Annotated in this window: 86 protein-coding genes, 2 tRNA genes and 1 pseudogene (1 of these 89 only partly in view); 76 read left to right on the top strand and 13 right to left on the bottom strand. The window is 57.1% G+C overall.

The annotated features are described in order from the left end of the window. Positions 1-74, bottom strand: a tRNA-Met gene (locus tag MKI83_RS01690). 58 nt (positions 75-132) lie between these two features. Next, a tRNA-Met gene (locus MKI83_RS01685) sits at positions 133-209 on the bottom strand. A gap of 135 nt (positions 210-344) precedes the next feature. Here MKI83_RS01685 and dinB point away from each other — a divergent pair. Beyond that, positions 345-1,421, top strand: a complete 1,077-nt coding sequence (gene dinB / locus MKI83_RS01680; protein ID WP_241582961.1) for a DNA polymerase IV — start codon at positions 345-347, stop codon at positions 1,419-1,421. 64 nt (positions 1,422-1,485) lie between these two features. On the opposite strand, the gene MKI83_RS01675 is transcribed toward dinB, so the two are convergent. The 4 genes from MKI83_RS01675 to MKI83_RS01660 are packed head-to-tail and all read right to left on the bottom strand — an operon-like array spanning position 1,486 to position 6,163. After that, complete coding sequence (locus MKI83_RS01675; protein WP_241582960.1) at positions 1,486-1,893, bottom strand: META domain-containing protein; 408 nt, start codon at positions 1,891-1,893, stop codon at positions 1,486-1,488. Beyond that, positions 1,890-2,324, bottom strand: a complete 435-nt coding sequence (locus tag MKI83_RS01670; RefSeq protein ID WP_241582958.1) for a hypothetical protein — start codon at positions 2,322-2,324, stop codon at positions 1,890-1,892. The genes MKI83_RS01675 and MKI83_RS01670 overlap by 4 nt, the downstream gene beginning before the upstream one ends. Before the next feature lie 49 nt (positions 2,325-2,373). Next, the gene (locus MKI83_RS01665) at positions 2,374-3,366 is read right to left on the bottom strand and encodes a 2-hydroxyacid dehydrogenase (protein WP_241582956.1); all 993 of its coding nucleotides are present in this window, start codon (positions 3,364-3,366) and stop codon (positions 2,374-2,376) included. Continuing rightward, complete coding sequence (locus tag MKI83_RS01660) at positions 3,347-6,163, bottom strand: response regulator (protein ID WP_241582955.1); 2,817 nt, start codon at positions 6,161-6,163, stop codon at positions 3,347-3,349. Before MKI83_RS01660 ends, MKI83_RS01665 begins: the two co-directional genes overlap by 20 nt. A gap of 152 nt (positions 6,164-6,315) precedes the next feature. On the opposite strand from MKI83_RS01660, the gene cysM reads away from it, so the two are divergent. The 7 genes from cysM (at position 6,316) to MKI83_RS01625 (ending at position 15,603) form a co-directional block, all read left to right on the top strand. Further along, positions 6,316-7,221, top strand: coding sequence for a cysteine synthase CysM (gene cysM, locus MKI83_RS01655; RefSeq protein ID WP_241582954.1), 906 nt, complete (start codon positions 6,316-6,318; stop codon positions 7,219-7,221). Further along, positions 7,211-8,554: a 23S rRNA (uracil(1939)-C(5))-methyltransferase RlmD gene (gene rlmD, locus MKI83_RS01650; RefSeq protein WP_241582953.1), complete on the top strand. Its 1,344-nt coding sequence runs from the start codon at positions 7,211-7,213 to the stop codon at positions 8,552-8,554. The genes cysM and rlmD overlap by 11 nt, the downstream gene beginning before the upstream one ends. An 81-nt stretch (positions 8,555-8,635) precedes the next feature. Next, positions 8,636-10,879 (top strand): GTP diphosphokinase, encoded by a 2,244-nt coding sequence (gene relA / locus MKI83_RS01645; RefSeq protein WP_241582952.1) that lies wholly within the window; start codon positions 8,636-8,638, stop codon positions 10,877-10,879. Further along, positions 10,879-11,718: a nucleoside triphosphate pyrophosphohydrolase gene (gene mazG / locus MKI83_RS01640; RefSeq protein WP_241582951.1), complete on the top strand. Its 840-nt coding sequence runs from the start codon at positions 10,879-10,881 to the stop codon at positions 11,716-11,718. The genes relA and mazG overlap by 1 nt, the downstream gene beginning before the upstream one ends. Positions 11,719-11,762: 44 nt before the next feature. Next, positions 11,763-12,284 carry a DUF2058 domain-containing protein gene (locus tag MKI83_RS01635; RefSeq protein WP_241582950.1) on the top strand — a complete coding sequence of 174 codons (522 nt, stop codon included), beginning with the start codon at positions 11,763-11,765 and terminating at the stop codon, positions 12,282-12,284. A 398-nt stretch (positions 12,285-12,682) separates the two neighbouring features. After that, positions 12,683-14,422, top strand: a complete 1,740-nt coding sequence (locus MKI83_RS01630; RefSeq protein WP_241582949.1) for a DEAD/DEAH box helicase — start codon at positions 12,683-12,685, stop codon at positions 14,420-14,422. Between the two features lie 149 nt (positions 14,423-14,571). Beyond that, a complete protein-coding gene (locus tag MKI83_RS01625; protein WP_370867321.1) occupies positions 14,572-15,603 on the top strand; it encodes an alpha/beta fold hydrolase in 1,032 nt (343 codons plus the stop codon). A 1-nt stretch (position 15,604) separates the two neighbouring features. Here the strand turns inward: MKI83_RS01625 and MKI83_RS01620 are convergent, their stop codons facing one another. Continuing rightward, positions 15,605-16,843 (bottom strand): cyclic di-GMP phosphodiesterase, encoded by a 1,239-nt coding sequence (locus MKI83_RS01620; RefSeq protein ID WP_241582948.1) that lies wholly within the window; start codon positions 16,841-16,843, stop codon positions 15,605-15,607. Positions 16,844-16,854: 11 nt separating this feature from the next. Further along, positions 16,855-17,079 (bottom strand): hypothetical protein, encoded by a 225-nt coding sequence (locus tag MKI83_RS01615; protein WP_241582947.1) that lies wholly within the window; start codon positions 17,077-17,079, stop codon positions 16,855-16,857. Between MKI83_RS01615 and flgB the strand changes: the two genes are divergently transcribed. From flgB to MKI83_RS01350, 53 genes and pseudogenes are all read left to right on the top strand, one after another. Next, positions 17,078-17,485, top strand: a complete 408-nt coding sequence (flgB, locus tag MKI83_RS01610) for a flagellar basal body rod protein FlgB (protein WP_241582946.1) — start codon at positions 17,078-17,080, stop codon at positions 17,483-17,485. The two genes, MKI83_RS01615 and flgB, sit on opposite strands and share 2 nt — an antisense overlap. A 13-nt stretch (positions 17,486-17,498) precedes the next feature. Next, the gene (flgC, locus tag MKI83_RS01605; RefSeq protein WP_241582945.1) at positions 17,499-17,942 is read left to right on the top strand and encodes a flagellar basal body rod protein FlgC; all 444 of its coding nucleotides are present in this window, start codon (positions 17,499-17,501) and stop codon (positions 17,940-17,942) included. Between the two features lie 10 nt (positions 17,943-17,952). Next, a complete protein-coding gene (gene flgD, locus MKI83_RS01600) occupies positions 17,953-18,624 on the top strand; it encodes a flagellar hook assembly protein FlgD (protein ID WP_241582944.1) in 672 nt (223 codons plus the stop codon). Positions 18,625-18,646: 22 nt separating this feature from the next. Continuing rightward, positions 18,647-19,999 carry a flagellar hook protein FlgE gene (flgE, locus tag MKI83_RS01595; protein WP_241582943.1) on the top strand — a complete coding sequence of 451 codons (1,353 nt, stop codon included), beginning with the start codon at positions 18,647-18,649 and terminating at the stop codon, positions 19,997-19,999. A gap of 268 nt (positions 20,000-20,267) precedes the next feature. After that, positions 20,268-21,008: a flagellar basal body rod protein FlgF gene (locus MKI83_RS01590; RefSeq protein ID WP_241582942.1), complete on the top strand. Its 741-nt coding sequence runs from the start codon at positions 20,268-20,270 to the stop codon at positions 21,006-21,008. 46 nt (positions 21,009-21,054) lie between these two features. Beyond that, positions 21,055-21,840, top strand: coding sequence for a flagellar basal-body rod protein FlgG (gene flgG / locus MKI83_RS01585; protein ID WP_241582940.1), 786 nt, complete (start codon positions 21,055-21,057; stop codon positions 21,838-21,840). 23 nt (positions 21,841-21,863) lie between these two features. Beyond that, complete coding sequence (flgH, locus tag MKI83_RS01580) at positions 21,864-22,577, top strand: flagellar basal body L-ring protein FlgH (RefSeq protein ID WP_241582939.1); 714 nt, start codon at positions 21,864-21,866, stop codon at positions 22,575-22,577. An 11-nt stretch (positions 22,578-22,588) separates the two neighbouring features. Next, on the top strand, positions 22,589-23,689 hold the full coding sequence (locus tag MKI83_RS01575; RefSeq protein ID WP_241582938.1) for a flagellar basal body P-ring protein FlgI: 1,101 nt from the start codon (positions 22,589-22,591) through the stop codon (positions 23,687-23,689). A 9-nt stretch (positions 23,690-23,698) separates the two neighbouring features. After that, on the top strand, positions 23,699-24,844 hold the full coding sequence (gene flgJ, locus MKI83_RS01570) for a flagellar assembly peptidoglycan hydrolase FlgJ (RefSeq protein ID WP_241582937.1): 1,146 nt from the start codon (positions 23,699-23,701) through the stop codon (positions 24,842-24,844). A 10-nt stretch (positions 24,845-24,854) separates the two neighbouring features. Further along, positions 24,855-26,873, top strand: coding sequence for a flagellar hook-associated protein FlgK (flgK, locus tag MKI83_RS01565; RefSeq protein WP_241582936.1), 2,019 nt, complete (start codon positions 24,855-24,857; stop codon positions 26,871-26,873). A gap of 11 nt (positions 26,874-26,884) precedes the next feature. After that, a complete protein-coding gene (flgL, locus tag MKI83_RS01560) occupies positions 26,885-28,168 on the top strand; it encodes a flagellar hook-associated protein FlgL (RefSeq protein ID WP_241582935.1) in 1,284 nt (427 codons plus the stop codon). Between the two features lie 279 nt (positions 28,169-28,447). After that, positions 28,448-29,962 (top strand): flagellin, encoded by a 1,515-nt coding sequence (locus tag MKI83_RS01555; protein WP_241582934.1) that lies wholly within the window; start codon positions 28,448-28,450, stop codon positions 29,960-29,962. Between the two features lie 82 nt (positions 29,963-30,044). Continuing rightward, positions 30,045-30,416 (top strand): flagellar protein FlaG, encoded by a 372-nt coding sequence (locus tag MKI83_RS01550; protein WP_241582933.1) that lies wholly within the window; start codon positions 30,045-30,047, stop codon positions 30,414-30,416. An 89-nt stretch (positions 30,417-30,505) separates the two neighbouring features. Next, positions 30,506-31,909: a flagellar filament capping protein FliD gene (fliD, locus tag MKI83_RS01545; protein WP_241582931.1), complete on the top strand. Its 1,404-nt coding sequence runs from the start codon at positions 30,506-30,508 to the stop codon at positions 31,907-31,909. A gap of 14 nt (positions 31,910-31,923) precedes the next feature. Beyond that, positions 31,924-32,337 carry a flagellar export chaperone FliS gene (fliS, locus tag MKI83_RS01540; protein WP_241582928.1) on the top strand — a complete coding sequence of 138 codons (414 nt, stop codon included), beginning with the start codon at positions 31,924-31,926 and terminating at the stop codon, positions 32,335-32,337. A gap of 67 nt (positions 32,338-32,404) precedes the next feature. Further along, the gene (gene fliS, locus MKI83_RS01535; RefSeq protein ID WP_241582927.1) at positions 32,405-32,785 is read left to right on the top strand and encodes a flagellar export chaperone FliS; all 381 of its coding nucleotides are present in this window, start codon (positions 32,405-32,407) and stop codon (positions 32,783-32,785) included. A gap of 7 nt (positions 32,786-32,792) precedes the next feature. Next, on the top strand, positions 32,793-33,089 hold the full coding sequence (gene fliT / locus MKI83_RS01530) for a flagellar protein FliT (protein WP_241582925.1): 297 nt from the start codon (positions 32,793-32,795) through the stop codon (positions 33,087-33,089). 132 nt (positions 33,090-33,221) lie between these two features. After that, on the top strand, positions 33,222-34,694 hold the full coding sequence (locus tag MKI83_RS01525; protein ID WP_241582923.1) for a sigma-54 dependent transcriptional regulator: 1,473 nt from the start codon (positions 33,222-33,224) through the stop codon (positions 34,692-34,694). Positions 34,695-34,816: 122 nt separating this feature from the next. Continuing rightward, entirely contained in the window at positions 34,817-36,037 is a 1,221-nt protein-coding gene (locus tag MKI83_RS01520) for a sensor histidine kinase (protein ID WP_241582922.1), read from the top strand. Further along, positions 36,034-37,458, top strand: coding sequence for a sigma-54-dependent transcriptional regulator (locus tag MKI83_RS01515; protein WP_241582920.1), 1,425 nt, complete (start codon positions 36,034-36,036; stop codon positions 37,456-37,458). The genes MKI83_RS01520 and MKI83_RS01515 overlap by 4 nt, the downstream gene beginning before the upstream one ends. A 129-nt stretch (positions 37,459-37,587) precedes the next feature. After that, positions 37,588-37,923, top strand: a complete 336-nt coding sequence (gene fliE / locus MKI83_RS01510) for a flagellar hook-basal body complex protein FliE (protein WP_241582919.1) — start codon at positions 37,588-37,590, stop codon at positions 37,921-37,923. A 17-nt stretch (positions 37,924-37,940) separates the two neighbouring features. After that, positions 37,941-39,686, top strand: coding sequence for a flagellar basal-body MS-ring/collar protein FliF (gene fliF, locus MKI83_RS01505; RefSeq protein WP_241582918.1), 1,746 nt, complete (start codon positions 37,941-37,943; stop codon positions 39,684-39,686). Beyond that, entirely contained in the window at positions 39,679-40,701 is a 1,023-nt protein-coding gene (fliG, locus tag MKI83_RS01500) for a flagellar motor switch protein FliG (RefSeq protein WP_241582917.1), read from the top strand. Before fliF ends, fliG begins: the two co-directional genes overlap by 8 nt. A gap of 3 nt (positions 40,702-40,704) precedes the next feature. Continuing rightward, positions 40,705-41,526 (top strand): annotated as a pseudogene (gene fliH, locus MKI83_RS01495) (flagellar assembly protein FliH); the annotation flags it as partial. A 488-nt stretch (positions 41,527-42,014) separates the two neighbouring features. After that, complete coding sequence (fliI, locus tag MKI83_RS01490; RefSeq protein WP_241582916.1) at positions 42,015-43,382, top strand: flagellar protein export ATPase FliI; 1,368 nt, start codon at positions 42,015-42,017, stop codon at positions 43,380-43,382. 5 nt (positions 43,383-43,387) lie between these two features. Next, positions 43,388-43,837: a flagellar export protein FliJ gene (gene fliJ, locus MKI83_RS01485; RefSeq protein WP_241582915.1), complete on the top strand. Its 450-nt coding sequence runs from the start codon at positions 43,388-43,390 to the stop codon at positions 43,835-43,837. Positions 43,838-43,967: 130 nt separating this feature from the next. Further along, positions 43,968-44,273: an STAS domain-containing protein gene (locus tag MKI83_RS01480; protein WP_241582914.1), complete on the top strand. Its 306-nt coding sequence runs from the start codon at positions 43,968-43,970 to the stop codon at positions 44,271-44,273. Positions 44,274-44,281: 8 nt separating this feature from the next. Continuing rightward, positions 44,282-45,964 (top strand): fused response regulator/phosphatase, encoded by a 1,683-nt coding sequence (locus MKI83_RS01475; protein ID WP_241582913.1) that lies wholly within the window; start codon positions 44,282-44,284, stop codon positions 45,962-45,964. A 31-nt stretch (positions 45,965-45,995) separates the two neighbouring features. Then, a complete protein-coding gene (locus tag MKI83_RS01470; protein ID WP_241582912.1) occupies positions 45,996-46,331 on the top strand; it encodes an Hpt domain-containing protein in 336 nt (111 codons plus the stop codon). A 162-nt stretch (positions 46,332-46,493) separates the two neighbouring features. After that, positions 46,494-47,798, top strand: a complete 1,305-nt coding sequence (locus MKI83_RS01465; protein WP_241582911.1) for a flagellar hook-length control protein FliK — start codon at positions 46,494-46,496, stop codon at positions 47,796-47,798. A 187-nt stretch (positions 47,799-47,985) separates the two neighbouring features. Beyond that, positions 47,986-48,501, top strand: coding sequence for a flagellar basal body-associated FliL family protein (locus MKI83_RS01460; protein WP_241582910.1), 516 nt, complete (start codon positions 47,986-47,988; stop codon positions 48,499-48,501). A 21-nt stretch (positions 48,502-48,522) separates the two neighbouring features. Further along, a complete protein-coding gene (gene fliM / locus MKI83_RS01455) occupies positions 48,523-49,494 on the top strand; it encodes a flagellar motor switch protein FliM (protein WP_241582909.1) in 972 nt (323 codons plus the stop codon). 51 nt (positions 49,495-49,545) lie between these two features. After that, the gene (gene fliN / locus MKI83_RS01450; RefSeq protein WP_241582908.1) at positions 49,546-50,025 is read left to right on the top strand and encodes a flagellar motor switch protein FliN; all 480 of its coding nucleotides are present in this window, start codon (positions 49,546-49,548) and stop codon (positions 50,023-50,025) included. Then, the gene (gene fliO, locus MKI83_RS01445; RefSeq protein ID WP_241582907.1) at positions 50,025-50,474 is read left to right on the top strand and encodes a flagellar biosynthetic protein FliO; all 450 of its coding nucleotides are present in this window, start codon (positions 50,025-50,027) and stop codon (positions 50,472-50,474) included. The genes fliN and fliO overlap by 1 nt, the downstream gene beginning before the upstream one ends. Continuing rightward, a complete protein-coding gene (fliP, locus tag MKI83_RS01440; protein ID WP_370867320.1) occupies positions 50,471-51,265 on the top strand; it encodes a flagellar type III secretion system pore protein FliP in 795 nt (264 codons plus the stop codon). The genes fliO and fliP overlap by 4 nt, the downstream gene beginning before the upstream one ends. A gap of 21 nt (positions 51,266-51,286) precedes the next feature. Beyond that, positions 51,287-51,556, top strand: coding sequence for a flagellar biosynthesis protein FliQ (gene fliQ, locus MKI83_RS01435; RefSeq protein WP_241582906.1), 270 nt, complete (start codon positions 51,287-51,289; stop codon positions 51,554-51,556). Positions 51,557-51,563: 7 nt separating this feature from the next. Next, positions 51,564-52,337 (top strand): flagellar biosynthetic protein FliR, encoded by a 774-nt coding sequence (fliR, locus tag MKI83_RS01430; protein ID WP_241582904.1) that lies wholly within the window; start codon positions 51,564-51,566, stop codon positions 52,335-52,337. Positions 52,338-52,344: 7 nt separating this feature from the next. After that, positions 52,345-53,478, top strand: coding sequence for a flagellar biosynthesis protein FlhB (gene flhB / locus MKI83_RS01425; RefSeq protein ID WP_241582902.1), 1,134 nt, complete (start codon positions 52,345-52,347; stop codon positions 53,476-53,478). Positions 53,479-53,625: 147 nt separating this feature from the next. Next, complete coding sequence (gene flhA, locus MKI83_RS01420; RefSeq protein ID WP_241582900.1) at positions 53,626-55,749, top strand: flagellar biosynthesis protein FlhA; 2,124 nt, start codon at positions 53,626-53,628, stop codon at positions 55,747-55,749. A 41-nt stretch (positions 55,750-55,790) separates the two neighbouring features. Next, a complete protein-coding gene (gene flhF / locus MKI83_RS01415) occupies positions 55,791-57,122 on the top strand; it encodes a flagellar biosynthesis GTPase FlhF (RefSeq protein WP_241582898.1) in 1,332 nt (443 codons plus the stop codon). A 91-nt stretch (positions 57,123-57,213) separates the two neighbouring features. Further along, on the top strand, positions 57,214-58,044 hold the full coding sequence (gene fleN, locus MKI83_RS01410; protein ID WP_241582896.1) for a flagellar synthesis regulator FleN: 831 nt from the start codon (positions 57,214-57,216) through the stop codon (positions 58,042-58,044). Further along, on the top strand, positions 58,041-58,784 hold the full coding sequence (locus MKI83_RS01405; protein WP_241582894.1) for an RNA polymerase sigma factor FliA: 744 nt from the start codon (positions 58,041-58,043) through the stop codon (positions 58,782-58,784). The genes fleN and MKI83_RS01405 overlap by 4 nt, the downstream gene beginning before the upstream one ends. A gap of 99 nt (positions 58,785-58,883) precedes the next feature. After that, positions 58,884-59,258 carry a chemotaxis response regulator CheY gene (locus MKI83_RS01400; RefSeq protein WP_241582892.1) on the top strand — a complete coding sequence of 125 codons (375 nt, stop codon included), beginning with the start codon at positions 58,884-58,886 and terminating at the stop codon, positions 59,256-59,258. Positions 59,259-59,280: 22 nt separating this feature from the next. Continuing rightward, positions 59,281-60,063, top strand: coding sequence for a protein phosphatase CheZ (locus MKI83_RS01395; RefSeq protein WP_241582890.1), 783 nt, complete (start codon positions 59,281-59,283; stop codon positions 60,061-60,063). 11 nt (positions 60,064-60,074) lie between these two features. After that, positions 60,075-62,291 carry a chemotaxis protein CheA gene (locus tag MKI83_RS01390; protein WP_241582889.1) on the top strand — a complete coding sequence of 739 codons (2,217 nt, stop codon included), beginning with the start codon at positions 60,075-60,077 and terminating at the stop codon, positions 62,289-62,291. A gap of 30 nt (positions 62,292-62,321) precedes the next feature. Further along, positions 62,322-63,431 carry a protein-glutamate methylesterase/protein-glutamine glutaminase gene (locus tag MKI83_RS01385; RefSeq protein ID WP_241582888.1) on the top strand — a complete coding sequence of 370 codons (1,110 nt, stop codon included), beginning with the start codon at positions 62,322-62,324 and terminating at the stop codon, positions 63,429-63,431. Then, complete coding sequence (locus tag MKI83_RS01380) at positions 63,431-64,171, top strand: flagellar motor protein (RefSeq protein WP_241582887.1); 741 nt, start codon at positions 63,431-63,433, stop codon at positions 64,169-64,171. The genes MKI83_RS01385 and MKI83_RS01380 overlap by 1 nt, the downstream gene beginning before the upstream one ends. A gap of 4 nt (positions 64,172-64,175) precedes the next feature. Beyond that, positions 64,176-65,015 carry a flagellar motor protein MotD gene (motD, locus tag MKI83_RS01375; protein WP_241582886.1) on the top strand — a complete coding sequence of 280 codons (840 nt, stop codon included), beginning with the start codon at positions 64,176-64,178 and terminating at the stop codon, positions 65,013-65,015. A gap of 78 nt (positions 65,016-65,093) precedes the next feature. Next, the gene (locus tag MKI83_RS01370; protein WP_241582885.1) at positions 65,094-65,882 is read left to right on the top strand and encodes a ParA family protein; all 789 of its coding nucleotides are present in this window, start codon (positions 65,094-65,096) and stop codon (positions 65,880-65,882) included. A 60-nt stretch (positions 65,883-65,942) separates the two neighbouring features. Then, positions 65,943-66,923: a CheW domain-containing protein gene (locus MKI83_RS01365; protein WP_241582884.1), complete on the top strand. Its 981-nt coding sequence runs from the start codon at positions 65,943-65,945 to the stop codon at positions 66,921-66,923. Positions 66,924-67,001: 78 nt separating this feature from the next. Continuing rightward, the gene (locus MKI83_RS01360; RefSeq protein WP_241582883.1) at positions 67,002-67,481 is read left to right on the top strand and encodes a chemotaxis protein CheW; all 480 of its coding nucleotides are present in this window, start codon (positions 67,002-67,004) and stop codon (positions 67,479-67,481) included. Beyond that, entirely contained in the window at positions 67,482-67,883 is a 402-nt protein-coding gene (locus tag MKI83_RS01355) for a DUF2802 domain-containing protein (protein WP_241582882.1), read from the top strand. Between the two features lie 255 nt (positions 67,884-68,138). After that, entirely contained in the window at positions 68,139-68,645 is a 507-nt protein-coding gene (locus MKI83_RS01350) for a rhodanese-like domain-containing protein (protein ID WP_241582881.1), read from the top strand. Here MKI83_RS01350 and MKI83_RS01345 read toward each other — a convergent pair. Both MKI83_RS01345 and fliK read right to left on the bottom strand, forming a co-directional pair. After that, positions 68,563-68,883: an EscU/YscU/HrcU family type III secretion system export apparatus switch protein gene (locus MKI83_RS01345; RefSeq protein WP_241582880.1), complete on the bottom strand. Its 321-nt coding sequence runs from the start codon at positions 68,881-68,883 to the stop codon at positions 68,563-68,565. The two genes, MKI83_RS01350 and MKI83_RS01345, sit on opposite strands and share 83 nt — an antisense overlap. Further along, entirely contained in the window at positions 68,880-70,427 is a 1,548-nt protein-coding gene (fliK, locus tag MKI83_RS01340) for a flagellar hook-length control protein FliK (protein WP_241582879.1), read from the bottom strand. Before fliK ends, MKI83_RS01345 begins: the two co-directional genes overlap by 4 nt. Positions 70,428-70,570: 143 nt before the next feature. Between fliK and ccmA the strand changes: the two genes are divergently transcribed. Genes ccmA through ccmI form a run of 9 tightly spaced genes read left to right on the top strand, consistent with a single transcriptional unit; the run spans position 70,571 to position 77,507 of the window. After that, a complete protein-coding gene (ccmA, locus tag MKI83_RS01335) occupies positions 70,571-71,209 on the top strand; it encodes a cytochrome c biogenesis heme-transporting ATPase CcmA (RefSeq protein WP_241583147.1) in 639 nt (212 codons plus the stop codon). Then, on the top strand, positions 71,203-71,874 hold the full coding sequence (ccmB, locus tag MKI83_RS01330; protein ID WP_241582878.1) for a heme exporter protein CcmB: 672 nt from the start codon (positions 71,203-71,205) through the stop codon (positions 71,872-71,874). The genes ccmA and ccmB overlap by 7 nt, the downstream gene beginning before the upstream one ends. Positions 71,875-71,905: 31 nt before the next feature. Beyond that, positions 71,906-72,649 (top strand): heme ABC transporter permease, encoded by a 744-nt coding sequence (locus MKI83_RS01325; protein WP_241582876.1) that lies wholly within the window; start codon positions 71,906-71,908, stop codon positions 72,647-72,649. Then, complete coding sequence (ccmD, locus tag MKI83_RS01320) at positions 72,646-72,825, top strand: heme exporter protein CcmD (protein WP_241582875.1); 180 nt, start codon at positions 72,646-72,648, stop codon at positions 72,823-72,825. The genes MKI83_RS01325 and ccmD overlap by 4 nt, the downstream gene beginning before the upstream one ends. Further along, positions 72,822-73,286 (top strand): cytochrome c maturation protein CcmE, encoded by a 465-nt coding sequence (gene ccmE / locus MKI83_RS01315; protein WP_241582874.1) that lies wholly within the window; start codon positions 72,822-72,824, stop codon positions 73,284-73,286. Before ccmD ends, ccmE begins: the two co-directional genes overlap by 4 nt. A 1-nt stretch (position 73,287) precedes the next feature. Then, entirely contained in the window at positions 73,288-75,261 is a 1,974-nt protein-coding gene (locus tag MKI83_RS01310) for a heme lyase CcmF/NrfE family subunit (protein WP_241582873.1), read from the top strand. A gap of 2 nt (positions 75,262-75,263) precedes the next feature. Next, a complete protein-coding gene (locus tag MKI83_RS01305; protein WP_241582872.1) occupies positions 75,264-75,794 on the top strand; it encodes a DsbE family thiol:disulfide interchange protein in 531 nt (176 codons plus the stop codon). Further along, entirely contained in the window at positions 75,794-76,273 is a 480-nt protein-coding gene (locus MKI83_RS01300; protein WP_241582871.1) for a cytochrome c-type biogenesis protein, read from the top strand. The genes MKI83_RS01305 and MKI83_RS01300 overlap by 1 nt, the downstream gene beginning before the upstream one ends. Further along, on the top strand, positions 76,266-77,507 hold the full coding sequence (ccmI, locus tag MKI83_RS01295; RefSeq protein ID WP_241582870.1) for a c-type cytochrome biogenesis protein CcmI: 1,242 nt from the start codon (positions 76,266-76,268) through the stop codon (positions 77,505-77,507). Before MKI83_RS01300 ends, ccmI begins: the two co-directional genes overlap by 8 nt. A gap of 77 nt (positions 77,508-77,584) precedes the next feature. Here ccmI and MKI83_RS01290 read toward each other — a convergent pair whose 3' ends face one another. Together MKI83_RS01290 and chrA are read right to left on the bottom strand one after the other, a co-directional pair. Beyond that, entirely contained in the window at positions 77,585-78,478 is an 894-nt protein-coding gene (locus MKI83_RS01290; protein WP_241582868.1) for an ion transporter, read from the bottom strand. Next, complete coding sequence (chrA, locus tag MKI83_RS01285; protein WP_241582866.1) at positions 78,475-79,809, bottom strand: chromate efflux transporter; 1,335 nt, start codon at positions 79,807-79,809, stop codon at positions 78,475-78,477. Before chrA ends, MKI83_RS01290 begins: the two co-directional genes overlap by 4 nt. 149 nt (positions 79,810-79,958) lie before the next feature. Here chrA and MKI83_RS01280 point away from each other — a divergent pair, with 149 nt between their 5' ends. Both MKI83_RS01280 and MKI83_RS01275 read left to right on the top strand, forming a co-directional pair. Beyond that, complete coding sequence (locus MKI83_RS01280; protein WP_241582864.1) at positions 79,959-81,026, top strand: helix-turn-helix domain-containing protein; 1,068 nt, start codon at positions 79,959-79,961, stop codon at positions 81,024-81,026. Between the two features lie 107 nt (positions 81,027-81,133). Beyond that, positions 81,134-81,940 carry a sterol desaturase family protein gene (locus tag MKI83_RS01275; RefSeq protein ID WP_241582862.1) on the top strand — a complete coding sequence of 269 codons (807 nt, stop codon included), beginning with the start codon at positions 81,134-81,136 and terminating at the stop codon, positions 81,938-81,940. 27 nt (positions 81,941-81,967) lie between these two features. On the opposite strand, the gene MKI83_RS01270 is transcribed toward MKI83_RS01275, so the two are convergent. Then, on the bottom strand, positions 81,968-83,104 hold the full coding sequence (locus tag MKI83_RS01270) for an alkane 1-monooxygenase (protein ID WP_241582861.1): 1,137 nt from the start codon (positions 83,102-83,104) through the stop codon (positions 81,968-81,970). A gap of 228 nt (positions 83,105-83,332) precedes the next feature. Between MKI83_RS01270 and MKI83_RS01265 the strand changes: the two genes are divergently transcribed. The 4 genes from MKI83_RS01265 to ligA form a co-directional block, all read left to right on the top strand. Beyond that, positions 83,333-83,989, top strand: coding sequence for a GntR family transcriptional regulator (locus MKI83_RS01265; protein WP_241582860.1), 657 nt, complete (start codon positions 83,333-83,335; stop codon positions 83,987-83,989). 18 nt (positions 83,990-84,007) lie between these two features. Next, positions 84,008-87,496, top strand: a complete 3,489-nt coding sequence (gene smc / locus MKI83_RS01260; RefSeq protein WP_241582859.1) for a chromosome segregation protein SMC — start codon at positions 84,008-84,010, stop codon at positions 87,494-87,496. Positions 87,497-87,654: 158 nt separating this feature from the next. Further along, on the top strand, positions 87,655-88,458 hold the full coding sequence (gene zipA, locus MKI83_RS01255) for a cell division protein ZipA (RefSeq protein WP_241582858.1): 804 nt from the start codon (positions 87,655-87,657) through the stop codon (positions 88,456-88,458). 77 nt (positions 88,459-88,535) lie between these two features. Beyond that, positions 88,536-88,911: the start of an NAD-dependent DNA ligase LigA gene (gene ligA, locus MKI83_RS01250; RefSeq protein ID WP_245399607.1), read on the top strand. Its footprint extends 1,991 nt past the window's final position; the window shows 376 of its 2,367 coding nt (coding positions 1-376); the start codon lies at positions 88,536-88,538; its stop codon lies beyond the right edge, outside the window.

Genomic DNA, 88,911 nt, shown 5'->3' with positions numbered 1-88,911 from the left:
TTGCGGGAGCTGGATTTGAACCAACGACCTTCGGGTTATGAGCCCGACGAGCTACCAGACTGCTCCATCCCGCGTCATAACTGACGCTGTATTCGAGCCGTTTTCACGGCTCAGGCAACGAATTGCCTAATGTGGTTGCGGGAGCTGGATTTGAACCAACGACCTTCGGGTTATGAGCCCGACGAGCTACCAGACTGCTCCATCCCGCGTCAGAGAGGGCGCATTCTATGAGGCAAGTTATTGTCTGTCAAAGAATATTTTGCTTGAGGCCTAAATTAAGCACTGGATAGCAGAAAAGCCTCGGAGTAAGCTGACTGTATGTAATTACAGTAATTGAGGCGGCGGTGACGCAGCGCAAAATTATTCATGTCGATTGCGACTGCTTTTATGCCGCCATCGAAATGCGCGATGAGCCCAAGCTCGCTACACGGCCCATTGCAGTGGGTGGCAGTGCCGATCGGCGTGGGGTGATTGCTACCTGTAATTATGAAGCACGCGCTTACGGTGTGCGCTCGGCGATGTCGACGCGTCATGCACTGAGTCTGTGCCCGCAGTTGACGGTGGTGAAGCCGCGCATGGAGGTTTATCGCCAGGCCTCGCAGCAAATCCAGCAGATTTTTCGCCGCTATACCGAGCTGGTTGAGCCATTGTCGCTGGATGAAGCGTATTTAGATGTCACCGATAGTCAGCATTGTGGCGGCAGTGCCACGCGTATCGCCCAAGAGATCCGCGCGGCGGTGTGGGAGAAACTGCGTATTACGGTATCGGCCGGCGTAGCGCCGAATAAGTTTTTGGCCAAAATCGCCAGTGACTGGCGTAAGCCCAATGGTTTGTTTGTGATTACACCGAATCAGGTGGATGGCTTTGTCAGCGATTTGCCGGTCACCCGCCTCCATGGGGTCGGGCAGGTCACGGCGAAAAAGCTTGAGCGCTTGGGGATTGCTAACTGCCGTGATGTGCGCGCTCGCGACAAGCTGTATTTGGCGCGCGAGTTGGGCAGTTTCGGTGAGCGTTTGTGGCAGTTGGCTCATGGCCTCGATGAGCGGCCTGTGGTGGTGGATAGCCGTCGCCAGTCATTGAGTGTGGAGCACACGTTTGATCAAGATCTGCCGGATTTATCCGCCTGTTTGCAGCAATTGCCCGCGTTGTATCAGCAATTTACCGAGCGCTTGGCGCGTTTAGCTAGTCGCTATCGGCCGGATAAGCCCTTCGTCAAACTCAAATTCCATGATTTTAGTCAGACCACACTGGAACAGGCTGGGGTGGGGATGGCGGTCGCGGATTATCAAGCCCTGCTTGAGCAAGCCTATGCCCGCGGTGATAAGCCAGTGCGCTTAATGGGGCTTGGCGTGCGCCTAAGCCCCTTGGGGGTGCCAGGGGAGCAGTTTAGGTTGTTCGGCGATGAACAAGGTTGGCGCTAGGCGGGTAAAACAAAGCCCAGGTAAGCAGACCGCTTAACTGGGCTTGGCGTGGTGCAGGTGGGCGTTAGGGCTGGCTGCGCAAGACGATGCTGTTATCGCCGGTGAGCACGAGCTCACCGCTGCTGCGTAATTGCCATTGTTTGACGCTATGCAGGGCCTTGAGGAAGCGTTGCTCTTGCTCCATCAAGGCTTCGCTGCAGGCCATCATGGTGCTGCCTACGGGGCCAAAGCTGATTTTGTCGCCCTCTAAGGTGTAGGGGGCAAACCAGCGGTTGCAGCCGGCGCTACCGACGGCGCGGCCTTCTTCGTGCAGGGTAAAACTGACGTGGCTGCGATCAATCATGGCGTTGCCATCGATGCTTTCGGCTTTCCATTCGGTGCCTACGCCAAGTTGTGGGGCGGTAGGTTGCTGGGCGCAGCCGGCAATTAGGCCGAGTGACAAGGTGAGGGCGAGCCAAGGGCGAAAATTCATGCGGACTCCTTTAAGCAACGAGGGCAAAGATGTTGAGGGGTGGCTTGCCAGCCCAGCTCTTGCAGACGAGCGGCGGCCGCGGCAGGAAGGTCGAGCTTGTTGGCTTTGGCATCCACCGCGAACTCAAGTTCCTCTTGGCGTTGGCATTTTTCGCAAATGACCTGCCATTGGTGGATGGCTAGCTCTTGGAAGGCGGGGCCGTTGGCCACGGCAAGCCATTGGCCGGCCGGGCGGATCATGTGGCGTACTTTATCCACGGTTAGGCGCAGCGGTAAGTCACGGCTGCCTTTGAGGGTGACAATCAAGGTGTCGCCGCTTTGAATGGCACCGCCGATGCCGGTGACTTGGTAGCGACCGGGGCTGAGCGCGCGGCACTCGGTTAAGGTGTGCTGCGGGTTTAACAGGGCGTAGCGAAAATCGTGTTCGGCCATGGCATTGGGTTCTGAGCAGGCAAGATGCGTGCATGCTAACGGTTGTGGCTTAACCCTGCACCTGATTGCAGGGCAAACCTTGTTGCCAATCATGTAGGTTGTTGAGTGTGGTGTCGGCGATGGCGCTGATGGCCTCTTGAGTAAAAAAGGCTTGGTGGGCGGTGATGATGACGTTGGGGAAGGTCAGTAAGCGCGCCAGCACATCATCCTGTAGCGGCAGATCCGAGTGGTCAGCAAAAAACAGCGAGGCTTCTTCTTCATACACATCGAGCCCCACATGCCCAAGCTGCCCGCACTTCAGCGCGGCGATCAGGGCTTGGGTATCCACCAGTGCACCGCGTCCGGTGTTGATCAACATGGCGCCGGGTTTCATGAGCGCCAAACGGGTTGGGTTGATCAGGTGGTGGGTATCTTCGGTGAGCGGGCAGTGCAGGCTGACAATGTCTGAGCAGGCTAAGAGCTCAGGTAGCGGTGTGTAGCTGACATTGAGGGCTTGAAGTTCGGCGCTGGGCGCTGGGTCGCAGGCCACTACGTGACAGCCAAAGCCCTGCATGATGCGGGCGAAAACGAGGCCGATCGCGCCAGTGCCGATCACGCCGCAGGTTTTGCCGTGCAAGTCAAAGCCCAGCAGGCCGTGCAATGAGAAATCGCCTTCGCGGGTGCGATTAAACGCGCGGTGTAAGCGGCGGTTTAGCGCCAGTATCAGACCCACGGCGTGCTCGGCCACGGCGTAAGGCGAATAGGCGGGGACGCGCACGATGCTGATGCCTAGGGCTTGCGCCGCTTGGAGGTCCACTTGGTTAAAGCCGGCGCAGCGCAAGGCAATCACCTGCGTGCCGCCTGCGTGCAGTATTTGCAGTGTGGCGGCATCCAGCGGGTCGTTAACAAAGGTGCAGATGGCAGCAAAGCCCTTGGCTAGGGCGGCATTGCTGGCGGTAAGTGGCGCTTGGCTAAAGTGCAGTTCCAGCGCGGGGAAGGCCGTGCCGGCTTGTACAAAACTGGCGCGGTCATAGGGTTGGCAGCTAAAGAGAAGAACTTTCATGGGCTTGCTCCTGCAACCGTTGTGCTCGTTGCGAGAGTGCCTGCTGTAAGCGTTCGATGGCCTGATCTAGGTCATGCAGGGCCGCGTCAGGCAGTGGCAGGCCGGCGGCCAAACGCGACTCCTTAAGCAGGGTTTCGCATTGTTGGCAGGCGGTGCGCAGCTCGGGCACGCCGCAATAGCGGGTAGCGCCGTGTAGGCGATGCACGTGGTTGAGCAGCTCTTCCGCGTCTTTGCTGCGCAGGCTTAAGCGAATATTGGCGCGCGCTTCGCCCAAACTGGCACCGAGCATATCGAGCATGTCACGGGCCAGATCGGTTTTGCCGGCGGCAAGACGCAAGCCTTCTTGCTCATCCAGAACGGGCAGATCACTGGCGCGGCGTAGTGGGTTTTCGTCGTGGTGTTGGCTGTGCAATTGTTTGCCAGTCCATTTCTCTACCACTTGCACCAGCTGCCGCTCGCTGATGGGCTTGGTCAGGTAATCGTCCATGCCGCCTTGCAATAACGCTCGTTTTTCATTGGCCAAGGCATGCGCGGTGAGGGCGATGATCGGCATGGAGGTTTGTCCGTTTTGGTGTTCTTGGCGGCGAATCTCTTGGGTGGTTTGCAGACCGTCGAGCCCGGGCATTTGCACGTCCATCAGCGCCATGTCGAAGCGTTCTTGATGGCACAGGCGTAAAGCGGCAAAGCCGTCTTCGGCGGCGAAGGTGGTGGCGCCTAGGTCGCTGAGCAAGGTGGTGACGAGCTTGAGGTTGGCGGGATTGTCGTCCACGCAAAGAATCCGCGGCGGCTCGCTTTCAGCGCTCGGCAGTGCCTTGGTGACTGAAGGCTCTGGGGCGTGACGGGCGTATAGCTGCTCCACGGCTTGTTTTAATTTGCGTGGGCATACCGGCTTGCTGAGGATCAGGGCGACTTCTTCGCTGATCAAGCTGGCGTACAGGCTTTGCTCGGTGCTGGGGCACAGCACGATCACTTTGCAGCCGTCGTCGTGCCAGTTGCTAAGTAGGCCTTCTAAGCGGCCCGGTGGTAGCTGTTGATTGTCGGCGCTGATGATCAGCAGTAGGTCTTCGGTGGCTTTGGCGATGCGTTGTTTCACATAGGCGCTGCGCAGCAGATCAATTTGACCGAAGGCTTGATGCTCAAGGCCGAGGTCTTCTAGTTCGTTAGACAGCACCGTGCGCGCCATGCGGTGTGGCTCAAGCACTAAGGCGGACTGCTCCAGCGGGTATTGCAGGCGGCAGGGGTCGTCTTGCTCTTTGCTCAAGGGCAAGGTCAGGCTGATCCAGAACTCGGAGCCTTCGCCTGGGGTGCTTTGTACGCCGATTTCGCCGCCCATTTGCTCAATCAAGCGTTTGGAAATCACTAGCCCTAAGCCCGTGCCGCCTTGCTGGCGGTATTTGCCGTGGCTGGCTTGGTTGAAGGCAAAGAACAGGCGCTCCAGTTGCGCAGGGGAGAGACCGATGCCGGTGTCTTGCACGCTGATGCGCAGGGTCGCGCGTTGCGGAATATCGTCCTCGAGCATCACCCGCACACACACGCTGCCATGCTCGGTGAACTTGATCGCGTTGCTGATCAGGTTGGTGAGGATTTGCCGCAGGCGCAGCGGGTCGCCGATCAAGTTGGTCGGCGTGTCGCGGTAGATCATGCACAGCAATTCAAGGTGCTTGGTGTGCGCGGATGGCGCCAGCAAGGTCATGATTTCCTGCAGCAGCTCACGCAGGCTGAAGGGCAGATTATCCAGAACCAGCTTGCCGGCTTCGATTTTGGAGAAGTCGAGAATCTCGTTAATGATCGCCAGCAGGTTTTCGGCAGAGCTTTCGATGGTGTTGATGAAGTCGCGCTGGCGATTGTTCAGCGTGCTTTTTTGCAGCATGCGGGTGAAGCCGAGAATGCCGTTAAGCGGCGTGCGAATCTCGTGGCTCATGTTGGCAAGAAATTCTGATTTGATTCGACTGGCTTCGAGCGCTTCTTTGCGGGCGAGGTCCAGCTCAATGTTCTGCACTTCGATGGTTTCCATGTTTTCGCGCAGATCTTCAACGGCCATGTCGATGTTGTGTTGCATCTCCTCTTGCGCGCCCTGCAGCGTCTCGGCCATGCGGTTGATGGCACCGGCTAGGCGGTCAAGCTCTGCGTTATTCATGGTCGGGATGCGCGTGTCGAGGTGGCCGTCTTTTAATCGTGTGACGGCGGCACCAATTTTGCGCAGCGGCGCGCTCACCGTGCGCTGCAAATGCAGTGACAGCAGGGTGATGATCAACATGCCGACAGCGAGCAAGCCCAGGCTAATCAAGAGCGTGCGATAAATGCGCAGCTGGGTGCTTTGCTGGCTGAGTTCGACTTCGACCCAGCCCAAGATAGGGTCTTCGGCCGGCTGTACACGGTTGCTGCGCGGCTCGAGTTGGCTGCGGCGTACCGGCAAGCTAAAGCGGCTGGCGTGTTCTTGCGGCTGCACGTGCAGTTGGTGCACGGCAGACCAGTCGGGAATGCCGGTCATGCGGGGGCCGGCGTGGGCGAGCAGCTCGCCATCGCGATTGAAAATGCGGGCGGCGCGCACGTCTTTATCGTTTAAGGCTTCGTCGCACAAGGCGTCTAATTGGTCGCCGCTGCTGCTGCTTTTAAGCTCGTTCGCGGCTAAGCGAGCCAGTTGCCGTACGTTGAGTTCGCCGCGTTCGAGCAGCCGTATTTGGTGGTCGTCTAATTGCCAATAAACAAAGATGGCCGTCAGCAGTAAGCTCAATAAGCTGGCTGGCAGCAAGGTCAGTAGCAGGATCCTTCCTCTTAGCCCTAGGCCGTTGGTCATGGCGTGCTCTCCATAAGGGGGTTCGAGGTAGGCCTCGACGCAAGTGCGCTCAGTGTAACCAGTGCGCGGGGCAGTTCCCAACAAGACCCGCGGCCTGCTTTGCCGTTATCATAGAGCGTTTGATCAAGATCGCATTTTAAGGACCTTTGCCCATGCGTGATGCGCCGCTTCATTACCCCAGTATTGCCGAGTGCATTGGCAATACGCCGCTAGTGCGCTTGCAGCGCCTGCCGGGTGAGACCAGCAATGTCGTGCTGGTCAAGCTGGAGGGCAATAATCCGGCGGGCTCAGTGAAGGATCGTCCCGCGTTGTCGATGATCAGTCGCGCCGAAGCGCGCGGGCAAATCAAGCCGGGCGACACCCTGATTGAAGCCACCAGTGGCAACACCGGTATCGCCTTGGCAATGGCGGCGGCGATTAAGGGTTACCGCATGGTGTTGATCATGCCGGATAACTCCACGGCCGAACGTAAAGCCGCGATGACGGCCTATGGCGCCGAGCTGATCTTGGTCAGTAAAGAGGAAGGCATGGAAGGCGCGCGCGATTTAGCGCTAGCCATGCAGGCAGAAGGCAAAGGTTTGGTGCTGAATCAATTCGGCAATCTGGATAACCCAGAGGCACATTACCTCGGTACGGGGCCAGAAATCTGGCAGCAAACGGCGGGCACTATCACCCATTTTGTTAGTGCGATGGGCACCACCGGCACCATTATGGGGACTTCGCGTTACCTCAAAGAGCAAAATCCGGCGGTGCAAATTGTCGGCCTGCAACCGATGGAAGGGGCATCCATCCCCGGTATTCGGCGCTGGCCGCCAGCTTATCTGCCAACCATTTTTGAGGCCTCTCGGGTTGATCAAGTGATCGACATGGGGCAGCAAGAGGCTGAAGACACCATGCGCCGGCTGGCGCGCGAAGAAGGTATTTTCTGTGGAGTGTCGTCTGGCGGCTCAGTGGCAGGGGCGTTGCGTTTAAGCGCGCAGGTCGAGAATGCAGTGATCGTGGCGATCATCTGTGACCGTGGTGATCGTTACTTGTCGACCGGTATTTATGAAGCGTAAAGCAGGTTCTGGGCTGCGCTTGCAGGCCGCAGGCGGGCAGGCCAACAAGGTGCCGGTAGGGCGCAAAGTCAGCCTTAACATTGAGCGCATGGCGCACGATGGGCGTGGCATTGCACATGCCGAAGGGCGCACTTGGTTTGTCAGTGGCGCTTTGCCCGGCGAAACAGTGCAGGCGCAAGTGCTGGGAGGGCGACAGAAATTAGTCGATGCCCGCACGCTGCAGGTTGAGCACGCCAGCGCCGAGCGGCGTACGCCGCCTTGTGCGCAAACGACGCGTTGTGGCGGCTGTAATTTGCAGCATTGGCCAGATGAAGCGCAGTTGGCGTTTAAGCAGCAAACCTTGGCTGATCAATTGCAGCGTCAGGCTGGCTTGGTGCCGCACGAGTGGGCGCCGTCATTGGTTGGCGCTACGCTGGGTTATCGTCGCCGTGCACGGATTGCGGTGCGTTGGCAGGTTAAAAGCAAAACCCTTGAAGTGGGCTATCGCGCCGAGGCCAGCCAAGACATCGTGCCGCTGCAAGAATGTGCCGTCTTAGTGCCGGCCTTGCAGCCCATCGCACAGGCTTTGCCGGCGCTGTTAAGCACGTTGCAGGGCGCGGCCAGTATCGGGCATGTGGAGTTATTTGCCGGGGATGCCAACGCCTTGTTGGTGCGGCATACCCAGCGCTTGAGCGACGCCGATGTCAGCTGTTTGAGCGCGTTTGCCGCTGAACATACTGCGCAGTTATGGCTGCACGGAAAGGGGGCGCCGGTTGCCGTTGCTGAGCAAATATTGAGCTACAGCTTGGCGCCGTGGCAATTGCAGATAGCCTGTCAACCGGGCGATTTTGTGCAGGTGAATGCGGCGCTGAATGAGCGCATGGTCGCACAAGCATTGGCGTGGCTGGGCGATGTGCAGGGCCTCAAAGTGCTCGACTTGTTCAGCGGGCTTGGCAATTTCAGCTTGCCCTTGGCCCGCGTTGGCGCTGAGGTGACGGCCGTTGAAGGTGTCGAGGGCATGGTGCAGCGTGCCGCGGCGAATGCGCAGGCCAATGGTTTAAGTGTTCAGTGCGTGCAGGCGGATTTGTTTGCGCCGTTGACGGCGGCGTGGGTGAAAGCGGCATGGGATGTGCTTTTACTCGATCCGCCGCGCGAAGGTGCGCAACAAGTGGCCACCCAGTTGAAGGAACTTGCTCCGGCGCGCGTGCTCTATGTGTCGTGTAATCCGGCAACCTTAGCGCGAGACGCCGCGCTGATCGCCGCGCAAGGCTACACGCTGAGCCGAGCGGGCTTGTTAGATATGTTTCCACAAACCGCGCACGCCGAAGCGATGGCGCTGTTTATTAAGCTGTAGCTGCCGCGACTAGCGGTAGCGACAGGCGGTAACAATGGCCCCGCAGTGATGCTGTGAGAAGGCCGGTAGAGGGAATTAGGCATGGTTCAGGTGCGAGCCCAAAATGCGGTTAACCAAGACGGTAGCGTTAACCAAGAGGTATGGCTGGCTGACATCCAGCAGCAGGTGGCAGGGCTGGATGCCCAAGTGCTCAGCGATGCCTGTAGTTTTGCCCGCGAGGCCGAAGAGCGCGCCCTTGCCGGAGAAAATATCTGGATTGAAGGGGTGTCCAGCTTCCGTACGGGGCTGGAGATGGCGGAAATTCTCGCCGATTTAAAACTCGACCAAGACAGTCTGGTCGCGGCGGTGGTGTATCGCGCCGTGCGCGAAGGTAAAACCAGCCTCGAGGCCGTCAGTAGCCACTTTGGCCCTGTGGTGGCCAAGCTGGTTGAAGGCGTGCTGCGCATGGCGGCGATCACCACCAGTCTCACCCCGCGGCAAAGCATGGTCATGGGCACGCAAGCGCAGGTAGAGAACCTGCGCAAAATGCTGGTGGCTATGGTCGATGATGTGCGCGTGGCGTTGATCAAACTGGCCGAGCGTACCTGTGCCATTCGCGCAGTAAAAACCGCCCCTGAAGATAAACGCTACCGCGTGGCGCGTGAGGTGTTCGATATCTACGCCCCGCTGGCGCATCGCTTGGGCATCGGTCATATCAAATGGGAGCTGGAGGACTTGTCCTTCCGCTACCTAGAGCCTGAGCAATACAAGCGTATTGCCAAGCTGCTGGATGAGCGCCGCTTAGATCGCCAGGAATACATCCAGCAGGTGCTGCTGCGTTTGCGCGCGGCGCTGGGTGAGAATGGTGTGGAAGCCGACCTCAGCGGGCGGGTCAAACACATCTACTCGATCTGGCGCAAAATGCAGCGCAAGGGCTTGGACTTCAGCCAGATTTACGATGTGCGCGCCGTGCGTGTGCTGGTGCCGCGCATTGCCGACTGCTACACCGCGTTGGGGGTTATCCACTCGCTGTGGCGGCATATCCCGCGTGAGTTTGACGACTACATCGCCAACCCGAAAGAAAACGGTTACCGCTCTCTGCATACGGCGGTGATGGGGCCTGAGGGTAAAGTGCTGGAAGTGCAAATCCGCACCAAGGATATGCATGAAGAGGCCGAGCTAGGCGTTTGCGCGCACTGGCGTTACAAAGGCACCGATCTTAAAAGTAACTCCAATGCTTACGAAGACAAGATCGCGTGGCTGCGACAGGTGTTGGAGTGGCACGAAGAGCTGGGCGATATCGGCGGCTTGGCCGAGCAACTGCGCGTCGACTTTGAGCCGGATCGTGTCTACGTACTGACGCCTGAAGGGCACGCGATTGATTTGCCCAGCGGCTCCACACCGCTGGATTTTGCTTATCGCGTGCACACCGAAGTCGGCCACAGTTGTCGTGGTGCCAAGGTCAATGGCCGCATCGTGCCGCTGACGTATCAGCTACAAACCGGCGATCAAGTGGTGGTGATCACCGCGAAAAACAGCGGCCCCAGTCGCGATTGGCTGAACCCCAACTTGGGCTACGTCAACACCTCGCGTGCTCGGGCCAAAATCGTGCATTGGTTCAAGCTGCAAGCGCGTGATCAAAACGTCGCCGCCGGCAAGGCGTTACTCGAACGTGAGCTGTCGCGCCTTGCGCTGACCGCGCTGGACTACACCGTACTGGCCGAACGCTGCCATCAGCGCAGTGTGGATGACTTGTACGCGGCCTTAGGTTCGGGCGACGTGCGCTTGTCGCAGGTGATGCAGCAAGCGGTGGCGTTGATTGAGCCCGAGCGTGCCAGCGAGCAGCTGGAGCTGATCCCGCGTAAAGGCACCGCTGGGCGTATTGGTAAGCGCGACGTGCATATTCTGGGCGTCGGCAACTTGCTGACTAGCATTGCCAATTGCTGTCAGCCGTTACCCGGTGATGGCATTACTGGCTATATCACCCAAGGGCGCGGCGTCAGTATTCACCGTGAGGATTGCCCCAGCTTATTGCAGCTGGCCGAGCGCGAGCCCGAGCGGATTGTGCAAGTCAGCTGGGGTGAGGCGCAGTCGCAAACTTATCCGGTGGATATTTTGGTGCGCGCTTATGACCGCTCCGGCTTGCTGCGCGATATCTCGCAACTGTTGATGAATGAGCGCTTGAACGTTACCTCGGTCAACACTTCAACCGACAAGCACGACAACACCGCGACCATGAAATTGACCATTGAAATCCCTGACCTCAATGCCTTGGGCCGCCTGCTGTCGCGCATATCGCAGTTGCCCAACATCATTGAAGCGTGTCGGCAAAAGGCAGGTAGCTGATGTATACGCTGGATGACTTAAAGCACCTGATGGCGCGTTTGCGCGACCCAGAGCATGGCTGTCCGTGGGATGTGAAACAAACCTACGCCAGCATCGTGCCTTACACCTTAGAAGAAGCTTACGAAGTCGCCGACGCCATCGAGCAAGGCGACTTTCAGCAGCTTGAAGGGGAGTTGGGCGATCTGCTTTTTCAGGTGATTTATTACTGCCAACTGGCCAGCGAAGAGCAGCGTTTTGCTTGGGAGCAAGTGGTCGACGGCATCACCCGTAAGCTGGTGCGCCGGCATCCGCACGTGTTCCCCGAGGGGGATTTATACGGGCCGTTGGATACGCCTAAGCTGTCGGAGTCAGCGATTAAACAACGTTGGGAAGACATCAAAGCCCAAGAGCGCGCCGACAAAGCGCAAGCGCCGGAGCAGCTCTCCTTGTTGGATGATGTGCCGCAAGCGTTGCCCGCCCTCAAGCGTGCTAGCAAGCTGCAAAAGCGTGCCGCGCAAGTGGGCTTCGACTGGCCGGAAGCGCTGCCTGTGGTCGATAAGCTGCGCGAAGAGTTGGATGAAGTGCTTGAAGCCATGGCCGATAACGACCCCGAGGCGATTTTCGAGGAGGTCGGTGATTTGCTGTTTGTGGTGGTCAACCTCGCGCGTCATCTAAAGGTGGATGCCGAGAGTGCGCTGCGGGCGGGTAATCAAAAGTTTGAGCGGCGTTTTCGTTACATCGAACAAACGCTCAAGCAAGAAACGCGCAGCTTTGCCGATTGCTCGCTCGAGCAGCTTGAAGCACTCTGGTTGTTGGCCAAGAAAGAAGAAAAGAACACCGGCACTCGCTGCGGCGCTTAAGTTTGCGTGCATGGCCGGTGTCGCAAAATAGATAAGGTATTGCGATGAGTAACTCCCTCCGTGATCAGCTGTTGAAAGCTGGCCTGGTCAATGAAAAACAGGCCAAACAGGTCGCGCGTAAGCAAAAGAAAGAGCAAAAGCTGGAACGCCAAGGCTTGCTCGAAAAAGAAGTCGTTGCCCCGGCCGGCCCCAGCAAGGCCGATCGTGACCGCGAGCTGATGCAGCAACGCCAAGCCGAACAGCGCAAGAAAGAAGGCGTCGCCCAAGCACGGCAAATGATCGAGCAACACCAGCTCAGTCGCGAAGGCGGCGAGCAGCTGTATCGCTTTACCCATGGCACCAAGATCAAGCAGTTGTACGTCACCGCCGAGCAGCAAGACTGGCTCAGTCGCGGTCGTTTGGCGGTGGTGCAAAGCAATGGCCAATATCAGTTGGTGCCCGCCCCGTTGCTGGAGCGTCTGCGCCCTCGGGATGAGAGCTGCGTGGTTTCGCACCATGCGCCCAAGGCCAGCGATGAGGATGATCCGTACAAAGATTTCGTCGTGCCAGACGATCTGATGTGGTGATTTTGCTGCACGACTGATGCGCTTAGGTCGGCGCACAGTCAGTCGTGCACGCGGGTTAAGCCTTGGCGGGGTGTTTGCCGCCGGTCGTGTAAACGGCGTTCTGCGTGTTTTTGCTTAAAATAAAAACACTTTGGCGCGATGTTTGCTGTATAGTGCGCGCCGGCCAATGATTGGCCTCGTCAGGTTTTTCGCGTTCCGGCCTCCGCCGGCTTGCTTCGCCAGAATTACAGGCTTTTCTTAGACAGGTACAGCGAGTACCGACTGCCTGCACTGGCTGCCTTACGCCACTCTTCCATGTTGAATTCGGTTGCACAGCATCCCACCCGTCGCTGCCAGGGGCTATTTTTTTGGTTTAGCAGCTCGGTCTCGGTGCATGGCAACCCTATAGAGGTAGACCCATGTCCGAATCTACAAGCGGCTTTGCCGCCCTTAACCTTCATGCCGACGTTTTAGCAGCGCTTAACGCTGTTGGCTACGAAGAACCGTCCCCCATTCAAGCCCAAGCCATTCCTGTGATCTTGGAAGGTCACGATGTGATTGGTCAGGCGCAAACCGGTACCGGTAAAACCGCCGCGTTCGCCTTGCCGCTGTTGAGCCGCCTAAACGCGTCGGCCAACACCCCGCAAGCGCTGGTGCTGGTACCAACCCGCGAGCTGGCCATTCAGGTGGCCACCGCCTTTGAAAAATACGCCAGCAAAATGCGCGGCGTCAAAGTGCTGGCCATGTACGGCGGCGCGCCGATGGGCCCGCAGCTCAAGGCCCTGCGCATGGGCGCGCAAGTGATTGTGGCTACCCCAGGCCGTCTGTGTGACCACCTGCGTCGCGATAGCTCGCTGCTCAACGGTGTGCAGCAGTTGGTGCTCGATGAAGCCGACGAGATGCTCAAGCTGGGCTTTATGGATGACCTTGAAGTGATCTTCCAGGCCATGCCCGCTGCGCGTCAAAGCGTGTTGTTCTCGGCGACATTGCCCGCCTCGATCAAGGCGATTGCCGAGAAGCACCTCAAGCAGCCTAAGCACATCAAGATTGCCGCCAAGACACAAACCGTCTCGCGCATTGAGCAAGCCCACGTGATGGTGCATGCCGACCAAAAGCCAGCCGTTGTGCTGCGTCTTCTGGAAGTGGAGGCGTTTGACGCCTTGATTGGCTTTGTGCGCACCAAGCAAGCCACCGTTGATATGGCCGATATGCTGATCAAAAACGGTTACCGTGCAGCGGCGCTTAACGGTGATATCGCTCAGGCCATGCGTGAGCAAGTCGTCGACAAGCTGCGTAAGGGCAGTTTGGACATCGTGATTGCCACCGACGTGGCCGCGCGCGGTCTCGACGTGCCGCGTATCACTCACGTACTGAATATCGACATGCCGTATGACCCAGAGTCCTACGTGCACCGTATCGGCCGTACCGGCCGTGCTGGTCGTGATGGTCGCGCTCTGCTGCTGGCTACCCCGCGTGAGCGCCGTATGCTGCAAGTGATTGAGCGTGTGACCAATCAGCCGGTACCGGCGATGGCATTGCCCGGCGCGGATGCCGTGCGTGAGGCTCGTTTGCTGCGCTTGTTGGAGCAGCTGCAACCCTTAAGCGAGAAAGCCGAAGATCATCGCGGTGCCGTGCGTGACGAGTTGTGTAAGCGTCTGCAGTGCGATACCGCCACCTTGGCCGCCATGCTGTTGTCCCGCATGACCGCCAACCAAGCGTTCACCGATGCCGAGCTAAAAGCCGAGCAGCCAGGCCAGCCGCAGGCCGGTGGCGCGCGTCCAGAGCGTAAGCGTAACGACCGCAATGACCGCCCTGAGCGGGGTGAGCGTGCGCCGCGTGGCGAACGCAGCAATGATCGTGGCGAGCGTGGTGAGCGTCCGCGTCGCCAGCGTGAAGAAGAAGCCTATGTGCCAACGCCTGGTAGCGTGCGTGTGCGCATTGGCGTGGGTCGTCGTGACGGTGTGCAGCCGAAAAACCTGCTGGGCGCCATCTTGAATGAAGGCGGCTTGGGTAAAGATCAGGTAGGGCGTATCACCCTGCGTGACACCTTCAGCTTGGTTGAGCTGCCAGAGCAAGGCTTGGCGCAGATTCTTGACCGTCTGAAAGAAACCCGCGTTGCTGGCAAGCCGCTGAAGATGCGTCGTTACCGCGAAGATTAATTTTTACACTGTGGTTTTAGCCCGCCCGGATGCTTGCATCCCGGCGGGTTTCTTTTTGTCTGTCATTAAATCTTCATGGTTTTATGGCAGCGCTGGGCGGCGCGCTTGGCCACACTGTCGTTTTATAACGGGGTGTTGGGGTGGTCGCTATGCGTCGCGTGCTGTGGTTGTGCTTACTGTGGCCTTGTTGGTTGTGGGCTAACTGTGCCAGCCAAGTGGCCACTGAAATGGTTGATCTTGGCGAGGTGCGCCTGGCTTATCAGGTCATTGGTGCCGAGCATCAACCGCCGCTGTTGTTGGTGATGGGCTTGGGCGGGCAGCTTATTGACTGGCCCGATAGCGTGGTCACCGCCTTGTGTCAGCAAGGCTTTCGGGTGATTCGCTTCGATAACCGTGGCGTGGGTTTGTCGGTTTGGCAGCGCAGCGCTGCAAGTCCCAGTTTAGCCTGGCAAGCCGTCCGTTATCGTTTGGGTTTGCCGGTTGAGGCCCCTTATGTGTTGGCTGACTTAGCCGATGATGCGCTGGCCTTGCTGGATGCGTTGCAGATTGAACGCGCGCATGTGCTGGGCGCTTCGTTAGGTGGCATGGTGGCGCAACACATGGCTGCCAAAGCGCCGCAGCGCTTGTTGTCGCTGACCTTGTTGATGAGCACGAGTGGTGATCCGGGCCTGCCGCCGCCGAATGAACATGTGTTGACCCTGCTGACCCAGCGCAGTGGGGATAGCTTAGAGGCGCGCATCGACCAGCAAGTTGCCTTGCTGGCAGCTTTGGGGAACCCCGCTTGGCCCAGTGATATGCAAGCGTTAAAAGACGAAGCCGCCGCCAGTTTTGCCCGCAGTTGGCGGCCAGAAGGGGTAGAACTGCAGTTATTGGCTTTGCTCGCCGAGCCTGCGCGCAATGACTTGCTACAAGGCTTGCAGGTGCCGACCTTGGTGGTGCACGGCACCGCCGACCCCTTGTTACCGGTGATGCACGGCGTGCATTTGGCCGCGCAAGTGCCGGGGGCGAAGTTGCAGCTAATTGCCGGCTTAGCGCACCGTTTTCAGCCTGCGTTTGCCCAGCCGTTATTGGCAGCGGTGGTGCCGCACTTGCAGGCAAATCCGGTGCCGGCCGTCTCGACGGCCACAGTGCTGGCGGCGTTGCCGCAAGGCCTGCGGCGCCGTGGTTGGCCGGCGTTATAAGTTACGCAAACACCGAGACGCGGCCCTTGCGTGCGCCGCTCCATAACTCATCAAAGTGCGGGAAGCCCCAGTCCTGTGGGTTTTCTCGGCGAATAATTTTTTCATTTTCACCGGGGCGGCTTAAATCCAGCAGCTCTTGCGGCACGGGGGTGCCGTTGGTGCTGGAGAAGAACACCTTAACCTTGGGCGTGAGCAGTGATTCACTGTGTTGCTCCATGACCACCGCCAAACGCCCACTGCTGAGTTTGACCAGCGAGCCGGTGGGGTACACCCCCATGGCTTTGACCAAGGCCTTAAACATCTTCTCGTCAAAGTGGCCGTGCCACTGCGCCATGTCGCTCAGCGCGCTGGCGGGGGAGCAACCGGTGTTATAGGGACGATCACAGGTGAGCGCATCGTACACATCGCACAAGTGACACAGGCGCGCTAACAGACTGAGTTTTTCGCCGGGTAGGTTTTCTGGATAGCCCAGACCATCCATTTGCTCATGGTGGTGCAGGCAGACATCGCGCAGCACCGGATCATCAATGCCTACATTGGCCAGCAGCTCAGCACCGCGCTGGGTGTGGCTTTGCAGCAATAAGCCATCAATGCGGCTGATTTCGCCAGGTGTATTGAGCAGTTTTTCCGGCATCAGCGTTTCGCCGATATCGTGCAGCAAGCCGGCCAGCGCGGTGCGCTCCCACAAGGCTTGCGGTAGGCCTAGGCGTTGAGCCACCAAGACCATCAAGGCACTGACGCCGAGGGCATGCAAGGTGGCGTATTCGTCCGCCCGGCGTAGCCGAGTCAGACTGATCAAGGTGTGCGGATGGCGCGCCAGTGAGGCGCAAATGCCGCAGGCCAGCTCATCCAGCAAAGGCTTATCCAGCGGCAGGCCTTGTTTGGCCAGAGCAAAGTTGTCCGCCAGAACGCTCTTGGCAAAACTGCACAAACGCATGGCGCGGTCTTGCTCATCGGCAAAGGTGATCGGCTTGGGTTTTTCTTCGCGGGTGCTGGTGCCGACGGCGGTGGGTGGCGGGTCAGGCACCAGTTGCGCGGGCACATGGTCTTCGACATCTAAGCCTTTACGGGTGTCGATCACGACGGTCTTTAGCAGGCTGCCGTGCAGGCGCTTTAAGTCGCGGGTGTTGTCCAGCAGAAAGCGTGGCTTCCAGAAGGGGTGATCCATCCAGCTACCGCCGAGCTCGTGGATGAACATGCCTTGAATAACCGCGTCTTTGGCAATGCGCTTGAGCGCCATGGTTGCCCCGTTTATCTGTCCGTTGCTGGCAATTTAGTGGCCTTGGCCGCAAGCGGCAACTGTTGCCGCCTGTCTTGAGCGGCAAAGCACCTTGCCGTTGCCGGAAGCAGCTTGCCGCTTGGGCGCAGAATGCTGACTGAAAATAAATTAACTATCTGAAATATAACAACATTTTTAATTGGCACACAGGTTGCTATATCTCTGTCAACAGTCACCAGTGGCAAAGGTTGCAGCATGAGCATCTCGTTCGATAAGGCCCTCGGCATTCACCAGCAAGCACTGAGCTTTCGCTCGCAGCGTGCTGGCGTGTTGGCGAATAACTTAGCTAACGCCGATACCCCGCACTTTCGTGCCCGTGAACTGGATTTTTCTGCAGTGCTGGCTGAGCAAGCCGGGCAGCAAGGGCAAAAAGGCTTTGCCATCGACACCACCAACAGCCGCCATATCGACGTGCCGACGTTACAGCTGGGCGAGGGCGCGTTGCGCTATCGCAATCCGCTGGGTGCCTCGGTGGATGACAGTGCGGTGGATGTGCATGTCGAACAAGCGGCTTACGCGCAAAACGCGGTGGACTTTCAAGCCAGCTTCACCTTTTTGAACAGCAAATTTAAAGGGCTGATCAGCGCCCTGCGTGGCGACTAATTAGGAGTTCAGCATGAGCCTTTCTAGCATCTTCAACATCGCCGGTTCTGCCATGAGTGCGCAGACCATCCGCCTGAACACCACCGCCAGCAACATGGCGAACGCGGAGTCGGTGTCGTCCAACCGTGACGAAACCTACCGCGCCCGTCACCCCGTGTTTGCGGTGCAGTTTAATGAGGCGCTTAACGGCGCTGGCGGCTCGTTGTTTGCGCAGGACGAACACGCGGGAAACGGTGTGCAAGTGCTCGGCGTGGTGGAGTCCGATGCCTCGCTGATGCCGCGCTACGAGCCCAATCATCCGGCGGCAGATGAGCAAGGTTACGTGTACTACCCCAACGTCAACGTGGTGGAAGAAATGGCCAACATGATTTCCGCCAGTCGCAGTTTTCAATCCAGTGCCGAAATGATGAATACCGCCAAAAGCATGATGCAGCGTGTGCTGACGCTGGGTCAGTAAGGAGCAGGCCATGAGCAGTGTGAACGCAACCAGCTCTGTGCTGGATCAATACCAAATTCAACCGCGCGAGAGTAAGGGCGATGAATTAGGTAAAAACGAGTTTCTGGAGTTGCTGGTCACCCAGCTCAACAACCAAGACCCGTTGTCGCCACAAGAAAACGGCGAGTTTATCGCCCAGTTGGCGCAGTTCAGTACGGTTGAGGGGATTGAAACACTCAACAGCAGCATGAACAGCTTGGTCGGCGGCTTCCAATCGTCACAGGCGCTGCAAGCCTCAAGCTTGGTTGGGCGCTCGGTGATTGTGCCGACCACAGTGGCGCAAGTGGATACCCAGAGCACCTTTAAAGGCTCAATGAACCTGCCGTACTACAGCACCAATGCCTATGTGAACGTGTATGACAGCGCAGGCTCCGTAGTCAATCGCGTCAACTTAGGCGCGCAGCAAGCTGGCTCGGTGAGTTTCATGTGGGATGGCACCGATTCCAGCGGCAACAAATTGGCCCCCGGCACGTATCGCTTTGAGGCCGAGGCCTATATCGAAGGCGAGCCACGGGCGTTAAACACCTTCCTGCCGGCCAATGTCGATAGCGTCACGCTGGGGCAAAACGGCGGTGAAATGCAGCTCAATCTCGCGGGTATCGGCTTGGTGCCGTTATCTAAAGTCCAAGTGATCGGTCAGTAATTGGCACGCAGAGGATAAGACAATGGCATTTAATACAGGTTTAAGTGGTATCCGCGCCGCTGCCAGCGACCTTAACGTCACCGGTAACAACATCGCTAACGCTGGTACTGTCGGCTTCAAACAGTCGCGGGCAGAGTTCGCCGATGTGTACGCGGCCTCGACCACCGGTAGTGGCAGTATTCCCAAGGGCAGCGGTGTATTGCTGTCGGATGTGTCGCAGCTGTTTAACCAAGGCAACATCAACTTCACCCAAAACAGCCTCGATCTTGCGATTAACGGCAATGGCTTCTTTGTCACCAGCAACAATGGTGAAATTGGCTATACCCGTGCCGGCTACTTTGGTACCGACCGCGAAGGCTATCTGGTGAATAACTTTGGTTATCGCCTGCAGGGCTATGGCGCCGATGCCAATGGCAACATCATTAACGGTGTGCGCACTGACTTACAAATTGACACTGCCAGCCAAGCACCAAGAGCAACGACCGGTATTACCCAAGGCATGAACTTAAACGCCGCCAGCACGGTGCCGACGCTGTACAACGATGCCTACACCACTGCCGGTGGTGGCGCGGCAGGTTTGGCGGCAGCGCGGGCGGTGTTCGACCCGACCAATCCGCAAACCTATAACTCGGCGACGTCGGTCAATGTGTTCGACAGCTTGGGTAACTCCCATGTGTTGTCGCAGTTTTACGTGCTGCAGCCGGGTACCACCAATACCTGGGATGTGTTTATGACCATGGATGGCACGGCGCTGCACAACACTGCGCCGCAGCTGCCCATGTTTACGGCGCAGTTTTCATCCTCGGGTGCGTTGACGGCGACCACGCTGCCGCCGCAGCCGCCGCCGCCGTCGCCGCCGCTTAACGCCTCGGCGGGGGTGGCGACCGGTATTGTGGGTATCAGTGCACCGCTGACCAACGGTGCGGCCTCGCCGCTGACCTTTGATTTCGATATCCGCAGCAGTAACCAGTATGCCGCCGCCTTTGCGGTTAACCGTGTGGTGCAGGATGGTTACACCACCGGCGAGCTGGCCGGCCTTGAAATCGACGACACTGGCGTGGCTTTTGCCCGTTACACCAACGGCCAGTCGCGGGTGCAGGGGCAGGTGATCTTGGCCAGCTTTGCCAACGTACAAGGCCTAACTCCAGTGGGTAAAACGGCTTGGGCCGAGTCCTTTACCTCGGGCACCGCAGTCGAAGGTACGCCGCGCACCGGCACTTTGGGGGCTTTGCAGTCGGGCGCGCTGGAGCAGTCCAACGTTGAGCTGTCGGATGAGTTGGTGAACCTGATCGTCGCGCAACGTAATTATCAGGCCAACGCCAAAACCATTCAGACCGAAGACACCGTGACCCAAACCCTGATCAATATCCGCTAAATCCAGCACTAAACACCGCGCACTGACTGGCTGACGTCGGTCGCTGCGCGGTGTCCCTTCCGTCTTTTTTGGCGATTTGCCGGTTTGCCGGTTTGCCGTAAGCGGCAGCGAGCTGCCGGTGGCCAAACGAGTGGTCAAATCCCTGCGTTTCTTCAAGACATAAATTCTATTTAAATCAATCAGATAGATTAATTTATTGAATCTGGCACAGCCCTTGCTGTTCTCCTGTTAAGTACACCAGCCCCAGCGCTGATGAGGAGAACACACTGTGGACAAGATGCTTTATGTGGCCATGACCGGCGCCCAGCAAAATACGCTGGCGCAACGTGCTCACGCCAACAACCTCGCCAATGTGAATACCTCAGGTTTTCGTCGCGACTACGAACAGGCGCGGGCCATGCAGGTGTTTGGCCCTGGCTTTCCTAGCCGTGTGATGAGCATGAGCGAGCGCCCGGCCACCGATTTACAGCCTGGCAGCCTGCAAGAAACCGGGCGCGATCTGGATGTGGCCGTCAGCGGCAAAGGCTGGATCGCCGTGCAAGCCCCCGATGGCAAAGAAGCGTATGTGCGCACCGGCAGCCTGATCATCGATTCTGTAGGCATGTTGCGTACCGGCGATGGTTTGCCGGTGATGGGCAACGCCGGGCCGATTGCGTTGCCGCCTGAGCAGCAAGTTGAGGTTGGCTTAGACGGCACCATCAGTATTCGCGGTGCCGGCGAAGCGCCCAGCGTGGTCTCCGAAGTCGAGCGCATCAAGCTGGTCCAGCCAGAAGACGACCAATTAGAGAAAGGCACCGACGGCCTGATGCGGCTCAAAGACGGTGGTGAAGCACCGGTGGATGGCGCGGTGCGGATGGTTTCCGGCTTTCTAGAAAGCAGCAACGTCAATGCGGTGGAGGAGATGACATCGATCATGTCGCTGTCTCGCCAGTTTGAGCTCAACGTCAAGATGATGAGCACCGCCGAAGACAACGCCCGCTCGATGGAACGGGTCTTGCAGATTAGCTAATTAACCAACGCGGCCGACGGTTTTACGTCGCCGCAAGGAGAACACCATGATTCCGGCACTGTGGGTAAGTAAGACAGGTCTGCAAGCGCAAGACATCAATCTGAACACCATCGCCAACAACTTGGCTAACGTCTCGACCACCGGCTTTAAGCGCGATCGCGCCGAGTTTGAAGATTTGATCTATCAAATTCGTCGTCAGCCTGGCGGTCAGTCCAGTCAAGACAGTCAACTGCCCTCTGGTTTGCAGCTGGGTACCGGTGTGCGCGTGACCGGCACGCAAAAGGTGTTCACCACCGGCAGCTTGCAAACCACCGAGCAGCCGTTGGATATGGCGATTAACGGCCGGGGCTTTTTTCAGATTTTGCTGCCCGACGGCACCTTGGGTTACAGCCGCGACGGTAGCTTTCACCTGAACTCAGATGGCCAGTTGGTGACCTCGCAAGGCTTCTCGCTGGAGCCTGCCATTGTGGTGCCGCCAGAGGTGCAAACCTTCACCGTGGGTGAAGACGGCACCGTGTCGGTGACCACCTTCGGTAACCCCACGCCGCAGGTGATCGGCAATATCCAAACCGCCGACTTCATTAACCCCGCCGGTTTGCAGGCTTACGGCAATAACCTGTTTTTAGAAACCGCCGCCAGCGGCGCGCCGCAGCCCAACACCCCCGGCTTGAATGGCTTGGGACAAATTTTGCAGAACACCTTGGAGAACTCCAACGTCAGCGTGGTGGAAGAGCTGGTCAACATGATCACCACCCAGCGCGCCTACGAGATGAACTCGAAAGTGGTTTCCACCGCCGATCAGATGCTGGGCTACATCAGCCAGAACCTGTAAGGCGAATTGAGTAGGTAATTGATATGAGCCGTTTTCTTGTTGTGCTTGCCCTTGCCGTCAGCTTGGCCGGTTGCGTGACACCGCCGCCTAAGCCGGACGATGCCGCCTTTGCGCCGGTGCTGCCGCGTACGCCTGTGGCACCGCAAAGCAATAGCGGTGCGATTTATCAAGCCGGCTTTGAGATGAACCTGTACGACGATCGCAAGGCGTACCGGGTGGGCGACATCATCACCATTACCCTGGATGAGAAAATGGCCGCCAGCAAAAAGGCCGACTCGGGCATCGACAAGAAAAGCACCACCAACATTGGTGTGCCGACCATTTTGGGTATGACGGTGAGCCCGAAAAATCCGCTGTCCGGCTTGGGCTTTTTGGGCGCGGAAAATGACCGCTTAGGCCTCAACAGCAGCTATAGCGGCGATCGCTCGTTTGAAGGTGAAAGCGAGGCGGGGCAAAGCAACAGCCTAACCGGTTCGATCACCGTGACGGTTTCCGATGTGATGCCCAACGGCGTGCTGGCCATTCGTGGCGAAAAGTGGATGACGCTGAACACCGGCGATGAGCTGATCCGTATCCAAGGCTTGATTCGCTCTGACGATATCGCCCAAGACAACACCGTGCCATCGACCCGCGTGGCCGATGCCCGCATCACCTATTCCGGCACTGGTGCGTTTGCCGATGCCAGTCAACCCGGCTGGTTGGACCGTTTCTTCTTAAGCCCACTGTGGCCGTTTTGAGGGTGAACCCTATGTGCCGTCTGTTGCTTAGCCTTGCCCTCACGCTGCTGTTATTGCCTGTGGCTCAGGCTGAGCGCTTAAAAGACTTGTCCACCATTCAAGGTGTACGCAGTAACCAACTGATCGGTTACGGCTTGGTGGTGGGGCTTAATGGCACGGGCGACCAAACCACACAAACCCCGTTCACCCTGCAAACCTTTAACAACATGTTGGCGCAGTTCGGCATCAAGGTGCCGGCTGGCGGCAATGTGCAGCTGAAAAACGTCGCGGCGGTGTCGATCCATGCCGAGTTACCGCCCTTTACTAAGCCTGGGCAGGCGATTGATGTGACCATTTCTTCCATCGGTAACGCCAAAAGCCTGCGTGGCGGTAGCCTGCTGATGACCCCGCTGAAAGGGATCGACGGCAACGTTTACGCCATTGCGCAAGGCAACTTGGTGGTGGGCGGCTTTGATGCCAGCGGTGCCGATGGTTCGCGGATTACCGCCAATATTCCCTCGGCCGGGCGGATTCCCGGTGGCGCTATGGTGGAGCGGGCAGTGCCGAGTCCCTTTGCGCAAGGCGACAGCCTGACTCTTAACCTTAATCGTGCCGATTTCACCACTGCCAAGCGCATTGTTGATCGCATCAATGATTTGCTTGGCCCAGGCGTAGCGCAGGCCTTGGATGCGACTTCGATTCGCGTCAGCGCGCCGCGCGACCCTAGCCAGCGTGTCGATTACCTGTCGATTCTGGAGAACCTAGAGGTCGAGCCTGGCCAAGCTATGGCCAAAGTCATCATTAATTCGCGCACCGGCACCATCGTGATCGGGCAAAACGTGCGCGTGTCACCGGCGGCTGTGACCCATGGCAGCCTCACCGTGACCATCACCGAAGATCCTTTGGTCAGCCAGCCCGAGGCGCTGTCCGGTGGCCAAACCGCCGTGGTGCCGCGCTCGCGCGTGGGGGTGGATGAAGAAGCCAAGCCCATGTTCAAGTTCGGCCCCGGTACCACGCTCGACCAAATCGTGCGCGCGGTGAACTTAGTCGGCGCCGCGCCCAGTGACTTGATGGCCATTCTTGAAGCGTTAAAACAGGCCGGCGCTTTGCAAGCCGACCTGATCGTGATTTGAGGTATCCCCATGAGCATTGATTACGACATGAACGCCAGTTACACCGACCTTAATCGGCTGAACAAGCTCAAGGTCGGTGAACAAAAGAACTCGCTGGAAAACATCACCAAGGTGGCCCGCGAATTTGAGTCCTTGTTCGTCAATGAAATGCTCAAGGCGATGCGCAAAGCCACCGAAGTGTTCAGCGAAGACAACTACCTCAACAGTAAAGAAACCAAGTTTTATCAAGACATGTACGACCAGCAGCTGTCGGTGTCGCTGGCGCAAAAGCCCGGTATTGGCCTGGCTGATGTGCTGGTGCGGCAGATGAGCCAGCTGCAAGAGGGCGTTCAGCGCGCCAACCCATTCCCGCAGATGGCCACGCCCGACAGCGACAGTGCCCCAGTGGTGAGCGGCAAGAGTTTGTCGCGCAAAAACGTAGTCGCCGCCCCCGACAGCGCCCGTGATGACTCCGGCCTGATCAATCAGCGCCGCTTGAGTTTGCCTGGCAAGCTGACCGATCGCGTGTTGGCCGGCATCGTGCCGCCTAGCGCGGTGGCGAATAACGACGCGGCACAAAGTTTTGCGGCGCCCGAAGCGCCGGCAGTGCAGGGCGCTGATCTGTTCCAAGGGCGCCGCTTGGCGCAGCCGCCGTTGGCGCCGAGTAAGTCGGCTTTCGCCAACGCGCAGGACTTTATTGAACACATGCTGCCGATGGCGGAACAAGCGGCTGGTGAGCTGGGTGTCGAACCGCGTTTCTTGGTCGCGCAAGCCGCACTCGAAACCGGCTGGGGCAAGCACATGATTCGCACCGGCGAAGGCAAGAGCAGCCACAACCTGTTTGGCATCAAAACCCACAACAGTTGGGAAGGGGACTCGGCGCGGGTAGTGACCACCGAGTTTGTCGGCAACAAGCGCGAGCGCCAAGTGGCCAACTTCCGCGCTTACGACAGCTACGCCGACAGCTTTAACGACTATGTAGCGTTTCTGAAGAGTAATCCGCGCTATCAAGAAGCGTTGGCCTCGGCCGATAACGGTGATGTCTACGCGCGCGAGCTGCAAAAAGCAGGCTACGCCACTGATCCGCAGTACGCGCGCAAGATCTCTCAAATCGCCCGGCAGATGCAAACCTACACCCACATTGCTGCTGCCACTGGCAGTACGCCGGCCGGTTGAGGACTAAAGCATGGCTGATCTACTCAACATAGGCCTTTCGGGGCTGGCGGCGAGCAAGAACTCGCTGACGGTGACTGGGCATAACATTGCCAACGTCAGCACGCCCGGTTTTTCGCGCCAAGAAACGCTCAATGCCACGCGTCTGCCGCAGTTCTCCGGTGCCGGTTACGTCGGCTCTGGGGTGAGTACGGCCGATATTCGCCGGATTGCCTCGGATTTGCTGGTCAGCCAGTTGCGCAGCGCCACCAGCCTGGACAGTCAGCTAAGCAATTACCGCGACCAAATCGAGCAGATCGACTCGCTGTTGGCCAACAGCCAAACCGGCATCACTCCGGGGCTGCAAAAGTTTTTCTCCGCCGTGCAAGTGGCCGCCGAAGACCCAGGCTCGGTCGCCGGTCGCCAGCTGCTGCTGTCGGAGGCCGAAGGTTTGGCCAAGCGTTTCAATACCGTCTACGAGCAGCTCGATAAGCAAAACAGCTTTGTGAATCAGCAGTTGGTGGCGGTGACCGATAAGGTCAATCGCTTATCGGCCAGCGTGGCGCAATACAACGATGCCATTGCCCTGGCCAAAGCCAATGGCAAAGAACCCAACGACTTGCTGGATGCCCGTGAAGAGGTGATGCGCCAGTTGTCTGAGTTGGTCGGCATTAGCACGGTGGCGCAAGACGACGGCTCGGTGAACCTGTTCGTCGGCAGCGGCCAGCCGCTGGTGGTAGGTAAAACCTCCGCCACCTTAAGCGCGACCCCAAGCATTGAAGATCCTAGCAAGTTCAACGTGAACTTTATCTCCGGCTCCAGTCAGCAGGACATCACCTCGCTGTTAAGCGGCAGCGGCGGTGAAATCGGTGGTTTGTTGCAGTTCCGTAATGAGGTGCTCGACAGCACCTACAACAGCCTAGGGCGGCTCTCGATAGCCATCGCCGATCGGGTTAATCAGCAGTTAGGGCAGGGTATCGACCTGCGCGGTCAGCCCGGTGCTGAGTTATTCCGCAGTGTGAATGATCCGCTGGCAGCAAGGTTGCGTGTATTGGCGCAGCCAGCGAATACCGGCACCAATACTCTAGACCTGACCATCACCGATTCCAGCCAATTAACTCTGAGCGATTACGAGTTTGAAGTGACCGCCGCGGGCTTCACTGTGCGGCGCTTGAGTGACCAGTCGGCAGTGGCAAGCGGGGCCTTGCCGGCAATTCCCGGCAGCATCGCGTTTGATGGTTTAAGCCTTAACTTACAAAGCGGCACCTTCAACGTCGGTGACACCTTCACCCTGCAGCCGACCCGCCGTGGCGCCACCGATATTGCTCGTCAGCTCGATCAGGCCGATCAACTGGCCTTTGCCGGCCCCGGTAAAGGCGAGGCGACCATCACCAACAGCGGTAACGGCACCTTGGGGCCGCTAAAACTTACCGGTGGGCCAAGCCCTATTGTGCTGACAGGGCTCACCGGCGCTACCGGCTTTTTTGGCGCGGGTGGCTTGAATTTGACTTTTAATGCCGGCACCAATCAGCTGACCTTAGCGGGTTCTGGCTCCGGTGCAGGCTTTGTGCCTGGCGGGGCCACGACCACCATTACGCCTGGGCAAACCAATAAACTCACCGTCAGTGATGGGACTTACACCTTCGAGTTTGATTTAAGCGGCGTGCCGCAAACGGGCGACACCTTTAGCCTTAACTTCAACGCCAATGGGGTGTCTAACAACTTAAACGGGCTTGAGCTGGTAGGCTTGCAGTCCAAGGCCACCATCGGGGTTGATCCCTCGGCACCGACCACTACCGGTGCGAGCTTTACCGATGGTTATAGTGACTTGGTCGAGCGCGTGGGCACGCTCACCAGTCAAGCGCGGATCGATAACGAAGCCAGCGAGATTATCCTTAAGCAAGCCAACGACAACCGCGACTCGTTGTCAGCGGTGAACTTAGATGAAGAGGCGGCCAACTTGGTGCAGTTTCAGCAGTATTACCAAGCGGCGGCGCAGCTGATTCAAGTCGCGCGCTCTACGTTCGATACCCTTATTAGCACCTTCAGGTAACGAGGCCCGCTATGCGTATCTCTACAGTACAGGCCTTTAATAACGCCATTTCAGGCTTGCAGCGTAACTACGCTGACTTGACCCGCTCGCAAGAGCAAATCAGCACCGGCAAACGCATCCTCACCCCAGCGGATGACCCGGTCGCGGCCGCGCGCCTGCTGCAGTTAGAGCAAGAAAAGTCGCTCTACGATCAATACCAGTCCAACCTCACCGCCGCGCAAAACAGCCTGACGCAGGAGGAGAGCATTCTGACCTCTGTTGGCAATGTGATGCAGCGCGTGCGTGAGATTGCTATCCAAGCCGGTGACGGCGCGCAAGACGCTACCGACAAGGCGGCTTTGGCCAAAGAGCTGCAAGAGCGCGAAGAAGAGCTGCTCAACCTACTCAACAGCCGCAATGCTCGCGGTGAGTACTTGTTTGCCGGTAACGTCGGCAAAACCCAGCCCTTTATCTTTGACGGCACTAACGCTGCCGGCCCGTACCTGTACCAAGGTGACGAAGGCCAGCGCGAAATCCAGATTGCCAGTAGCACCTTTGTGCCGATTAACGACAACGGTAAGGCCCTGTTTGAAAATAGCTTTAACGCCAATCGCGTCACTACCGCTGCTACCGGCACCAATACCGGCACAGGGCGGATTTCGCTGGGCTTAGTTGAAGACAAGCTGGCGTATGACACGGTGTTTCCACGAAGCGCCACGGGGCCTGCGGCAGGTGATGGCGTCGGCATCCGTTTCACCAGCGCGGTCGATTATGAAATCTACGACTTAGCGGATCCTTTGCTGCCGGGTTCGTATACGCCACTCGCAAACGGGCAGCTCGACGATAATCCGGACGGCTCAGACACCATCCGCTATGGCGGTGTGCGTGTTGAGTTTGATGACATTCCAGCGGCCGGTGACGACTTCACCATCAACCGCAACCCTGCCTTAGAAAAGCGCAGCATCCTCAACAGCGTCTACGACCTACGTATCGCGTTAGAAAATGCTGCCGATAATCCCGAGGGCAATAAAAAAATACGGGACTCAGTAGCCGTAGCGATCACCAACGTGGATGAAACGCTCGGCAAAGTGCTCGAAGGCCAAGGCGCCATCGGCGCGCGGCTTAATGTGGTGGAGTCGACAGAGTTTTTTAACCAAGACGTCACCCTGATCAACCAAGGCGTGCAGTCTGATTTGCGTGATCTGGACTACGCCGACGCGCTGTCGCGCTTGTCCTATCAAGAAATCATCTTGCAGGCCTCGCAGCAAAGCTTTGTGCGTATTAGTAGCCTAAGTTTGTTTGATGTGTTGCGTTAGCGGTGCGGCCTGAAAAGGCTGCACGGCGTTGTCTTGCGCTCACCCCTCTCGGTAATCTCTTGATAATCCCGCTTTTGCTTGTGCACTGCTAGAGAAGCTGGCGCTAACTCATTGATTGACAATGCCTTAGCAGAAATTCAAGGCCAAGTGCAAAAAAAATACTAAAGATCCTCCCGCTGCCGACGATAACTACTACGAATGCGAACTGCATGGCTGCCTGAGATAGCACCGCAGATCGCTGACTCAGGCATATCGCCAAGTACACTGGAGGATTCCAAAATGGGCTTGACAGTCAACACCAACGTTGCGTCCCTTAACACTCAACGTAACCTGAATACTTCATCCAAAGGCCTGGATACTTCCCTCCAGCGTCTGTCCACCGGCTTTCGCATCAACAGCGCAAAAGATGATGCCGCCGGCCTGCAAATTTCTAACCGCTTAACCAGTCAGGTCAACGGCTTGAACGTGGCGGTGCGCAACGCTAACGACGGTATCTCGCTGGCCCAAACCGCAGAAGGTGCTCTGCAGCAGTCCACCAATATTTTGCAGCGTATGCGTGACCTGTCGCTGCAATCGGCTAACGGCAGTAACTCCACTTCTGAGCGTCAAGCGCTAAACCAAGAAGTTACCCAGCTTAAAGAAGAGCTTAACCGTATTGCTGATACCACGACTTTCGGTGGTCAGAAGCTGTTAAGCGGTGAGTTCGGTACCAAGCAGTTCCAGGTCGGCGCCAATGCCAATGAGACCATTGGTGTAACTTTGAATGCTGCCGGCGCAGATAAAGTCGGTGCAAACCGTAAAGACTTGGCGGGTACAGGTGTCGGTAAAGTTCTAGAGTCGACCACTGCTGGCACCGCTCTTGCTGCGGCAATTGGTGGTACGGCAGCTACGTTAAGCATTACAGGCTCCAACGGGACTACTAAGACCACTGCAAATATCGGTGCCGGGTCGGCTGCCGCGGCAGCGAGTGCTGTGAACTTGTTGTCAGGTGATACTGGCGTAACCGCGGATGCGCGGACCTCGGCCGAGTTGTCAAACGTTGGATCGGCGGGTACGGTTTCCTTTACCTTGGCCGGTAAGTCAGGATCTAGCGCGGCTATCAGTGCGGTAATTACTGATACAGCCAACCTCACTGATCTGGCTAATGCCATTAACGCGAAGTCATCTGAGACAGGTGTCTCAGCGGTACTGACTGGTGGCAATGCCAAGCTTGAGCTAACCAGCGAAGCCGGTGATGACATTGTTATAACCAGCTTTAACAACAGTGGTGCAACTAAAACGGTTGACCTTAAGTCTATTAGCTATGATGGCACGACTTACGGCGCGGCAGTTACCTTCACTGGTGGTGCGGCCGATGACACGGCGCGCATCCAAGGCAACGTCCGTCTAGAAAGTTCGGGTGCTTTCCAAGTAGTAGGTACAGGCACTGAGTCAGCAACGTTGATTACTACGGCAGGTACTGCTGAGGTGTCGACGCTTGCTAAGGTGTCTACCGTTGATATCAGTACGGCGCTGGGTGCTCAAAATGCTATTTCGGTGATTGACGGTGCTATCGCCGGTATCGATAAAAACCGCGCGGCATTGGGTGCTGTTCAGAACCGCTTTGAAAACACCATTAGCAACCTGCAGAACATCTCAGAGAACGCTTCGGCTGCCCGTAGCCGGATTAAGGACACTGACTTTGCTGCTGAAACTTCGGAACTGACCAAGAACCAGATCCTGCAGCAGGCCGGTACCGCGATCTTGGCGCAGGCCAACCAGTTGCCGCAGGCTGTTTTGAGTCTGCTGCGCTAAAGTGAAGTGATAAGCTCATGAAGAGCTGCGGGGGGAAGGGATTCAACCTTCCTCCCGCCTTTTCCTATGTGAGGTGAAGCAAATGGACATCGGTAATCTGCAAGGCACCGCTAATGTGGCCCAAGCTAAAGCGCAGGTGGTCAAGCTAAAACCGGCCGATAACCTACAGCCTCAAGCCGGCGTGGCTGCTCAGCGCGCCGAACAGCAAGAGAGCAGCAATCAGCAGGCTTCGCGTGAGCAAGTGGACAAGGCCGTTGAAAGCATCAGCGATTTTGTCCAGTCGGTGCGCCGTAATATCAACTTTAGCGTCGATGACACCTCCGGCCGTATCGTGGTCAAGGTAATTGATACTGAGTCTGGTGATTTAGTACGGCAGATCCCCTCGGAAGAGGCGCTGGCGCTGGCAGAAAATCTTAACAGTGCCGGCAGTGTGCTGTTTGAGGCCAAGGCTTAACCCGACCGCTCGGCGTTAAGCAGTTGGCACGACACTTGATTGGCTGTAATGCTCATTGGGAGTGTGGCTGTTTTTTGACGAGGTGACGTATGGCAGGTATTTCAGGAATCGGCTCCGGCATTGACACGGCAGCATTGGTTCAGGCCCTCGTCGGTGCAGAAAGAGCTCCCAAAGAGGCCCAGCTCGCAAGACTGGAAAAAGCCTCTACAACTAAATTCACTGGCCTTGGCCAGCTTAAAAGCGCGATCAGCGATTTTACCTCGGCATTAGCTACGCTGAAGTCTGCCGATACCTTTAATAAGCGCACCGTCACGAGTTCTAATAAGGAAGCGGTCACCGCCACGGCAACAACATCGGCGCAGACGGGCAGTTATTCGTTAGAGGTTTCGCGCTTAGCCAGTAGCAGCAAGGTGGCGAGTAAGGTGATTGCCGGTGGTGCCAGTGCGGACTTTCAAGCCGGTACCCTGACGTTGACCCGTGGTAGCGACAGTTTTAATGTCGCCGTCAGTGATGGCGATACCCTGCAAAATATTCGCGACAAAATTAATACTGATCTTGCCGCCGAAGGTATCAGCGCTAACTTGGTGAGTGACCCTTCTAGTGGCGATACCCGCTTGGTCATCAGTTCTAATAAAACCGGCACCGGTAATGACGTCGCTGTCACAGCGCTCAATACAGGTGGTACGGCAACCAATAGCTTGAACGAGCTGACCATCGACTCGAGCGTGGCTCAATCTGGCGCAGCTGCTGGATATATTACTCAGGCGCTAAACGCGCAGTTCAAGATTGATGGCCTGTCATTGGAGTCGGCAACCAACAGTGTCGAGGGCGCCGTTGATGGCGTGACGTTTAATCTGTCGGCCGTCACAACAGCGGCTGCAACGCTAAAGGTTGATCAAGGCACGTCAGCAGTTAGTACTGAAATTACTAAGTTCACTGATGCCTATAACAAATTGATAGGCACTATTAATCAGTTGTCGAGCGTGGTGCCTGTTGGTGGCTCTAATCCAGTGGTAGGGCCGCTTGCAGGGGATGCTACAGCCCGTACCTTGCTCACAGGTGTGCGCAATGAGCTGGTCGCGCCAAGTGATCAAGACGGGATCAAGATTCTTGCTGAGTTGGGCATAACCACACAAAAAGATGGCACCTTAAAAATAGATACCAGTAAATTAGGTACGGCTATTACGGATAATTTTGATCAGCTGTCTAATTACTTTGCCGGTGATAACGGTTTGATGGCTCGTTTAGAGAATCGCCTCAAACCCTACACCGAAACCACCGGCATTATTCAGCAGCGCTTAGACAGCTTGCAGGGCACGATCAAGAGTGTCGATTCGCAACGTGAGGCGCTTAACCTGCGAATGGCCAAGGTTGAAGAGCGTTTAGTCGCACGCTTTACCGCGATGGATACCTTAGTCGCCCAGTTACAGGCCACCAGTAATCGCCTTACCCAATCACTGGCCAGCTTGCCGGGTGTTTCAAGCGGCAGCTAAGCATAGGAAGCGCCATGAGTAACCCCATTGATACCTATCGCCAAGTTAATACCCAGCAAGACGTCACCCCGTATCGCGCGGTGCAGTTATTGCTGCAAGGCGCGCTAGAGCGTGTGCAGCGTGCTCGCTTAGCGCAAGAGCAGGGTGACCCCGCTGAGCGTGGGCTGGCGGTGGGCACCACGATTACCATTTTGGGTGTGCTGCAGGCGAGTCTTGATAAAGACTTAGGCGGCGATATCGCGCTGAACCTTGATAGCCTGTATGACTACATGACGCGTAAGCTTTCCAGTGTGGCGCTCGACAGCACACCGCGCTCGTTGGATGAAGTCTACGGCCTGTTGCAAACCCTTAAGCAAGCCTGGGATGAGATCGAAGTGCACGTCGAGGCGCGCGCAGAATCCGGCGCAGAAGTAGGGCAAAAACTTTAAAGCTTCTGCCGCATAAGCCGATACAGGGTTAACGGAAAATGATCTTGTTAACCTGTTCGGAGTTGCCATGAATGCGATGACGGCCCTTCGCCAATACCAGAAAGTAAACACCGGTGCGCAGGTGCATGACGCCAGTCCGCACCGTTTGATTCAAATGCTGCTAGAAGGCGCGCTGGATCGCTTAGCCAAAGCACGTGGTGCTATTGATCGTGAGCAAATGGCTCTTAAAGGTGAGATGCTGGGCAAGAGCATGGCGATTGTCATGGGCCTGCAGCAAGCGCTGGATCATGAGCAGGGCGGCGAAGTGGCCGGCAATTTATCGGCGTTGTACGACTACATTATCGAACGCCTGATGGATGTCTCTCGCAACAATCAGTTGGCCCCACTGGATGAAGCTGTACAGCTGTTGCGTACCATCAAAAGCGGTTGGGACGGCATTGAACACTGAGGTGGCTATGAGCCAAGAACATCAAGCACTCGAACAAACCCAGCAAGCGCTGAGTTTGGCGCTCAATCAGCAAGATTGGGTAGCAGTAGCGCAGCTGGATAGCTTGTGCCGCGAGCAGGTTGACTTGGCTATGGATGGCTCAGGGCGTGATGACGAAGCCCTGCGCTCAACCCTGGAGCAAATGCTCGGTGTTTACCGTGATTTGATCGGTGCGTGTCAGCGCCATCAGCAAGAAGTCGCCAACGAGCTGAACCAGCTTAAGCGTGCGCAGCAAGGCGCCAAGGTCTATCAGCTGTTCGGCTGAGACTTTCTTTACAAAAATCAACGCCATAAAATTGACTCGCGCCGGTGTATTGGCTTAACTACAGCCGTACACTGATGATTTTGGGGGCAAAGCGTTCTGCTTGACGCTCCCTCGCAGGAATAAGACCGATATATGTGGCGTGAGACCAAGATTCTACTGATTGACGATGACGCTACACGCCGTAATGGTCTGGCCGTCATTCTTAATTTCCTCGATGAAGACCACTTAAGTTGCACCAGCGCTGACTGGCAAAGCCAAGTCGATACGCTCGGTAGCAGCCGAGATGCACTGTGCGTGGTGCTTGGTCAAGTTAAGGCTGCCGGTGGCGCCACGGAGTTTGCCAAAACCCTCGGCGAGTGGGATGCCTTCTTGCCGCTGTTGCTGCTGGAAGATCATGGCCAGGCGGATTGGCACGATGATATTCGTCAGCGTGTGCTGGGCACTATTACCAGCCCCGTGCATTACAACCCGCTGCTCGATGCCCTGCACCGAGCGCAGGTGTACCGCGAGATGTACGACCAAGCGCGTGAGCGTGGTCGGCAGCGTGAGCTGAACTTATTCCGCAGCTTGGTCGGCACCAGCCGACAAGTACAAAACGTGCGACAGATGATGCAACAAGTCGCCGATACCGAAGCCAGTGTGTTGATCCTAGGTGAGTCGGGCACCGGCAAAGAGGTAGTCGCACGTAATCTGCATTACCACTCAAGCCGTCGTGATGGCCCGTTTGTGCCGGTGAACTGCGGCGCGATTCCAGCTGAATTGCTTGAAAGCGAGCTGTTTGGCCACGAGAAAGGTGCCTTCACGGGCGCGATCAGTAGCCGCACAGGGCGTTTTGAACTGGCCAATGGCGGCACGCTGTTTCTCGATGAAATCGGCGATATGCCGCTGCCGATGCAGGTCAAACTGCTGCGGGTGCTGCAAGAGCGCACCTTTGAAAAAGTTGGCAGCAATAAAACCGTGCAAGTGGATGTGCGGATCATCGCCGCGACTCACAAGCATCTAGAAAAGATGATCGAAGAAGGCAGCTTCCGTGAAGATCTTTTCTACCGCTTGAACGTGTTCCCCATCGAAATGCCGCCACTGCGTGAGCGCAGTGAAGATATTCCGGTGTTGCTGCATGAGCTGGTCACGCGCCTTGAGCAAGAGAAACGCGGCTCGATTCGTTTTAATTCGGCGGCGATCATGTCGCTGTGTCGCCACGAGTGGCCGGGTAACGTGCGTGAGTTGGCCAACTTGGTTGAGCGCTTGGCGATCATGCACCCCTACGGCGTGATCGGGGTGGCCGAGTTGCCGCCCAAATTCCGCCATGTGGACGATGAAAGCGAGCGCTTAGTCGAAACCCTGCGGGAAGATTTAGAAGCCCGCAGCATGCTGGCCGCACCAGGGCAGCCAAGCATGAGCTCGCCGGCGGTGCTGCCAGAAGAAGGCTTAGACCTTAAAGAGTACTTGGCCGGTCTGGAGCAAACGTTAATCCAGCAAGCGTTGGAAGATGCCGAAGGCGTAGTGGCGCGTGCCGCTGAGCGCTTGCGTGTACGGCGAACCACCTTGGTGGAAAAGATGCGCAAGTACGGTATGAGTCGGCGTGAAGATCAGCCAGAAGATTGACGGTGGTTGTGGCTGTTTTATTTTAAGTGCCTGATTTATATGGATTTATAAATCAGGCACGGTCTTTGCTGAATACCTCTCAAACCCTGAGCCGGATGACGGCTCTGTGACGAGAGGTCGCCATGAGCGCAGTGTCTTCTAATCCTCCTAGTGAGCTATTCACGCCTAACGGTGAGCCTGACCGCGCCAAGCTGGAACAGGCGTTCGCCATGTTCAATCAGATGTCCGCGCAGCTTAGCGACTCCTACCGGGTATTGGAGGAGCGTGTCAGCCAGCTCAAAGGCCAATTAGCCTTAGTCAGCGCGCAGCGGATGCAGGAGTTGGCGGAAAAAGAACGCCTCGCCACGCGTCTACAGAATTTGTTGGACTTGCTGCCTGGTGCAGTAATCGTGCTGGATGCGCGCGGGGTTGTGCGCGAAGCCAATCCGGCCGCGCGCCAGTTACTGGCTAAGCCCTTAGAAGGCATGCTCTGGCGTGAGGTGATTCGCCGAGACTTTGCCCCGCGCGCCGACGATGGCCACGAGGTGTCTTTGCGTGATGGGCGTCGCGTGTCGCTGGCGATTCGGGCGCTGCAGGGTGAGCCGGGGCAGCTGATTCTGCTCAATGACTTGACCGAAACCCGTCGCCTGCAAGAAGAGCTGTCACGCCATGAGCGTTTATCGGCACTCGGACGCATGGTGGCCTCGTTGGCGCATCAGGTGCGTACGCCGTTATCCAGCGCGTTGCTGTATGCCAGTCACCTCAGCGAGCAAGAACTCACGGTTGAGCAGCAGCAGCGTTTTGCCGGCAAGCTCAAGCAGCGCTTGCACGAGCTGGAGCATCAAGTGCGCGACATGTTGGTGTTTGCGCGTGGTGATCTGCCGCTGCCTGATCGGTTGAGCGTCAATGATTGGTTTGTCAGCCTCAAACAATCCGCCGAGACCTTATTGCAGGAAGTGCCGGTGCGTTGGCGCTGCCGCGCACCTAAAGCGCAGCTGTTATGCAATCGCGACACCTTAAACGGGGCCGTGCTGAATTTGCTGGAAAACAGCCTGCAAGCGGCCGGCAATCAAGCGCAGCTGAAAATCAGCATGATTCAGCGTGATGACGAGTTGCGCTTGCGGGTAACCGATAACGGCCCCGGCATGAGCGCCGCAGTGCGTCAGCGTTTGGGCGAGCCGTTCTTTACCAGCAAGGCCACCGGCACGGGCTTGGGTGTGGCGGTGGTCAAGGCGGTTGTACGGGCGCATCACGGGCAACTAAAGGTGTGGTCGCGTGAGGGTTGGGGCACGTGCATGGAAGTTCGTTTGCCGTTGTTGCCGTGCGGCTCGAGCAGTCAAACAGCGTTGGAGGTCGTGGCATGAGTAAGGTGTTGTTGGTTGAGGATGATCGCGCGCTGCGCGAAGCGCTCAGCGATACGCTGGAGATCGGTGGCTATGACTTTGACGCCGTGGCCTCGGCAGAAGAGGCGGTGCTGGCGCTGAAAAAACACGCCTATAGCCTGCTGGTCAGCGATGTGAACATGCCCGGTATGGATGGACATGCCTTGCTGGCGTTGGTACGCGGCCAGTACCCGCAGATGCCGATGGTGCTGATGACCGCTTACGGCGCGGTTGAGCGCGCCGTTGAAGCCATGCGCCAAGGTGCGGCGGATTACCTGGTTAAACCGTTTGAGCCTAAAGCCTTGCTGGATGTCGTGGCCGAGCACGCCAGTGGACGTTTGCAAGCGGCGCCGAGTAGCGGCCCGGTAGCGTACGACGCCAGCAGTCAGCAGCTATTGCAGTTGGCGCAGCGGGTAGCGCAGAGCGACTCCACGGTGCTGATCTCGGGCGAGTCCGGCACGGGTAAAGAAGTCTTGGCGCGCTACATTCATCAGCAATCGCCAAGAGCCGATGCGCCGTTTGTGGCGATCAACTGTGCGGCGATCCCCGACAACATGCTGGAAGCGACCTTGTTCGGGCATGAGAAAGGTGCCTTTACCGGCGCAATTTCAGCCTCGCCGGGCAAGTTTGAGCAAGCCGATGGCGGCACTATCTTGCTCGATGAAATCTCTGAAATGCCGTTGGGCCTGCAGGCCAAACTGTTGCGCGTGCTGCAAGAGCGCGAAGTCGAGCGCGTTGGCGGACGTAAGCCCTTGAGTTTGGATATCCGCGTGTTGGCCACCACCAACCGTGATCTGGCAGACGAGGTGCGGGCAGGGCGTTTCCGCGAGGACTTGTATTACCGCTTGTCGGTCTTCCCCATTGGCTGGAAGCCACTGCGCGAGCGTGTGGCAGACATCGTGCCGTTGGCGGAGCGCTTGCTGGCCAAGCACGCGAAAAAGATGAATCAGGTGGCGGTGCAGTTTTCCCCAGCGGCACGCCAAGCGCTGCAGGCGCATCACTGGCCGGGCAATGTGCGGGAATTGGATAACGCCATTCAGCGGGCGTTGATCTTGCAGCAGGGCGGGCTAATTCATCCGGCCGATTTGTGTTTAGCCAGTATTTTGGGCCTGAGCCCAGTGGCGGCGCCGCAGGTTGAAGTATCTGCGCCGGCAAACTCTGCCGCCTCTACAAACTCTGCAAGTGCTGAGGCGGAGTCGGTTGTGGCGGCCGAATCGGCTAGCCTCGAAGGCGATCTGCGCCAGCGCGAATACCAGATGATTATCGATACCCTGCGAGCCGAACGTGGCAAGCGCAAAGAAACGGCCGATCGCTTAGGGATTAGCCCGCGCACCTTGCGCTACAAGCTGGCGCAGATGCGCGATGCCGGCTTTGATGTGGAGGGTTATTTGTTCGCCTCGTAACCCCAGCGGTGCCGTTCGTTAACCACCAGCGCTTCGGCGCTGGTTTTGCGTTATGGGTTGGCACTGCACTTGCAAAGTCCTTATGACTAAACCACTTCGCGTCAAAAAAACGTGGTCGGAGGATCAAGCATGAGCCAGGGTGTACAGTTCAACAGACTGATGCTGGAAATGCGCGCCATGCAAATGGATGCCATGGCCAAGCCATCAGCGCCAGCCGATGCCGCTAAACTGCAAGAAGGCGGCCCGAGCTTTTCTGACATGCTCAGCCAAGCCGTCAATAAGGTGAATGACACCCAGCAAGCGGCCAGCCAAATGGCCACGGTGTTTGAGATGGGCGACAAGAGCATTGATTTGACCGAAGTGATGGTGGCGTCGCAAAAGGCCAGTGTGTCGTTTCAGGCCATGACGCAGGTGCGCAACAAGCTGGTTGCCGCCTATGAAGACATCATGAAAATGCCCATCTGATGCGGAGTAATCACTAAATGGCCACCGCGACAGATAATCCTGCAGCCGTTGTTCCCGCTGAGCTAGAAAGCAAACCGCTGTTTGGTTTGACCTTCTTAGAAAATCTCTCCGAGATGAGCTTGCTGCGCCAGTTGGGCCTGATGGTCGGCTTGGCGGCCAGCGTAGCGGTCGGCTTTGCCGTGGTGCTGTGGTCGCAGCAGCCTGATTATCGCCCCTTGTCCGGCAGCTTGGCCGGGGTGGACAGCGCCGAATTAATTGAGGTGCTAACCGCTGCCGACATCGGCTTTCGGATGAATCCGGATACCGGTGTAGTAATGGTCAAATCCAGTGAATATTCGCGCGCGCAAATGAAACTGGCGCAAGCCGGCGTTAAGCCGCAAGACGGCTTGGTCGGCTATGAAGCCATGGATCGTGATCAACCGCTGGGCACCAGCCAGTTTATGGAAGGCCAGCGCATGCGCCGCAGCCTTGAAGGCGAGTTGGCGCGCACCATCAGTGGTTTGATGGGGGTGAAGTCATCGCGGGTGCACTTGGCAATCCCGAAAAGCTCGGTCTTCGTGCGCGATAACCGCAAGCCCAGCGCCTCGGTGTTGGTGGATATGTATCCGGGACGCACATTAGAGCCGGGGCAAGTCAGCGCCATCATTAACTTGGTTGCTAATAGCGTGCCGGAGTTGGACAAGGGCCAAGTGTCAGTGGTCGATCAGAAGGGCAACTTGCTCTCCGATCAAGAAGACTTATCGGGCTTGACCGTGGCGTCGCGCCAGTATGACTACAGCCGTCGAATCGAAAGCATGCTCACGCAACGTGTGCAAGGCATCTTGAATCCGGTGTTGGGTGATGACCGCTACAAGGCTGAAGTGTCTGCCGATGTGGACTTCAATGCGGTTGAGTCCACCTCTGAACTGTACAACCCCGATCAGCCGGCGTTGCGTAGCGAACAAACTTTGCAAGAAAAACGTAAGAGTAGCGACCCAGTGCAGGGCATCCCCGGCGCTTTGTCGAATCAGCCGCCGGGTGCATCGCAAGTGCCGGAAACCGCCGAAGGGGCCGCCGCCGCACCTGCGCCGATTGATCCTGTAACCGGCGAGCCGGTGCAGTTGCCGCCGCCATCAGATACCCGTGCCCAAGCAACGCGCAACTACGAACTTGACCGCTCCATCAGCTACACCAAGCAGCAGCAAGGTCGCGTTACCCGCTTGTCGGTCGCGGTGGTGGTGGATGATCAGGTCAAGGTCAATGCCGAGACCGGTGAAGTCACCCGCGTGCCGTGGAAGACTGCCGACTTAGCACGCTTTACCCGTCTGGTGCAGGATGCCGTGGGCTTTAACGCCAGTCGTGGCGACAGTGTCAGCGTGATCAACACGCCCTTTGTGGTGCCTGAAGAAGTCGACGAAGGGGTGTTCCCGTTCTGGCAGCAGCCATGGTTCTGGGACATCATCAAGCAACTGCTGGGCATTATCTTGATTCTGGTGCTGGTGTACGCCGTGTTGCGCCCGGTGTTCCACAACATCATTCATGGTGGTAAAGGCGGTGCAGGTGGTCATGGTGGCCATGGTGATGACGTGAACTTGGGGGATATGGCCGGTTTGTCGGGGGATTTGGCCGATGACCGCGTCAGCATTGGTGGTCGTGATGCCATCATGCTGCCCAGCCCCACTGAGGGGTATGACGCGCAGTTAAATGCCATCAAGGGCCTGGTCGCAGAAGATCCGGGCCGGGTGGCACAAGTCGTAAAAGAGTGGATTAACGCCGATGAGTGAACAAGCCGGCAAGACCGTAGCCAAAATGAGTCGCGTTGAGAAAGCGGCCGTATTGCTGCTCTCCTTGGGTGAAACCGACGCCGCGCAAGTGTTGCGTCATATGGGCCCCAAAGAAGTACAAAAAGTGGGCGTGGCGATGTCGCACATGACCAACATCCACAAAGAACAAGTGGAAGAGGTGATGGCCGAGTTCGTCGATGTGGTCGGCGGACAAACCAGCCTCGGCATCGGTGCGGACGGCTACATTCGCAACATGCTGACCCAAGCCTTGGGTGAAGACAAAGCCAACAACCTGATCGACCGTATCTTGCTCGGTGGCTCAACCACGGGGCTTGATAGCCTCAAGTGGATGGAGCCGCGCGCGGTGGCGGATGTGATTCGCTTTGAGCATCCGCAAATTCAAGCCATCGTGGTGGCCTATTTGGACCCGGACCAAGCGGCCGAAATTCTCAGCCAATTTGACCCCAAAGTGCGCCTCGACATCGTGCTGCGGGTATCGGCCTTGACCACTGTGCAGCCGGCAGCGTTGAAAGAATTGAACCTGATTCTGGAGAAACAGTTCTCCGGCAATTCCAGCTCCACGCGCACCAACATGGGCGGCGTTAAGCGCGCGGCCGACATCATGAACTACCTCGACAGCGCGGTGGAAGGCCCGTTGATGGACTCGATCCGCGAAGTGGACGAAGACCTCTCGGGGCAGATCGAAGATTTGATGTTCGTCTTCGACAACTTGGCCGATGTCGACGACCGTGGCATTCAAGCGCTGATGCGCGAAGTGTCGTCGGATATTTTGGTGTTGGCGCTCAAAGGCGCGGACGAGTCGATCAAAGAAAAAATCTTCAAGAATATGTCCAAGCGCGCTGCCGAATTGCTGCGTGATGATCTAGAAGCCAAAGGGCCGGTCAAACTCAGTGAAGTGGAAGGGGCGCAGAAAGAGATTCTCACCATTGCGCGGCGCATGGCCGAATCCGGTGAGATTGTCCTTGGCGGTAAGGGTGGCGAGGAGATGATCTAAGCCATGGCCAAGCAAAGCTCCGAGTTGTTGCGCGGTGAAGACGTTAGCGCATTCGGGCGTTGGGACTTACCCAGTTTCGACGAAGGCTCAGCGCATGTGGTGGTTAAGCCCAAGGCTGACGCCGAATCAGCGGATGAGGCAGCGGAGGGCGCGGAGCAAGTTGACGCCAAAGCTAAGCCCGCTGAGCCGGTGGGCGAGACGCTGGATGAAGACAGCGTACAACCGCTGACACTGGAACAGCTCGAAGCTATCTCGCAGGAAGCCTACGACGAGGGCTACAACGCCGGTGAGACCGAAGGCTACGCCGCCGGTTTGGCGCGTGCCGAACAAGAGACGCGTCAGCAGCAGGCGGAGTATGCCCAGCGTCTGGATTTGATCTTGCAGCAATTGCTTGAGCCGCTGGCTGAACAAGATCAAGCCATCGAAGCGGCCATGCTGCACTTGGTACAGCAAGTCAGCGAAGGCGTGATCCGCCGTGAGTTAAGCCTCGACTCTAGTCAGATCGAACACGTTTTGCGTGATGCGTTAAAGCTGTTGCCCTTGGGTGCAGAACGCATCCGTATTTATCTGCATCCGCAAGATTTAGAGCGCGTCAAAGCGCTGCGCCTGCGTCATGAAGGCGACTGGAAAATCCACGAAGATGACAGCTTGCTCGCCGGCGGTTGTCGCATTGAAGCCGGACATAGCTTGATCGACGCCAGCCTTGATACGCGCTTGCAGCAAGTGCTCAAGCAGCTTGAAGAGCAGGCGCAAGTGCAAAGCGCGCACCCCGCCGAAGCGGATCAAACCATCGATTTAGAGGATTTGCCGCCGGTAGAACTGCCGGATGAGCCTGAGGCCAACACAACGCAAGCGCCTGAGGCAGAGTTAGAGGCAGAGACAGAGACAGAGACAGAGGCTGAGCAAGCCGCTGAGGAAGCCACTGAAGTAGCGGCTAGTGATCATCCCGAGCCGCCAAGCCCTGATTCGGCGGTGACTGACTCTGACCCACCTGCGGCTGACGTGGCGGCAGAAGAACCCGTTGCAGAGGGTCATGGAGCCAGTGACTCTGCCGAAGCGCCGTTTGCGCCTGAACAGCCCGATATCGACCCGCCAGTTGACAGTCCAGCGAGTGAGTTGGCAGAACCTGATCCGACGGTGACAGCGGAGGGTGATGCTGCTCAGTTAGCGGCTGAGCCTTCGGCGGCTCCAGAAGATGAGTGGAACGAACAAGCTGAGGGCTTAGCCCAAGCCATGCGCGAGCAGCGCCCTGCTTCTGGCGATGAGCCTGAGTCGGCGGCCGATAACATGGCTGACGATGCCGACAAGCCCGCATGAAAATCACCCGCACCAGTTTTGCCAAGCGCCTGAGCGGCTACGACGGCGCCACCACGCTGAGTGAGCGGCCCGCTGTTGAGGGGCGCTTGATTCGTATGGTGGGCTTAACCTTGGAGGCCGAAGGGCTGCGTGCCTCGGTAGGCAGCCGCTGTCAGGTGATCAGCGATGACAGTACCGCCAGCGCGCAGGTCGAGGCCGAGGTCATGGGCTTTTCTGGCGATAAGCTGTATTTGATGCCCGTGGGCTCGCTAGCCGGAATTGCGCCGGGCGCTCGGGTGGTGCCCTTACCCGATGCCGGACGTTTGCCCATGGGCAGCGCCATGCTGGGTCGCGTGCTGGACGGCGCGGGTCGGCCATTAGATGGTTTGCCCGCTTTTGCCGCCGAAGACTGGCTGAGCCTTGAGGCGCCCCTCATTAACCCGCTGGCGCGACAACCCATTCACGAGCCGTTGGATGTTGGTATTCGCGCCATCAACGGTTTATTGACGGTCGGGCGTGGCCAGCGCATTGGCCTGTTTGCAGGCTCAGGCGTTGGTAAGAGCGTGTTGCTGGGCATGATGACGCGCTTTACCGAAGCCGAAGTGATCGTCGTCGGTCTGATCGGTGAGCGTGGCCGCGAAGTTAAAGAGTTTATTGAGCACACCCTAGGCGCCGAAGGCTTGGCGCGGGCGGTGGTGGTGGCGTCGCCGGCCGATGATGCCCCGTTGATGCGCTTGCGCGCAGCGACCTACTGCACGCGCGTGGCTGAGTACTTTCGTGATCAGGGTAAAAACGTGTTGCTGCTGATGGATTCGCTCACGCGTTTTGCTCAAGCGCAGCGGGAAATTGCCTTGGCGATTGGTGAGCCACCGGCGACCAAGGGTTATCCACCGTCGGTGTTTGCCAAGATTCCACAATTGGTTGAGCGCGCCGGTAATGGCGCGGCCGGCGGCGGCTCGATTTCCGCCTTCTACACCGTGCTGTCGGAGGGTGACGATCAACAAGACCCGATTGCCGATGCCACGCGCGCGATTTTGGATGGCCACTTTGTCTTGTCTCGGCGCTTAGCCGAGGAGGGGCACTATCCGGCGATTGATATCGAAGCCTCGATTAGCCGTGCGATGTCGCAAATTGTTGATCCGCAGCACCTCAAGCAAGCGCAACGCTTCAAACAAATGTGGTCGCGCTATCAGCAAAGCCGCGACTTGATCAGCGTGGGCGCCTATGTGCCCGGCGGTGATCCGGAAACCGACTTGGCCATTACCCGCCAAGGCGCGATGAAGCTGTATCTGCATCAAGCTTTGGACGAGCGCCAAACCTTCGCCGACAGTGTGGCCCCGTTGCCGCTGATCTTTGCCGCGACCAATAACCCTAATCACGGTTAACGAATATGGCCGATGCCCGTATTCAGCGCTTGCAACCTGCCATCGCCTTGGCCGAGAAAGCCGAGCGTGAGGCCGCGCGGGTGCTGGGGCAATGCCAGCAGCAGCTGCAAGGCGCGGTGAGCAAACTCGAAGAGTTAGAGCGTTACCGTGGTGAGTATCAACAGCAGTGGCTGAGCATGGGGCGGCAAGGGGTGACCGCAGACTGGATTCAGCGTTATCAACGCTTTTTAGCGCAGTTGGATACGGCCATTGGTCAGCAGCAGCAAGCGGTGCAAATGCGCCGCCATCAGCAAGAGCGAGCGGCCTTGCAGTGGCGTGCTCGGCAAGGCCGCTTAGAGGCGCTGCGCAAAGTGATCGAGCGCTACCGCGCTGAGGCAATTCATCGCGGTGCGCGGGCTGAGCAAAAACAGTTGGATGAGTTAGTGGCTCGCAGCCACTGGCGTCGTCAGCCTTAAAAAGCGGGTAAAAGTTGTTTGTTCGCCTGCGGCCTGCTAAATCTGTTATTTAAGAGGTACGCAGTGATTCAGGACGACTCCTCTGTCGCACTTCATTATCGGTAATAATAAAAAACGTTGAGGAAACACTATGCCCATCTCGTCAGTCGCCTCTTCCGATGGCCACGAATTGACCATCAGCATTCAGGGGCGCTTTGATTTTGGCGCGCATCAAGAGTTTCGCGATGCTTATGAGAAAGTCGCGGTTACGCCGAAAACCTATGTGGTGGACATGAAAGGCGCAACCTATCTCGATAGCTCAGCGTTGGGCATGTTGCTGCTGCTGCGCGATCACGCCGGTGGTGACAATGCGCGAATTCGCTTAGTGCATTGCAACAGTGACGTGCGCAAAATTTTGTCGATCTCGAATTTTGAGCAGCTGTTTCAGATCAGCTAAGCCCTGTTATGTCTGAGCCTTGCACGGTTCTTATCGCCGAAGACAACGCCGCCGACCGCCTGCTGCTGTCGACCATTGTGTCCAAACAAGGGCATCGCGCCATCGTTGCGGCAAACGGGGCCGAAGCTGTTGAGCTGTTTGCCCAAGAGCGCCCGCAGCTGGTGTTGATGGACGCGTTGATGCCAGTCATGGATGGCTTTGATGCCACGCGGCAAATCAAAGCCTTGGCCGGTGATGAGCTGGTGCCGGTGATCTTTCTCACTTCACTGACCGAGACAGAAGCACTGGTACGTGCGCTGGATGCCGGCGGCGATGATTTTCTCTCTAAGCCCTATAACAAGGTCATCCTGCAGGCCAAGTTGGGCGCCATGCTGCGCATGCGCAGCTTGCACAGCACCGTGCTGGAGCAGCGCAACCTAATCGCCAAACACAATGAACACTTGCTGTCTGAGCAGCGGGTGGCCAAAGCCGTGTTTGACCGTATCGCCCATGCGGGCTGCTTGAGCGCGGCCAATATTCGCTATTTGCAATCGCCGTTTGCTTTGTTTAACGGCGATTTGTTGTTGGCTGCGTTTACCCCATCGGGTGGCATGAATATCTTGCTCGGTGACTTTACCGGTCACGGCTTGCCGGCTGCGGTAGGGGCGATGCCGCTCTCTGAAGTCTTCTACGGCATGACCGCTAAAGGCTTTTCGATTGCCGATGTGCTGCGCGAGATGAATCAAAAACTCAAGCGCATCTTGCCGGTCGGCGTTTTCTGTTGCGCGACCTTGATCCACCTTAATTTGCACCAGCGCGTGTTAGAGGTGTGGAACGGTGGCCTGCCGGCTGGCGTGCTGTGCCGCAAAGATGGCTCGCAACAGCCCTTGTTATCGCGCAACTTGCCGCTGGGTATTCTGGAGCCAGAAAGCTTTAACGATCATTGCGAGGTGTTTGATATTGCCGAGGGCGATCGCATCTTGCTGTGGTCCGACGGCGTGCCCGAAAGCGGGAATGCCGCTGGCGAGATGTTTGGCGAAGAGCGCTTGCTCAATGTGCTGAAAAACGCCCCGCATGAGCATCTGTTTGACCAGCTGCGCGCCGCGCTGAGTAACTTCACCGGTGAGCAACAAGACGATTTGAGCCTGGTCGAAGTGGCGGTCGTGCCAGAAGAGTCTCTGCCGTGGCAAAGTTTGCCGGCTTCGGCCAGCACGCGACAAAGCCCGTTGGACTGGTCGGCTGGTTTTGATTTTCGTGCCAGCACGCTACAAGCCTTCAATCCACTGCCGTTTTTGATGCAGTGGTTACTAGAGGTGCAAGAGCTACGTCCGCTGGCGGGCACCTTGTACACCATGCTGACGGAGGTCTACTCCAATGCTTTGGAGCACGGGGTGCTGGGGTTGGACTCGGCATTAAAGGCCGATGCCAATGGTTTTGCCGCCTATTACCGTGAGCGCATGGAGCGTCTTGAGGCGCTAGAGCAAGGCTGGGTGCGTTTGCATTTTGACCACCGCATGGAGGCCGAGGGAGGCTGTTTGACCATTCAGGTCAGCGACAGTGGTGGTGGCTTGCCGGCTGCGGCTATGGCCGTGGCAAATGCCGGAACCCCGTTTGCCGGACGAGGTCTGCGTCTGCTCAATGAGCTGGCCGACGAATGCTGGCGCGATGAGGCCGACGGCAGTTTATTCTTGCGCGTGCGTTGGCAGCGTTAACACAACAAATAAGCAAGGGAAGCAGTCAATCATGAGTGAACCGCGGCTGGATCAGAGCGTGTTGTCGTCACTTAAAGAAGTAATGGAAGACGATTTTCCGTTGCTAGTAGAAACCTTTTTATCCGACTCCCAAGATCGGATTCGCCTGCTGCGCGAAGCCATTGCCACGGAACAAGCGCCAGACGTACGCAATGCCGCGCATAGCTTTAAAGGCAGTTGCAGCAATATGGGGGCTTTGGCACTGGCCGGTTTATGCAAGCAACTCGAGGAGTGCGGCCGCACCGCTAAGCTGGAACCGGCTCCCTTGTTACTGCAAGCGATTGAGCAAGAGTTTGCCGCCGTTAGCCAAGTGTTTGCCCAAGGTTAGCGTTCACCTTGCCGGGGTTTGCCGGTAGCGGCAAAAGACAACCGCGAATAGCCAGGTTTGGTGCTTTAAGGTTGTGTAATTGATTGTTTTATAAGGGTTTTAAGAGTTGGCCTGACGCTTGCTTTGTAAGGATGACATTCCCTGCAGCGGAGACTCAAACCCATGTCTGTCGCCCCCGATATTCTGTTGAACATGAAGCCGGCTGAGATAAGTCCGGCGCCTCGCGCCAGTCAGCAGAAGGCTTCCTCTGGCAATGAGGACGGTGCGTTTTCTAAGGTCTATGCCAAAGAAAAGCGCGGCCAAGATCAGCCGATTAAAAAGAACGACAGTGCTGGCAAACCCGCCACGCCAGCCAACAGCAAGCCTGAGGCTAATGACACGGCCAGTTCGGCGAGCAGCGATACGCCTCCCGCGGCAGAGGCTGCAACCACGGTGGCATCCCCTACGGCGAGCACAACGGTTGCGGCCGGTGTGGCCGTTGATCCTTTGTTGCTGGCGCAGCTACCGCAAGCTTTAGAACTCAATGATGAACTGAGTGCTGAGCTGGAAGCACTGATCAGTGCCGACGAGGTTGATCCCGCTGCGCTCGCTGCTTTTTTGCACAAGCTAACGCCAGAACAACAGAGTGTGGTGGCGCAACTTAGCAGTCAGCTGGCCGATGAGCAGGCTAATTTGCTGCAGCTACCGGGCCTGCGTTTAGAACAAGGTCTGGGTAAGGGTGAGCAAAGCCTGCAGCAAGCGGTGCAAGCGCAAGTGCAGGGCACCACGCCGCAGGCGGCGGTGCAGCACAGCGCGCAGCCGACCACGGCGCTGGCAAGCGTGATGAACTTAACCCCTGACGCAGATTCTCCGCTGGATAAGGTGGCGTTTGCCGATGTGCTGGGCGAGACCAGCGAGCTGGTGAGTGAAGTCACACCGGAGGTTAAACAAGACGCCAGTTCGTCGCGCTTTGCCGCGCTGACCGGTTTGTTAGGCGCGCAAAGCACGCTGAATGCGCGGGGAGCGTTGCCACAAGTGCCGGGTGGTGCGGTGGCTATTCAGCAGCCGGGCTCGACCGAAGCGTTGGTCAATAAGGTGATGTGGCTGTCGAGCCAAAACCTAAAAGCTGCGGAGCTTCACTTAGAGCCTGCTGAGTTAGGGCGCCTGGAGGTGCGAATTAACTTGGATGGTAAAGACCAAGCGCAAGTGACGTTTACCAGTCCTAACGCTTCGGTGCGCGAGGCGTTGGAAAGCCAAGTGCATCGCCTGCGAGAAATGCTGTCCAGCCAAGGTATGAACCTCGTGGATGTGAACGTGTCTGGCCAGTCGCAGCGTGAAACGGCCGCGCAAGAGCACGGGCAGGGGCGCGGCGATGGTCAACGCCAAGGTGGCAATGGAGTGGGCGATGACGCCAGTGTGGCGGTAGCCAGCGCAGCGGCGCAAACGGTGATGAGCCGAGGGCAAGGCTTGGTGGATTACTACGCTTAGCGATAAAACCAGCCATCACTAAAACAAAACCGCAGGCATGACCTGCGGTTTTGCTGTGCGCGCGTCTACAATGCCTTTAAGCCCAGCGACGGGCGATTGGTTGAGTCTTGACGCGCTGCGATGGCATAGCTCTTGCTCAACATCCCTTACACCCGCGAACAGCGGCTCGGAATGACGGATTATTGGCATGGCAAAACAAGAGCAAAAACCAGCAGCAGAGGCCGCCGAGGCAAAACCCGCAGGCAATAAGAAACTCATCATCATGATGCTGGTGGGCTTTATTGTGGTCGGCGCAGCGTCAGCCGGCGGGGTGTATTTCTTTTTAGGCGGCCAGTCAGAACCAGCCGCTGAAGAAGCCGCAGAGCCTGCAGAGCCGGTCAAACTACCAGCCTTGTATGAGCCGCTAACACCCGCCTTTGTGGTCAATTACAACCATGAAGGGCGCAATCACTATATGCAGGTGCACATCAGCTTAATGGCGCGTGACCAAGCCAAGCTGGATGAGCTGAAAGTGCATATGCCCGTACTGAAGAATGAGCTGGTCATGCTCTTTTCCAGTCAAAATTTTGCCGAACTGCAAAAACCCGAAGGCAAGACGCAGCTGCGTGACTTAGCCACCGCCAAGGTTAAGGAAATCGCTCAGCGTGAAGTGGGCGATGAAGTGGTAGAGCAAGTGCTGTTTACCAATTTTGTTTTGCAATAAAGCCATAAGGTAGCGCCCAGCATGGCCGTACAAGATCTGTTATCCCAAGACGAAATTGACGCCTTATTGCATGGCGTCGATGACGGGGATGTTGAAACCGAAACGGATGTTGTTCCTGGCAGCATCAAGCAATACGACCTGACCAGTCAGGACCGTATTGTGCGTGGGCGCATGCCCACCCTTGAGATGATCAATGAGCGCTTTGCGCGTTACACCCGGGTGAGCTTGTTCAACATGCTGCGCCGCTCCGCTGACGTCGCGGTCGGCGGTGTGCAGGTGATGAAGTTTGGCGAGTACGTACACTCGCTGTACGTGCCCACCAGCTTGAACCTGGTCAAGATGAAGCCGCTTCGCGGCACGGCGCTGTTCATCATGGACGCTAAGTTGGTGTTCAAGTTGGTGGACAACTTCTTTGGCGGCGATGGCCGTCACGCCAAGATTGAAGGCCGTGAATTCACCCCCACCGAGTTGCGCGTGGTGCGCATGGTGCTGGACCAAGCCTTTATCGATATGAAAGAGGCGTGGAACTCGGTGTTTAAGTTGTCGTTTGACTACATCGGCTCAGAGGTGAACCCCGCGCTGGCCAACATCGTAAGCCCCAGCGAAGTGGTGGTGGTTTCGACCTTCCATGTGGAGCTTGATGGCGGTGGCGGGGATATGCACCTGACCATGCCGTACTCCATGGTCGAGCCGATTCGCGAGATGCTCGATGCTGGCGTGCAATCTGATATTGATGATCAGGACGAGCGTTGGGTGAAGTCACTGCGCGAAGATATTCTCGACGCCCCCGTGCCGCTGAGTTCGACCGTGGTGCGGCGCAAGCTAAAGTTGCGCGACATTCTAAATATGAAAAATGGCGATGTGATTCCGGTGGAGCTGCCCGAGCACATGGTCATGCGCGCCAACGGCGTGCCTACCTTCAAAGTAAAAATCGGCTCGCACAAAGGCAACCTATCGCTGCAAGTCATTGAGCCGATTAAATCCACTCGTTAAGCGAAGGAGGCTTTGCTGCCCCCTTCAAGCCGTTAGATAAAGAGGTTGTTCATGGCTGATGAAGAGAACCAAGCCCCAGAAGAAGGCGCACAAGACGACGAAGCGCTAGCCGATGAGTGGGCTGCGGCGCTGGCGGAGTCAGGTGATGATGCCGGGCAGGACGATATTGATGCCTTGATGAATCAGGCCGATAGCGCCCCTGCGGCTGGTGCTGCGCCAATGGAGCAATTTGGCACGCCACCCAAAGCGAGCGGTGATGTGAGCCTGGAAGGGCCCAATCTGGATGTCATTCTGGATATCCCCGTGGTTATTTCCATGGAGGTGGGCAATACCAATATCACCATCCGTAACTTGCTGCAGTTAAACCAAGGCTCGGTGGTTGAGTTGGATCGCCTGGCTGGCGAGCCGCTGGATGTGCTGGTCAATGGCACCTTGATTGCGCACGGCGAGGTGGTGGTGGTGAACGAAAAGTTTGGCATCCGCCTGACCGACGTGATCAGCCCCAGCGAGCGGATTAAGAAGTTGCGTTGATGACTAAGCGCTTACTCATGGCCTGTTGTGCCGCGCTGATCGGTGAACAGGCTCTAGCCGCTGCTGCCGTCAGTGCAGCCCCTGTCGCTGAAGCCGCCGCGACCGCTGAGCCTTTGGCTTGGGGCAGCAAGCTGATTGAGCTGAGCGTGGCGCTGCTGGCAGTGATCGCGCTGGTGTTTGTGATGGCGTGGCTGATGCGTCGTATGCAGCAGTTTGGCCCTGCCGGTAAAGGTGCAATCAAATTGCTCGCGGCGGTGCCGCTGAGCCCGCGTGAGCGCTTAGTGCTGGTGCAGGTGGGTAATCAGCAATTGTTGTTGGGCGTAAGCCCGGGCCGCATTAGCACCTTGCACGAGTTACGTGAGCCGATCCCCGTGACCACGACCAGCAATGAGCAGCCCGAGTTTGCCCAGCGTTTGCTAGAAATGCTGAACAAGGATAAGCGCGCATGATGTCCAAGGTGTTGCCGGCGCTGCGGGCGCTGTTTCTGCGTGGCACGCCTTGGTTATTGCTCGGCTTTACCTTGCTAGGCTTAGCGCCGTGGGCACAGGCCGCTGACCCGCTGTCGATACCGGCGATTACCCTCAGTAACGACGACCAAGGCCAGCAGCAATACAGCGTTAGTCTGCAAATCTTACTGATCATGACGGCGCTGGGCTTTATCCCCGCCATCGTTATGTTGATGACCAGCTTTACCCGCATCGTTGTGGTGTTTGCCATTTTGCGCCAAGCCTTGGGCTTGCAGCAGACCCCCTCGAACCAAGTGCTGGTTGGTATCGCCTTGTTTTTGACTATGTTCATCATGGCGCCGACCTTTGATGAAATTAACCGCGACGCCTTGCAGCCCTACTTAAACGAGCAATTGGCCGCTGTGCCTGCGCTGGAAAAAGCGCAAGTGCCGATCAAACGCTTTATGTTGGCGCAAACCCGTGAAAGCGATCTGGAGCTGTTTGTGCGCTTGTCCAAACGCACGGATATCGCCACGCCCGAAGACGCCCCGCTGACTATTTTGGTGCCGGCGTTTATTACCTCCGAGTTAAAAACCGCGTTTCAGATCGGTTTTATGATCTTCATTCCCTTTTTGGTGATCGACTTGGTGGTGTCCAGCGTGTTGATGGCCATGGGTATGATGATGCTCTCGCCCTTGATTGTGTCGCTGCCCTTTAAGTTGATGCTGTTCGTCTTGGTCGATGGCTGGGCGCTGATCATTGGCACATTAGCGGCCAGCTTTGGTGGCGTGTAGCCCGCGCGCGAGGAGGCAGTAATGACCCCAGAAGTGGCGATTGACCTGTTCCGCGAAGCCTTGTGGCTGACGGCGATGATCGTGATGGTGATCGTGGTGCCCAGCTTGCTGGTGGGCTTGGTGGTGGCGACGTTTCAGGCCGCCACGCAAATTAACGAACAAACGTTAAGTTTTTTGCCGCGCTTGATCGTCACCTTGATGACCATGATTTGGACTGGTCCATGGTTGGCGCAGCAGTTGATCGACTTCACCGAGACGTTGATCAAAAACATTCCCTCGTTAATTGGCTGACGCAGCGATGCTGGCGCTCACCACAGAGCAAATCGGCGGCTGGATTGGTCAGTTCTTACTGCCACTGTTTCGCCTTGCTTCGCTATTCATGACCATGCCCATCATTGGTACGCAACTCGTGCCGATGCGCGTGCGTTTGTATTTGGCGCTGTCGTTTACCGTGTTGATTGCCCCGACCTTGCCGCCGATGCCCGTGGTCGATGCCTTAAGTGTGCCCAACATAATGCTGATTGCTGAGCAGATCTTGGTGGGTGCCAGCATGGGGTTCTTTTTGCAGTTGTTTTTCCACATTTTTGTGGTGGCGGGCCAGTTGATTGCCATGCAGATGGGCTTGGGCTTTGCCTCCATGGTCGACCCCAGCAACGGCGTGTCGGTGCCCGTGCTTAGCCAGTTTCTTTTGTTGCTGGTGACCTTGCTGTTTTTAAGCATGAACGGGCATCTGGTGGTGTTTGAGGTACTGGTCAACAGCTTTACGACCTTGCCGGTCGGCAATGCGCTGGTGCTGGAGCACTTTTGGGAGTTGGCCGGGCGCTTGAGCTGGGTGTTGGGCGCAGGCGTATTGATTGCCTTACCGGCAGTCACCGCGTTGTTGATCGTGAACTTGGCATTTGGCGTGATGACCCGCGCCGCGCCACAGCTGAATATTTTCTCGATTGGTTTTCCGATGACCTTAGTGCTTGGGTTGGTGATCTTTTGGATCAGCATCAGCGACATGCTTGGCCAGTACCAAGTGCTGGCCAGCGAAGCACTGCAAATGCTGCGTCAGCTAAGCGAACGGTGAGGTCGCGATGGCAGAGAACGACAGCAGTCAGGAAAAAACAGAGGAACCTACCGAGAAACGCCTGCGCGAATCGCGGGAGAAAGGGCAGGTTGCTCGTTCGAAAGAGCTCTCCACCTTGGCTGTCACCCTGGGCGGTAGTGCCGCGCTCTTGATGAGCGGCGGCATCTTGTTGGATATGGCCGTGCGCATCATGCGCGCCTGCTTTAGCCAAGACCGCAGTCACTTGTTTGATCCGCGCAGCATGAGCGAGCTGCTGGTTGGCGCGGGTTACTCTGCGCTCGAGGCCTTGGTGCCGTTCTTGTTGCTGCTGTTTATCGCCTCGTTCGTCGGCACAGCGGGTATCGGTGGGGTGATCTTTTCCGCACAAGCCTTAGCGCCTAAAGCCAGTCGCTTGAATCCGCTGGAAGGCATCAAGCGCATGTTTTCGGTCAAAGCGCTGGTCGAGCTAGTGAAGGCGCTGGCCAAATTCAGCGTGGTGTTGGTCGTAGCTCTGGTGGTGATGAACAGTCAGCTGGCTGAGCTAACCGGCCTGCCGCATGAGCCACTACTGCCAGCCATGCTGCACAGCGTGAAAATGGTCGGCTGGAGCCTGTTTATCATGTCGGCGTCGCTGGTGCTGATTGCGGCGGTGGATGTGCCTTTTCAGATCTGGGACAACGCGCAAAAACTGAAAATGACCAAGCAGGAAGTGCGCGACGAATACAAAGACAGCGAAGGCAAGCCCGAGGTTAAGTCCAAGATTCGCCAGTTGCAGCGCGAGATGGCCGAGCGCCGCATGATGGGTGAAGTGCCCAAGGCGGATGTGGTGATCACCAACCCGACACACTTCTCCGTGGCGCTAAAGTACGAGCCAGAAAAGGGTGGCGCGCCGCGCCTGGTGGCTAAAGGTGCCGATTTCTTGGCGTTTAAGATTCGTGAAGTCGCCGTCGAGCATGAGGTCATCATCTTGCCGTCACCAGCCTTAGCCCGTGCGGTGTACTACTCCACCGAGCTTGAGCAGGAAATTCCCGCCGGCCTGTACTTGGCCATCGCCCAAGTGTTGGCCTACATCTACCAGCTGCGCCAGTACCAAGAAGGTAAAGGCAAGCGCCCCGCATCACTCAAAGACTTGCCCATCCCCGATGATTTGCAGCACGACTGATTGCCCGTCGTTTACGCAGGCTAACTGCCTGAATTTCCATTGAATTGCACATTGGTCAGGTTCTTGCAGTAACCCATTTATTCAGCGCAAAGCGTCAAGGCTTTGAACCTTGGTGCGCGGATTTGGGTTAAGGGCGGGAGCAACAGCGTGGATCGAACGCAACTGGTCGGGACGTTTCGCAATAACGCGCAAACATTAGCGCGCGGCAACTTAGGTGTGCCGATTTTGCTGCTGGTCATCCTCGGCATGATGACCTTGCCTGTGCCGCCGTTTCTGCTCGACGTGTTCTTTACCTTCAATATCGCCTTGTCGATTGTGGTGTTGCTGGTCAGCGTTTATGCGCTGCGGCCTTTAGATTTCGCGGTTTTCCCAACCATTTTGCTGGTCGCTACGCTCTTGCGCTTGGCGCTGAACGTGGCTTCAACGCGCGTGGTATTGCTGTACGGCCACGAAGGCGGGGACGCCGCCGGTAAGGTGATTAAGGCCTTCGGTGAGGTGGTGATCGGCGGTAACTACGTGGTCGGTTTGGTGGTGTTTGCCATCTTGATGATCATCAACTTTGTCGTGGTGACCAAAGGTGCCGGGCGTATTTCTGAGGTGAGCGCGCGCTTCACCTTGGATGCCATGCCCGGTAAACAAATGGCCATTGACGCCGACTTGAACGCTGGTTTGGTCGACCAAAAAGAAGCCAAGCGCCGCCGCGCAGAAGTCGCCGAAGAAGCGGACTTCTACGGCTCGATGGATGGTGCCAGTAAGTTTGTTCGCGGTGATGCGATCGCCGGCTTGCTGATTCTGTTTATCAACATCATTGGTGGTATTGCCATCGGCATGTTCCAGCACGCGCTGACCTTTGGTGACGCGGGGCGGATTTACGTGTTGCTGACCATCGGTGACGGTTTGGTGGCGCAAGTGCCTTCGCTGTTGTTGTCGACCGCCGCGGCCATCATGGTGACGCGTGTTTCTGACTCTGAAGACATGGGCCAGCAGGTCAATCGGCAAATGTTTGCATCGCCCAAAGCCTTGGGGGTTGCCGCGCTGATTTTGATCATCATGGGCTTAGTGCCTGGCATGCCGCATGTGTCGTTTATTGGTTTGGGCGCGGTTGCAGCGGCCGGTTCGTATTGGATTTGGAGGCGTCAGCAGCAGAAAAAAGACCTGGAAGAAGTCGAGGCGCAAAAGCAGCTTGAGGCCTCGCCAGCCCAGCGTCCTGAGGCAAAAGAACTCGGCTGGGATGATGTCACGCCGGTGGACTTGGTCGGTCTCGAAGTCGGCTATCGGCTGATTCCCTTGGTCGACCGCAATCAAGGTGGACAGTTGTTGGCGCGGATTAAAGGCGTGCGCAAAAAGCTCTCGCAAGATTTGGGCTTCTTAATGCCTTCGGTGCACATTCGCGACAACCTTGATTTATTACCTAACGCTTACCGGTTGACCTTGATGGGCGTGTCGGTGGCCGAGGCAGAAATCTATCCCGAACGCGAATTGGCGATTAACCCGGGGCAGGTTTACGGCACGGTCAATGGTATTGCTGGGCGTGATCCCGCGTTCGGTTTGGAAGCCGTGTGGATTGAGCCCAGTCAGCGTGATCAGGCGCAGTCGCTGGGTTACACCGTGGTCGACGCCAGCACGGTGGTGGCGACGCATTTGAATCAAGTGTTGCACCTGCACGCGCATGAACTGCTCGGGCATGAGGAAGTGCAGCAGCTATTGCAGAACTTGATGCGCAGTTCGCCCAAGCTGGCGGAAGAGTTAGTGCCGGGCATGATTACGCTTTCGGGGCTGCTCAAAGTGCTGCAAAGCCTGCTGCAAGAGCAGGTGCCTATTCGCGATATCCGCACCATCGCAGAAGCCATCGCTAACCAAGCCGGCAAGAGTCAAGATCCCGCCGTTATTACCGCCGTTGTACGGGTGGCATTGGCCCGCGCCATTGTGCAGAACATCGTGGGTCTAGAGCCGGAGCTGCCAGTTATCACGCTTGATCCAAAGCTGGAACAGATATTGCTGAACAGTATGCAGAAGGCTGGGCAAGGTCAGGAAGATGGCATTCTTCTGGAGCCGGGCATGGCAGAAAAGCTGCAGCGCTCTCTGATTGAGGCGGTGCAGCGGCAAGAGATGCAAGGCAAGCCGGCGGTGTTGCTGGTGGCAGGTCCGATACGGGCCATGATGGCGCGGTTCGCACGTATGACCAGCAGTAATTTGCACGTGTTGTCGTACCAAGAAGTGCCGGAAAACAAGCAGGTCACGATTGTGGCCACGGTCGGCCAGAACGGTTGATCCAGCGCACACCGTGCGTTGCAACAGAGTAGAGGTGCAGCATGCAAGTTAAACGCTTCTTCGCCCCCGATATGCGGCAGGCCATGAAATTCGTACGCGACGAGCTAGGCGCGGACGCAGTCATCATGGGTAATCGTAAAGTGGCTGGCGGTATTGAGTTGACCGCATGCTTGGACTACCCCACAACGCCCAGCGCTGCGGCGGCACCGGCCCAGCCAAGCCCTGCATTAACCAGCGAACTGCAAAAAACCCAGTCGCGGATTGCACAAGCGCGTGCTGAATTATTACTGCGTAGCGCCGAGGAAAAAGCGGCTAATCGGCAAATGACCGATAAGCGCATTGAGCCTGTGTTACCCAGTGAGCCGGTGAACTTTGCCCAAGCGTTGAAGCAGCGTTTGGCCGAGCCGGTCGCCGCACCGGCGGCTGATAGTCAAAGCATGGCGCAAGTGAAGGCGGAGCTGTCAGGCTTGCGTGAATTGCTAGAAGTGCAGCTGGGGAGCATGGCGTGGAATCGCGTCAGTCAGCAAAGCCCGCTGCAAGCTCGTCTGTGCAAGCGCTTGCTGCAAATGGGTTTGCCGGCAGAGATGGCGCGTACCTTGTTATCGCGTGTTGCGCGAGAAAAAGACCCACGTAAAGCTTGGCGCATGGTGCTGGCGCATCTGGCCCACGCGGTGAAAACGCCGCTGAAAGAGCCTTTGCAAGAGCCAGGCTTGATCGCTTTGGTGGGGCCTGCGGGTATGGGTAAAACCACCACGCTGGCCAAATTGGCTGCGCGCTATGTGCTGCAGTACGGCGCCCATAGTTTGGCACTGGTGAGCTTAGACAGCTACCGCATCGGCGCGCAGGAGCAACTGCGCACCTTGGGTCGCATTCTCGGCGTGCCGGTCACGGCAGCCGATCCGTCACAGCCGCTGCAACATGTTTTACGCCAGTACGCGGATAAGCGCACCGTGCTGATCGATACCGCCGGTATGCCCAAAAGTGCGCCGGGTCTGCGTGAGCAACTCACCGCACTAGAAAGCTTGCGCGGCAAAGTGCGTAACTACTTAGTGTTAGGCGCCACCAGTCAAGCTGCTGTGATGCAAACCGCGTGGCAAAACTATCAAAGCTGCGGTCTGAACGGCTTAATTCTCAGTCGTGTGGACGAAGCAGCTACGCTTGGAGAAGCGCTGTCGTTAGCGATCACGCGTAAATTGCCGGTGGCTTATGTGGCCGATGGCCCGCGGATTCCCGAAGACATCAGCGTGCCGACTGCCGCGCAGTTAGTCAGCCGCGCCGTGCATTTGCAGCTGCCGGATGAGCCTGCCGAAGAAACCTTACAAGGCATGTTTGCCGGTTTAGACAAAGGCGAAGGCTGGCCGCAAGCGGTATGATGACGGCAAAAGTCGATAAATCGACAACAATAGATAATACGTGCTGCGCCGTTTTGGCCGCGGCACTTGGGCAAGAGGTCAGTTTCGCATCATGAGTAGCATGCATCCTGTACAGGTAATCGCCGTCACCGGGGGTAAAGGTGGTGTGGGTAAGACCAACGTATCGGTCAACCTGTGCATGGCCTTGGCTGATTTGGGGCGTCGGGTGATGTTGATGGACGCCGACTTAGGCCTTGCCAATGTGGACGTGTTGCTGGGTTTGAGGCCGAAGAAAACCCTCGCGGATGTGATTTCTGGCGAAGCCGAACTGCGCGATGTGCTGCTGCAAGGTCCGGGCGGCGTACGCATTGTGCCGGCGGCCTCAGGGACGCAATCGATGGTGTCGCTGTCGCCGATGGAGCACGCCGGTTTAATTCAGGCCTTCAGCGACATCAGTGAAAATGTTGATGTGCTGGTGGTCGACACCGCCGCAGGTATTGGCGACTCGGTGGTGAGCTTTGTGCGCGCCGCACAAGAAGTGCTGCTGGTGGTGTGTGACGAGCCGACGTCAATCACCGACGCCTACGCCCTGATCAAACTGCTTAATCGGGACTACGGCATCATGCGCTTTCGCGTGCTGGCCAATATGGTTCACAGCCCGCAGGAAGGCCGCAATCTGTTTGCTAAGCTGACTAAAGTCACTGATCGCTTTTTGGATGTGGCGCTGCAATACGTCGGCGCTGTGCCTTATGACGAAGTGGTGCGTAAGGCAGTACAAAAGCAAAAGGCGGTGTACGAAGCGTTCCCGCGCTCTAAAGCGGCTTTGGCTTTTAAAGCCTTGGCACAAAAAGTTGATGCATGGCCGTTGCCGGCAAATCCGCGTGGCCATCTAGAGTTCTTTGTCGAGCGTTTGGTACAGGCACCGGCAGGATCGACCTTATGACGGCAGCAGTTGGTGGGCTAAGAATGTACAGCAAGGCCAGCGTGCAAAACGAACAAGAGCAACTCATTCATCAGTACGCGCCTTTAGTGAAGCGTATTGGTTATCACCTGTTGGCGCGCTTACCGGCCAGCGTTCAGCTCGAAGACTTGCTGCAGGCCGGCATGATTGGCTTGCTCGAGGCTTCCAAAAAGTTTGACCACAGTAAGGGCGCCAGCTTCGAAACCTATGCCGGTATTCGCATTCGTGGCTCCATGCTGGATGAGGTGCGTAAGGGCGACTGGGCACCGCGTTCAGTGCACCGCAACTCACGTATGGTCAGTGATGCCATACGTACGATTGAGGCTAGAACGGGGCGTGACGCTAAAGATTCTGACGTAGCCGCCGAACTTGAATTGAGTCTGGACGATTACTACGGCATCCTCAGCGACACTCAAGGCAGCCGCTTGTTCAGTTTCGAAGATTTACAAACAACAGGTGGCGACTCAGCCTTCGAGTCTTCTGGCTCTGATGCCGAGCCCTACGGGGATCTGCAATCAGAACGGTTTCAGGGCGCGCTTGCCGATGCGATTGCTGGTTTGCCAGAACGCGAACGCTTAGTGCTGTCTCTGTACTACGATGAAGAACTGAATCTCAAGGAAATTGGAGAAGTGCTTGGGGTTAGTGAGTCACGGGTTTGCCAGCTTCATTCTCAGGCTGCTTCGCGTTTGCGTAGCCGTCTTAGTGACTGGAAATTATCGTGAACTCGGCAAAGCGCTTTTTCACGCACTAGACTTGATTTAACTGACCTATCCCAGGTGGGGGAAGGTCATGGCGTGACGGAGGTCCACTTGGACAAGAATATGAAAATTCTCATCGTTGACGATTTCTCTACGATGAGACGCATCATCAAAAACTTGCTACGGGATTTGGGTTTCACCAATACCCAGGAAGCTGATGATGGCACCACCGCCTTGCCGATGCTGCAAAGTGGCAGCTTCGATTTCCTCGTGACGGACTGGAACATGCCCGGCATGACCGGCATTGACTTGTTGCGACAGGTGCGTGCGGATGATCGCCTTAAAACCTTGCCGGTTTTAATGGTCACCGCCGAGGCTAAGCGCGATCAGATCATTGAGGCCGCGCAAGCTGGGGTGAACGGATACGTGGTTAAGCCGTTCACCGCACAGGTACTGAAAGAGAAAATCGACAAGATTTTTGAACGAGTTAACGGCTAAGGCCGCCAGTCCAGGAGCACTCATGGAACTTGGCAATGAAACGTCGTTTGGTGATCTTGAAGAGGTCCTCAAGCAGCATGCTGCCAGCTTAAATGCCGCCATCGCTGACGGTAACTTCAAGCAGGCGATGCAGGTTATTCACGAACTGAATTTGACCCGTGACCAAGGGCTGTACCACGAAGTCGGCAAGCTGACCCGTGGATTACACAACGCCATTGTTAACTTTCAAATTGATGCTGAAGGCAACACCAGCGAAGACGTATCGCAAATTTCTGACGCCACTGACCGGCTGAGTTACGTGGTCAAGCTGACGGAAAAAGCGGCTAATCGCACCATGGACTTGGTTGAACTCAGCACGCCGCTGGCGGGTGAGCTAACGTCACAAGCACGTGGTTTACGTGAAGAGTGGGGCAAGCTGATTCGCCGCGAGGTAGGCCCTGCTGAGTTTCGTGATCTGTATAAGCGCATTGATGCGTTTCTAGAGCAGGCTGAAGGCACGTCCTCGCAGCTATCTGGCAACCTCAATGAAATTCTTTTGGCTCAAGACTTCCAAGACTTGACCGGTCAGGTGATCAAGCGTGTCACTGGATTAGTCAAAGAAGTGGAAGGCAGCTTGGTCAAACTCATGGTCATGGCCAGTCAGGTTGATCGTTATACCGGGCTTGTGCATGACGCCACCCACATCCGTGAAGAAAAAAATATTTCATCAAAAGGTGAAGGTCCGCAAATTCATGCCGATAAGCGTGAAGACGTGGTATCCGGACAAGATGATGTCGATGATCTCTTGTCCAGTCTTGGATTCTAGGGAGCACGCGCATGAGCTTCGACGCTGACGAAGAAATCCTTCAGGACTTTTTGGTCGAAGCGGGAGAAATTTTAGAGTTGTTGTCTGAACAGCTGGTCGAGCTGGAAAGCCGCCCTGATGACATGGACCTTCTCAATGCTATCTTCCGTGGTTTTCACACCGTAAAGGGCGGGGCTGGCTTCTTACAGCTCAACCCCTTGGTGGAATGTTGTCACATCGCCGAAAACGTCTTTGACATTCTTCGTAAGGGAGAGCGTCGGGTTACGTCGGAGCTAATGGATGTGGTGTTGCAGGCGTTAGATTCGGTTAACGCCATGTTTGGTCAAGTGCGTGAGCGCACTGAGCCGCAACCTGCGACGCCGGAGCTGCTGGCTGCGTTGACCCGCTTGGCGCAGCCAGGCGGCGATGACGAAGTCGAAGCAGCCCCTGCGGTTGAGCCTGAACCGATTGCGCCGGAGCCAGAAGTGGCTGAAGTGCAGCAGCCCGCTGCGGTTAAAGCTTCTGCTGATGAGGTGATGGGGCAGTTTGCGGCGGCTGAAGGCGACATTACCGATGAAGAGTTCGAGCGCCTGCTGGATGCTCTGGATGGTGGTAATGCGCCCACGGCTACTCCCGCGGCAGCACCGGCAGCACCAGCGGCCACGGCTGCAGCGCCTGCGGTAGCGAGTTCAGCGGCAGACTCTGATCAGATTACTGATGATGAGTTTGAGCGGCTGCTTGATCAGCTGCACGGTAGTGGCCCTGTCCAAGCAGCAGCTCCGGCCGCCTCGCCGGAGCCTGCGCCAGCAGCGGGCAATGCTGACATCATTACCGATGATGAATTTGAAAATCTGCTAGATCAGTTACATGGCAAAGGTAAGTTTGCCATCGAGGCGGAAACTAAACCGCCGACACCCGCTGTTAAGCCAGCTGCGCCGCCGCCTGCGCCCGTTGTGCCCAAGGCTGAGGCGGCAAAGCCTGCGCCTGCGCCAGCAGCAAAACCTGAGGCCAAACCAGCACCGGCGGCGGCCGCAAAGCCAGCGCCGGCACCGGCGGCTCAAGGTGGCTCGGCAGACATGCAAGAAACCACCGTGCGGGTGGATACGGCACGTCTCGACGACATCATGAACATGGTTGGCGAACTGGTGCTCGTGCGTAACCGCTTGGTTCGGCTGGGGCTGAACAGCGGCGACGAGGTCATGAGCAAGGCCGTCGGTAACCTGGATGTCGTGACGGCTGATTTGCAGATGGCGGTGATGAAAACCCGCATGCAGCCGATCAAAAAGGTCTTCGGGCGCTTCCCACGTTTAGTCCGTGACCTTGCTCGTAATCTGAAAAAAGAAATTAGCCTTGAGTTGGTCGGTGAAGAGACCGATCTTGATAAGAACTTGGTTGAAGCCTTGGCGGATCCGTTGGTGCACTTGGTGCGTAACGCGGTCGACCATGGTATTGAAATGCCGGATGAGCGTGAAGGCTCGGGTAAGGCGCGCGCAGGGCGAGTGATCCTGTCTGCAGAGCAAGAGGGTGACCATATTCTGTTGTCCATCTCGGATGACGGTAAAGGGATGGATCCCGATATTTTGCGCGCCAAAGCCGTTGAAAAAGGCTTGCTCGACAAAGATGCCGCTGATCGTTTGAGTGAATCTGAGTGCTATAACCTGATCTTTGCCCCGGGCTTCTCGACCAAAACCGAGATCTCCGATGTCTCTGGTCGTGGCGTTGGCATGGACGTGGTGAAAACCAAGATTTCTCAGCTTAACGGCACGATCAATATCTATTCTGGCTTGGGGCAAGGCTCGAAAATCATCATTAAAGTGCCGTTGACCTTGGCGATTATGCCAACGTTGATGGTCATGCTCGGCAATCAGGCCTTTGCTTTCCCGTTGGTCAACGTCAATGAGATTTTCCATCTCGATTTGTCGCGAACCAACGTAGTGGATGGCCAAGAGGTGGTGGTTGTGCGGGATAAAGCCTTGCCGCTGTTCTACCTCAAGCGTTGGTTAGTGCCGGGCGCCCCGTGGGAGGCCTCTACCAGCGAAGCGCATGTTGTGCTGGTTTCTGTGGGTACTCAACGCGTTGGTTTTGTGGTCGATCAGTTGGTGGGGCAAGAAGAGGTGGTGATTAAGCCGCTAGGTCGCGCCTTGCAAGGCACCCCAGGTATGGCCGGCGCTACCATTACCGGTGATGGCCGCATCGCTTTGATTCTTGATGTTCCGAGCTTGCTCAAGCGCTATGCCCGTCGCGGCTAAGCCTTAGTAAGTTCACCCTGAGGAGATGTTATGACGGTTAAGGTCTTGGTGGTCGATGATTCGGGGTTTTTCCGCCGCCGTGTCAGCGAGATTTTAAGTGCCGATAGCAATATTCAAGTTGTCGGCACTGCCACCAATGGCCGTGAAGCCATCGAGCAAGTGCAATCGCTGCGTCCTGATGTCGTCACCATGGACTATGAGATGCCGATGATGGATGGCATCACCGCAGTGCGTAACATCATGCAAACCTGTCCTACGCCGGTGTTGATGTTTTCCTCGTTGACGCATGAAGGGGCGAGGGTAACGTTGGATGCGTTGGATGCCGGCGCAGTTGATTTCTTGCCGAAAAACTTTGAAGACATCTCGCGCAATCCTGCCAAGGTGCAGCAGTTGCTGTGCGAGAAGGTCAACAGTATTGCGCGCAGTAATCGCCGTTATAGCAGTGCCGCTCCCGTACCTGCGCCCGCCGCAGCTAGCCCCGAGCAGTCCTTTAGTCGTTCAGCACCAGCTGCAGCTCCTCGTCCAGCAGTTCCAGCTGCCGCGCCGGCTGCGCCTGCGGCTCCTGCACCTAGGCGCAAGCCCTACAAGCTGGTCGCGATTGGTACTTCAACGGGTGGGCCGGTGGCTTTGCAGCGGGTTCTGACCCAGCTGCCCGCTAACTTTCCGGCGCCGATCGTGCTTATTCAGCACATGCCCGCAGCGTTTACCGGTGCTTTTGCTGAACGCTTAAATAATCTCTGCAAGATTTCTGTACGCGAAGCGCAGGATGGTGACGTGTTGCGTCCAGGCGTGGCGTTGCTGGCCCCCGGCGGCAAGCAAATGATGATTGATGGCCGAGGTGTGATCAAAATTCTGCCCGGCGACGAGCGTTTGCATTACAAGCCGTGCGTCGATGTGACCTTTGGCTCAGCGGCCAAAGTGTTTGCCGACAAAGTGCTAGCTGTGGTGCTTACAGGGATGGGGGCAGACGGTCGCGAAGGCGCGCGCATGCTCAAGCAAACAGGCAGTCAAATCTGGGCTCAGGATGAAGCCAGTTGCGTTATTTACGGTATGCCGATGGCGGTGGTTAAAGCTAACTTGGCTGATGCGGTTTACAGCCTGGAGGATATCGGTCGTCACCTGACCGAGGCCTGCGGCTAATGGATATCTTAAGCGTCATTGGCGTCATTCTGGCCTTTGGCGCCATCCTTGGTGGCAACTTCCTCGATGGCGGGCATGCTGGCGCGCTGCTGAATACGCCCGCAGCGGTTATCGTGTTGGGCGGCACGTTTGGCGCGGCCTTGCTGCAAACGCCACTCAGTACTTTTGTTCGCTCGCTGAATATTTTTCGTTGGATTTTCATGCCGCCGCGCATTGATATGCTCGGCGGCATTCAGCGCGTGGTCGGTTGGGCCATTACTGCGCGTAAAGAAGGCTTGTTGGGCTTAGAAACGGTTGCCGATGGCGAACAAGACCCTTTCGCCCGCAAAGGCTTACAGTTGCTGGTGGACGGTGCTGAGCCAGAGGCTATCCGTAATATTCTTGAAGTGGACTTATTCACCCAAGAAAGTCGAGACCTGCATGCCGCTAAAATGTATGAAGCCATGGGTGGGTATGCGCCCACTATCGGCATCATTGGTGCGGTGATGGGCTTGATTCACGTGATGGGTAACTTGGCCGACCCAAGCCAGTTAGGCAGTGGTATCGCGACGGCGTTTGTGGCGACTATTTATGGTGTCGGTACCGCCAACCTGTTGTTTTTGCCGGTGGCGAATAAGCTGAAATCTCACGTACAGCGTCAGGTGCAATACCGTGACATGCTCATCGAAGGGCTCCTCTCGATTGCGGAAGGGGAAAACCCTCGCTCGATCGAACTCAAGCTGCAAGGCTACGTGGAGTGAGACTATGGCCCGTCGGCGTCGCGAGCAAGAACATGAGAATCATGAACGTTGGCTAGTGTCTTACGCTGACTTCATTACCTTGTTGTTCGCGTTTTTTGTGGTCATGTACTCCATCTCATCGGTGAATGAGGGCAAGTACAAAATCCTTTCAGAAACTTTTGTTGGCGTGTTTAACGAGCCTGATCGCTCGGTGAATCCGATCCCGATCGGAGAGCAGCGCCCGCAAACCACCACGCCTAATCAAGAGCTGGTCAGCGAGCAAGAGAAGCAGCAGGCGGCCTTGGAGGATCCAGCAAAGTCGCTGGAAAACATCACCAGCGCGGTGCAAAGCAGTTTTGCTGATTTGATTAGCTCCGAGCAGTTGAGCGTCAGTGGCAACGAGTTGTGGGTAGAGATTGAGCTGAACTCCAGTCTGCTGTTCTCAAGCGGTGATGCTATCCCCAGTGATCAAGCCTTTGATTTGATTGCGCGTATCGCCAAGATTCTTGCGCCGTACCGCAACCCCGTCCACGTGGAAGGCTTTACCGATAATTTGCCGATTCGCAGTGATCGCTTCCCAACCAATTGGGAACTGTCGACCGCGCGCGCCGCCAGCATCGTGCGTTTGCTGGCAGGGGATGGCGTAGATCCTAGTCGGATGGCGTCCGTTGGCTACGGCGAGTTTCAACCCGTAGCCGACAATAAAACCGCAGAAGGGCGGGCGCGTAATCGTCGTGTGGTGCTGGTGGTGTCGCGCAATCTCGAAGTGCGCCGCAGTATTAGTGGAGTGGGTGCCGCCAATGCAACGCCAGATGCCGCGCTAGAGCGGGCTGGCACGCAACCTGCAGTTCCTTCTGCAAACTGACGGCTGACGAGAAATGCGTCAAGATGTCGTCATGGTGCTAATCGACTTACTCGCAGTCATGCGGTCGAGGGTGGTTTGATGAAGGTCTGGGCGGTTGCTAATCAGAAAGGTGGCGTGGGTAAGACCACCACATCACTGGCGTTGGCCGGGCTGATTGCCGATGCTGGTCGCCGTGTTTTGGTGATTGACCTCGACCCACACGGCTCAATGACCAGTTACTTTGGCTACGATCCTGACACGCTGGAGCAAAGTGTTTATGACTTGTTCCTGCATCAAGGTAATCCGCCTGCGGGCTTAGCTAAGCAAGTGCTGCACCCAACCTCGCATGAGCTTATTCAGTTACTGCCTTCGACCACCGCGTTGGCGACGTTGGAACGCCAGATTTCCGCACAAGGCGGGCAAGGCATGGTGATTGGTAAGGCCCTCGCGCAGTTGTGGGATCAATTTGACTACGCGATTATCGATAGCCCGCCGTTGTTGGGCTTATTGATGGTCAATGCGTTGGCGGCCTGTCAGCATCTTATCGTGCCGGTGCAGACGGAGTTCTTGGCGCTCAAAGGCCTTGAACGCATGGTCAGTACGGTCAATATGATTAACCGCTCGCGGCGTCATGCGCTGCCTTACACTATCGTCCCTACGCTGTTTGATCGGCGCACGCAGGCTTCGCTACAAACCCTGCGTATTTTGCGTAACACCTACCCCGATGAGCTTTGGCATGCCTATGTGCCTATCGATACCCGTTTACGCGACGCGAGTCGCGCGGGTGAAGTGCCGTCGCAATTTGATAGCAGTAGCCGCGGTGTGGCGGCGTACCGTGCATTGCTCAAGCATTTGTTGAGCTTGCCGGTAAAAACTCAAGTGGCGTAAGGCTTCAGACATGTCATTTATTGCCGATAAGCAAAGCAAGTATTTAGGCGAAATAGTTATATGACGCGCACATCGGCCTCCAATCGCTCGCAGCTAGCACTCCAAGATTACTTGGATGCTTTGCTCGTGGAGGCAACGGGCGAGGGTGTTGCACCAACGCCTACGGCCAAGGAGCCTGCACCTGCACCTGCGGCGACTCGACCAGAGGGGTTCAAGGCGAAGCCTGTAGCTCAACTGGATGAGACCGATACCTTGAGCGACTTCGAGGCGGCGGTGTTAGAAGAGCAAATTCGCGATGCTTCGCGCCAGCCAGAGCGTGCCAAGCCTGTTTTGCGCAGCGTGCAATTTGCTGAAGAGCGCTCGCTCAGCATGCTGAACAGCCGCTTGTTGGACGATGTAGAACTTAAGGCCGCGCAACCTTTGCCTCAGGTGGAGCCCCCTGTTCTCAAGGCGCCCGCGCCGGCTATGCCTGAAACACCCCCTGTTGTTGCTGCGCCTAAGGTCGAATACAAGCCTGAGCCGGCACCGGTGCTTGAAGCGGCGCCGCCTAAGCCTTCTAAGGCGCGGCGCGATTGGGCTGAAGACCCGTTTGAGTGCTTGCTGTTTGAGGTTGGCAAATTAACCCTCGCTGTGCCGTTGGTGAGCTTGGGCAGTATTTATCCGCTGAGCACGGAGTTAACCCCATTGTTTGGCCAGCCTAAGTGGTTTATGGGCATATTGCCGTCACAGGTGGGCAACTTAAAAGTGGTCAACACCGGCTTGTGGGTTATGCCGGAGCGCTATGACGAGTCGCTGAAAGACAGCTATAGCTATGTCATCTCGATTGAAGGTTATGACTGGGGTTTGGCGGTGACCAATGTGCGCGAGTCGATTCGCTTAGATCCATCTGAGGTTAAGTGGCGCAGTGACAATGGCCAGCGTCCGTGGTTGGCCGGTACGGTGATTGCGCACATGTGTGCTTTGGTCGATGTCAGTGAGTTGGCCGGTTTGATTGCATCGGGTGCGTCGCAAGGCGGCGCGCAGCAAAGCAGCAGGCTATAGTGAAACTAGCCTAGCTAGAGTTTCGGCGGGCAACCCCGCATTCGCCGCATGCGGCAGCCAAAATAAGAGGTTGGGAACATGAAGAAATCGTCTGGACAGGGTGCTGAAGATCCAATCCTGCAATGGGTGACTTTCCGCCTAGATAACGAGAGCTATGGCATCAACGTGATGCAGGTGCAAGAGGTACTGCGTTACACCGAAATCGCGCCTGTGCCAGGTGCCCCAAGCTATGTGCTAGGGATCATCAACCTGCGCGGTAATGTGGTCACGGTGATTGATACCCGCCAGCGTTTTGGCTTGTCATCGGCGCCGGTCACGGACAACACACGTATCGTTATCATTGAGGCTGACAAACAAGTTGTCGGTATCTTGGTCGATAGCGTGGCAGAGGTGGTTTACCTACGTCAGTCCGAGGTTGAAACCGCGCCTAACGTTGGCAATGAAGAGTCGGCGAAGTTTATTCAAGGCGTGTGCAACAAGAATGGCGAGCTGCTGATTCTGGTTGAGTTGGACAAAATGATGTCCGATGAAGAATGGTCGGAAATCGGCGATTTTTAAATGACCGCGCATTGGCTGGCAATCGGAGTGCTGGGCGGCTTGCTGTTGTTAGTCGCCATGGTGTGCCTATGGCTCAACATGCAGCTCAAACAGCAGCGCGAACTGCAAGCCGAGCGCGATAACACCCGTGATATGCGCCTTAAAGAGCTCCAGCGGCGACTGGATGCGTATTTAACCGGCAGCGTTCGCATGGGTGAGGAGTTACAAGAGCTGCGCCGTAAACTCGGCGCGGTGCCCGAGCGTTTGCAGCAATTAGAGCAGCGCGACCCGATGAGCTTGTCATTTACCCATGCCGCGCGTTTGGCGGGGATGGGCGCGAGTGTGGATGACCTGACGCAGTCTTGCGGTTTGTCGCGGGCTGAGGCTGAACTGGTCAGTAAGCTGCAAAAAGCGGGGCACTAGCTGCGCTGTGTAGAAAGCCTCTTGTCGATACTGACGGCCTCCTTGCGAGGCCGTTGTTGTTTGGGCTGGGTGCCTAGTTTCTGATCATGTGGGCGTGCGCTTGGCGCAATCAGTTTGTTCTTAAAGAGGGGCTGTATACGCCAAATCATTCCGCTGGCCGTGATGCTTTTCTCCTAGGCTTAAGTCAGGCAATGCAGGGTGCAGATAGGGATAGATCTGTGCCATCGCGGATGTGTGAAGGGACGGGAGACAAGTATGCGCACAGCAGTATTGGCGATAACGGTGATCGGTTGGTTAAGCAGCTTCGGCGCCTTGGCAGAGGCTCCGCATGGCGTTGCAGGCGCGCAAACGATCGATGTTTGGCAAGCGCAAAGCTTGCATCAGCATGAAGTGTTATTTGTTGATGTGCGCAGCCCGCAAGTGTGGCGCATGGGGCATATTGCCGGCGCGGTGCATTTGGATATTCGAGGCCCGTTTGCCGCCTTGGCTCAACCACAGTGGCCGCGCAACGTGCCGCTGGTGTTTTACGGCGACAGTGAGCTATCGAGTATCAGTGCCTTGGCCAGCAAGCTGGCGGTGGGCTGGGGCTATGAAGAGGTGTATTACTTTCGCCAAGGTTTTTTTGCCTGGCAGCTGATGGATTTGCCGCAGAGTCAAAACCGACTTGAGTTGGATACGCTCAGTGCTTCGGTGCAGGCAGCGCCGGCACATTGTGGCGCTGCGCCTCGCGGGCAGCAAAGTCAGCCGGGCACTTGCCCTTAAGGTGCCAAGCAAAAGCCAAAATCTCGGCAATACAGAGGTACAGCGCTTCTGGGATGTTGTCGCCTAATTGCAGCCGGCTAAGAAGGCGCACTAAATCTGCGTTTTCATAAATAGGCACATCATGCGCGCGTGCGATTTGCACAATGGCTTCAGCCAGTGCGTCGTCGCCTTTGGCGCTGAGGGTCGGTGCTTGTTGTCCGTCGTAATGCAGGGCAATGGCTTGGCGAGGAGTACTCATGCGGTTTCATCAATCCAACGTTGTTTAACCCCAGTGTGGCTGCCTTGTGGTGGCTTGCCTTGCTGGCACTGCATGTCGGTAACATTAAGGCCGCGCTCGCGCAGGCGTTTTTCTAGCTCAGGTAAGGCTTGCTGGACGAGTTCGGCGGTGTTGGCCTGCTCGGCCCACCAGCGGGTGCTCAGTTGTTCTAGCTGCCATTGCGCCTGCACATGCAACGGCCCCAGCGGCTCGATATCCAGCGCGAGATCAATCCGCCAGAGGCTTTGCGGTAGCTCTTTGTCTTGCGCTTGGCGCTTTTCTTCCTGCAAGCGCACTTGCACGGCATGCCAATACTGGCCTTCGCGGAAAGGTAGTTCCAACTGCCAAGTCTGTAGCTGGCTGCCATCGCTTAGGGTCTGTGTTTGTTGCAGACTGCTGAGTTGGTGGCTTTGTAGCCGCGCCAACGCGGCGCGTGCTAGGCGCAACAGCAGAGGTAAGTCGGCATCCGCATCGTCCGTATTGGCAGTGTTGGGCAAAGGGAAGCTGGTGTTCTGATTGGGGGCGCTGTCTTTATCGCTGAGATAACTTCTGAGCCAGCTTCCGAGTGCGGCCGCCACGCCGGCTTGCTGGCTTGGTGCGGTGGCCGTTTGTAATGCCGCTTGTAATGAGGCGTGCGGTAACAAGGTGGCGACCAAGCGCAGAAGCTGTGCTTTGAGGTCATGCTGTGCGGCGTTTTGTGCCTGATTGCCGCCTTGCTGCAGTAAGGCTTCAAGGTTGATGCCGCTCAGTTGCAGCAATTGCTTGAGTGTTTGTGCATCACCTAATTGCTCGCTGCTGGGGAGCTTGCCGAGCAGTAGGCCCAACGATTGCCTCGTGTCAGCCGGTAGCTGCTCGCTGTCTTGCAATTTTTGCATCAGCGGTAGCAGTTGCTCCAGAGCGCCTTGTTTGCCCAGCTGTGTGGTTAAGTGCTGTTGGATCTCTAACGAATCCAGCTGGGCGCTGGGCGATAGCCATTGCAAGCTTTGTGCGCCTTGTACGGTGGCGCTGAGTAAGTTGCCTAGGGCAAGTGCCTTGGGACTGTCCAAGGTCAATAAACGCCCGCGCAAAGGTGTGTTCAATAGCTCCAACAAGACACGAAACATGATTTGCTGCGATTTGCTTTGCGCCAACTGCTCCACGGCCACTACTTTGCCTTGCAATAGGCTGCCCACGGGAAGCTCATTGAGGTCGAGTTGATTGAGCGCGGGATTGCCCGCACTGCTGAGCTTCGTGAGGAGTTGGTTGTTGGCCGCCGCTTGCACCAGCAGCTGAGTGCCGGGCGTGAGTGCTTGTTGGCTCTGCGCTGTGACGGTGGCGCTGCGTTCGGGGGTTACTTGAAGCTTGAGCATCACCTCGAAGGTCTGCTGCGTTTGCTGCACAGTCAGCACTTCGGCTTGCGCTTGCTGGCCAACGCTGAGCAGAGCTGAAATAGGCTGTAACACATTGAGGCTTAGCCCCGAGCTTTGTGCAGGTCGCACGCTGGGGTTGTAGGCCGCGCCGGGTGGGCCGCTGATATGTGCTGGCATGGCTGTCCTCGGCGGTTGTCTGGTTAAGGTGGTGTGCCGGCGGGCTGTGTATAATGCCCGCCCGGTAACGCCCTAGAAAACTGGTTGTATTGCGCAGTATAGCGAGCGTAACCAGCCACTTGAGCAAACCCGTGAGTGCCCGTGTGAGCGAAACGTTACTCGAAGCCCGTGATTTAGCCTGTGAGCGCGACTTGCGCCTGTTGTTCGAGCATTTGAATTTCAGCGTGCAGGGCGGCGACTTGCTGCAAATTGCCGGCCCCAATGGCTGCGGTAAAACCAGCCTGCTGCGTATTTTGGCGGGCTTAATGCCGCAGGCTGCGGGCGAGGTCTTGCTGTTGGGCAACGCCTTGGGCAACCAGCGCAGCGAACTGATCCGCCACTTACTCTGGCTGGGGCATGCGCCCGGTATCAAGGGTCTGCTGACGGCCGAAGAAAACCTTGCTTGGTTATGTGCGCTGCATCAGCCAGCCAGCCGCGAGGCTATTTGGCAGGCGTTGGCCGCCGTTGGGTTGCGTGGCTTTGAAGACGTTCCCTGTCATACCTTGTCGGCCGGTCAGCAGCGTCGGGTGGGCTTGGCACGTTTGCACTTGCCAAGCCCCGCATTGTGGATTTTGGATGAGCCGTTCACGGCGCTCGATATCCAAGCCGTGGCGGACCTCGAACAGCACCTGCTGCGCCATTGTGAATCAGGCGGGGCGGTGATCTTGACCACGCATCACCCGTTGGCCTTGCCGAGCACGAGTTTTCGTCGGATTGATCTGGCTCAGGGGGGCGCATGCTGAAGGTCTGCATACTGCTACTCAGTCGTGAAATGCGCGTGTTATTTCGCCGGCCCATGGAGTTAGCCAACCCGCTGGTGTTTTTTGCTTTGGTGATCAGCTTGTTCCCTTTGGCGGTGGGCCCTGAGAGCAAATTGTTGGCCACCATTGCCCCGGGCGTGGTGTGGGTGGCGGCCTTGCTGGCGGTGTTGTTGTCGTTAGATGGCTTGTTTCGCAGCGATTATGAAGACGGCTCGCTTGAGCAGTGGGTGTTGGCACCGCAACCGCTTAGCGTGCTGGTGCTAACAAAGGTGTTGGCACACTGGTTATGTTCGGGCTTGGCATTGGTGCTGTTGTCGCCGCTACTGGGCTTGATGTTAGGTTTACCCGAGCGAACCCTCGGTGTGCTGCTGCTGTCGCTGCTGTTGGGGACGCCAATTTTAAGTTTGCTCGGCGCCATTGGGGCGGCACTGACGGTGGGGCTTAAACGCGGTGGTCTACTGTTGGCGTTGTTGATATTGCCGCTGTACATCCCCGTGCTGATCTTGGGCAGCGGGGCGTTACAGGCCAGTTTGCAGGGTTTGCCGGCCGCCGGTTACCTGTGGTGGTTGGCCAGTTTGATGGTGTTAGCGGTGAGTTTGTCGCCTTTGGCGATCGCGGCGGGGCTTAAAATCAGCGTCGCTGAGTAAGTAGCGTTAAAACGTACAGTTAAGGAATACGATGAACTGGACTTGGTTTCACAAGTGGGGCTCACCCAAGTGGTTTTATGAGATGAGCGGCGCTTGGCTCAAAGGCTTTGCCATCGCTGCCTGCGTGTTGCTGGCGGCAGGTTTAGTCTGGGCGCTGGCGATTGCGCCTGAGGATTACCAGCAGGGCAACAGTTTCCGCATTATTTACATCCATGTGCCGGCGGCCTTTTTAGCGCAGTCCTGTTATTTGATGTTGGCGATTGCCGGCATCATCGGCTTGGTCTGGAAGATGAAATTAGCCGATGTGGCGTTGCAATGCGCCGCGCCGATTGGTGCCTCGATGACCTTTATCGCCCTGCTGACCGGCGCGGTATGGGGCAAGCCGACTTGGGGTGCGTGGTGGGTGTGGGATGCGCGTTTGACCTCGATGCTCATTCTGCTGTTTTTGTATTTTGGCGTGATCGCCTTAAGCCAGGCCATCAGCAACCGCGATAGCGCGGCCAAGGCCTGTGCGGTGTTGTCGATTGTTGGGGTGATTAACCTGCCCATCATCAAATACTCGGTGGAGTGGTGGAACACCCTGCACCAGCCAGCCACCTTCAAAATCACTGAAAAACCCGCCATGCCGATGGAGATGTGGTTGCCGCTGCTGATCATGGTGCTGGGTTTTTATTGTTTTTTTGCCACGGTGCTGCTGATGCGTATGCGTTTGGAAGTGCTTAAGCGCGAATCGCGTACGCGCTGGGTGCGCAACGAAGTGGAGGCCAGTCGATGAACTTTGCCACCTTGGCGGATTTTTTCGCCATGGGCGGACATGCGCCCTATGTTTGGAGTGCTTACGGCATCAGTCTGTTGGTGTTGCTGTTGAACGTGGCCGTGCCTTTGCTGGCGCGCCGCCGTTACGTGGCGGATGAACGCCGTCGAATTCGTCGTGAAGAGGCCGCGCAATGAACCCGATTCGCAAAAAACGCTTGATGCTGATCCTCTTGGCCCTGCTGGGTATTGGCGTGGCCGTGGGCATGGCCTTGTTGGCGCTGCAGCAGAACATCAACCTGTTCTACACCCCGACGCAAATCGCTAAAGGCGAAGCGCCGCTGGATACTCGTATTCGTGCCGGTGGCTTGGTGGAAGAAGGCTCAGTGGTGCGGGATAAGCAGTCGCTAGAGGTGACGTTTAAAGTGGGCGATGGCGCTGAATCCGTCACCATCCGCTATGCCGGCATCCTGCCGGACTTGTTCCGGGAAGGGCAGGGCATTGTCGCGTTGGGCAAGGTCAATGAAGAGGGCGTGTTAGTCGCCGATGAAGTGCTGGCCAAGCACGACGAAAACTACATGCCGCCGGAAGTCACCGAAGCGCTCAAGCAAAGCGGGCAATTCCAGCATTACCAAGGCAAAGCGCAGGAGGGGCAATAACATGGTGGCTGAACTGGGCCAGCTGGCCCTGATTTTAGCGTTTTGCTTGGCGGCGATTCTGGCCGTGTTTCCCTTGTTGGGGGCATGGCGCGGCAATGCCTTGTGGATGAGCTTGGCGCGCCCCGCAGCATGGGGGCAGTTCGCCATGCTGGTGTTTTCATTTGCCTGCCTGACGCAAGCCTTTCTTGTTGATGATTTTTCCGTGGCGTATGTGGCCAGTAACTCCAACTCGGCCTTGCCTTGGTACTACAAGTTCAGCGCAGTATGGGGCGGGCATGAAGGCTCGCTGTTACTGTGGGCGCTGATCTTAAGCGGCTGGACCTTTGCCGTTTCGATCTGCTCGCGTGAGCTGCCCGAGCAGCTCTTGGCCCGTGTGTTGGGCGTGCTGGGATGGATTGCGATCGGCTTCTTGCTGTTTTTATTGATGACCTCAAACCCGTTTGATCGCCTGCTGCCGAATGTGCCGGTGGACGGCAATGACCTCAATCCCTTGCTGCAAGACTTCGGCTTAATCGTCCACCCGCCGATGCTGTACATGGGGTATGTGGGCTTCTCGGTGGCCTTCGCCTTCGCGATTGCTGCCTTGCTGGGCGGGCGCATGGACGCCGCCTGGGCGCGTTGGGCCAGACCTTGGACGCAAGTGGCTTGGGCCTTCCTCACCCTCGGTATCGCGCTGGGTTCGTGGTGGGCTTATTACGAATTAGGCTGGGGCGGCTGGTGGTTCTGGGATCCAGTAGAAAACGCCTCCTTCATGCCGTGGTTGGTGGGCACCGCGTTGTTGCACTCGCTGGCCGTCACAGAAAAACGCGGTGTGTTTAAGAGTTGGACCTTGTTATTGGCCATCGCGGCATTCTCGCTGAGCTTGCTCGGCACGTTCTTGGTGCGCTCTGGTGTTCTGACCTCGGTGCATGCGTTTGCCTCAGACCCTGCGCGTGGCGTGTTTATTTTGGGCTTCTTGTTGTTTGTCGTCGGCACCTCGCTCTTGTTGTTTGCGTTGCGGGCGCCCGAGGTCAAAAGCGAGGTTAAGTTCGGTCTGTGGTCGCGGGAAACCTGGCTGCTGGTGAACAACATCTTGCTGGTGGTGTCTTGCGCGATGATTTTGCTGGGTACCTTGTACCCCTTGCTGCTGGATGCCTTAACCGGCGCTAAGTTGTCGGTGGGGCCGCCGTACTTTAATGCGCTGTTCTTACCCTTGATGGCGTTGTTAATGCTGAGCCTTGGGGTAGGGGTGTTGGTGCGCTGGAAAACCACCCCACTGAGCTGGCTGGTCAGCATGCTGTGGCCGGTACTGATCGCCAGTGCGGTGCTGACCCTGGTCTTTGCCTTGTGGTTAGACGCCTTCGATTGGGCCGTGTTGGCGGTGCTGTTGCTGTCGCTGTGGTTGGTGCTGGCGTGCTTGCGTGATGTGCAAGACAAGGTGCGCAACAAAGGCTGGGTGCAAGGTGTGCGCAGCTTAGGTCGAAGCTACTGGGCCATGCAGTTGGCGCATATGGGGATCGCGATCACCGCCTTGGGTGTGGTGCTGTCGAGCCACTTTAACTACGAGCGTGACCTGCGCATGGTGCCGGGGCAAACCCTCGAAATGGGCGGTTATCACTTCCTGTTTGATGGCGTTAAGCATCATGAAGGCCCGAACTACATCTCCGACAAGGGTCGCATTCATGTCTTGTTGGGCGAGCGTGAAATCGCCGTGCTCAATCCGGAAAAACGCCTCTACCGTGTGCAAGGCAGCGTGATGACCGAAGCGGGGATCGACGCCGGTTTGTTCCGCGATTTGTACGTCGCCCTCGGTGAAGACTTAGGCGATGGCGCCTGGGCGGTGCGTGTGCACGTCAAACCGTTTGTGCGCTGGATTTGGCTCGGTGCCCTTTTCATGACCTTCGGTGGCTTGTTGGCCGCCAGTGATCGGCGTTATCGCATGAAAGTTAAAACACGGGTCAGCGCTGCGCTGGGCCTGAACGCGCAGGGAGCTTAATGATGCGTCGGGCGATTCTGTTATTACCGTTGGCCATTTTTTTGTTGGTGGCGGTGTTTTTGTACCGTGGTTTGTTTTTGAATCCCACTGAGCTGCCCTCGGCCTTGGTGGGCAAGCCTTTCCCCGCGTTTGATCTGCCCAGTGTGGATGACCCTGCCAACCGGATTACCTTGGCTGATCTCAAAGGCAAGGCGGCACTGGTTAATGTGTGGGGCACCTGGTGTGTGTCGTGCCGTGTTGAGCATCCGGTGCTGAACAAACTGGCTGAGCAAGGGGTGGTGATCCACGGGGTTAACTACAAAGACATCAATGCCGATGCGATCCAGTGGCTGAAGGATTTTCACAATCCCTATCAGCTCAATATCAATGATGAGCAAGGTGGGCTGGGGCTGGATTTGGGGGTGTATGGCGCGCCTGAAACCTTCCTCGTGGATAAGCAGGGCATCATCCGTGACAAGTTTGTCGGTGTGATTGATGAGCGCGTCTGGCGTGAATCGCTGGCCGCTAAGTACCAAGCCTTGGTGGATGAATAATGCGTCGCGTTTTATGGCTGATCAGCGCGCTGTTTGCCGCGTGGGCGAGTATGGCTGTCGCCGCGATCGATACCTATGAATTTGCCGATGAGGCTCAGCGCCAACGCTTTCGTGTTCTGACCGAAGAGCTGCGTTGTCCTAAGTGCCAAAACCAAAACATTGCCGACTCCAACGCGCCGATTGCCAACGACCTGCGCCGTGAAATTCATCGCATGCTTGATGAAGGGCAAAACGACGAGCAGATCGTGGATTACTTAGTGGCGCGCTACGGCGACTTCGTGATGTATCGCCCACCCTTAACGGGCAAGACGTTGCTGTTGTGGTTTGGCCCTGCGCTGCTGTTGCTGTTGGCGCTATTGGTGTTGATTAGCGTGGTGCGCCGGCGCAAAGCCAGTGTGCAAACCACGGATAACACGGCGTTGAGTGCAGCTGAGCGCGAACGACTTTCTCACTTGTTGGATAAAAAATCCCATGACTGATTTTTGGTTGGCCGCAGGGTTACTGCTGTTGCTGGCGGCCTCGTTTGTGCTGCTGCCGGCATTGCGCGGTGTCGGCGTGCGCCGCGAGCATGACCGTACCGCGATGAACGTTGCCCTGTATGAGGAGCGCATCGCCGCCCTGCAGGAGCAACAGCAAGCGGGTATTTTGACCGACGAGCAATTCGCCCAAGGTGAGGCCGAAGCCGCGCGTGAGTTGCTCGCCGATGCCGAACAAGAGCAAAGCGCTAGCGCGTCCAGTGGCCGCTGGTGGCTGATCGGCAGCGCCTTTGCTATGCCGGCGCTGGCGCTGTTGTTGTACTGGCAGTGGGGCGCCTATGACGCCTTGTCGCTGGCGCGTGAAAACCGCCAAGCGCCGCCGCATTCGATTGAAGAGGTCACCGCACGGCTTGAGCGTTCGGTGCAGGCGCAACCCGAGAGTGCTGAGAATTGGTACTTCTTAGGGCGCAGCTACATGGCGCTGGAGCGTCCAGCCGATGCGGCAAAGGCGTTTAACGAGGCTATGCGCATTGCCGGTCGGGAAACCGAGTTGATGGCGCAGCTGGCACAGGCGCAATACTTCGCGGGTGGTAAGGTGTTTAGCCCTGAAGTGCGCAGCCTGACCGATGAAGTGCTGCAGAATGACCCGCAAGAAGTGACGACGTTGGGGCTGCTGGGTATTGCCGCCTTTGAAGAAGGTCGCTTTGCGGATGCGGTGAGCTTTTGGGAGCGCTTAGTCAATGCCCTGCCGCCACAAGACCCAACGGCGGCGGCCATCCAAGGCGGTATCGCCCGGGCTAAGGAGCGCTTAGCCGAAGCGTCTGTGGAGCAAGGCGTGCAGCAGGCAGATCAGCCCGTCGCACAAGCCACGGAGCCTGCGACCGCGCAGGCAGATGCACCGCTGAGCGTGACCGTGCAAGTCAGCTTGGATCAAGCCTTGGCCGCTAAAGTGGCCGCCGATGACAGCGTGTTTATCTTTGCTAAAGCCAACAACGGCATGCCGATGCCGCTGGCGGTCAAGCGCCTGACGGTGGCCGATTTGCCCGCGACCGTGAGCTTGAGCGATGCCGATGCGATGATGCCGCAACTTAAGTTGTCCGGCTTTGCCGAGATCATCGTGCAAGCGCGTATTTCACGCTCGGGCAAGGCGACCGAAGGGCAGTGGCAAGGCGCCGTAGCACCGTTTGCCCCGCAAACCGACGCTGCGGTGGCGGTGACCATCGATCAAGCGATGTGATTGGTTAGCGCTGACGCCATAGCAATCCCATCAAGACAAAGCCCAGACTTGCGCTGGGCTTTGTCGTTTCAGGGTCATTAATCTTTTTCCGCAGGTTTGTCGCTGGGCTCGCTGGCCGGTTCTTTTTCAGCCTCAGCCTCAGCCTCAGCTTGGGCCTCTGGATATAAGGCATTGCCGCAACGATTGCAGTAACTGGCATCAACGTTGTGTTCGGCTTTTTGGCAGCGCGGGCACAAGTGAATGACATGATCGCCTTCGCGCGCCGCCTTGACGATTTCGGCGCTGAAAATGCCAGTCGGCACGGCAATGATCGAATAACCGGTCAACATCACCAGCCCTGCAATCGCTTGGCCTAAAGGGCTTTGCGGGGCGATGTCGCCGTAGCCTACGGTGGTTAAGGTGACGATGGCCCAGTACACCCCTTTGGGGATGCTGGTAAAGCCGCCTTCAGGCCCTTCAACCACGTACATCAAAGCGCCAAAGCAGAACACTAAGCTCAACACGCTGAGCATAAAGACTAGAATCTTCTTGCGACTGCCGGCTAGCGCCACCAACAGCACGCGCGCTTCTTTGCTGTATTCGACCAAGCGTAATACGCGGAAGACCCGCATCAGCCGCAAAATGCGCACCACCAAAAGGTACTGCGCATCGCCAAAAAACAAACTCAGGTAGCTGGGTAGCACGGCGATGATGTCGACCATGCCATAGAAGCTGAACACATAGCGCCACGGCTTGGGGTTGCAGTATAAGCGCAAGATCAGCTCGACGGTAAACAAGGCGGTAAAGATCCACTCCAGCGTACCGAGCACTTCACCCGGCCAAGCACGGACCTGCTCAACGCTATCGAGCATGACCACCGCAACGCTAAGCAAAATCGCCACCAGCAGCATTTCATCGAACAAGCGCCCTGCGGCGGTGTCGGTGCCGTAAATGACTTTATAGATGCGTTCGCGGTACGACAGCTGACTCACAGCAGGTTTACTCCCCATTGTCCAAGACCAAGCAAGGCGCACAGACCAATTACTTTCAGTATCGACCATTGCCGGCGGTGTAACAGCCAGATCGCCAGTAAAGTCACGACGATGCTGAATAGCTCAGGTAGCGCGTCGAGTCCGTTGGGCCAGAATAAGTGCCAAGCAAACACTAACGCTAGATGGATGATTAAGCCCACAACCGCCGCACTGATAGCGGCCATGGCGGCGGATAAGCTCGGTAGCTGCCGGCTGGATTCCACCCAAGGTGCGCCGAGCAAAATAAACACGAACGAGGGTAAAAAGGTAAACCACGTCGCCACTAAAGCACCGGCAATACCTCCGGCTAATAATTGCTCCGCGCCGAGCATGGCTTGTTGCCAGCCGCCGAGAAAGCCTATGTAGGTCACCAAGATGATCAGCGGGCCAGGCGTACTTTCGCCTAAGGCCAAGCCGTCGAGCATTTGTGCCGCGCTCATCCACTGATAATCGGTGACGGCGGCATCAAACACATAAGGCAGCACCGCGTAGGCACCGCCAAAGGTGACTAAGGCGGCCTTGCTGAAGAAGCTGGCAAGCTGCTGTAAGCCGCTGTTGCCGGCTAATAAGAAAAACGGCACGGCCCACAGTAATGCCGCACTGCCTAGTAATACGGCTATGCCGCCTTTGCTGTGGCGAGCGTGCGCCGGTAACGCGCTGTGATCATCAATCAGCGCTGGGGTGGCTAAGCGGGCGTGCTGGCTAGTGTGTCCGCCGCTCGCGCTAAAGCCCTTGTAGCCACTGCGTTGGGCGATAAAGCCAAGGCTGGCCGCCAATGCAATCACGGCAGGAAAGGGCAAGCCAAGCAGCAAGGCGTTGAGCAGCGCGGCCGACGCCAAAACCCAAGCTATGGGATGTTTCAGGGTGCGTTGGCCGATACGCCAACAGGCCAGCACGATCAGGGCTAAGGCTGCGGGCTTGATGCCGTCAAACACGGCTTGCACGGCGGGTAAGTCGCCAAAGCTTAAGTACAACGCGCTCAACACAATCAGCAGGATAACGGCCGGCAAAATGAACAGGCCACCGGCAATAATGCCGCCGATACGGCCATGCAGTAGCCAGCCCATGTAGGTGGCCAGCTGTTGCGCTTCTGGTCCGGGTAACAACATGCAGTAGTTGAGCGCGTGTAAAAAGCGTGACTCGCTGATCCAGCGTCTGCGCTCAACCAGCTCGCGGTGCATCATGGCGATTTGCCCGGCCGGCCCGCCAAAGCTTAAAAAACCCAGCATTAGCCAATAACGCGTTGCTTGCCACAGGCTAGGCCAGGTGGAGGTATGAGACGTGTGCGGCATGATGGTGCCTGTGCGAGGATTTGCGGCAGGCTAATGACTCTGTATGACAGGAGCAAGCGAGACTTACACAGGCTTAGGTTTTACCGTGCGCTGCTGAGGCCTTGGCGCTCGGTTATGCTGTGGCCATACACCGAACTTGGAGTGGTTTAATGGCGGATGCGTTGGGCGCCAGTATCGATTTATTACTGCGTGGCGGCTGTTTGGGCTTGCTGTTGCTGGTGGGGCTGCGCTTAACCGCGCCACCGCCTACGGCGAGTAAGCGCCTGTGCCTATTGTTGCTGCTGAGTATTGCTGGCTATTTATTGGCCGGCAGTAGCCTATTGCCGGCGCTGCCTTGGCCATTGCAGGCCAGCTTGATTTTGCTGGCGACTATTGCCCCCGCCTGTTTTTGGCTGTTTGCCCAAGCCTTGTTTGATGATGCCTTTACTTGGCGAGGCTATTTATGGCTGCCATTGCTGGCCTTGGCTGGGCTGTCGGTATTGATGCAGTGGGGTGGTTTGCCGTGGCTGAGCGTAGCGCAGCTGGTGGTGGTGCAGAACGTGCTTGCCGGTGGCCTGATTTGCCATGTGCTGTGGTTGATCTGGCGTGGGCAGGGCGCCGACTTGCTCGAGCAGCGCCGCCATTTGCGCCTGTGGTTAGGCCCCGGTGTCGGTATGTACATCTTGCTGGTGCTGTTGGTTGAGCTGGGCTACGGAGAAAACCCAGAGCCGCCGTGGCTGGAGCGACTCAACCTTGTCGGTATTGGCGTAGTCACGCTGTGGCTGAGCCTGCGGCTCGAAGCATTGCAGGCGCTGTTAAGCCCAGCTGAGGCCTGCGCAGCAACGCCGGTGTCGACTGCTGCGGTTGCCGAGCCTGTGCTGGCCGCTGAAGAACAAGCGGCTTTACAGCGCTTACAGCGCGCAATGGATGAAGAGCAGTTATGGGCGCGAGCCAATCTGACCTTGGCCGATCTGGCTAGCCACTTAGGCATGCCTGATTATCGGCTACGCCAGCTGATTAACGGCGGTTTAGGTCAGCGCAACTTCAACAGCTACTTGAATCAGTTCCGCATTGCGGCTGCGTGCGCTCAGCTGGCAGACCCAGCACGGCGGCGTTTGCCGATTTTGACCATCGCCTTGGATGTCGGCTTTGCTTCGATTGGGCCCTTTAATCGCGCCTTTAAAGCACAGCAGGGCGTAACGCCGAGCGAGTTTCGGCAAAACACGTTAGCCGAATAGTAAAAAAGCGCGCCGATTGCAGATTCGGCCAGCTTTTTTAAGAAATCGGCCAGACGGCGTTTTGCCCTTGTTACACGCTGATTGCCGATTAATTCGGAGTCGCAATCATGCTAACCCTCGCTCAACTACACACTGCCTTATTGCACGATATCGCTAAGTACCTGCTGTTTGCTGGGGGCTTGGCGCTGTTGATATTTTGCCTGCGTGATCGCCTCGCTGGTCGGCGTATACAAATGCGCCGCCCGCAGTGGGCGGATTATCGGCGCGAAATTCTCTGGTCGCTGTGCACCGCGAGTCTGTTCGCGGTGAGCAGCTTAGTGGGTATCGTTTGGTTGGCTCAGCAAGGGGTTGGCCAGTTGTATTGGCAGCTGAGTGATTACAGTGCGGGCTATGCGCTGGGCAGTTTGCTTCTGATGATTGTCGCCCACGATGCGTACTTTTACTGGACGCACCGCGCGTTGCACAGCCGCTGGCTGCGCCGCTTGCATGTGCTGCATCACCGCTCGCGCACGCCTAGCCCGTGGGCTGCCTATGCCTTCCACCCGGGCGAGGCGCTGACCCATGTGCTGTTTCCCATCTTGTTTGCTCAGCTCGTGCCGTTACACCCGCTGATTTTGCTGTTGTGGAGTGTGCACATGATTGCCCGCAATGTGGTTGGGCATGCCGGTTATGAGCTGTTCCCGCGTGTGATGGTGCACAGTGGATGGTATAACTGGCTGACCACCACTACGCATCACGACTTGCACCACCAGAACGGGCGCTACAACTACGGCTTGTATTTCACTTGGTGGGATCGTTGCTGTGGCACGGAGCATCCGCAGTATGCGCAGCGTTTAGCACAGGCCTTGCAACGCTCGGCTAATGAGCAAGGCGAGTTGGTTGAGGGGTTAAAAACAACCCCCGAGCAGGGCTGACTGCATCGGGGGCGTGGCTGACGCGCGTTAAGCGGCTTGCTGGTGTTCGCTCAGCTGATGCTCTTCGCCTTGGTAATAGGCTTTGACGCGCGGGTTCATCACCGCTTTCCACAGCGGCGGAACCAGCGCCAGCACCACCATGCCGGCGTAGCCGTTGGGCAGTTGCGGGCTTTGTTCAAAGTGGCGAAGCACTTGATAACGTCGTTTGGCGTTGGCGTGGTGGTCGGAGTGGCGCTGTAAGTGGAACAAGAACAGGTTGGTGAGCAAGAAGTTACTATTCCACGAGTGTTCTTCTGTCGTGCGCTCGTAGCGGCCGTTGTCTAACTTGCGGCGGTGCAGGCCGTAGTGTTCTACGTAGTTGACGATCTCCAGTAGGGTGAAGGCGACAAAGCTCTGCCCCAAGAAATACGCGACGCCCAGCCAGCCGAAGCTGAGGCCAAAACCAATCGCCATCAATGCACTGATGCCATACCAGAGCACCAGCTCGTTGTGATGTGAGAACACCGCAAGGTTTTTACGTTTAAGTCTGGTGGCTTCGAGCTTCCAAGCATTTAAAAAATTGTGCAGATAAGCGTGCGGCAAAAATTGGTACAGGCTCTGATTGAAGCGTGCCGAAGAAGCATCTTCCGGAGTAGATACATGCACGTGATGGCCGCGCACATGCTCAACCTTGAAGCCGCCGTAGCACACCGCCGCGAGCAATAAACCGCCAGCGTTTTGCTCAAGCTTCGGGTCTTTGTGCACCAGCTCATGCGCCACGGTAATGCCAATGCCGCCGGTTACGGTGCCGACCGAGAGCAACCAGCCGAGTTGGCCAACCCAGCTCCACAGTTCGTTATGCACAAACACCCAGCCACCCCAAGCAATCAAGCCGAGCAAGGCGGGCACGCTGACCAAGCTGAGCCAGCGGTAGTAGCGCTGCTCACTTAAGGCGGCGACTTCTTCGCCTTCTTCAGGGTTGGCGGGATCGCGGCCGAGGATGGCATCGAGCAGGGGAATCAGGCCAAACACCACGATGGGGGTAAAAAACGCCCACAGATTCGGTAGCTCACTGCCTTGTGCTTGCAGGTAAGAGAACGGCACGGCGAGCACAAACAACAGCCACAGCCAGTAGCCGTAGCGCTTAATGATCAGCATGGTGCTGGGGGAAAAATTGGCCAACATAGAAGGCTCCACAGGTGATGTTGTTCTTGGTGTGAAAATATTGTCCTACAATCCGACAGTCATCAATAAGACCGAGGCCAACCAAAGGTGGGTGTGGCTAAAACTTGGGTAAAATCATTTTTGCCGAAGAATGCCGGCGGTGAACTGCGCAGCCTTACGGTTTAGCCCTGTGTGGTATTCTGCGCCGCTTGTTTGCTGGCATGCGCAGGCCAGTTATTAAGGATCAACATGAGTTTCAAAGCCCCCGACAGCTTGGCCGAGCAAATCGCCCAGCATTTGAGTCAACGCATCATTCGTGGCGAATTAAAGCCCTGTGAGCGCATTCAAGAAATCAAAGTCACCAGCGAACTCAGCGTCAGTCGCGGTTCAGTGCGTGAGGCTTTATTGATTTTGCAGCGTCGTCATTTGGTCAGTATTCCGCCGCGCCGGGGCGCCATGGTGGCTGAGTTAACCCCGCATTCGGTGCGCGCCTTGTATGCCTTGGTGAAAGAGTTGTACATGCTGCTGGCCGCCGAGGTGGCGGGTACTTGGCAACAAGAGCAAGAGCTCGAGCGCTTTGCCCAGATCCAGCAAGGCTTGCTGCACGCGGTACAAGCCAACGACGTGCAGCGTTTTGTCGATAACAGCTTTGAGATTTTGCACGTCGGTTTAAGCTTCGTGGACAACCCCTACCTTAAAGAAGTGGTGTTGAACCTGCTGCCGGCGATTCAGCGCACGTATTACTTCAGCTTGGCGCACCGTGCTGCCGAGATGCACACCTTCCTCGACACCTATGCGCGCTTATTGCAGGCTATCCGCCAGCGTGACCAAGCCAGCGCGCGTCAAGTCATGGACGATTATGCCCAGCACAACTGCGCGCTGGTGATTGCTGCTCTGAACGATTAGCCCACAGGATGTTTGCGCATGCGCCTTAAGTGCATCAAATTGGCCGGCTTCAAATCTTTCGTCGATCCGACCACCGTGCACTTCACCGCCAACATGAGCGCGGTGATCGGGCCCAATGGCTGCGGCAAATCCAACATCATCGATGCTGTGCGTTGGGTGATGGGCGAAAGCTCGGCGAAAAACCTTCGCGGCGACTCGATGACCGATGTCATCTTCAACGGCTCCAACACCCGTAAGCCGGTAGGGCAGGCGTCCATCGAGCTGATCTTCGATAACAGCGATGGCACCTTGCGCGGCGAATACGCGCAGTACGCCGAAATCTCCATTCGCCGCAAAGTCACCCGCGAAGCGCAGAACACTTACTACCTAAACGGCGTCAAATGCCGTCGGCGCGATATTACCGACATCTTTTTGGGCACCGGATTAGGCCCGCGCAGCTACTCGATCATCGAGCAGGGCATGATCTCCAAGCTGATCGAGTCCAAGCCGGAAGAGCTACGCAACTACATCGAAGAAGCGGCGGGTATTTCCAAATACAAAGAGCGCCGCCGCGAGACCGAAAACCGCATCCGCCGCACGCAAGAAAACTTGGCGCGCTTAACCGACCTGCGTGAAGAGTTAGAGCGCCAGTTGTCGCACCTGCACCGCCAAGCGCAAGCGGCGGAGAAATACAAAGAATTCAAGGCCGAAGAGCGCAAGCTGAAAGCTGAGCTCACCGCGCTGCGCTGGCAAACCCTGCAGCAGCAGGTAGAGCAGCGCGAGCGGGTGATTGGCGATCAAGAAATCGCGCTGGAGGCGTTGATCGCCGAACAACGCAGCGCCGACGCCGAGATTGAGCGGCAACGCGACGGCCATCACGAGCTGTCGGAAGCCTTTAACCAAGCGCAAGGGCGCTTTTATTCGGTGGGCAGTGACATCGCCCGCATCGAGCAAAGTATCCAGCATGGCCAGCAGCGCTTACGTCAGCTGCAAGATGACTTGCGTGAGGCCGAGCGCGCGCGCAGTGAGAACGCCGCCCACCTAGGCCACGATGAGACCTTGTTCGCCACTTTAGGCGAAGAGCTGGGCATGCTTGAGCCAGAGCTTGAGCTAGCGCAGGCCGCCAGCGAAGACAGCGCCGAACAGCTAGAGCGTGCCGAGCAAGCCATGCAGCAATGGCAAAGCGAGTGGGATGGTTTTAACCACAACAGCGCCGCGCCACGGCAGCAGGCTGAGGTTGAGCAAGCACGCATTCGTCACCTAGAACAAAGCCTTGAGCGTTTGAGTGAACGCCGCCGACGCTTGCAAGATGAACAGCAGCAGCTAGCGACGAGCGCCGAAAGCGAAGCCTTGGCGGAGCTGGACGAGCGTTTAGTGCAAGGCGAAGAGCGTTTGGCCGAGCTGCAAGAGCAAGAACAAGCCTGTCACGTGCAGCGTTTGAGCGTGAGCAACCAGCTTGAAGCGCTGCAGCGCGAGCAGCAAGCCGAGCAAAATCAGCTGCAGCAATGTTTAGGTCGCATTGCTTCGTTGAGCGCGCTGCAACAAGCCGCGCGTGAGCAAGGCAAGGGTGTGCAGCAGTGGCTGAGCACGCAGGCGGTAGCACTGCCTAGTCTGAGCGAGCAGCTTAAAGTCAGTCCGGGTTGGGAACTGGCCGTTGAAACGGTGCTCGCTGCCGACCTGCAAGCCTTGTGTTTGGATGCCGAGTCACTGGCCCGTGTGGACCCGGCCGCGCTGCAAAGCGGCGAGCTGCGCCTAGCCATTGCCAGTCAGGCGCCAAGCCTGCCCGGTAGTTTGCTGGACAAAGTGCAAAGCCAGCAGGATTTGTCCGCTTGGCTGGGGCATGTCTTGCCGGCGGAGTCCTTAGCTGCGGCCTTGGCGCGACGGGCTGATTTGCCCGCAGGTGCCAGCTTAATCACCCAAGATGGCTTTTGGGTCGGTGCGCACTTTTTGCGGGTGAAACGTGGCAGTGAAGCCGAACAAGGCTTGCTGGCGCGGGCGCAACAGCTGGAAGCCGATGAGCAACAGCGTGATGGCTTAAAGGTCAGCCTAGAACGCCGCAGCGCCAAGCTTGAACAAGCCCGCGAAGCGCTTGCCGCCAGCGAGCAAGAGCGCGAAGAACTGCGCCAACTGCAACAACAGGTGCAACGTGAGCAAAGCCAATCGCAAGCGCAGCGCTCGGCGCTCACGGCTAAAGCGGAGCAACAAGCACTGCGCCGCGAGCAGTTGGCTGCCGATGCCGACGACTTGGCTATGCAACGTGAGCAAGAAGAAGAAAACCTAGGCTTGGCGCGTTTTGCCTTGGAGCAAGCGCTCGAGCATATGGCCACGGATACCGAGCAGCGCGAAGCCTTGCTGGCACGGCGTGACACCCTGCGCGAGCAGTTGGATCGTACGCGGCAAGCAGGACGCCAGCACAAAGACCATGCCCATCAACTGGCGGTGCGCGCCGGCTCGCTGAAGGCGCAATACGAAGCCACCGGTAAAGCGCTGGAGCGTTTGCGCCAGCAATCGGGCATGTTGGCGGAGAAGGTCGAGCAGCTGGGGCTGAATCTGGAGGAGGGTGACGAGCCGCTGCAAGAATTGCGTATGCGCTTGGAAGACCACTTGGATAAGCGCATGGCGGTGGAAGAAGACTTGCGCGTGGCGCGCTTGGCTTTGGAAGATGCCGACCGCCTATTGCGCGATGCAGAAAAGCGCCGCAGCCAAGCCGAGCAACAAGCGCAATTGCTGCGTGGTCAGTTAGAGCAGCAGCGCATGGGCTGGCAGGGCTTTATCGTGCAGCGCGATACCTTGCAGGCGCAATTGGCCGAACAGCAGTTGTCGGCAACAGTGCTGTTGGCCGACATGCCGGCAGACGCCGACGAAAAAATGTGGGACGACGAGCTTGAGCGCTTAGCTGGTCGCATCAGTCGGTTAGGCTCAATCAACTTGGCCGCGATCGAAGAGTACGAGCAGCAGTCCGAGCGTAAGCGCTATTTAGACGCGCAAAATGCAGACTTGGCCGAAGCGCTGGATACGTTGGAAAACGTGATTCGCAAAATCGACCGTGAAACGCGCCAGCGCTTTAAAGAAACCTTCGATCAAATCAATGCCGGCTTGCAGGCCTTGTTTCCGAAAGTCTTTGGCGGCGGTCATGCCTATTTAGAACTTACCGGTGAAGACCTGCTCGATACCGGCGTGGCAATCATGGCGCGCCCGCCAGGCAAGAAAAACAGCACCATTCACTTGCTCTCCGGCGGCGAAAAGGCGCTGACGGCGATCGCCTTGGTGTTTGCCATCTTCCAACTTAATCCGGCACCGTTTTGTATGCTCGATGAGGTGGACGCGCCCTTGGATGACGCCAACGTGGGGCGTTACGCCAATATCGTCAAAGAAATGTCCGACAAGGTGCAATTTATCTACATTACCCACAACAAGATCGCCATGGAAAAGGCCGATCACTTGATGGGCGTTACCATGCACGAGCCGGGCTGCTCACGTTTGGTCACAGTTAATGTTGAAGAAGCGGTAGCGCTGGTAGAGGCATAATTGCACCATGGGTGGGCAGCGCTCGGTGGGCGTGATAGCTTAGTGTCAAAATACCGGCCATTGGTTAGCTTTTTCTAATAAGAGCCTGCAGGATCAGGTACTTAGGCCGGTCAGAGGCATAACCTCTGTCTCAATCGTATCAAGGGGAAGAGTTCTAGATGGATTTCGGTTTGCGCGAATGGCTGATGGTGATTGGCCTAGTTGTCATTGCCGGTATTCTGTTTGATGGCTGGCGCCGCATGCGCGGTGGTCGCAACAAACTGCGTTTTAATTTAGACCACTCGGCAGCGGATCTGCCGGAAGTTGGTGATGCCGAATTACTGGGGCCGGCGCGCACGCGACGTGACCCTATCGAGCCTGAGCTGGATGAAGATCATCTGCCGGCTTTGCGCGCTGGGCGTGAAGAACCGCATCAGGGCGATTTAAAGCTGGATGAGCCGGTACCCGTGCTGATGAACAGCGTGGACGACTCAAGCGATGAAACCGATGCGCCAGCTGCCAAAGAAAAAACCTTGGCCGACTTGCCGCCGGTTGAAGAAGTGCTGGTGATCAACGTTATCAGTCGCGATGAAGAAGGCTTTAAAGGCCCAGAGTTACTGCAGAACATCTTGGAAAGCGGCCTGCGTTTTGGCGAAATGGATATCTTCCATCGTCATGAAAGCATGGCCGGTCACGGTGATGTGCTGTTCTCCATGGCCAACGGGGTTAAACCCGGCACGTTTGATTTGGACGACTTCGATCACTTCCGCACGCGTGCAGTGAGTTTCTTCTTGGGCATGCCCGGGCCACGTCATCCAAAGCAAGCGTTTGATGTGATGTTGGCTGCCGCGCGTAAGCTCTCCAGCGAGCTGAATGGTGAGCTTAAAGACGAGCAGCGTAGCGTGCTGACGGCGCAAACCATCGAGCACTACCGTTTACGGATTATGGAGTTCGAACGCCGTAAGCTGTCGCCCAAGCGCTAAGCGCGCTGGCTCGTAAAACCGGAAGCGGCGATAATCGCGCTTCCGGTTTTTTTATGCCTGCAAGAATTGAAGACCTCATGAGCCAAGCCCTCGATCGCATCAACGCACTGCGCGCGCAGCTTCACCAGCACAACCACAACTATTACGTGTTGGATGCGCCGAGTATTCCGGATGCTGAGTACGACCGCTTGTTTCGTGAGCTGCAACAGCTCGAGCTTGAGCATCCTGATGCGGTCACGAACGACTCGCCGACCCAGCGTGTGGGTGGTGCAGCGCTTAAGACCTTCAGTCAAGTGCAACATGAAGTGCCGATGCTGAGCCTTGGCAATGCCTTTGCTGAGCAGGATTTGCACGACTTTGTTCGCCGTGTGCGCGAGGGCTTAGGTGATTTGCTGCCGGCCGGTGATCTGTTCGGCGGTGGTGCTGAGGTCGCCTTCACGTGTGAGCCCAAGC

It is taken from the genome of Atopomonas sediminilitoris (assembly GCF_022601735.1).
Lineage (GTDB): Bacteria > Pseudomonadota > Gammaproteobacteria > Pseudomonadales > Pseudomonadaceae > Atopomonas > Atopomonas sediminilitoris.
The sequence above is the reverse complement of the archived record's forward strand: the minus strand, read 5'-3'. Positions and strand labels throughout refer to the sequence as shown.

What these genes read in the sequence shown, in the direction of transcription:
- ccmB (WP_241582878.1), top strand. Translation starts at nt 71,203, where the DNA reads ATGCTGAAGGTCTGCATACTGCTACTCAGTCGTGAAATGCGCGTGTTA.
- zipA (WP_241582858.1), top strand. Translation starts at nt 87,655, where the DNA reads ATGGATTTCGGTTTGCGCGAATGGCTGATGGTGATTGGCCTAGTTGTC.
- MKI83_RS01520 (WP_241582922.1), top strand. Translation starts at nt 34,817, where the DNA reads ATGAGCGCAGTGTCTTCTAATCCTCCTAGTGAGCTATTCACGCCTAAC.
- MKI83_RS01630 (WP_241582949.1), top strand. Translation starts at nt 12,683, where the DNA reads ATGTCCGAATCTACAAGCGGCTTTGCCGCCCTTAACCTTCATGCCGAC.
- fliE (WP_241582919.1), top strand. Translation starts at nt 37,588, where the DNA reads ATGAGCCAGGGTGTACAGTTCAACAGACTGATGCTGGAAATGCGCGCC.
- MKI83_RS01555 (WP_241582934.1), top strand. Translation starts at nt 28,448, where the DNA reads ATGGGCTTGACAGTCAACACCAACGTTGCGTCCCTTAACACTCAACGT.
- fliJ (WP_241582915.1), top strand. Translation starts at nt 43,388, where the DNA reads ATGGCCGATGCCCGTATTCAGCGCTTGCAACCTGCCATCGCCTTGGCC.
- MKI83_RS01280 (WP_241582864.1), top strand. Translation starts at nt 79,959, where the DNA reads ATGGCGGATGCGTTGGGCGCCAGTATCGATTTATTACTGCGTGGCGGC.
- fliG (WP_241582917.1), top strand. Translation starts at nt 39,679, where the DNA reads ATGAGTGAACAAGCCGGCAAGACCGTAGCCAAAATGAGTCGCGTTGAG.
- flgG (WP_241582940.1), top strand. Translation starts at nt 21,055, where the DNA reads ATGATTCCGGCACTGTGGGTAAGTAAGACAGGTCTGCAAGCGCAAGAC.
- MKI83_RS01305 (WP_241582872.1), top strand. Translation starts at nt 75,264, where the DNA reads ATGCGTCGGGCGATTCTGTTATTACCGTTGGCCATTTTTTTGTTGGTG.
- MKI83_RS01625 (WP_370867321.1), top strand. Translation starts at nt 14,572, where the DNA reads ATGCGTCGCGTGCTGTGGTTGTGCTTACTGTGGCCTTGTTGGTTGTGG.
- MKI83_RS01550 (WP_241582933.1), top strand. Translation starts at nt 30,045, where the DNA reads ATGGACATCGGTAATCTGCAAGGCACCGCTAATGTGGCCCAAGCTAAA.
- MKI83_RS01460 (WP_241582910.1), top strand. Translation starts at nt 47,986, where the DNA reads ATGGCAAAACAAGAGCAAAAACCAGCAGCAGAGGCCGCCGAGGCAAAA.
- fliS (WP_241582928.1), top strand. Translation starts at nt 31,924, where the DNA reads ATGAGTAACCCCATTGATACCTATCGCCAAGTTAATACCCAGCAAGAC.
- fliT (WP_241582925.1), top strand. Translation starts at nt 32,793, where the DNA reads ATGAGCCAAGAACATCAAGCACTCGAACAAACCCAGCAAGCGCTGAGT.
- ccmE (WP_241582874.1), top strand. Translation starts at nt 72,822, where the DNA reads ATGAACCCGATTCGCAAAAAACGCTTGATGCTGATCCTCTTGGCCCTG.
- cysM (WP_241582954.1), top strand. Translation starts at nt 6,316, where the DNA reads ATGCGTGATGCGCCGCTTCATTACCCCAGTATTGCCGAGTGCATTGGC.
- MKI83_RS01465 (WP_241582911.1), top strand. Translation starts at nt 46,494, where the DNA reads ATGTCTGTCGCCCCCGATATTCTGTTGAACATGAAGCCGGCTGAGATA.
- flgK (WP_241582936.1), top strand. Translation starts at nt 24,855, where the DNA reads ATGGCTGATCTACTCAACATAGGCCTTTCGGGGCTGGCGGCGAGCAAG.
- fliF (WP_241582918.1), top strand. Translation starts at nt 37,941, where the DNA reads ATGGCCACCGCGACAGATAATCCTGCAGCCGTTGTTCCCGCTGAGCTA.
- rlmD (WP_241582953.1), top strand. Translation starts at nt 7,211, where the DNA reads ATGAAGCGTAAAGCAGGTTCTGGGCTGCGCTTGCAGGCCGCAGGCGGG.
- fliQ (WP_241582906.1), top strand. Translation starts at nt 51,287, where the DNA reads ATGACCCCAGAAGTGGCGATTGACCTGTTCCGCGAAGCCTTGTGGCTG.
- MKI83_RS01365 (WP_241582884.1), top strand. Translation starts at nt 65,943, where the DNA reads ATGACGCGCACATCGGCCTCCAATCGCTCGCAGCTAGCACTCCAAGAT.
- MKI83_RS01270 (WP_241582861.1), bottom strand. Translation starts at nt 83,104, where the DNA reads ATGTTGGCCAATTTTTCCCCCAGCACCATGCTGATCATTAAGCGCTAC.
- mazG (WP_241582951.1), top strand. Translation starts at nt 10,879, where the DNA reads ATGTATACGCTGGATGACTTAAAGCACCTGATGGCGCGTTTGCGCGAC.
- MKI83_RS01385 (WP_241582888.1), top strand. Translation starts at nt 62,322, where the DNA reads ATGACGGTTAAGGTCTTGGTGGTCGATGATTCGGGGTTTTTCCGCCGC.
- fliD (WP_241582931.1), top strand. Translation starts at nt 30,506, where the DNA reads ATGGCAGGTATTTCAGGAATCGGCTCCGGCATTGACACGGCAGCATTG.
- flhB (WP_241582902.1), top strand. Translation starts at nt 52,345, where the DNA reads ATGGCAGAGAACGACAGCAGTCAGGAAAAAACAGAGGAACCTACCGAG.
- fliS (WP_241582927.1), top strand. Translation starts at nt 32,405, where the DNA reads ATGAATGCGATGACGGCCCTTCGCCAATACCAGAAAGTAAACACCGGT.
- flgL (WP_241582935.1), top strand. Translation starts at nt 26,885, where the DNA reads ATGCGTATCTCTACAGTACAGGCCTTTAATAACGCCATTTCAGGCTTG.
- MKI83_RS01575 (WP_241582938.1), top strand. Translation starts at nt 22,589, where the DNA reads ATGTGCCGTCTGTTGCTTAGCCTTGCCCTCACGCTGCTGTTATTGCCT.
- chrA (WP_241582866.1), bottom strand. Translation starts at nt 79,809, where the DNA reads ATGCCGCACACGTCTCATACCTCCACCTGGCCTAGCCTGTGGCAAGCA.
- flgH (WP_241582939.1), top strand. Translation starts at nt 21,864, where the DNA reads ATGAGCCGTTTTCTTGTTGTGCTTGCCCTTGCCGTCAGCTTGGCCGGT.
- MKI83_RS01310 (WP_241582873.1), top strand. Translation starts at nt 73,288, where the DNA reads ATGGTGGCTGAACTGGGCCAGCTGGCCCTGATTTTAGCGTTTTGCTTG.
- MKI83_RS01360 (WP_241582883.1), top strand. Translation starts at nt 67,002, where the DNA reads ATGAAGAAATCGTCTGGACAGGGTGCTGAAGATCCAATCCTGCAATGG.
- ccmD (WP_241582875.1), top strand. Translation starts at nt 72,646, where the DNA reads ATGAACTTTGCCACCTTGGCGGATTTTTTCGCCATGGGCGGACATGCG.
- MKI83_RS01675 (WP_241582960.1), bottom strand. Translation starts at nt 1,893, where the DNA reads ATGAATTTTCGCCCTTGGCTCGCCCTCACCTTGTCACTCGGCCTAATT.
- flgB (WP_241582946.1), top strand. Translation starts at nt 17,078, where the DNA reads ATGAGCATCTCGTTCGATAAGGCCCTCGGCATTCACCAGCAAGCACTG.
- MKI83_RS01665 (WP_241582956.1), bottom strand. Translation starts at nt 3,366, where the DNA reads ATGAAAGTTCTTCTCTTTAGCTGCCAACCCTATGACCGCGCCAGTTTT.
- MKI83_RS01275 (WP_241582862.1), top strand. Translation starts at nt 81,134, where the DNA reads ATGCTAACCCTCGCTCAACTACACACTGCCTTATTGCACGATATCGCT.
- motD (WP_241582886.1), top strand. Translation starts at nt 64,176, where the DNA reads ATGGCCCGTCGGCGTCGCGAGCAAGAACATGAGAATCATGAACGTTGG.
- fliM (WP_241582909.1), top strand. Translation starts at nt 48,523, where the DNA reads ATGGCCGTACAAGATCTGTTATCCCAAGACGAAATTGACGCCTTATTG.
- MKI83_RS01660 (WP_241582955.1), bottom strand. Translation starts at nt 6,163, where the DNA reads ATGACCAACGGCCTAGGGCTAAGAGGAAGGATCCTGCTACTGACCTTG.
- MKI83_RS01345 (WP_241582880.1), bottom strand. Translation starts at nt 68,883, where the DNA reads ATGAGTACTCCTCGCCAAGCCATTGCCCTGCATTACGACGGACAACAA.
- MKI83_RS01355 (WP_241582882.1), top strand. Translation starts at nt 67,482, where the DNA reads ATGACCGCGCATTGGCTGGCAATCGGAGTGCTGGGCGGCTTGCTGTTG.
- MKI83_RS01325 (WP_241582876.1), top strand. Translation starts at nt 71,906, where the DNA reads ATGAACTGGACTTGGTTTCACAAGTGGGGCTCACCCAAGTGGTTTTAT.
- flgJ (WP_241582937.1), top strand. Translation starts at nt 23,699, where the DNA reads ATGAGCATTGATTACGACATGAACGCCAGTTACACCGACCTTAATCGG.
- MKI83_RS01620 (WP_241582948.1), bottom strand. Translation starts at nt 16,843, where the DNA reads ATGGCGCTCAAGCGCATTGCCAAAGACGCGGTTATTCAAGGCATGTTC.
- flhF (WP_241582898.1), top strand. Translation starts at nt 55,791, where the DNA reads ATGCAAGTTAAACGCTTCTTCGCCCCCGATATGCGGCAGGCCATGAAA.
- MKI83_RS01475 (WP_241582913.1), top strand. Translation starts at nt 44,282, where the DNA reads ATGTCTGAGCCTTGCACGGTTCTTATCGCCGAAGACAACGCCGCCGAC.
- MKI83_RS01390 (WP_241582889.1), top strand. Translation starts at nt 60,075, where the DNA reads ATGAGCTTCGACGCTGACGAAGAAATCCTTCAGGACTTTTTGGTCGAA.
- MKI83_RS01370 (WP_241582885.1), top strand. Translation starts at nt 65,094, where the DNA reads ATGAAGGTCTGGGCGGTTGCTAATCAGAAAGGTGGCGTGGGTAAGACC.
- fliK (WP_241582879.1), bottom strand. Translation starts at nt 70,427, where the DNA reads ATGCCAGCACATATCAGCGGCCCACCCGGCGCGGCCTACAACCCCAGC.
- flgD (WP_241582944.1), top strand. Translation starts at nt 17,953, where the DNA reads ATGAGCAGTGTGAACGCAACCAGCTCTGTGCTGGATCAATACCAAATT.
- flgC (WP_241582945.1), top strand. Translation starts at nt 17,499, where the DNA reads ATGAGCCTTTCTAGCATCTTCAACATCGCCGGTTCTGCCATGAGTGCG.
- MKI83_RS01350 (WP_241582881.1), top strand. Translation starts at nt 68,139, where the DNA reads ATGCGCACAGCAGTATTGGCGATAACGGTGATCGGTTGGTTAAGCAGC.
- MKI83_RS01480 (WP_241582914.1), top strand. Translation starts at nt 43,968, where the DNA reads ATGCCCATCTCGTCAGTCGCCTCTTCCGATGGCCACGAATTGACCATC.
- fleN (WP_241582896.1), top strand. Translation starts at nt 57,214, where the DNA reads ATGAGTAGCATGCATCCTGTACAGGTAATCGCCGTCACCGGGGGTAAA.
- fliP (WP_370867320.1), top strand. Translation starts at nt 50,471, where the DNA reads ATGATGTCCAAGGTGTTGCCGGCGCTGCGGGCGCTGTTTCTGCGTGGC.
- MKI83_RS01400 (WP_241582892.1), top strand. Translation starts at nt 58,884, where the DNA reads ATGAAAATTCTCATCGTTGACGATTTCTCTACGATGAGACGCATCATC.
- MKI83_RS01515 (WP_241582920.1), top strand. Translation starts at nt 36,034, where the DNA reads ATGAGTAAGGTGTTGTTGGTTGAGGATGATCGCGCGCTGCGCGAAGCG.
- fliR (WP_241582904.1), top strand. Translation starts at nt 51,564, where the DNA reads ATGCTGGCGCTCACCACAGAGCAAATCGGCGGCTGGATTGGTCAGTTC.
- MKI83_RS01380 (WP_241582887.1), top strand. Translation starts at nt 63,431, where the DNA reads ATGGATATCTTAAGCGTCATTGGCGTCATTCTGGCCTTTGGCGCCATC.
- MKI83_RS01405 (WP_241582894.1), top strand. Translation starts at nt 58,041, where the DNA reads ATGACGGCAGCAGTTGGTGGGCTAAGAATGTACAGCAAGGCCAGCGTG.
- MKI83_RS01395 (WP_241582890.1), top strand. Translation starts at nt 59,281, where the DNA reads ATGGAACTTGGCAATGAAACGTCGTTTGGTGATCTTGAAGAGGTCCTC.
- MKI83_RS01470 (WP_241582912.1), top strand. Translation starts at nt 45,996, where the DNA reads ATGAGTGAACCGCGGCTGGATCAGAGCGTGTTGTCGTCACTTAAAGAA.
- flgE (WP_241582943.1), top strand. Translation starts at nt 18,647, where the DNA reads ATGGCATTTAATACAGGTTTAAGTGGTATCCGCGCCGCTGCCAGCGAC.
- fliO (WP_241582907.1), top strand. Translation starts at nt 50,025, where the DNA reads ATGACTAAGCGCTTACTCATGGCCTGTTGTGCCGCGCTGATCGGTGAA.
- MKI83_RS01635 (WP_241582950.1), top strand. Translation starts at nt 11,763, where the DNA reads ATGAGTAACTCCCTCCGTGATCAGCTGTTGAAAGCTGGCCTGGTCAAT.
- ccmI (WP_241582870.1), top strand. Translation starts at nt 76,266, where the DNA reads ATGACTGATTTTTGGTTGGCCGCAGGGTTACTGCTGTTGCTGGCGGCC.
- MKI83_RS01670 (WP_241582958.1), bottom strand. Translation starts at nt 2,324, where the DNA reads ATGGCCGAACACGATTTTCGCTACGCCCTGTTAAACCCGCAGCACACC.
- smc (WP_241582859.1), top strand. Translation starts at nt 84,008, where the DNA reads ATGCGCCTTAAGTGCATCAAATTGGCCGGCTTCAAATCTTTCGTCGAT.
- MKI83_RS01265 (WP_241582860.1), top strand. Translation starts at nt 83,333, where the DNA reads ATGAGTTTCAAAGCCCCCGACAGCTTGGCCGAGCAAATCGCCCAGCAT.
- fliI (WP_241582916.1), top strand. Translation starts at nt 42,015, where the DNA reads ATGAAAATCACCCGCACCAGTTTTGCCAAGCGCCTGAGCGGCTACGAC.
- relA (WP_241582952.1), top strand. Translation starts at nt 8,636, where the DNA reads ATGGTTCAGGTGCGAGCCCAAAATGCGGTTAACCAAGACGGTAGCGTT.
- fliN (WP_241582908.1), top strand. Translation starts at nt 49,546, where the DNA reads ATGGCTGATGAAGAGAACCAAGCCCCAGAAGAAGGCGCACAAGACGAC.
- MKI83_RS01525 (WP_241582923.1), top strand. Translation starts at nt 33,222, where the DNA reads ATGTGGCGTGAGACCAAGATTCTACTGATTGACGATGACGCTACACGC.
- MKI83_RS01615 (WP_241582947.1), bottom strand. Translation starts at nt 17,079, where the DNA reads ATGCTGCAACCTTTGCCACTGGTGACTGTTGACAGAGATATAGCAACC.
- MKI83_RS01300 (WP_241582871.1), top strand. Translation starts at nt 75,794, where the DNA reads ATGCGTCGCGTTTTATGGCTGATCAGCGCGCTGTTTGCCGCGTGGGCG.